Source organism: Mycolicibacterium sp. XJ662 (genome assembly GCF_053484035.1).
In genome coordinates, this window is sequence record NZ_JBEFTL010000006.1 from 1 (window position 1) to 115,343 (window position 115,343).

Annotated in this window: 87 protein-coding genes, 2 tRNA genes and 5 pseudogenes (1 of these 94 running past the window's edge); 61 read left to right on the top strand and 33 right to left on the bottom strand. The window is 67.4% G+C overall.

Going from position 1 to position 115,343, the window contains the following annotated elements:
• The first annotated feature begins 77 nt into the window (after window positions 1-77).
• The 3 genes from ABQE93_RS17125 to ABQE93_RS17135 all read left to right on the top strand — a co-directional run bounded on the left by ABQE93_RS17125 (window position 78) and on the right by ABQE93_RS17135 (window position 6,493).
• Window positions 78-587, top strand: coding sequence for a sigma-70 family RNA polymerase sigma factor (locus tag ABQE93_RS17125; RefSeq protein ID WP_448409437.1), 510 nt, complete (start codon window positions 78-80; stop codon window positions 585-587).
• The gene (locus ABQE93_RS17130; protein ID WP_448409435.1) at window positions 584-1,246 is read left to right on the top strand and encodes an anti-sigma factor family protein; all 663 of its coding nucleotides are present in this window, start codon (window positions 584-586) and stop codon (window positions 1,244-1,246) included. Before ABQE93_RS17125 ends, ABQE93_RS17130 begins: the two co-directional genes overlap by 4 nt.
• 159 nt (window positions 1,247-1,405) lie before the next feature.
• Window positions 1,406-6,493, top strand: coding sequence for a type I polyketide synthase (locus tag ABQE93_RS17135; protein WP_448409434.1), 5,088 nt, complete (start codon window positions 1,406-1,408; stop codon window positions 6,491-6,493).
• Window positions 6,494-6,607: 114 nt separating this feature from the next.
• Here the strand turns inward: ABQE93_RS17135 and ABQE93_RS17140 are convergent, their stop codons facing one another.
• Window positions 6,608-8,266, bottom strand: coding sequence for a (2,3-dihydroxybenzoyl)adenylate synthase (locus ABQE93_RS17140; protein WP_448409433.1), 1,659 nt, complete (start codon window positions 8,264-8,266; stop codon window positions 6,608-6,610).
• 99 nt (window positions 8,267-8,365) lie between these two features.
• Between ABQE93_RS17140 and ABQE93_RS17145 the strand changes: the two genes are divergently transcribed.
• Window positions 8,366-11,821: a non-ribosomal peptide synthetase gene (locus ABQE93_RS17145; protein ID WP_448409456.1), complete on the top strand. Its 3,456-nt coding sequence runs from the start codon at window positions 8,366-8,368 to the stop codon at window positions 11,819-11,821.
• Here the strand turns inward: ABQE93_RS17145 and ABQE93_RS17150 are convergent.
• Window positions 11,818-12,678, bottom strand: coding sequence for an LLM class F420-dependent oxidoreductase (locus ABQE93_RS17150; RefSeq protein ID WP_448409432.1), 861 nt, complete (start codon window positions 12,676-12,678; stop codon window positions 11,818-11,820). The genes ABQE93_RS17145 and ABQE93_RS17150 overlap by 4 nt on opposite strands.
• A 106-nt stretch (window positions 12,679-12,784) precedes the next feature.
• On the opposite strand from ABQE93_RS17150, the gene ABQE93_RS17155 reads away from it, so the two are divergent.
• From ABQE93_RS17155 to ABQE93_RS17200, 10 genes are all read left to right on the top strand, one after another.
• Entirely contained in the window at window positions 12,785-14,614 is a 1,830-nt protein-coding gene (locus ABQE93_RS17155; protein WP_448409431.1) for an ABC transporter ATP-binding protein, read from the top strand.
• The gene (locus ABQE93_RS17160) at window positions 14,611-16,344 is read left to right on the top strand and encodes an ABC transporter ATP-binding protein (protein WP_448409430.1); all 1,734 of its coding nucleotides are present in this window, start codon (window positions 14,611-14,613) and stop codon (window positions 16,342-16,344) included. The genes ABQE93_RS17155 and ABQE93_RS17160 overlap by 4 nt, the downstream gene beginning before the upstream one ends.
• A 204-nt stretch (window positions 16,345-16,548) precedes the next feature.
• A complete protein-coding gene (locus ABQE93_RS17165) occupies window positions 16,549-17,295 on the top strand; it encodes a thioesterase II family protein (RefSeq protein WP_448409428.1) in 747 nt (248 codons plus the stop codon).
• Window positions 17,285-18,595 (top strand): beta-ketoacyl [acyl carrier protein] synthase domain-containing protein, encoded by a 1,311-nt coding sequence (locus tag ABQE93_RS17170; protein WP_448409426.1) that lies wholly within the window; start codon window positions 17,285-17,287, stop codon window positions 18,593-18,595. The genes ABQE93_RS17165 and ABQE93_RS17170 overlap by 11 nt, the downstream gene beginning before the upstream one ends.
• Entirely contained in the window at window positions 18,595-21,552 is a 2,958-nt protein-coding gene (gene mbtD / locus ABQE93_RS17175) for a mycobactin polyketide synthase MbtD (RefSeq protein ID WP_448409425.1), read from the top strand. Before ABQE93_RS17170 ends, mbtD begins: the two co-directional genes overlap by 1 nt.
• A complete protein-coding gene (locus ABQE93_RS17180) occupies window positions 21,545-26,641 on the top strand; it encodes a non-ribosomal peptide synthetase (protein ID WP_448409424.1) in 5,097 nt (1,698 codons plus the stop codon). Before mbtD ends, ABQE93_RS17180 begins: the two co-directional genes overlap by 8 nt.
• A complete protein-coding gene (locus ABQE93_RS17185) occupies window positions 26,638-30,972 on the top strand; it encodes a non-ribosomal peptide synthetase (RefSeq protein WP_448409423.1) in 4,335 nt (1,444 codons plus the stop codon). Before ABQE93_RS17180 ends, ABQE93_RS17185 begins: the two co-directional genes overlap by 4 nt.
• A complete protein-coding gene (mbtG, locus tag ABQE93_RS17190) occupies window positions 30,969-32,285 on the top strand; it encodes an NADPH-dependent L-lysine N(6)-monooxygenase MbtG (protein WP_448409421.1) in 1,317 nt (438 codons plus the stop codon). The genes ABQE93_RS17185 and mbtG overlap by 4 nt, the downstream gene beginning before the upstream one ends.
• Window positions 32,263-32,478: an MbtH family protein gene (locus tag ABQE93_RS17195; RefSeq protein WP_448409419.1), complete on the top strand. Its 216-nt coding sequence runs from the start codon at window positions 32,263-32,265 to the stop codon at window positions 32,476-32,478. Before mbtG ends, ABQE93_RS17195 begins: the two co-directional genes overlap by 23 nt.
• Window positions 32,479-32,496: 18 nt before the next feature.
• Window positions 32,497-33,141 carry a DUF998 domain-containing protein gene (locus tag ABQE93_RS17200; protein ID WP_448409418.1) on the top strand — a complete coding sequence of 215 codons (645 nt, stop codon included), beginning with the start codon at window positions 32,497-32,499 and terminating at the stop codon, window positions 33,139-33,141.
• On the opposite strand, the gene ABQE93_RS17205 is transcribed toward ABQE93_RS17200, so the two are convergent.
• On the bottom strand, window positions 33,124-33,438 hold the full coding sequence (locus ABQE93_RS17205) for a type II toxin-antitoxin system VapB family antitoxin (RefSeq protein WP_448409455.1): 315 nt from the start codon (window positions 33,436-33,438) through the stop codon (window positions 33,124-33,126). The two genes, ABQE93_RS17200 and ABQE93_RS17205, sit on opposite strands and share 18 nt — an antisense overlap.
• Before the next feature lie 147 nt (window positions 33,439-33,585).
• On the opposite strand from ABQE93_RS17205, the gene hrcA reads away from it, so the two are divergent.
• The 8 genes from hrcA (at window position 33,586) to era (ending at window position 40,844) form a co-directional block, all read left to right on the top strand.
• Entirely contained in the window at window positions 33,586-34,617 is a 1,032-nt protein-coding gene (hrcA, locus tag ABQE93_RS17210; RefSeq protein ID WP_448409417.1) for a heat-inducible transcriptional repressor HrcA, read from the top strand.
• A gap of 38 nt (window positions 34,618-34,655) precedes the next feature.
• Window positions 34,656-35,807: a molecular chaperone DnaJ gene (dnaJ, locus tag ABQE93_RS17215; protein ID WP_448409416.1), complete on the top strand. Its 1,152-nt coding sequence runs from the start codon at window positions 34,656-34,658 to the stop codon at window positions 35,805-35,807.
• A 92-nt stretch (window positions 35,808-35,899) separates the two neighbouring features.
• On the top strand, window positions 35,900-36,640 hold the full coding sequence (locus ABQE93_RS17220) for a 16S rRNA (uracil(1498)-N(3))-methyltransferase (RefSeq protein ID WP_448409414.1): 741 nt from the start codon (window positions 35,900-35,902) through the stop codon (window positions 36,638-36,640).
• 104 nt (window positions 36,641-36,744) lie between these two features.
• Window positions 36,745-37,806, top strand: a complete 1,062-nt coding sequence (locus ABQE93_RS17225) for a PhoH family protein (RefSeq protein ID WP_448409412.1) — start codon at window positions 36,745-36,747, stop codon at window positions 37,804-37,806.
• Between the two features lie 6 nt (window positions 37,807-37,812).
• Window positions 37,813-38,349, top strand: coding sequence for an rRNA maturation RNase YbeY (ybeY, locus tag ABQE93_RS17230; protein ID WP_448409411.1), 537 nt, complete (start codon window positions 37,813-37,815; stop codon window positions 38,347-38,349).
• Entirely contained in the window at window positions 38,346-39,638 is a 1,293-nt protein-coding gene (locus tag ABQE93_RS17235) for a hemolysin family protein (protein WP_448409409.1), read from the top strand. Before ybeY ends, ABQE93_RS17235 begins: the two co-directional genes overlap by 4 nt.
• On the top strand, window positions 39,631-39,948 hold the full coding sequence (locus ABQE93_RS17240) for a cytidine deaminase-like protein (RefSeq protein ID WP_448409408.1): 318 nt from the start codon (window positions 39,631-39,633) through the stop codon (window positions 39,946-39,948). The genes ABQE93_RS17235 and ABQE93_RS17240 overlap by 8 nt, the downstream gene beginning before the upstream one ends.
• Window positions 39,945-40,844, top strand: coding sequence for a GTPase Era (era, locus tag ABQE93_RS17245; protein WP_448409407.1), 900 nt, complete (start codon window positions 39,945-39,947; stop codon window positions 40,842-40,844). Before ABQE93_RS17240 ends, era begins: the two co-directional genes overlap by 4 nt.
• A 4-nt stretch (window positions 40,845-40,848) precedes the next feature.
• Here the strand turns inward: era and ABQE93_RS17250 are convergent, their stop codons facing one another.
• Window positions 40,849-41,400: a CAP domain-containing protein gene (locus ABQE93_RS17250; RefSeq protein ID WP_448409406.1), complete on the bottom strand. Its 552-nt coding sequence runs from the start codon at window positions 41,398-41,400 to the stop codon at window positions 40,849-40,851.
• 10 nt (window positions 41,401-41,410) lie between these two features.
• Complete coding sequence (locus ABQE93_RS17255; protein ID WP_448409404.1) at window positions 41,411-42,901, bottom strand: amidase; 1,491 nt, start codon at window positions 42,899-42,901, stop codon at window positions 41,411-41,413.
• Between the two features lie 63 nt (window positions 42,902-42,964).
• Here ABQE93_RS17255 and recO point away from each other — a divergent pair, with 63 nt between their 5' ends.
• Genes recO through ABQE93_RS17270 form a run of 3 tightly spaced genes read left to right on the top strand, consistent with a single transcriptional unit; the run spans window position 42,965 to window position 45,076 of the window.
• Entirely contained in the window at window positions 42,965-43,822 is an 858-nt protein-coding gene (gene recO, locus ABQE93_RS17260) for a DNA repair protein RecO (RefSeq protein WP_448409453.1), read from the top strand.
• The gene (locus tag ABQE93_RS17265; RefSeq protein WP_448409403.1) at window positions 43,755-44,651 is read left to right on the top strand and encodes a decaprenyl diphosphate synthase; all 897 of its coding nucleotides are present in this window, start codon (window positions 43,755-43,757) and stop codon (window positions 44,649-44,651) included. The genes recO and ABQE93_RS17265 overlap by 68 nt, the downstream gene beginning before the upstream one ends.
• Window positions 44,651-45,076 (top strand): hypothetical protein, encoded by a 426-nt coding sequence (locus ABQE93_RS17270; RefSeq protein WP_448409402.1) that lies wholly within the window; start codon window positions 44,651-44,653, stop codon window positions 45,074-45,076. Before ABQE93_RS17265 ends, ABQE93_RS17270 begins: the two co-directional genes overlap by 1 nt.
• Here ABQE93_RS17270 and ABQE93_RS17275 read toward each other — a convergent pair.
• The gene (locus tag ABQE93_RS17275; protein WP_448409401.1) at window positions 45,065-45,460 is read right to left on the bottom strand and encodes a Fur family transcriptional regulator; all 396 of its coding nucleotides are present in this window, start codon (window positions 45,458-45,460) and stop codon (window positions 45,065-45,067) included. The two genes, ABQE93_RS17270 and ABQE93_RS17275, sit on opposite strands and share 12 nt — an antisense overlap.
• On the bottom strand, window positions 45,457-45,828 hold the full coding sequence (locus ABQE93_RS17280) for an ArsR/SmtB family transcription factor (protein WP_448409400.1): 372 nt from the start codon (window positions 45,826-45,828) through the stop codon (window positions 45,457-45,459). The genes ABQE93_RS17275 and ABQE93_RS17280 overlap by 4 nt, the downstream gene beginning before the upstream one ends.
• A gap of 31 nt (window positions 45,829-45,859) precedes the next feature.
• Between ABQE93_RS17280 and ABQE93_RS17285 the strand changes: the two genes are divergently transcribed.
• Together ABQE93_RS17285 and ABQE93_RS17290 are read left to right on the top strand one after the other, a co-directional pair.
• Complete coding sequence (locus ABQE93_RS17285) at window positions 45,860-47,293, top strand: glycine--tRNA ligase (protein ID WP_448409399.1); 1,434 nt, start codon at window positions 45,860-45,862, stop codon at window positions 47,291-47,293.
• A gap of 178 nt (window positions 47,294-47,471) precedes the next feature.
• Window positions 47,472-48,361 (top strand): annotated as a pseudogene (locus tag ABQE93_RS17290) (hypothetical protein).
• Window positions 48,362-48,436: 75 nt separating this feature from the next.
• Here ABQE93_RS17290 and ABQE93_RS17295 read toward each other — a convergent pair.
• The gene (locus tag ABQE93_RS17295) at window positions 48,437-50,419 is read right to left on the bottom strand and encodes a TPM domain-containing protein (RefSeq protein ID WP_448409397.1); all 1,983 of its coding nucleotides are present in this window, start codon (window positions 50,417-50,419) and stop codon (window positions 48,437-48,439) included.
• Window positions 50,420-50,491: 72 nt separating this feature from the next.
• On the opposite strand from ABQE93_RS17295, the gene ABQE93_RS17300 reads away from it, so the two are divergent.
• The 3 genes from ABQE93_RS17300 (at window position 50,492) to ABQE93_RS17310 (ending at window position 54,066) form a co-directional block, all read left to right on the top strand.
• Window positions 50,492-51,754 (top strand): deoxyguanosinetriphosphate triphosphohydrolase, encoded by a 1,263-nt coding sequence (locus ABQE93_RS17300; protein WP_448409396.1) that lies wholly within the window; start codon window positions 50,492-50,494, stop codon window positions 51,752-51,754.
• 24 nt (window positions 51,755-51,778) lie between these two features.
• A complete protein-coding gene (gene dnaG / locus ABQE93_RS17305; protein ID WP_448409394.1) occupies window positions 51,779-53,704 on the top strand; it encodes a DNA primase in 1,926 nt (641 codons plus the stop codon).
• A 65-nt stretch (window positions 53,705-53,769) separates the two neighbouring features.
• Window positions 53,770-54,066 (top strand): DUF7155 family protein, encoded by a 297-nt coding sequence (locus ABQE93_RS17310; protein ID WP_448409392.1) that lies wholly within the window; start codon window positions 53,770-53,772, stop codon window positions 54,064-54,066.
• Here the strand turns inward: ABQE93_RS17310 and ABQE93_RS17315 are convergent.
• Window positions 54,059-54,316 carry a hypothetical protein gene (locus ABQE93_RS17315; RefSeq protein WP_448409390.1) on the bottom strand — a complete coding sequence of 86 codons (258 nt, stop codon included), beginning with the start codon at window positions 54,314-54,316 and terminating at the stop codon, window positions 54,059-54,061. The genes ABQE93_RS17310 and ABQE93_RS17315 overlap by 8 nt on opposite strands.
• A 144-nt stretch (window positions 54,317-54,460) precedes the next feature.
• Between ABQE93_RS17315 and ABQE93_RS17320 the strand changes: the two genes are divergently transcribed.
• A tRNA-Asn gene (locus ABQE93_RS17320) sits at window positions 54,461-54,533 on the top strand.
• A 184-nt stretch (window positions 54,534-54,717) separates the two neighbouring features.
• Here ABQE93_RS17320 and ABQE93_RS17325 read toward each other — a convergent pair.
• Window positions 54,718-56,640: an acyl-CoA dehydrogenase family protein gene (locus ABQE93_RS17325; protein ID WP_448409389.1), complete on the bottom strand. Its 1,923-nt coding sequence runs from the start codon at window positions 56,638-56,640 to the stop codon at window positions 54,718-54,720.
• A gap of 118 nt (window positions 56,641-56,758) precedes the next feature.
• Between ABQE93_RS17325 and ABQE93_RS17330 the strand changes: the two genes are divergently transcribed.
• Together ABQE93_RS17330 and ABQE93_RS17335 are read left to right on the top strand one after the other, a co-directional pair.
• The gene (locus ABQE93_RS17330; RefSeq protein ID WP_448409388.1) at window positions 56,759-57,478 is read left to right on the top strand and encodes a VIT1/CCC1 transporter family protein; all 720 of its coding nucleotides are present in this window, start codon (window positions 56,759-56,761) and stop codon (window positions 57,476-57,478) included.
• Entirely contained in the window at window positions 57,478-58,566 is a 1,089-nt protein-coding gene (locus tag ABQE93_RS17335; protein WP_448409386.1) for an esterase-like activity of phytase family protein, read from the top strand. The genes ABQE93_RS17330 and ABQE93_RS17335 overlap by 1 nt, the downstream gene beginning before the upstream one ends.
• On the opposite strand, the gene ABQE93_RS17340 is transcribed toward ABQE93_RS17335, so the two are convergent.
• A complete protein-coding gene (locus tag ABQE93_RS17340) occupies window positions 58,538-58,981 on the bottom strand; it encodes a MarR family winged helix-turn-helix transcriptional regulator (protein WP_448409384.1) in 444 nt (147 codons plus the stop codon). The genes ABQE93_RS17335 and ABQE93_RS17340 overlap by 29 nt on opposite strands.
• Before the next feature lie 106 nt (window positions 58,982-59,087).
• Between ABQE93_RS17340 and ABQE93_RS17345 the strand changes: the two genes are divergently transcribed.
• The 8 genes and pseudogenes from ABQE93_RS17345 to ABQE93_RS17380 all read left to right on the top strand — a co-directional run.
• On the top strand, window positions 59,088-61,136 hold the full coding sequence (locus ABQE93_RS17345; protein WP_448409383.1) for an ABC transporter ATP-binding protein: 2,049 nt from the start codon (window positions 59,088-59,090) through the stop codon (window positions 61,134-61,136).
• Window positions 61,133-61,969, top strand: a complete 837-nt coding sequence (locus ABQE93_RS17350; protein ID WP_448409382.1) for a CbiQ family ECF transporter T component — start codon at window positions 61,133-61,135, stop codon at window positions 61,967-61,969. Before ABQE93_RS17345 ends, ABQE93_RS17350 begins: the two co-directional genes overlap by 4 nt.
• A 34-nt stretch (window positions 61,970-62,003) precedes the next feature.
• Window positions 62,004-63,527 (top strand): TldD/PmbA family protein, encoded by a 1,524-nt coding sequence (locus tag ABQE93_RS17355; protein ID WP_448409380.1) that lies wholly within the window; start codon window positions 62,004-62,006, stop codon window positions 63,525-63,527.
• Complete coding sequence (locus tag ABQE93_RS17360; protein ID WP_448409378.1) at window positions 63,524-64,897, top strand: metallopeptidase TldD-related protein; 1,374 nt, start codon at window positions 63,524-63,526, stop codon at window positions 64,895-64,897. Before ABQE93_RS17355 ends, ABQE93_RS17360 begins: the two co-directional genes overlap by 4 nt.
• An 8-nt stretch (window positions 64,898-64,905) precedes the next feature.
• The gene (locus ABQE93_RS17365) at window positions 64,906-65,748 is read left to right on the top strand and encodes a carboxymuconolactone decarboxylase family protein (RefSeq protein WP_448409376.1); all 843 of its coding nucleotides are present in this window, start codon (window positions 64,906-64,908) and stop codon (window positions 65,746-65,748) included.
• A gap of 90 nt (window positions 65,749-65,838) precedes the next feature.
• Window positions 65,839-66,261 carry a hypothetical protein gene (locus ABQE93_RS17370; RefSeq protein WP_448409452.1) on the top strand — a complete coding sequence of 141 codons (423 nt, stop codon included), beginning with the start codon at window positions 65,839-65,841 and terminating at the stop codon, window positions 66,259-66,261.
• A 67-nt stretch (window positions 66,262-66,328) separates the two neighbouring features.
• Window positions 66,329-66,402 (top strand) — tRNA-Ile (locus ABQE93_RS17375).
• Window positions 66,403-66,516: 114 nt separating this feature from the next.
• Window positions 66,517-66,875: pseudogene (locus ABQE93_RS17380) on the top strand (helix-turn-helix domain-containing protein); the annotation flags it as partial.
• Window positions 66,876-67,034: 159 nt separating this feature from the next.
• Here the strand turns inward: ABQE93_RS17380 and ABQE93_RS17385 are convergent.
• A complete protein-coding gene (locus ABQE93_RS17385) occupies window positions 67,035-67,256 on the bottom strand; it encodes a hypothetical protein (protein ID WP_448409375.1) in 222 nt (73 codons plus the stop codon).
• 175 nt (window positions 67,257-67,431) lie between these two features.
• On the opposite strand from ABQE93_RS17385, the pseudogene ABQE93_RS17390 reads away from it, so the two are divergent.
• Window positions 67,432-67,675 (top strand): annotated as a pseudogene (locus ABQE93_RS17390) (tyrosine-type recombinase/integrase); the annotation flags it as partial.
• 27 nt (window positions 67,676-67,702) lie between these two features.
• Here the strand turns inward: ABQE93_RS17390 and ABQE93_RS17395 are convergent.
• From ABQE93_RS17395 to ABQE93_RS17410, 4 genes are all read right to left on the bottom strand, one after another.
• Entirely contained in the window at window positions 67,703-68,443 is a 741-nt protein-coding gene (locus tag ABQE93_RS17395; RefSeq protein ID WP_448409374.1) for a DUF8453 domain-containing protein, read from the bottom strand.
• A gap of 9 nt (window positions 68,444-68,452) precedes the next feature.
• The gene (locus tag ABQE93_RS17400; protein WP_448409373.1) at window positions 68,453-69,364 is read right to left on the bottom strand and encodes a hypothetical protein; all 912 of its coding nucleotides are present in this window, start codon (window positions 69,362-69,364) and stop codon (window positions 68,453-68,455) included.
• 371 nt (window positions 69,365-69,735) lie between these two features.
• The gene (locus ABQE93_RS17405) at window positions 69,736-70,911 is read right to left on the bottom strand and encodes a site-specific integrase (RefSeq protein ID WP_448409371.1); all 1,176 of its coding nucleotides are present in this window, start codon (window positions 70,909-70,911) and stop codon (window positions 69,736-69,738) included.
• A 75-nt stretch (window positions 70,912-70,986) separates the two neighbouring features.
• On the bottom strand, window positions 70,987-71,193 hold the full coding sequence (locus ABQE93_RS17410; protein ID WP_448409369.1) for a helix-turn-helix transcriptional regulator: 207 nt from the start codon (window positions 71,191-71,193) through the stop codon (window positions 70,987-70,989).
• A gap of 382 nt (window positions 71,194-71,575) precedes the next feature.
• On the opposite strand from ABQE93_RS17410, the gene mobF reads away from it, so the two are divergent.
• Window positions 71,576-74,380: a MobF family relaxase gene (gene mobF / locus ABQE93_RS17415; protein ID WP_448409368.1), complete on the top strand. Its 2,805-nt coding sequence runs from the start codon at window positions 71,576-71,578 to the stop codon at window positions 74,378-74,380.
• A 70-nt stretch (window positions 74,381-74,450) separates the two neighbouring features.
• Here the strand turns inward: mobF and ABQE93_RS17420 are convergent, their stop codons facing one another.
• Together ABQE93_RS17420 and ABQE93_RS17425 are read right to left on the bottom strand one after the other, a co-directional pair.
• Window positions 74,451-76,112: a M4 family metallopeptidase gene (locus ABQE93_RS17420; protein ID WP_448412434.1), complete on the bottom strand. Its 1,662-nt coding sequence runs from the start codon at window positions 76,110-76,112 to the stop codon at window positions 74,451-74,453.
• A gap of 57 nt (window positions 76,113-76,169) precedes the next feature.
• Window positions 76,170-76,508, bottom strand: a pseudogene (locus tag ABQE93_RS17425) (nitroreductase/quinone reductase family protein); the annotation flags it as partial.
• 564 nt (window positions 76,509-77,072) lie between these two features.
• On the opposite strand from ABQE93_RS17425, the gene ABQE93_RS17430 reads away from it, so the two are divergent.
• A complete protein-coding gene (locus ABQE93_RS17430; RefSeq protein ID WP_448409367.1) occupies window positions 77,073-79,733 on the top strand; it encodes a hypothetical protein in 2,661 nt (886 codons plus the stop codon).
• 197 nt (window positions 79,734-79,930) lie between these two features.
• Here the strand turns inward: ABQE93_RS17430 and ABQE93_RS17435 are convergent, their stop codons facing one another.
• Entirely contained in the window at window positions 79,931-81,598 is a 1,668-nt protein-coding gene (locus ABQE93_RS17435; protein WP_448409365.1) for a serine/threonine protein kinase, read from the bottom strand.
• Window positions 81,599-81,950: 352 nt separating this feature from the next.
• On the opposite strand from ABQE93_RS17435, the gene ABQE93_RS17440 reads away from it, so the two are divergent.
• From ABQE93_RS17440 to ABQE93_RS17450, 3 genes are all read left to right on the top strand, one after another.
• The gene (locus tag ABQE93_RS17440) at window positions 81,951-84,047 is read left to right on the top strand and encodes a zinc-ribbon domain-containing protein (RefSeq protein WP_448412428.1); all 2,097 of its coding nucleotides are present in this window, start codon (window positions 81,951-81,953) and stop codon (window positions 84,045-84,047) included.
• 682 nt (window positions 84,048-84,729) lie between these two features.
• Window positions 84,730-85,533 (top strand): crotonase/enoyl-CoA hydratase family protein, encoded by an 804-nt coding sequence (locus ABQE93_RS17445; protein ID WP_448409362.1) that lies wholly within the window; start codon window positions 84,730-84,732, stop codon window positions 85,531-85,533.
• 60 nt (window positions 85,534-85,593) lie between these two features.
• Window positions 85,594-86,826 (top strand): cytochrome P450, encoded by a 1,233-nt coding sequence (locus tag ABQE93_RS17450; RefSeq protein WP_448409360.1) that lies wholly within the window; start codon window positions 85,594-85,596, stop codon window positions 86,824-86,826.
• Here ABQE93_RS17450 and ABQE93_RS17455 read toward each other — a convergent pair.
• A complete protein-coding gene (locus ABQE93_RS17455; RefSeq protein ID WP_448409358.1) occupies window positions 86,823-88,049 on the bottom strand; it encodes a cytochrome P450 in 1,227 nt (408 codons plus the stop codon). The two genes, ABQE93_RS17450 and ABQE93_RS17455, sit on opposite strands and share 4 nt — an antisense overlap.
• A gap of 167 nt (window positions 88,050-88,216) precedes the next feature.
• Here ABQE93_RS17455 and ABQE93_RS17460 point away from each other — a divergent pair, with 167 nt between their 5' ends.
• Window positions 88,217-88,762, top strand: a complete 546-nt coding sequence (locus tag ABQE93_RS17460) for a TetR/AcrR family transcriptional regulator (protein ID WP_448409356.1) — start codon at window positions 88,217-88,219, stop codon at window positions 88,760-88,762.
• Between the two features lie 7 nt (window positions 88,763-88,769).
• On the opposite strand, the gene ABQE93_RS17465 is transcribed toward ABQE93_RS17460, so the two are convergent.
• Complete coding sequence (locus ABQE93_RS17465) at window positions 88,770-90,689, bottom strand: alkaline phosphatase family protein (protein WP_448409354.1); 1,920 nt, start codon at window positions 90,687-90,689, stop codon at window positions 88,770-88,772.
• On the opposite strand from ABQE93_RS17465, the gene ABQE93_RS17470 reads away from it, so the two are divergent.
• Window positions 90,676-90,912: a hypothetical protein gene (locus ABQE93_RS17470; RefSeq protein WP_448409353.1), complete on the top strand. Its 237-nt coding sequence runs from the start codon at window positions 90,676-90,678 to the stop codon at window positions 90,910-90,912. The two genes, ABQE93_RS17465 and ABQE93_RS17470, sit on opposite strands and share 14 nt — an antisense overlap.
• A gap of 134 nt (window positions 90,913-91,046) precedes the next feature.
• Here the strand turns inward: ABQE93_RS17470 and ABQE93_RS17475 are convergent, their stop codons facing one another.
• From ABQE93_RS17475 to ABQE93_RS17490, 4 genes and pseudogenes are all read right to left on the bottom strand, one after another.
• Entirely contained in the window at window positions 91,047-91,364 is a 318-nt protein-coding gene (locus tag ABQE93_RS17475) for a hypothetical protein (RefSeq protein WP_448409351.1), read from the bottom strand.
• 182 nt (window positions 91,365-91,546) lie between these two features.
• A complete protein-coding gene (locus tag ABQE93_RS17480; protein ID WP_448412436.1) occupies window positions 91,547-92,218 on the bottom strand; it encodes a DUF1460 domain-containing protein in 672 nt (223 codons plus the stop codon).
• 54 nt (window positions 92,219-92,272) lie between these two features.
• Window positions 92,273-93,196: pseudogene (locus tag ABQE93_RS17485) on the bottom strand (transglycosylase SLT domain-containing protein); the annotation flags it as partial.
• Between the two features lie 49 nt (window positions 93,197-93,245).
• Window positions 93,246-93,548, bottom strand: coding sequence for a DUF732 domain-containing protein (locus tag ABQE93_RS17490; protein WP_448409349.1), 303 nt, complete (start codon window positions 93,546-93,548; stop codon window positions 93,246-93,248).
• Between the two features lie 103 nt (window positions 93,549-93,651).
• Here ABQE93_RS17490 and ABQE93_RS17495 point away from each other — a divergent pair, with 103 nt between their 5' ends.
• The 4 genes from ABQE93_RS17495 (at window position 93,652) to ABQE93_RS17510 (ending at window position 98,723) form a co-directional block, all read left to right on the top strand.
• Window positions 93,652-94,932, top strand: coding sequence for an acyl-CoA dehydrogenase family protein (locus ABQE93_RS17495; RefSeq protein ID WP_448409348.1), 1,281 nt, complete (start codon window positions 93,652-93,654; stop codon window positions 94,930-94,932).
• Window positions 94,933-94,966: 34 nt separating this feature from the next.
• Window positions 94,967-95,152, top strand: coding sequence for a hypothetical protein (locus ABQE93_RS17500; RefSeq protein WP_448409347.1), 186 nt, complete (start codon window positions 94,967-94,969; stop codon window positions 95,150-95,152).
• Between the two features lie 176 nt (window positions 95,153-95,328).
• Entirely contained in the window at window positions 95,329-97,029 is a 1,701-nt protein-coding gene (locus ABQE93_RS17505) for a hypothetical protein (RefSeq protein WP_448409345.1), read from the top strand.
• Between the two features lie 50 nt (window positions 97,030-97,079).
• On the top strand, window positions 97,080-98,723 hold the full coding sequence (locus tag ABQE93_RS17510) for a DUF7800 domain-containing protein (RefSeq protein ID WP_448409343.1): 1,644 nt from the start codon (window positions 97,080-97,082) through the stop codon (window positions 98,721-98,723).
• 60 nt (window positions 98,724-98,783) lie between these two features.
• Here ABQE93_RS17510 and ABQE93_RS17515 read toward each other — a convergent pair whose 3' ends face one another.
• Genes ABQE93_RS17515 through ABQE93_RS17535 form a run of 5 tightly spaced genes read right to left on the bottom strand, consistent with a single transcriptional unit; the run spans window position 98,784 to window position 104,512 of the window.
• Window positions 98,784-99,524 carry an SDR family NAD(P)-dependent oxidoreductase gene (locus ABQE93_RS17515; protein WP_448409341.1) on the bottom strand — a complete coding sequence of 247 codons (741 nt, stop codon included), beginning with the start codon at window positions 99,522-99,524 and terminating at the stop codon, window positions 98,784-98,786.
• Window positions 99,525-99,538: 14 nt separating this feature from the next.
• Window positions 99,539-101,161: a dipeptide ABC transporter ATP-binding protein gene (locus ABQE93_RS17520; protein WP_448409339.1), complete on the bottom strand. Its 1,623-nt coding sequence runs from the start codon at window positions 101,159-101,161 to the stop codon at window positions 99,539-99,541.
• Window positions 101,158-102,033, bottom strand: a complete 876-nt coding sequence (locus tag ABQE93_RS17525) for an ABC transporter permease (RefSeq protein WP_448409337.1) — start codon at window positions 102,031-102,033, stop codon at window positions 101,158-101,160. Before ABQE93_RS17525 ends, ABQE93_RS17520 begins: the two co-directional genes overlap by 4 nt.
• Window positions 102,030-102,986, bottom strand: a complete 957-nt coding sequence (locus ABQE93_RS17530; RefSeq protein WP_448409336.1) for an ABC transporter permease — start codon at window positions 102,984-102,986, stop codon at window positions 102,030-102,032. The genes ABQE93_RS17525 and ABQE93_RS17530 overlap by 4 nt, the downstream gene beginning before the upstream one ends.
• Window positions 102,983-104,512: an ABC transporter substrate-binding protein gene (locus ABQE93_RS17535; protein WP_448409335.1), complete on the bottom strand. Its 1,530-nt coding sequence runs from the start codon at window positions 104,510-104,512 to the stop codon at window positions 102,983-102,985. The genes ABQE93_RS17530 and ABQE93_RS17535 overlap by 4 nt, the downstream gene beginning before the upstream one ends.
• Before the next feature lie 111 nt (window positions 104,513-104,623).
• On the opposite strand from ABQE93_RS17535, the gene ABQE93_RS17540 reads away from it, so the two are divergent.
• The 3 genes from ABQE93_RS17540 (at window position 104,624) to ABQE93_RS17550 (ending at window position 108,176) form a co-directional block, all read left to right on the top strand.
• Window positions 104,624-105,160, top strand: a complete 537-nt coding sequence (locus tag ABQE93_RS17540; RefSeq protein ID WP_448409334.1) for a hypothetical protein — start codon at window positions 104,624-104,626, stop codon at window positions 105,158-105,160.
• Between the two features lie 43 nt (window positions 105,161-105,203).
• Entirely contained in the window at window positions 105,204-106,292 is a 1,089-nt protein-coding gene (locus ABQE93_RS17545; protein ID WP_448409449.1) for a glycoside hydrolase family 183 protein, read from the top strand.
• Between the two features lie 93 nt (window positions 106,293-106,385).
• A complete protein-coding gene (locus ABQE93_RS17550) occupies window positions 106,386-108,176 on the top strand; it encodes an Hsp70 family protein (protein WP_448409332.1) in 1,791 nt (596 codons plus the stop codon).
• A 3-nt stretch (window positions 108,177-108,179) separates the two neighbouring features.
• Here the strand turns inward: ABQE93_RS17550 and ABQE93_RS17555 are convergent, their stop codons facing one another.
• Window positions 108,180-109,268 carry a class I SAM-dependent methyltransferase gene (locus tag ABQE93_RS17555; RefSeq protein WP_448409448.1) on the bottom strand — a complete coding sequence of 363 codons (1,089 nt, stop codon included), beginning with the start codon at window positions 109,266-109,268 and terminating at the stop codon, window positions 108,180-108,182.
• Between the two features lie 76 nt (window positions 109,269-109,344).
• On the opposite strand from ABQE93_RS17555, the gene ABQE93_RS17560 reads away from it, so the two are divergent.
• Window positions 109,345-109,947, top strand: coding sequence for an SHOCT domain-containing protein (locus tag ABQE93_RS17560; protein WP_448409330.1), 603 nt, complete (start codon window positions 109,345-109,347; stop codon window positions 109,945-109,947).
• Here ABQE93_RS17560 and ABQE93_RS17565 read toward each other — a convergent pair.
• Window positions 109,944-110,573 (bottom strand): MBL fold metallo-hydrolase, encoded by a 630-nt coding sequence (locus ABQE93_RS17565; protein WP_448409329.1) that lies wholly within the window; start codon window positions 110,571-110,573, stop codon window positions 109,944-109,946. The two genes, ABQE93_RS17560 and ABQE93_RS17565, sit on opposite strands and share 4 nt — an antisense overlap.
• Window positions 110,570-111,658, bottom strand: coding sequence for an S-(hydroxymethyl)mycothiol dehydrogenase (locus tag ABQE93_RS17570; RefSeq protein ID WP_448409327.1), 1,089 nt, complete (start codon window positions 111,656-111,658; stop codon window positions 110,570-110,572). The genes ABQE93_RS17565 and ABQE93_RS17570 overlap by 4 nt, the downstream gene beginning before the upstream one ends.
• A 51-nt stretch (window positions 111,659-111,709) precedes the next feature.
• On the opposite strand from ABQE93_RS17570, the gene ABQE93_RS17575 reads away from it, so the two are divergent.
• From ABQE93_RS17575 to ABQE93_RS17590, 4 genes are all read left to right on the top strand, one after another.
• The gene (locus ABQE93_RS17575; protein WP_448409447.1) at window positions 111,710-112,477 is read left to right on the top strand and encodes a dioxygenase family protein; all 768 of its coding nucleotides are present in this window, start codon (window positions 111,710-111,712) and stop codon (window positions 112,475-112,477) included.
• A 24-nt stretch (window positions 112,478-112,501) separates the two neighbouring features.
• Entirely contained in the window at window positions 112,502-114,121 is a 1,620-nt protein-coding gene (locus ABQE93_RS17580) for a LuxR C-terminal-related transcriptional regulator (RefSeq protein ID WP_448409326.1), read from the top strand.
• An 89-nt stretch (window positions 114,122-114,210) separates the two neighbouring features.
• Complete coding sequence (locus ABQE93_RS17585) at window positions 114,211-115,287, top strand: methyltransferase domain-containing protein (protein ID WP_448409324.1); 1,077 nt, start codon at window positions 114,211-114,213, stop codon at window positions 115,285-115,287.
• 10 nt (window positions 115,288-115,297) lie between these two features.
• Window positions 115,298-115,343, top strand: partial view of a serine hydrolase domain-containing protein gene (locus tag ABQE93_RS17590; RefSeq protein WP_448409323.1) — the beginning only. 779 nt of this gene lie beyond the right edge of the window; the window shows 46 of its 825 coding nt (coding positions 1-46); the start codon lies at window positions 115,298-115,300; the stop codon falls past the right edge of the window.

Genomic DNA, 115,343 nt, shown 5'->3' on the forward strand with positions numbered 1-115,343 from the left:
GCCGAACGTGGGTTACCCGCACGGCTTTTTCGCATTTGCCGTGACACAAGCCCACACTCGTGCGGCAGCATGTACGGGTGACCGAGGACCAGGCGGCGCTGCTGCGTGCGGTCTCCGATGCGCACAGCCAGGCGCTGCTGCGCTACGTCATGCGGCTCACCCGCGGCGACCGGCCGTTCGCCGAGGACGTGGTGCAGGAATCGCTGCTGCGGCTCTGGCGCAAACCCGAGATCCTGCAGCAGCCCAGCGAATCCGTGCGGGCGTGGCTGTTCACTGTGGCCCGCAACCTGGTGATCGACGACCGGCGCAGTGCGCGCTTCACCCGCGAACTGCAGACCGACGACGTCCCCGAACAGCCTTCGCTGGACGCGATCGGCCCGGCGGTCGACAAGTGGGTGCTGGCCGATGCGCTCAAGTCGCTTAGCGCCGAGCACCGCAGCGTGATCGTGCGCGCCTACTACCTGGGCCAGACCGTCGCCGATATCGCCCGGCAGGAGCAGATTCCGCCGGGCACGGTCAAGTCCAGGATGCATTACGCGCTGCGTGCGTTGCGAATTGCGTTGCAGGAAAGGGGGATTGTCCAGTGAGTAAGCCGCCTGAAGATGACTTGGCCCAGTGGGACGCCGCGTATGTGCTCGGCGCGTTGAGTACCGAAGACCGGCGCAGCTACGAGAACTACCTCGCCGCACACCCGGAGCGGGCCGCCGAGCTCACCGAACTCGCCGACATGCCGAGCATCCTCGACGCGCTCAGCCCAGACGAGGCGGTGGCGCTGATCGAACCGCCTGGCATCGCCTCACTGGCGGACAAGCGGCAGCGGCGGTCGCGGCGCGCGGTGATGGCGGGTGCGGTCGCCGCGGCGGCCGCGCTGGCGATCGTGGGCGGCGTGGTCGGCGCGACGGTGTTCCCCCGCACTTCCGACAGCGTGCAGACGGTGGCGATGGCCCCGATGCAGCCGGGGCAGCGGGAGGGTTTGACCGCTCAACTGGCGGTCACCGAGAAGGGCTGGGGCACCGAGCTGAACTGGTCGTGTGAGTACACCAAGGACTGGGCGCGCAACGTCGACAGCTACGACATCGTGGTGACCACCCACGACGGCGCCCAGACCGTCGTCGGGTCGTGGCGGCCCGCCGGCGACGAGGCGAGTGGTCTGTCGGCGGCGACCAGCATCCCGACGCCGCAGATCCGCACCGTCGACATCCGGGTGTCCGGCGAGGACCAGCCGCTGGCCGTGAAGACGCTGTAGGAACCCGGCACCCGCGGACGTGAGCGGGACCACCTTCGACCTGCTGTGCATAGTTCCCAAATGTTCGCCGGGGTGTGCGAATATTGGCGCCATGGCGCGCGGCTTCTTAGGCAAGGCTATCCAGACTACTGGGCCTTCTGGTGCCCGTCGGTACCTTTCGTGAGCACCGCCTCCGAGCCCATCGCGGTCGTCGGCATCGGGTGCCGGGTGGCCGGGAACATCGTCACGCCCGCCCAGTTCTGGAGCTTTCTGTGCGACGGCGGCAGCGCTGTCAGCGAAGTGCCCGCCGAGCGCTGGGAGCCCTACCTGCGCCGCGATCCGCGCAATGCCGCCGTGCTGCGCGACGTCACCCGCCTTGGCACCTTCCTCGATGACCTGCCCGGCTTCGACGCGGAGTTCTTCGGCGTCTCGCCGCGCGAGGCCGAGCTGATGGATCCGCAGCAGCGGCTCGCGCTGGAGGTCAGCTGGGAGGCACTCGAGCACGCCGGGGTGCCGCCGCGCTCACTGGCCGGCAGCGATACCGCCGTGCTGATGGGCGTCAACTCCGACGACTACGGCAAGTTGGTCATGGAGGATCTGCCCGGCATCGAAGCCTGGACCGGCATCGGCACCTCGTTGTGCGGCATCGCCAACCGGGTGTCGCATCTGCTCGATCTGCGCGGGCCCAGCGTCGCGCTGGACGCCGCCTGCGCCGCATCGCTGGTCGCGGTGCACCAGGCCTGCCAGATGTTGCGCGCGGGGGAGACGTCGCTGGCGTTGGCCGGCGGGGTCAGCGCGCTGATCGGTCCCGGTCTGACCCGTGTGCTCGACGTCGCGGGCGCCACCGCACCCGACGGCCGGTGCAAGACCTTCGACGCCGACGCCGACGGATACGGCCGCGGTGAAGGTGCGGGCGTGGTGGTGCTCAAGCGGCTCAGCGACGCGCAGCGCGACGGCGACCACATCTACGCCGTCGTACGCGGCGGCGCGGTCGCCCAAGACGGCCGCACCGTCGGCATCATGTCGCCCAACGGCGACGCGCAGGCCGAAATGTTCCGGCGCGCATGCGCATCCGCGGACATCGCCCCGTCGAGCGTCGACTTCGTCGAAGCGCACGGCACCGGCACCCCGACCGGCGACCCCACCGAAATCCGCGCGCTGTCGGAGGTTTACGGCGTCGACCGGCCCGTCGATGCGCCGTGTCGCATCGGCTCGGTCAAGCCCAACGTCGGCCACCTCGAGGGCGGCGCCGGGATCGTCGGGCTGATCAAGGCCACCCTGGCGCTGCACCACGAGGCGATCCCACCGACCGCGGGCCTGCAGTCGTTGACGCCCGCGGTCGACTGGGCTGGCAGCGGGCTGCGGGTGCCCACCGAGGTCGAGCAGTGGAAACGCAGCGACGATGCGCCGCGGCGGGCCGCGGTGTGCAGCTACGGCTACGGCGGCACCATCGCCCACGTCCTCCTCGAAGAGGCGCCGCAACGCAAACCCGAAACCGCACGGGCGCAACAGTATCCAACGGTCATTCCGGTGTCGGCGCGCTCGACCGCGCGGCTGCAAGCGCAGGCCGCGGCGCTGTCGGCGCGTCTGCGCGTCGGCGACGTGGCCCTGCCGGAGGTCGCGGCGACGACGTGGCTGCGCCGCTCGCATGAACCGGTCCGCGCCGCGGTGGTCGCCGACGACATCGACGGCATCACAACCGGTCTCGACGCGCTCGCCAACGGTGTGCCCGACGCCTCGGTGGTGACCGGCACCGCGCTGCCCAACGCGGCCGACGGTGCGGTGTGGGTGTTCTCCGGGCACGGCTCGCACTGGCCTGGCATGGGCCGCGAGTTGCTGGCCGACGAACCGCACTTCGCGGCGGTGATCGACGCCGTCGAACCGGTTTTCGCTGCCGAACTTGGCTTTTCGGCCCGCGACGCGCTGCGCACCGGTGAGCTCGGTGGCACCGACCGGGTGCAGGCGCTGACGTTCGCCATGCAGGTCGGGCTGGCCGCGGTGCTGCGGGCCCGCGGCGCGGCGCCGGCGGCGGTGATCGGCCACTCCGTCGGCGAGGTCGCTGCCTGCGTGACGGCGGGCGTATTCGACCTGACGGTGGGTGCGAAGGTGGCCTGTTACCGAGCCCGGGGGTTCCGCTCGGTGATGGGCCAGGGCGCGATGGCTTTGGTGCGGCTGCCGTTCGCGGAGGCCGAAAGTCGGCTGGGCACACGCTCGGACGTGGTGGCCGCGATCAGCGCGTCACCGGAGTCGACGGTGATCTCGGGCCGCGTCGACGCCGTCGACGAGGTCTGTCGGCGCTTCACCGACGAAGGTCTGATGGTGCGCAGGGTCAACACCGACGTGGCGTTTCACAGCCCCGCCATGGACGCGCTCACCGGTGAGCTGGCCCGGCTCACCGCGCAGCTACCGCCGGGCAGAACACCCCAAATTCCGCTGTACACCACCGCATTGGCCGATCCCCGGTCGGGCGCGCCGCGCGACCAGCACTACTGGGTGGCCAACCTGCGCGGCCGGGTGCGCTTCGCCGAAGCGGTCACCGCCGCCGCCGACGACGGCCACCGACTGTTCCTGGAGGTGTCCGCACATCCGGTGGTCGCCCATTCGATCGTCGAGACGCTGACGTGCTCGGAGGCCGGCGGGCACGCGGTCGTGCCCCTGCTGCGCCGTGAACTGCCCGCCATCGCCTCGGTCGCGACCGCGCTGGCAGCGTTGCATTGCAACGGCGCACCGATCGATCACGGAATCGACGCCGCCGCACCGTGGGCCGACGACCTGCCGGTGACCCAATGGCAGCACCGCCGGTTCTGGCGCACCCCCACACCGCCGCCGGGCGGACGCGGCGTTCACGACGTCAAGACCCACACCCTGCTCGGCGGCCGCACCGAGGTGACCGGTGCGGTGGCGACGCGCATGTGGCAGACCCGCGTCGATATGGACACCCGGCCCTACCCCGGCGACCACCCGGTAAAGGGCACCGAAATCGTCCCTGCCGCAGTCCTTTTGAACACCTTTCTGGCCGCCGCCGACTCCGACCTGCTCGACGTGCGGCTTCGGACGCCGGTGGCGCCAGGTCGCGCCCGCGACGTCCAGGTGGTGCTGCAGGACCGCACGCTGACCCTGTCGACCTGCGTGCTCGACGACGACACCGCCGAGGACGGGTGGCTCACCCACAGCAGCGCCGTGGCCGCCGTCGATGCCGACATCACCGAGTTGCGGGGCCACACGATCGACGAACCCGCGATCCGGGCCCGCTGCCCCGAACCGTTACCCGCCGACCACGTGGTCGACACCCTGGCGTCGCTGGGCGTGGCCGCGATGGGATTCGATTGGCAGATCACCGATGTGCGTCGCGGCGACGACGAAATGCTGGTCCGGGTCGCCACGCCGCCGGCAACCTGGGCGGCGCTTCTCGACGCGGCGACATCGGCGGCCTCGACGGTCTTCGACGGCCCACCGCGGCTACGGATGCCCGCCCACATCGAACGGGTGGCCGTGCACGGCCACCCACCCGCGGTGGCCGTGGTGCACATCCGGCGCCGCGCCGCCACCACCGCCACCGACGTGCTGATCGCCGATGAGAGCGGACACGTGCGCGCGTCGCTGACCGGGATGGCGTTCGAAGAGCTGGAAAGCCCTACGGGCAGCGATGTTTCGCGGATCGTACACCGGCTGGCGTGGCATCCGATGCCGTGGCACCAAGACAGCCGTCCCGCTGCGGTGATGCTCGTCGGCGGCGACGTCGACACCCGTGCGTTCGTCACCCGCGACCTCGCCGCAGCCGATGTGCCGTACGCGATGTGCGCCGATCCGGCCGAGCTCACCGAACTGGACCGCGACGCGGTGGTGTTGGTGCTGCCTAACAGCGACGACTCGCCGCAGCAATCGGTCGACGTCGTGATGCGCACGCTCAAACACCTGCTCGCCCAGGGCGTCAAGGCGCGGATGTGGGTGCTGACCGAGGGGGTGCACGAAGGAACCAACGTGGTGCACGCCCCGCTGTGGGGGCTGGCCCGCGTCGCCGCCGCCGAACACCCGGAGGTCTTCGGAGGGGTGCTCGACGTGGCCGACGCGCACCTGCCTGTCGGCGCGATGACGTCGCGGCCCGGCCATTCCGTCGTGGTCGTGCGCGACGGCGCTGCCATCGTCGCCCGGTTGGCCGACGCGGGCATCGGCGCCGGCGCGCCGATGCAGTGCGGCGCGGGCGGCACCTACCTGATCACCGGCGGTACCGGCGTACTGGGACTGCGGATGGCCCAGCGGCTGGTCGACCTGGGGGCGCGGCGGCTGGTGCTGCTGTCGCGCTCCGGCATGCCCGAGCGCTCCGAATGGCACGCCGCGGGCGACTCCGAACTGGTTTCCACCGTCGAGGCGCTCGAGGAGCGCGGGGTCTCCGTGCACGTCGTCGCGGTCGATATCGCCGCACCGGGCGCTGCCGACACCCTGCGCGCCGCCCTACGTACCCTGCCGCCGGTGCGCGGTGTCATCCACGCCGCGGGCGTGGAAGCCGGTGCGCTGCTGGTCAATACCAGCCAGGATGACATCGAGACCGCGATGCGGCCGAAGGTCGACGGCACGCTGACCCTGCACGAGGTGTTTCCGCCCGGGCAGTTGGACTGGATGGTGCTGTTCTCGTCGTGCGGCTATCTCGCCGGTTTCCCGGGGCAGGGCGCGTACGCCTGCGCGAATTCCTACCTCGACGCGATGGCCCGCCACCGCACCCGGTTGGGGGACCGCACGGTCAGCGTCGCATGGACCGCGTGGCGTGGGCTGGGCATGGGCTCGACATCACGGTTCGTCGCGGCGCAGCTCGACGCGCTCGGGATGGACACCGTCACCTCCGACGACGCGATGCGCGCGCTGGACATCGCCATGCGGCTCGATGATGCGAATGTGGTTGTACTGCCGCTGCTTCCGCACGCGTCCGCGGTGCCCATGCTCGCCGACGTGGCGCCCGCGGAGACCGGCACGGAGACGGTGGCCGGCGACGTGATCGGTGTCGACGCCGATCCGGAGCAGGTCAGCCAGCGGGTGGGGTCGGCTGTCGCGGCCCAACTGGGGCTGCCCGAGGACGCCGTCGACATGAGCCAGCCGCTGGTGGAACTCGGCGTCGACTCGATCATGACCATCGGGCTGCTGCGCCAGCTGGAGAAGCAGACCGGCCTGTCGTTACCGCCGACCCTGCTGTGGGAGTACCCGACGGCCGGTGCGGTGTCCGACCGCATCGTCGAATTGGTCAGGGCCGCCCGCGAAGAGGTCCCCGCCTCCTGATTTTGCGGCGAACGTTCCTTACCACTCGAAAAATCGCCGGCAATTCGAGCGGTAAGGAACGTTCGGCGAGCAGTGGGCCATGGCGAGCAGTGGGCCATGGCGGGCTGCCAGGCGTCAGGACAGCAGCTGGGCCACGACCTTCTTCTTGTCCACCTTTCCGACCGCGGTCTTGGGCAGCGACGGCAGCGGCGCGAGCATGTCGGGCCGGGTGTGCGCCGACACGCCGCGCTGGTCGAGGAACTCGTTGAGCTCGGCCAGCGAAATCGGTGCACCGTTGAAAACCACGGCGGCGCAGATCTTCTCGCCGAGATAGTCGTCGGGCATCGCGACGGCCGCCGCGGCGTAGATCGCGGGGTGGGCGAACAGGTGTTCCTCGAGGTCGGACGCCGACACCGTCTCGCCGCCACGGTGAATGACGTCTTTGATGCGGCCGGTGACCTCGACGTAGCCGGCACGCGGCCCGTCGGCGAAGATCCGCACCCGGTCACCGGTGCGGTAGAACCCGTCGGGGCTGAACGAGCGGGCGTTGGCCTCGTCGGCACGGTAATAGCCGTTGAGCGTGTAGGGCCCACGCACCAGCAGCTCACCCTCCTCGCCCGGGGCGACCGGGGCGCCGTTGTCGTCGACCACCCGCATCTCGTCGTGCGGGGACATCGGCCGGCCCTGCGTGTTGAGCACGATGTCGACGGGGTCGCCGAGGCGGGTGAAGTTCAGCATGCCCTCGGCCATCCCGAAGATCTGCGACAGCCCCGGCGTCAGGCCTTCGTAGATGTAGCGCGCCTCCTCGGGGGTCATCCGCGACCCGCCGACCTGAACCAGCCGTAACGACTTGGGCAGCACCGGTTCCCACTCACAGGCCTGCGTCCACATCTTGGCCAGCGCGTTGACGATCCCGGTCACCGTGATGTTGTGGCGGTCGATCAACGCGAACGCCGACTCCGGGCTGGGATCGGCGGTGAACACCGTCGCGGCGCCGACCGTCATCGACCCGAGCAGGCCGGGACAGCCCAGCGGGAAGTTGTGACCGGCAGGCAGCACGACCAGATAGGTGTCCTCGGCGGTCAGCCCGCACGCTTGTGCGCTGGCGACCGCGTTGTAGACGTAGTCGTTGTGGGTGCGCGGGATCAGCTTCGGCAGCCCGGTGGTGCCGCCCGACACCAGCAGCAGCGCAGGCAGGTCCGGGTCGACCGGCACCGGCTCGCGCAACTCACCGTCGAAACCGCCTAGCTGCGGCCATGATTGGAACGAGCCGGGTTCACCGTCGACGAAGACGTGGCGCAATGCCGGATGGTCGTTCACCAGACCTGCGGCCATGTCCCGGTAGTCGAAGCCGCCGACGACATCGGGAATGACCAACCCCACCGCGCCGCTGACCGCGGCGAAGTGGCTGAGCTCGGCGGAGCGGTGCCCCGACAGGCACATCACCGGGACGGCGCCCGCGCGCAGCAGGCCGAACAGCGCCACCGCGAACTCGCACGTGTTCGGCAGCTGCAGCAGGACGCGATCGCCGGGGGCGATGCCGCGGTCGGCCAGCGCAGCGGCGATCCGGTTGGCCCGCGCGTCGAGTTCGGCGAACGTGTAGGTGACGTGCGCGTCGAGCACCGCGGTGCGGTCAGGCCACGCGGTCGCCGCGTCGGTGAGGATCGAGTCGAGCCGCCGGTCGGACCAGTAGCGCAGTTTGCGGTACTCGTCGGCCCGGTCGGCGGGAAACGGCACGAACCCTGTCGCCAGGTCGCTGAAGTCGGCCCGCTGCGGCGTGAAACCGGTGCTCATGAACGATGTGGCCCCTCTGGTAGGCGTGTGCGGTGCCTCGAATATAAGGTAGCCTCCACCGGGTTAGTTAGGGCAGCCTTTACTAATTTGGAGGACAGCGTGGGTGATGCGGCGACCAGGTCCGATACCGTGCGCGAGGAGGTCGCCGAACTCCTCGGCGTCAGCCCCGACGCCGTCGACCCCGACGCCGATCTGATTGCCTCCGGGCTGGACTCCATCCGGATGATGTCGCTGTCCGGGCGCTGGCGTAAGCAGGGCATCGACGTCAACTTCGCCGCGCTGGCGGAAAACCCCACCATCACCGCGTGGTCGGCGTTGGTCGCCGACCGCACGGCCAAGCCCGACGCCGGCGACGCGGCAACCACCGGGGACGACGGCGCCGACGGGCCGTTCCCGCTGGCGCCCATGCAGCACGCGATGTGGTTGGGCCGCAACGACGATCAGCAGCTCGGCGGGGTGGCCGCACACCTGTACGTGGAGTTCGACGGCGCCGGTGTCGACCCGCAGCGGCTGCGGGACGCCGCCGCGAAACTCGTTGCGCGCCACCCCATGCTGCGCGTCGAGATCCTGCCCGACGGCACGCAGCGGATCGGCGACCGCGACCTGCCGGTGACGGTGTATGACCTGCGGGACCTGACCGAGGACGCCGCGGCCGAACGTCTCGAGGCCATCCGCGACGAGAAGTCGCATCAGATCCTCGACGGCGACGTGCTGGAGTTGAGCCTCTCGCTGTGCCCCGGCGGGCGCACCCGCCTGCACGTGGACATGGATATGAACGCCGCCGACGCGGTGAGCTACCGCAAGTTCATGGCCGACCTCGCGGTGTTCTACCGCGGCGGCGAGCTTCCCGAACTGGGCTACACCTACCGCGAATATCGGGCCGCGCTGACGGCGTCGGACACCGGCCCGTCCGAGCAGGACCGCCAGTGGTGGGCCGAGCGGATCCCGGAGCTGCCCGAACCGCCTGTGCTGCCGCTGGTTCCGCCGGCCGAGCAGGCCGATCCGCGCCGCAGCGTGCGGCTGTGGCACGTCTTCGACGTCCCGACGCGCGACGCGCTGTTCGCCGCCGCGCAGCGCCGCGGCCTCACCCCGGCGATGGCGGTGGCGGCGTCGTACTCCCACGCCCTGGCGCGCTGGTCGACGAACTCGCGTTTCCTGCTCAACCTGCCGATGTTCGGCCGCGAGCCGTTCCACCCCGATGTGGAGAAGCTGGTCGGCTGCTTCACCTCGTCGCTGATGCTCGACATCGACCTCACCCAGGCCCGCACCCCCGCCGAACGCACCCGCGCGGTCCAGGAGACGTTGCACAGCACCGCGCGGCACTCCAGCTACTCCGGGTTGTCGGTGCTGCGCGACCTGGGCCGCCACCGCGGCACACAGACGTTGGCGCCGATCGTGTACACCAGCGCAATCGGTCTCGGTGATCTGTTCGCGGGGGAGGTGACCGATCAGTTCGGCGCACCGGTGTGGACGATTTCCCAAGGCCCACAGGTGCTCATCGACGCACAGGCCACCCCGCTGGCGACCGGTTTGATGATCAACTGGGATGTCCGCGTCGACGCCTTCCGCCCCGGTGTGGCCGACGCGATGTTCGCCTATCACGTCGCCGAACTGACCAGGCTGGCCGCCGACGACGCGGCCTGGGACGCGCCGGATCCGCCGGCCGTCCCGCAGGAGGCCCGCGCGGTGCGCGACGCGCTGAACGCCACGACCGCACCGCCGAGCGGGGAAGCGTTGCACGACGGGTTCTTTCGTGCGGCACAAGCGACACCGGAGGCGACCGCGGTGTTCAGCGGCGACGGTGACCTCAGCTACGCCGAGCTGCGCAGCCAGGCGCTTTCGGTGGCGCAGACGTTGCGCGACAACGGGGTCCGGTCAGGTGACCTGGTCGCGCTGGTCGGGCCGAAGTGCGCCGAGCAGATCCCCGCGGTGCTGGGCATCCTGGCTGCCGGCGCAGCCTATCTGCCGATCGGCGCGGACCAGCCGGCGGACCGCACCGTGCGGATCCTGCAATCCAGCGGCGTTGCGGCCGTGCTGCTCTGCGCCGACAACCGACCGCCCGCCGGGCTGCCCAATGTGCCGACGATCCCCGTCGCCGACGCGTCCGGCCGCGACGCGGACGTCGAACCGGCCGCCGTCGACCCGTCGGCGTTGGCGTACGTGTTGTTCACCTCGGGTTCGACCGGCGAACCCAAGGGCGTGGAGTTGACCCACGATGCCGTGATGAACACCGTCGAGTTTCTCGGCGGGCACTTCGATCTCGGCCCGACCGACCGCAGCCTGGCGTTGGCCTCGCTGGAAGCCGACATGTCGGTGCTGGAGATCTTCGCGATCCTGCGGGCCGGCGGCGCGGTTGTGGTCGTCGACGAAGAGCAGCGCCGCGACCCCGACCGCTGGGCCGAGCTGATCGGACGCCACGGCGTCACGTTCTTGAACTGGATGCCAGGCTGGCTGGACATGCTGCTGCGCGTCGGTGGCGACCGGTTGTCGAGCCTGCGGGTGGTGCTGCTCGGCGGAGACTGGGTGCGCCCCGAACTCGTTGCGGCGCTGCGTAACGCGGCGCCGGGTGTGCGGGCGGCCGGGCTGGGCGGTGCGACCGAGACCGCGGTGCACGCCACGCTGTGCGAGGTCGGTGAGCCGCTGTCGCACTGGAGTTCGGTGCCCTACGGCACACCGTTTCCCAACAACGCGTGCCGCGTGGTCGCCGCCGACGGTTCGGACTGCCCGGACTGGGTGCCCGGCGAGCTGTGGGTGGCCGGGCGCGGCATCGCGCGCGGTTACCGTGGCCGCCCCGATCTGACCGCGCAGAAGTTCGTCGAACACGACGGCCGGATCTGGTACCGCACCGGCGATCTCGTGCGCTACTTGTCGGACGGCACGCTGGAGTTCGTCGGCCGCATCGACCATCGGGTCAAGATCAGCGGATACCGGATCGAACTCGGCGAGGTCGAGGCGGCGCTCAAACGCGTCGCGGGGGTCGACGCCGCCGTCGCCGCCGTGCTACCCGGCGAGCCCGACGTGCTGGCCGCGATGGTCCGCACCACCGACCCGGCCGTCGACTCGCAAATGGTCGCGGCGAAGATGGCCGAACTCGTTCCGGCGCATATGGTTCCGAAGGTTCTGCTGGTGACCGACCGGATCCCGTTCACGCTGGCCGGCAAGATCGACCGCGCGGCGGTGCAGCGCCAACTGGCCGAGGCCGAGGTGCCCGCCGTGAACGCTTACCGGGCGCCGGCGAACCCGCTGGAGTCGGCGCTGGTGGCGATCGTCGCGCGGGTGCTCGGCGTGGACGCGCAGCAGGTCGGCGTCGACGACGACTTCTTCGCGCTCGGCGGGGATTCGCTGCTGGCGACCCAGGCGGTGGCCCGGGTCCGCGAGTGGCTCGACACGTCGTCGGTGATGGTCACCGACATGTTCGCGGCGCGGTGTGTGGCGAAGCTGGCCGAGCGGTTGCGCGACCGTGAGGCCGACAGCGAGCGGCTCAACGCGGTGGCCGAGGTGTACCTCGAAGTCGCGCAGATGGACGCCGCCGAGGTCCTCTCCGAGCTCGGTTAACCCAGCGCCGCGGCCAGCCGACGCCACTGCTCGCGGGGGAACTCCCTCGGATCGGCCGTCAGCACCTGCACGCACACATGGTCGGCGCCGGCGTCGTGGTGCTCCTTGACCCGGGCGAGCACCGTCTCCTCGTCGCCCCAGGCGATGATCGCGTCGAACAACCGGTCGCTGACCGACTTCACGTCCTCCTCGGTGAAGCCCGCCCGCAGCATGTTGTTGGCGTAGTTGGGCATCGCCAGATACGAACGTAGCCAGTCCTTTCCGAGCGCGTGGGCCTGGTCTCGATCGTCGGTGAGCAGCACGGTCTGCTCGGGCAGCAGCAGCGGACCCGCACCGAGCGCCTCGCGGGCGCCGCGCGTGTACTCGGGTGTGACGAGATACGGGTGCGCGCCGCGCGACCGCGTCGCCGACAGCTCGAGCATCTTCGGGCCGAGCGCAGCGAGCACCCGGTTTTCGACGGGCACCGGCGTCTCCGCCGCGTCGATGCCATCGAGGAAGGCCCGCGTCGCCGCCAGCGGCTTGCGGTAGCGACCGGGCTCCTTCGAGTCGATCAGCGGCGCGTGGCTCACCCCGATGCCCAGCAGGAAACGCTCACCGTGCTTGGCCGCCGAGGACGCATAACGCGCCGCCACCTCCGCAGGCTCGTGCATCCACAGGTTCAGGATGCCGGTGGCGATGACGACGTCCTTGGTCGACGACAGCAGATGGTCGACCGTGTCGAGGACGGGTCCGCCGACGTCGGGTATCCACAGCGCCGAAAAGCCCAGGTCCTCCAGTTCGGCCGCCGCCTCCGCGGCCTCACCCTGATCGCCGTAGCGCAGCTGAGAACTCCAAATTCCGACGCCTGCCAGATCCATGACCTGTCCTTTCGACCGACCCGATGACCCCCACGTTACGTAGCCGCCGATGCACACAGCAGGACCGGTAGGGTTAGGCCACCCTAACCACGCCCAGGAGTTGTTGATGACCGCTGTGCAGCCCGCGCTCGACGGCGCCGAGCCCACCACGACGGCGCAGACACCGGATGCGGCCAAACGCGCCGCCACCTACGACAAGCTCGCGCTGGGGCAGCTGCTGGCCCCCACCCGCTCGCGCACCTCGCGGGCCCAGCGCTACCAACTGCTGGCCTCCGCCGCGACCGTGGTGCCGTTCATCGGCATCGTCGAGATCGGCCGCGAACTGCTCGCCGACGGGCCGGTCAACACGGCGCGGGTGTGGACCATCGTGGCCGTCGTGGTGATCGCCCTGCTGGTCCGCACCGTCGCGGGCGGCACCGCGCTGACCATCACCCACTACGCCGACGTCGACCTGCAGCGCTCCCTGCGGCGGCGCATCGTCGACAAGCTCAGCCGGCTGCCGCTGGGCTGGTTCAACACCACATCGTCAGGGGAGGTGCGCAAGGCCGTCCAGAACGACGTCGGCGAATTGCACTTCCTCGTAGCGCATTCCGCGGTGGAGAACACCGGGGCGCTGGCCACGCCGGTGTTCGGGCTCGCCTACTGCTTCTATCTCGACTGGCGCCTCGGCCTCCTCGCGCTCGCCACCGTGCCGGTGTACATCGGCATCTTCACCTGGCTCGGCCGCGACTCCAGGACCCAGATGGAGCGGCTCAACGCGGGCGTGGAACGGATCAGCGCCACCATCGTCGAGTTCATCGCCGGAGTGTCGGTGGTCAAGACGTTCGGCGAAACCGGTAAGGCGCACAAGCGCTTCGCCGACGCCGCCGACCAGTTCAACGACAGCTTCGCCGACTGGATGGGCCCGCTGGTGCGCGTCAAGGCCGCCTCATCGATCTTCATCGAGACCCCGGTGCTGCTGCTGGCCAACCTGGCGGGCGGCTACTGGTTCGTGCGCAGCGGATGGGTGGCGCCGATCGAGGTGCTCGGTTCGACGCTGGTCGCGGTCACCATCCCGGCGGCGGTGCTCACCGTCGGATACTCCACCCACATCAAGCGCCAAGCCGCCTCCGCCGCGGGCCGGCTGCAGCGCCTGCTCGACACCCCGTCGCTGCCAACACCTACCAACCCGCAACTCCCACAGGACAACTCGGTCGAGTTCGACAACGTCAGCTTCTCCTACGACGGCGAACACACCGTGCTGCACGACGTCTCCCTGACGTTGGCGCCGGGAACCATCACCGCGCTCGTCGGCCCGTCGGGCAGCGGGAAGTCGACGCTGGCCACGCTGGTGCCGCGCTTCCACGACGTCACCGCCGGCGCGGTGCGCGTCGGCGGCGCCGACGTGCGCGAGATCGCCCCCGACGAGTTGTACCGCCACGTCGGCTTCGTGCTGCAGGACGTCGCGCTGCTGGCCGTCAGCGTCGCCGACAACATCCGGCTCGGCAAGCCCGACGCCAGCCACCACGACGTCGTCGCCGCCGCGCAAGCCGCGCACATCCACGACCGGATCATGCAGCTGCCCAACGGATATGACTCGGTCATCGACGTCGACGCACACTTCTCCGGCGGGGAGGCCCAGCGGGTCAGCATCGCCCGCGCGCTGCTGGCCGACACCCCGATCCTGGTACTCGACGAAGCGACCGCGTTCGCCGACCCCGACTCCGAAGCACAGATCCAGGCCGCGCTGTCGCGGCTGATCGTCGGCCGCACGGTGCTGGTCATCGCGCACCGCCTCGGCTCGATCGTGTCCGCCAACCAGATCGTGGTGCTCACCGACGGCCGCATCGTCGAAAGTGGCGGCCACCAAGAGCTGCTCGACGCCGGCAGGCAATACGCCCGGATGTGGCAGAGCTACACCGCCGGCCACGCCAAGGAATGGGAGGTGGCACGGTGATCCGCGGCTTTCTGCGCATCCTGGGCCCGCAACGCGGCCGGATGTACACCTATCTGGCGTTGGTGACCGTCTACGGCGTACTGCACGGCCTGGCGATGGTGCTGCTGGTGCCGATCTCGGTGGCACTGTTCGACGGTGACTTCGACGCCGCGGCACGCTGGCTCGGCGTGCTGGCCGTCCTGGTGGTCATCGCCTCGGTGTGCAACTACGTGCAGGCCACGTCGGCGATCCGGATGGCCCTGACGACGATGCGTCTGCTGCACCACCGGCTCGGCGATCACATGGTGACGTTGCCACTGGGCTGGTTCAACCGCGAGCGGACCGGACAGGTGTCCCAGATCGCGGTCAAGGGAACGGTTTTCGTCGGCACCAGCGGCGGTAACCTGCTGACGCCGTTGGTGCTCAACGTGGTCAGCGCGTCGACCGTGGTGGTCGGCCTGACGATCTTCGACTGGCGCATCGGGCTGGTCGCGGTGGTGGGCGGGGCGCTGCTGATCGCGTGCGGCCGGTTCGCGTCGCGTCTGATCGCCTCGGCCGAGCAGGTCGGCCACGAAGCCGAAACCGAGGTCAACAACCGGGTGATCGAGTTCGCCCGATATCAGCCCGTGCTGCGGGCGTTCGGCCGCAGCGGCGCCGACTACCAACCGCTGGCCGACGCGCTGGAAACCCAACACCGCGTCGGGCGTTCGGCGTTGCGGCAGTCGGTGGCCGGGCTGATGCTCAACGGCGTTGCCGTACAAGCGGTCTTCTCCGTGCTGATCGCCACCGGCGCCTGGATCGCCGTCAGCGGCGACATGAACCCGATCACGCTGGTGGCCATCTTGGGGCTCGCCGCCCGGTTCGCCTCGCCGCTGGCCGCGCTGGCCGAGGTGGGCTCCGCGATGCGGATCGCCGCGACCGAGTTGCGCCGCATCACCTCGATCCTGGAAACCCCGTCGCTGCCCGAACCGCAGGATCCGCGGCCGACGTCGACACCGGCCAAGGTCGAACTCGACCACGTCGCGTTCGGCTACGCCGGGCGACACGTGCTGTCCGACGTCAGCTTCACCGCTGAACCGGGCACCATGACCGCGTTGGTCGGCCCGTCGGGATCGGGCAAATCCACCATCACCAAGCTGATCGCGCGCTTCTACGACGTCGACGCGGGCGTGGTGCGGGTCGGCGGCGTCGACGTGCGCGACCAGGGCACCGCCGACCTGATGGCCCAGCTGTCGCTGGTGTTCCAGGACGTCTACCTGTTCGACGACACCCTCTGGGAGAACATCCGGATCGGAGCGCCCGGCGCCACCGACGCGCAGATCGTCGAGGCCGCCCGCACGGCGGGCCTGTTGCCGGTCGTCGAGCGGCTGTCGAACGGGTGGCAGACCCGGGTCGGCGAGGGCGGCTCGGCCCTGTCGGGAGGCGAGCGCCAGCGCGTGTCGATCGCACGCGCGCTGGTCAAGAACGCGCCGATCGTGCTGTTCGACGAGGCCACCAGCGCGCTGGACCCCGAGAACGAACACCACGTTGCGGAGTCCATCCGCACCCTGGCGCAGACGAGCACCGTCATCGTCATCGCGCACAAGCTGTCCACGGTGACCGCGGCCGACAACATCGTCGTGCTCACGCCCGACGGCACCGTCGAAGACCAGGGCCGCCACACCGAGTTGATGCAGCGTGGCGGCCAGTACGCGCAGTTCTGGGAACGCCGGGTGGCCGCCACCGGTTGGACGATGGCCGTCCAGGGCTGACCGAAAACAGCGCCGCACGTTAAGTGGTCGACGTCACCGGATAGCGCCCGGGGCGTAGGCGTGTTCGGTGAGCCGAAGATAAGGTAACGTCACCGCTAACTTAGGGCAGCCTGGGCTAATTAAACGTGGAGGGATGATGACCGTTATCGCCGCGGAGAATCAGGCTGTCCACTGCCGCGGAGCCGACGCGACGCCAGCGCGACGATGATCGACGAAAAGCGCCAACTGACCTTCGCGCCCTGGATCAAACGCTCGCCCGGCCAGCGCGCCGACGGCGCGACGGTGGTCTTCCCCCACGCCGGCGGTGCCGCGGCGGCCTACCGCGCGTTCGCGTCGGCGTTGGCCGCCCACGGCAGCGACGCCTTCGTCCTGCAGTACCCGCAACGCGCCGACCGGCTGTCGCATCCGGCCCCCGACACTGTCGAACAGTTGGCCGCCGACCTGTTCGCCGCAGGCGACTGGACGCGACTCGGTCGGCTGCGGCTGTTCGGCCACTGCATGGGCGCGATCATCGCGTTCGAGTTCGCCCGCGTCGCCGAAGCCCACGGCGTCGACGTCGACCAGCTGTGGGTGTCGGCCAGCCAGGCGCCGCACACGGTCGTCACCTCACCGCGGTTGCCAACCGCCGACGCCGAGGTCGTCGCCAACATGGTCGACCTCGGCGGCACCGACCCGCGGCTCCTCGACGACGACGAGTTCATCGAACTGCTCGTGCGCGCGGTGCGCGCCGACTACGAGGCGTTCAACCGTTACGCGTGCGGGCCCGACCGCAAGATCCGCGCCGACATCCACCTACTCGGCGGGCACGACGACCACCGGGTGAGCCAGGACATGTTGCGCCGCTGGGAAGTCCACACCGAGCAGGCCGTGACGCTCACGCTGTTCGACGGCGGCCACTTCTACCTCGACGGTCACATCGACACGGTGGCGGAGCTGATCAATGACAGCTAGCGACCCTGTCGTCATCGTCGGTATGGCGCTCGAGGCGCCCGGCGGAGTCGAAACCGCCGACCAGTACTGGGCGTTGCTCGCCGAACAGCGCGAAGCGCTGAGCCCGTTTCCCCGCGACCGCGGCTGGGCGATCCGCAACGTGCTCGACGGATCACGGCGCGACGGGTTCAAGCCGATCCAGGACCTGGGCGGATTCCTCACCGGCGCAGCCGCATTCGATCCCGAGTTCTTTTCCATCTCACCACGTGAGGCCGTCGCGATGGATCCGCAGCAGCGGGTCGCGCTGCGGGTGGCCTGGCGCGCACTGGAGAACACCGGCATCAACCCCGACGACCTCAGCGGCGCCGACGTCGGCTGCTACGTCGGCGCATCGACGATGGGGTACGGACCCGATCTGGCCGACTTCACCGACCTCACAGGGCATCTCATGGCCGGCACCGCGCTCGGGCCGATCTCGGGCCGGATCGCCTACACGCTCGGGCTGGCCGGACCCGCGCTGACCATCGACACCTCGTGTTCGTCGGCGCTGACCGCGATCCATGTGGCCAGCCAGGCCCTGCGGTCCGGCGACTGCGATATGGCGCTGGCAGGCGGTGTCTGCGTGATGGGCTCGCCGGGCTTCTTCGTCGAGTTCTCCAAGCAGCACGCGCTTTCCGACGACGGCCACTGCCGCCCCTACAGCGCACACGCCTCCGGAACGGTGTGGGCAGAGGGGGCGGCGATCTTCGTCCTGCAACGCCGCACCGACGCACTGCGCGACGGACGCCGGGTGCTGGCCGAGTTGCGCGCCACCTGCCTGAACCAGGACGGCCGATCGGTCGGCCTGACCGCCCCGAGTGGAACGGCCCAAGCCCGGCTGTTCCAGCGTGCCATCGACCAGAGCGCCGTGTGTCCGGAAGACATCGGAATGATCGAAGGCCACGGCACCGCAACCCGTCTCGGCGACCGCACCGAGCTGATCTCGCTGGCGCAGACCTACGGCGCCACCGCACCCGGCCGCGGCGGGCTGTTGGGCTCGGTGAAGTCGAACATCGGCCACACCCAGGCGGCCGCCGGTGGGTTGGGTCTGGCCAAGGTCCTGGTCGCCGCAGAGCACGCCGCCGTCCCGGCCACCCTGCACACCGACGACGCCAGTCGCGAAATCGACTGGGACAGCCAAGGTTTGCGGCTGGCGACCAAGCTGACCCCCTGGCCGGCGGTCAACGGCCAGCGGCTGGCCGCGGTGAGCGCCTTCGGCATGAGCGGCACCAACGCCCACGTGATCGTCTCGATTCCCGAGCGCGGAAGCGAGGCGGCCTGATGCAATGTCGCAGGCTGCCCGACGGGCGGGTGCCCGTGGTGCTCAGCGCGCACGCCGACGAGTTGATCGCGGCCGACGCCGAGGCGATCCTGCACTACCTGGACCGCGGCCCCGAAATCGCCGCCGTCGCCGCCACCCTGCTGCGCACCCGCAGGCTGCGCAGGCACCGCGCGGTGCTACGCGCGGCCGACATCGACGAGTTGGCCGACGGGCTGCGGGCGCTGAGCACGGGTGAGGACCATCCGCTGGTGGCCCGGTCCTCGGAAACCTCCGCCGCCCGAACGGCGTTCGTTCTCCCCGGGCAAGGCAACCAATGGCCGTCGATGGGCGTCGAGGCCTACCACCAGTCACCCGTGTACCGCGCGGAAGTCGACCGGTGCGCCGCGGCGTTCGTGGCCGCCGGGCAACCGTCCCCGCTGCCGTACCTGATCGCCGACGCCTACGGCGGCGAGTGGCACCAGGTGCAGATCCAGGCGGCGCAGTTCACCCACGCGGCGGGGCTGGCCCAGGTGTGGCGGTCCTGCGGCATCGAACCCGCTATCGCGGTGGGACACAGCCTCGGCGAGATCGCCGCCGCCTACATCGCAGGCGCGATGACGCTCGCCAACGCCGCGGCCGCCGTGATCGCCAGGGCCGAGGTGGTCGACACCTTATCGGGCGACTACCGCATGGCGGTGCTGGGCACCAGCGTCGACGACGCCCGGCACCTGATCGCCACCGTCGACGGCTGGCTGGAGATCTCGGCGGTCAACTCCTCGTCCTCGGTGGTGGTCTCGGGACACACCGCCGCCGTCGAGACGCTGGTGGCCGCGGCCACGCAACGCGGGTTGTTCGTGCGTACGCTCGACGTCAACTATCCCGGCCACACCAGTGCGCTCGAACCGCTACGCGACGCTCTCACCGCGCTGCTACCACACGGCCAATTCACCTCCGGCGCCGCAGAGTTCATCGGCTCGGCCACCGCAGACATCGTGGCGGCCGGCACCGACTTCGTCGACTACTGGTACCGCAACCTGCGCAACACCGTCCGATTCGACGGCGCCGCCGTCGCGGCCCACCAGCGCGGCGCGACCAGGTTCGTCGAACTGTCGGCACATCCGTCGCTGCTGTTCGCGCTTGGCGACCTGTTCACCGACGGGTCCGCTGATCCGCCGCTGATCGTCGGGTCGGGGCAGCGCGGTGAGCCGTTCGGCGACGCCGTGTCGGCAGCCATCGTCGCCGCCGCCGTCGCCGACCCCGGCTTCCACTGGGCCGAGCTGGTCGACACCGATGTCGCTGTGCTACCCGGCTTTCCGAACGCGCCGATGCGGTCTGTGCGGCTGTGGGCGACGCCGCAACCGCTTGCCCCGATACCCGGGCTCACCGTCGCGGCCGAACAGTGGGTACCTAGGGCAACCACACCCGCCGGTGACGCGGTGCGGCGTATCGCCGTGGTCGAGCTGGTGGGACCCACCGGGCATCTTGGCGACCGGCTGCGCGACGCGGTCCAGCGTCATCCCGGCGCACAGCCCGCCGCGCCCGCCGATGCCGACGTGCTCGTCGCCGTCGCTCCCGTACTCGACCACCCCGACGCCGAACTGGCCACACAGGAGATCGCCAAGCTCGTCGACGCCGGACTGCTCGACTACGCTGAAGCCGCCGGATCAGAGTGCGCCACCGTGTGTTTGGTGACCGTCGGCGGCGAGCACGTCCGCCTCGACGACCCCGCGGCCCTACCGGTCCAGAGCGCGCTGGCCGCGATGCACCGCAGCATCGGTCTCGAACACCCCGACCAGAGGTTTCGGCGCATCGATCTGCCGTCCTGGGAGATCGACGACGCCACCGCCGCGGCCGCGGTCGACGCGGTGCTCGGCGACGGGCAGGACGCGGCGGTACGCGACGGAACGACGTACGTGCGCACGGTGGCGCAATCCGTACAGGCCGCCACACCGTGGCCCCTGAGCGACGGTGTGCTCGACGACGTGGTGATCACCGGCGGCAACGGAAACGTCGGCCTGCACTTCGCCCGCCATCTCGCCGAGCGCGGCGCCCGCCGGATCGTGTTGCTCAGCCGCAGCGGCATCGACGAGACCACCAAAGCCCAACTCGGCTCGCCCGGTGTCGAAATCGTCGATGCGCGATGCGATATCACCTGCGCAGAGCAGCTTTCGACCGCAGCCCAAAAGCACGCGGGAGCGGGTGCGACGCTGCTCATCCACGCTGCGGGTGCTGCCACATTCGCCGAACGCACCGGCATCACCGGCGCCGCGTTCGCCGACACCGCGACCGCCAAGGTCCACGGCCTGGCCCGGATGATGGCGAGTTGGCCGTTGCGCACCGGCGCTCGGATCGTGGTGTGCTCGTCGATATCCGGCGTGTGGGGCGGCCGCGGCCACGGCGCCTATTCCGCGGCCAACCGGATGCTCGACGTGATGGCCGGCCAGCTGCGCGCCAAGGGCCACCACTGTGTGGCCGTGCGATACGGGCTGTGGGCCGGTGATCCGCAGCGCGGCAGCGGGATCGCCGGACAAGCCGGGGTGGGCGACATCGAACGCGCCGGACTGTTGCCGATGGCACCCGAGCTAGCCGTCGCGGCAAGCCTGTGCGACTACGACGCCGATCCGCTGCTGATGGCCGCCGACCCCGAACGGTTGCGGGTCTTCCTCGACAACAGCGCGGTCAACGAGTCACCAGCACCCGCAGTCGAAATCGATGCGGACGCGGGCGTTGCCGACCGTGTACTGGCCGCGCTGACCGCCGTGCTGAAGCTCGACGTGCACACGATCGACCCCGACATGTCGCTGCTGGACCTGGGCCTGGATTCACTTCTGGCACTGGACCTGCGCAAGCGGCTGCTCAAGATGACCAACACGAAGGTGGCGCTGGCGACCCTCCTCGGCGGCATCACAGCCAGCGAACTCATCGACAGCCTGGACTCTCCGACAGGCACAGAGAAGGTGGAAACCACGCGTGACTGAGACAGTTGATCTCCGCGACGACCTCGACCAGCGCCGGCTGGAGTTGTTGCGGCGCAGGCTCGCCGAGCGGGGGCTGCGGTCGACGAACCAGCAGACCGGCGCGGCCGGCCTGTCCGACGGCCAGCGCCGCATGTGGTTCGTCCAGATGGCCGATCCCACCGGCGCGATCCTCAACGTCTGCCTGTCCTACCGGCTCACCGGTGCGTTGGACGTGTCACGGCTGCACGACGCCGTCAACGCCGTCGCGGCCCGCCATCCCGCGCTGCGCAGCACCTTTTCCGCCGACGACGACGGCGAACCGCAGCTGACCGTGCACGACGAGCTGACACCGGGTTGGTCGGCGCACGACCTCTCCGAACTTTCCGAGCACGCCCGCCGGCTGCGCCTGGAGGTGTTGGCGCAGCGGGAGTTCAACGCGCCGTTCGACCTGAGCACCGATGCGCCGTTGCGCATCACCGTGGTCCGCACCGGCGCCGACGAACACGTCATGCTGCTGGTCGCCCACCACATCGCGTGGGACGACGGCTGCTGGCCGGTGTTCTTCGGCGACCTCACCCGCGCCTACAACGGCGAGCCACTGCCCGGCCCGGCCCCGGTGCCCGCCGTGGACGACGAACCCAGCGCCGAAGACCTCGACTATTGGCGCGCGGTGATGGCGGATCCGCCCGAACCCCTCGAGCTGCCCGGACCCAACGGCTCGGCGATCCCGACCAGTTGGCGCTCGCAGCGCAGCACGCTGACGCTGTCCGAGCAGACCACCGAGCGGGTGGCCAAGCTGGCCAAGGAATCCGGAGCCACGCCCTACATGGTGCTGTTGGCCGCGTTCGGGGTGCTGATGCACCGCTACACCCACGCCGACGACTTCCTGGTCGCCACGCCGGTGCTCAACAGGCCCGCCGAACTCGACGACGTCATCGGCTATTACGGCAATACCGTCGCGTTGCGGCTGCGCCCACAACCGCGCCAGAGCTTCCGCGACGTACTCGCGGCCGCGCGGGACACCGCCGTCGGCGCGTTCGCGCACCAACGCGCCAACCTCGACCGGGTGGTTCGCGAACTGAACCCCGATCGCCGCCACGGAGTGGAGCGGATGACCCGGGTCGCGTTCGGGGCCCGCGGCGCCGACGGTGCCGGCTTCACCCCGCCGGGCATCACCTGCGAACGCGCCGAATTGCGTGGTCAGTTCACCCAACTGCCGCTGGCCTTCATGGTCGAGTTCGACGGCCCCAATGTGGTGGTGGAGGCCGAGTACCTCATCGAAGTGCTCGACGCGACGCTGGCCCGCCAGCTGCTCGACCACTACGCGGTGCTGCTCGATGACGCGTTGAGCTACGCCGGGAAGCCGATCAGCGAGCTCGCGGTGATGGGTCCCGCCGACATGGCATGGCTGCGTGACGTGTCGGCAGGAGACGAATTCCACACCCCGGCAAAGACGTTGACCGAGCTGGTGGAGGCGCAGGTCGATCGCACTCCCGACGCGGTGGCCGTGGTCTACGAGGGCCGTCAGTACACCTACCGCGAAATCAACGAGTCGGCCAACCAGATGGCGCACTGGCTGATCGAGAAGGGTATCGGCGCCGAGGACCGCGTCGCGGTGCTGCTGGACCGCTCACCCGAGCTGGTGATCACCGCGCTCGGGGTGATCAAGGCGGGCGCGATCTACCTGCCCGTCGACCCGACCTACCCCGAGGACCGCCTCACGTTCATCCTGTCGGACTCCGACCCGAAACTCGTGCTGCGCGAACCGGTCACCGGGCTCGACGGATACCGCACCGACAACCCGACCGACACCGACCGGGTGCGCGCACTGAGCCCGCAGAGCACCGCCTACCTGATCTACACGTCGGGTTCGACCGGCTTGCCCAAGGGCGTGCCGGTGCCGCACCGTCCGGTCGCCGAGTACTTCGTGTGGTTCGCCGACGAGTACGAGATCGACCATCGCGAACGGCTGCTGCAGGTGGCCTCGCCCAGCTTCGACGTGTCGATGGGCGAGATCTTCGGCATGCTGGCATGCGGTGGGCGGCTGGTGATCCCGCGTCCCGACGGCCTGCGCGACATCGGTTATCTCACCGACCTGCTGCACAACGAGGGCATCACCTCGATGCACTTCGTGCCGTCGCTGCTGGGGCTGTTCCTGTCGCTGCCGGGCGTCAACCAGTGGCGCACCCTGCAGCGGGTGCCGATCGGTGGTGAGGCGCTGCCCGGTGAACTCGCCGACAAGTTCCACGCCACGTTCGACGCGCTGCTGCACAACTTCTACGGCCCCACCGAGACGGTCATCAACGCCAGCCGTTACAAGGTGGAAGGCGCCCAGGGCACCCGCATCGTGCCGATCGGCACCCCCAAGATCAACACGCAGATTCATCTGCTCGACGCCGCGCTGCAGCCGGTTCCGGTGGGCGTCATCGGTGAGATCTACATCGGTGGAACCCATGTCGCGCTCGGCTACCACGACCGTCCGGGGCTGACGGCCGAGCGGTTCGTCGCCGACCCGTTCACGCCCGGCGGGCGGCTGTACCGGTCCGGGGACCTGGCGCGCCGCAACGCCGACGGTGATATCGAGTTCGTCGGACGCGCCGACGAACAGGTCAAGATCCGCGGCTTCCGCATCGAACTCGGTGAAGTGGCCGCCGCGATCTCGGTGGACCCCAGCGTCGGTCAGGCCGTCGTGCTGGCCTGCGATCTGCCGGGGCTGGGCCGAAGCCTGGTCGGCTATCTGACCGCGGGCTCCGACGCCGAGGTGGTCGACGTCGATCGCATCCGCAACCGGGTGGCCGCCGCGCTGCCGGAGTACATGACACCGGCGGCATACGTTGTGGTCGACGAGATCCCGATCACCGCCCACGGCAAGATCGACCGGGCCGCGCTGCCCGAACCGGATATGGACGCGCTGGGCGGTACCGGTGCCGAGTACCGCGAACCCGCCGACGAAACCGAGCAACGCGTCGCCGAGTTGTTCGCCGAACTGCTCGACCGTGACCGGGTGGGCGCCGACGACTCCTTCTTCGACCTCGGCGGGCACTCGCTGCTGGCCACCAAACTCGTTGCGGCCGTGCGCTCGCAGTTCAACGTCGACATCGGTGTCCGCGAGGTGTTCGAGCTCGGCACCGTCGCCGCGTTGGCCGAGCGGATCGATGCGACCTCATCGGCCGGCTCCGCGCGCCCGCCGCTGGTCGCGATCCCGCACGACGGCCCGCTGCAGCTGTCGGCGCCACAGCTGCGGATGTGGTTCCAGTACCGCATCGACGGACCCAACCCCGTCAACAACATCCCGTTCGCCGCCCGCATCAGCGGCCCCTGCGACGCCGACGCGTTCGTGGCCGCGGTGCGCGACGTCGTCGCCCGCCACGAGGTGCTGCGCACCACCTACCGCGAAATCGACGGCGTGCCTTACCAGATCGTCACCGAACCCGGTCAGGTGGCGGTGCGCCGCGCGGAGGGCGCCGACGACGCCTGGCTGCAAACCGAACTCGACCACGAACGACGCCAGATCTTCGACCTCGAACGCGACCTACCGGTGCGCGCAGCGGTGTTGTCGACGCCGCACACCCACGTGGTGTCGCTGGTGGTGCATCACATCGCCTCCGACCATTGGTCGGCGATGGTGTTGTTCACCGACCTGTTGACCGCCTACCGGTCCCGCCGGGCCGGTCAGGCGCCGAAGTTCGCGCCGCTGCCGGTGCAGTACGCGGATTACGCGGCATGGCAGGCGAGCCTGCTCGCCGACACCGACGGCCCGGCGGCGGCGCAGAAAGAGTATTGGCGCTCCCAACTCGCCGACCTGCCGCAGGATCCGGGTCTGGCAACGGACTTCCCGCGCCCGCCGGTGCTCAGCGGCGAGGGTGATGCCGTCGAGTTCCACATCGACGCCGCGACCCGCGCGAAGTTCACTGCATTGAGCCAGGACCTCGGCGTGACCGAGTTCATGCTGTTGCAGTCGGCGGTGGCCGTGGCGTTGCACAAAGCCGGTGAGCGGCCGGACGTTCCGCTGGGCACCCCGGTCGCCGGTCGCACCGAGGCCGAACTGGATCAGCTGATCGGCTTCTTCATCAACATCGTGGTGCTGCGAAACGATCTGCGCGACAACCCCACCCTGCGCGAGGTGCTGCGCCGCTCCCGTGACACCGCGTTGGAAGCCTATGCACACCAGGACCTTCCGTTCGACCAGGTGGTCGACGCGGTGCGCCCGACCCGGTCGCTGTCGCGTAACCCGCTGTTCGGTGTCGTCGTGCACGTGCGGGATGGGTTGCCCGTCGACCAGCCGATCGAGTCGACCGCGGACGGCGACACCACGTTCACCGCGTTGGAGCCACCGTTCGACGTCGCGCACGCCGACCTGTCGGTCAACTTCTTCGGCGTCGACGACGGGTACCGCGGCCACGTCATCTACCGCACCGACCTGTACCGCCGCGAGACCGTGCAACGGCTGGTGGGCTGGCTGGGCCGGGTGCTGGCCGCGTTCGCCGACGATCCCGACCAACGGGTGCGCGACGTGCAGATCGCCGACCGTGCCGAGCTGGACAAGGTCGAACAGTTCAGCGCCGCAGCACAAACCAGCATCCTCGACGGCTGGCACGACCCCGTCGCAATCGGGGTCGTCGGCGACGTCTACGACCACGTCACCGACGGAAACGGCACGCAGCTTGTGGCCCGCGGCCAGCGGGGCCGGTGGACCGAGGACGGTGCCGTCCAGATCGTCGACGAACCCGAGGTGCGGGTGCCGTCGGCCCCCACCGGACCCGCCGAACCGGCGCGCACCGACACCGAGCGGGCGCTGGCCACGATCCTGGCCGAGGTGCTCGGCGTCGCCGAGGTCAACCGCACCGACGGGTTTTTCGAACTCGGCGGCGACTCGATCCTGGCCGTGCAGGTCGCCGCCCGCGCCCGCGACACCGGGTTGGCGCTGACCGCGCGCATGGTGTTCGAGCACCCCACCGTTTCCGAACTGGCCGCCAAGGTCGACGAGGCCGCCGACACCCCACAGACCGGCGACACCCGCCACGAGCCGATGTCGACCTCCGGGCTGTCACCGGACGAACTGGCGGCCGTCACGTCGATGTGGTCGGCGTCGCGCGACGGTGCTCCGTGACCACGACGAACGCCGAGGCGGCCATCGAAGACGTGATGGCGCTCAGCCCACTGCAACAGGGGCTGTTCTCGATGGCGAAGCTCAGCGCCGACGACGATCCGTACGTGATCGCGATGGCCGCCGACATCAGCGGCGCGCTGGACACCGCGCTGCTGCGCGACTGCGCGGCGGCGATGCTGGACCGCCACCCCAACCTGCGAGCCAGTTTTCTGCAGGCCAATTCGAGCAGGCCGGTGCAGGTGGTGCCCAGCCGCGTCGACGTTCCGTGGCGGAAGGTCATCGCAACCGCCGACGCCCTCGACGCCCTCGACGCCGACGAACGGCGCCGCCCGTTCGACCTCGAGCGCGGACCGGCCATCCGGTTCCTGCTCATCGAATTGCCCGGCGCGCGTTGGCGTCTGGTCATCGTCGCCCACCACATCATCATCGACGGCTGGTCGCTGCCGCTGTTCGTCGGCGAGCTGATCACGCTGTACCGCTCCGGCGGCGACCCCGCCGCGCTGCCGCCGCCCCCGCGGCCGTACCGCGACTACATCGGCTGGCTCGCGGGCCGCGACCAGGACGCCAGCCGGGCGTTGTGGCGCGAACACCTCGACGGGCTCGATGGGCCGACGCTGTTGACGCCCGCGCTGGCCGCAGGCGAGCCGCCCGCCGGAGCGCCCCGGCGCACCGAACTCAAGCTGGACCGCGACGCCACCGCCACGCTTGCCGACGCCGCGCGCAACCGCGGCGTTACGGTGAACACCCTGGTGCAAATGGCCTGGGCCACACTGCTGTCCGCGTTCACCGACCGCAGCGACGTGGTGTTCGGGGTGACGGTGTCGGGCCGACCCGACGAGCTCACCGGTGTGGAGACGATGGTCGGGCTTTTCATCAACACCGTGCCGCTGCGCGTGCGGCTCGACCCGGTGGCGTCGGTCGGTGCGCAATGCGTCGCGTTGCAGCGCGAAGCCGCCGCGCTGCGCGATCACAGCTACGTGCCGCACGCCGAACTGCGCGCGCTGGGCGGCATCGGCGAGATGTTCGACAGCCTGCTGGTCTACGAGAACTTTCCGCCGGGCGGGCTGGTCGGCGGCGGCGACTTCACCGCCAACGGCGCCACCTTCCGTCCCGCTGCGCTGGAAAGCCTGTCGCATTTCCCGGTGACCATCGCCGCGCACATGGTCGACGACCAGCTCACGGTGCTGGTCGAGGCGATCGACGGTGCGCTGGGCCCGATGAGCGCCGAATCGCTGGGACAGCGCCTGCTGGCCACCGTGCAACGCCTGATCCCGCACTGGGACAGCCCGCTGCGCGACGTCGGTGTGCTGCTCGACGGTGAGGCACAGCCGCCGGCCCAGACCGTCGACACGCCAACGCAACTCGGCGTGCACACCGCCTTCGCCGAAATCGCGCACAGCCGGCCCGCGTCGCCAGCGCTGAGCTGGTCCGGCGGCGAATACACCTACCGCGAACTCGACGCGGCGGCCGACCGGCTGGCCGCCGCGCTGGCCCGGCGCAACGTGGGCGCCGAACATCCGGTCGCGATCAACCTGGGCCGCGGTCCGCAGTATGTGGTCGCGATGCTCGCGGTGTTGAAGGCCGGCGCCGTGATCGTGCCGCTGGACCCGTCGATGCCCGCCGACCGCATCGCCGACATCCTGCAGCAGTGCGGCGCGACGGTGGTCGTCGACGACGCGCTGATCGCCGCGGCGGCCGACGAGCCCGACAGCGACTTCGTACCCGCGGCCGTGCATCCCGGGCAGGCCGCCTACGTCGTGTTCACCTCGGGCACCACAGGCAGGCCGAAGGGAGTGGTCGGCACCCATCAGGCCGTGCTGGCCTACGCCGACGACCACATCCGAAACATGCTGCAGCCGGCCGCAACCCGGCTGAACCGCAAGCTGCGGGTGGCGCATGCCTGGTCATTCACCTTCGATGCCGCCTGGCAACCGCTGGCCGCGCTGCTCGACGGGCACGCCGTGCACATCGTCGACGACGACGTGCAACGCGATGCCGAGGCGCTGGTGCAGACGATCGGGCGGCACGGCATCGACATGATCGACACCACACCGTCGATGTTCGCCCAACTGCATGCCGCAGGCCTGCTCACCACCGTGCCGCTCGCCGTGCTGGCGCTGGGCGGGGAGGCCGTCGGAATCCCGGCGTGGAACCTGATCCGCGACGAATGCGCACGCACGAAGATGGCGGCCCACAACTGTTACGGCCCAACCGAAACCACGGTCGAGGCGGTGGTCGCCACCATCGCCGACCACGAGCAGCCCACGATCGGGCGGCCCACCGCGCCCAGCCGCGCCTACGTGCTGGACTCCTGGCTGCGCCGGGTGCCCGACGGCGTACCGGGTGAGCTGTACCTGGCCGGCGCCCAACTGACCCGCGGGTATCTCGGCAGACCGGGGGAGACCGCGAGCCGGTTCGTCGCCGACCCGTCTGTGCCCGGCCAGCGCATGTACCGCACCGGCGACGTCGTGCGCCGCCAGGCCGACGGCGCGCTGCAGTTCCTCGGGCGCTCCGACGCGCAGGTGAAGATCCGCGGTTTCCGCGTCGAGCCCAGCGAGATCGCCGCGGTGCTGCACAGCCACCCGGCCGTGCGCACCGCCCACGTCGCGGTGCGCCACCAGCGCTGGGGTCCGCGGTTGGTCGCCTACGTCGCCGCCGAACCCGCACCGGCGGTGGCCGAGCTGCGCGGCCTGCTGGCAAAGCGGTTGCCCCGCTACATGGTTCCGCACGGCATCGTCGTCGTCGACCAGCTGCCGCTTACGTCACACGGCAAGGTCGACGATGCCGCGCTGGCCACCATCACCGTCGACGACGCCCCGTCGGCCGCACCGGAGACCGAAACGGAGACCGCGCTCGCCGAGCTGCTCACCGAGCTGCTGGACGGCGCCGAAATCGACGTCGCCGCCGACTTTCTCACGCTCGGGTTGGACAGCATCGTGGCCCTCTCGGTGGTGCAGGCCGCGCGGCGGCGCGGAATTGCGTTGCGGGCCAGGCTGATGCTCGAATGCGCCAACATCCGCGACCTCGCCGCGGCCATCGACAACGAGTCGGCCGGCGTCGAACACGATGACGATGGCGACACCGGGCCGATTCCCGTGCTGCCCAACGCGCACTGGCTCTACGAACACGGCGATCCGCGTAGGTTGGCGCAGACCGAGGCGATCTGGCTGCCAGACACCATCACCGGCGAACAACTGCGCGCGATGCTGGGCGCCGTCGTCGCCGGGCACGAGGCGCTGCGCTGCCGGCTCGACGTCGACGCGATGACGTTGGTCGCCCACGAGCCGGGTGAGATCCTGACCGAAGCGTCGGTCGACGGCAACCTGGCCGAGGCAGTCGCCCGCCATACCGCGGAATCCGTGCAACGCCTTGACCCGCAACGTGGTTCGATGTTGCGCGCGGTGTGGCTGCGCCAACCCGACGGACCCGGCGTGCTGGTGCTCACCGCGCACGTCCTCGCGCTGGATCCGGCGTCGTGGCGGATCGTGCTGGGTGAGCTCGACGCCGCGTGCCACGCCGTCTCCGCAGGCATGGCGCCGGCGCCGATCCGCGAACACACCCCCTTGCGCCGGTGGTCGCGTCTGCTCGCCGAACGCGCGAAAGGGCTGCAGACCTCCGACTTCTGGGCCGCCCAACTCGACGGTGACGACCCGGCTCTCGGCGCGCGCCGGGTGCGCCCGCAGACCGACCGGGTCGGCGACGTCGTCGTCGCCGTCTCGGTCACCGACGCCGATGTGAGCGCCCGGCTGTTGTCGTCGGGCGTTCCGACGCCGCACCTGCTGGCAGACGCCGCCGCCAGAACCGTCACCCGTTGGCGACGGCACCGCGGACAGCAGGTGACACCGCCGCTGCTGGCGTTGGAGACCCACGGCCGCGCCGACGGCGTCATCGCCGGCGCGGACACCTCCGACACCGTCGGACTGCTCACCGCGATCTACCCCCTGCGGGTGCGCTCGCACAAGGACCTGACCGCAATACCGGGCGACGGCATCGACTACGGTCTGCTGCGGTACCTGCGCCCGGACACCGCGCAACGGCTGCGCGGCTACCGCGAACCTCAGCTGCTGCTGAACTTCCTGGGCCGCATCCACGTCGGACTCGACGGCGGTGTGGTCAGGCTGGATCGCGAGCTGTTGAAAGGTGTGTCCCCGTTGCCGGAACCGGATCTCGCGGTGCGCCATGAGCTGACGATCGTGGCGGCGGTGCTCGGCGAAAGCGATGCCCCGGTGTTGGCCACGCAGTGGCGTACGTTGCCCGACATTCTGTCCGCCGACGACGTCGCGGTCCTTCAGTCGATGTGGCAGGAAAGCCTAGGAGAGGTGGTGTCATGACCCCGACATTGGCGGTCGTCGGTGCGGGAGCCAAGGCGGTCGCAGTCGCCGCCAAGGCCGCCGTACTGCGCGACATGGGTGTCGCTGTACCCGACGTCGTGGCCGTGGAACGCACGGGCGTGGCGGCCAACTGGCAGGCCGACGGCGGCTGGACCGACGGTCAGCACCGGCTGGGCACCGGCCCCGAGAAGGACGTCGGCTTCCCCTACCGGTCCTCGATGGTGCCGCGGCGCAACGCCGAACTCGACGAGCGGATGACCCGGCACAGCTGGCAGTCCTACCTCATCAGCACCGGCCAGTTCGCCGAATGGGTGGACCGCGGTCGCCCCGCACCCACCCACAAGAAGTGGAGCCAGTACCTGCGCTGGGTCGCCGACAACATCGCGATGAACGTGGTTCTCAGTGAGGTGCAGCAGATCTCGGTGGACTCCGGCGCCGACGGGCAGCGGCGCTGGGCCCTGCACACCGCCGACCAGACCGTGCACGGTGACGCCCTGATGATCACCGGACCGGGGCAGCCCGAGCGGTCGATCCTCCCCGGCAACCCGCGGGTGCTGTCGATCGCCCAGTTCTGGCACCGCGCCGCCCAGTGCGAGCTGATCACCGCCGAGCGCGTCGCGGTGATCGGCGGTGGTGAAACCGCGGCGTCGATGCTCAACGAGCTGTTCCGGCACCGGGTTTCGACCATCACCGTGATCTCACCGCAGGTCACGTTGTTCACCAGGGGTGAGGGCTTCTTCGAGAACAGCCTGTTCTCCGACCCCACCGGCTGGACCAGCCTGACGATGGCCGAACGCCGCGATGCGATGATCCGCACCGACCGCGGGGTGTTCTCCGCGCGGGTGCAAGAGGCGCTGCTGTCCGACGACCGGATCCGGCACCTGCGGGGCAGGGTCGCGCACGCCGTGGCCCGCGACGGACGAATCCGGTTGACGCTCAGCACCAATCAGGGTGGCGAGAAGCTGGAGACCGTGCACGGTTTCGATCTGGTGATCGACGGCTCGGGCGCCGACGCGGCGTGGTTCGTGCCGCTGCTGGGCCAGGACGCGCTGGATCTGCTCGAACTCGGTCTTGGCGGCCCGCTCACCACCGACGCGCTGGCCGAGGCCATCGGTCACGACCTCGCGGTCACCAACATCACCCCGAAGCTGTTTCTGCCCGGCCTGTCCGGGCTGACCCAGGGGCCCGGCTTCCCCAACCTGTCGTGTCTGGGGCTGCTGTCTGACCGCATCCTCGGCGCCGAGTTCGCCGGAGCCGACGCGCGCGCCGACCGATCAGCGAGGAGAAGCGATGAGCACCAACCCATTCGATGACGACGACGCCACGTTCGTCGTGCTCGTCAACGGCGAGGACCAGCACAGCCTGTGGCCCGCGTTCGCCGACGTGCCCGCCGGATGGCGCGTCGTCTTCGGCGAGGGCACCCGCACCGACTGCCTGGCCTACGTCGAGCAGAACTGGCCCGACATCCGCCCGCGCAGCCTGCAGGCAGCGATCAACGCGGGGTAGCTGCTCTACGTTGGTGCGGTGGCAATTGCGACGCGGCGCACGACGCCGGCGGTAGCCGCGGCGTGTTGGACCGCCGCGGCGCTGGGCTACGTCGTGCTGGAGGCGCTGGCCGCCGCGGCGCTGACCGGCTACAGCTACACCGAGCACTACATCAGCTCGCTGGGTGTGCCGGCGTGGTCCCCGCGCGCGTACCTGATGAACGCGGCCTTCTATCTGCAGGGCGTGCTGTTCCTGCTCGGCGCGGTGCTGATCGCCAGGGCGGTGCGGGGCCGCATGAGCGCGGTGCTCGTCGTGCTGGTGGCGCTCAACGCGGTCGGTAACTTCCTGGTCGGTGTGGTGCATGGCGGCTCGCCGCTGTGGACGAACGGCTACGAGTGGCTGCACGTGCTGGGCGCGGTCCTGGCGATCCTCGGCGGAAACGCCGCGGCGCTGGCCGGCTCCGTCGTCGTCGCGCGCGCCACCGCGGCGCGGTGGTATCGGCCGGTCGGGCTGTCGATCGGGGTCGCGGGGATCGTGATCTTCGCGATGCTGCAGAACTACAACGACTGGGCGGTCGACTACGCGCCGGTCGGGCTCGTCGAACGCGCCTGCGTGTACACCATCCTGCTCTGGCAACTGCTCAGCGCCCTGGTGCTGTGGATGCGGTCAGATCTGCTGCGCTAACGGCATGTCCATGTCGAACACCCGCGCGTGCAACACCGTGCGGTTGCGCAGCGCCGCCCGCACCGCCCGGTGCAGCCCGTCCTCCAGATAGACGACGCCCCTCCAGCGCACCGCATGCGGAAACAGGTCGCCGTAAAACGTCGAGTCCTCCGACAACAACCGATCCAGGGCCAGCACGGTCGTCGTCGTCACCAACTCGTCGAGCCGGATCTGCCGCGGCGGAATCTTGGCCCACTGCCGATGGGACAACCCGTGGTCGGGGTACGGGCGGCCCTCGCGCACCCCTTTGAAGATCACCGCCGTGCCGTCCTGCGCGTGCACCCTTCGGGCAACCGCTTCACGTTGCGAAGGCTATCGCACGGCAGCGGTTGGCCAGGCCTACTGCGTCGGCGGCTATCACCGCTGCTGATGACCGTAAACTGGACGGGGAATTGGAGGTGAACCATGGGGAGTGCCGACGAGCGTCGGTTCGAGGTGCTGCGCGCCATCGTCGCTGACTTCGTGGCCACCAAGGAACCGATCGGATCCAAAGCCCTCGTCGAGCGGCACAACCTCGGGGTGTCCAGCGCGACGGTCCGCAACGACATGGCCGTCCTGGAGGCCGAGGGCTACATCGCCCAGCCGCACACCAGCTCGGGCCGGGTGCCCACCGAGAAGGGCTACCGCGAGTTCGTCGACCGGATCAACGAGGTCAAGCCGCTGTCGTCGGCTGAACGACGCGCGATCCTGTCGTTCTTGGAGTCCGGTGTCGACCTCGACGACGTGCTGCGCCGCGCCGTGCGGCTGCTGGCGCAGCTGACCCGGCAGGTGGCGATCGTGCAGTACCCGACGCTGACGACGTCGACCGTGCGCCGCCTGGAGGTCGTGCCGCTCACCCCGGCGCGGGTGTTGCTGGTGGTGATCACCGACTCCGGGCGCATCGACCAGCGCATCGTCGAGCTCGGCGACACCATCGACGACCACGAGCTGATCCAGCTGCGCGACCGGCTGGGCCAGGCCCTGGAAGGTAAACCGTTCGCCGCCGCATCGGCCGCGGTCGCGGAGCTCGCGGCCCAGCTCGACGGCACCGGCGGGCTGTCCGACGCGATCGGGCGCGCCGCCACCGTGCTGGTGGAGACCCTCGTCGAACACCGCGACGAGCGGCTGGTGCTGGGCGGCACCGCCAATTTGACCCGCAACACCGCCGACTTCGGCGGTTCGCTGCGCTCGGTGCTCGAGGCGCTGGAGGAACAAGTCGTGGTGCTGCGGCTGCTGGCCGCGCAGCAGGAGGCGGGCAAGGTGACCGTGCGCATCGGCCACGAAACCGAGGCCGAGGAGATGTCGGGCACCTCGGTGGTGAGCACCACCTACGGTAGTGCGGGCAAGGTGTACGGCGGCATGGGAGTGTTGGGACCCACCCGGATGGACTATCCGGGAACTATCGCTAATGTCGCTGCGGTTGCTCTCTATATCGGTGAAGTCCTAGGCAGCCGATAGTTTCGGCACCAACAGAGGCATAGACAGGCAGGTCAGGCGTGGCACGCGACTACTACGGGCTGCTCGGTGTGAGCAGAGGCGCGAGTGACTCAGAGATCAAACGCGCCTATCGGAAGCTGGCTCGTGAACTGCATCCCGACGTCAACCCCGACGAAGGGGCCCAAACGCGGTTCAAAGAGATCAGCGTCGCCTACGAGGTTCTGAGCGATCCGGAGAAACGCCGCATCGTCGATCTCGGCGGCGATCCGCTGGAATCCGCGGGCGCGGCGGCGGGCAACGGCTTCGCCGGGTTCGGCGGGCTGGGCGATGTGTTCGAGGCGTTCTTCGGCGGCGGGCAGGCCACCCGCGGCCCGGTGGGCCGGGTCCGGCCTGGTTCGGACTCGCTGCTGCGGATGCGGCTGGACCTGACCGAATGCGCCACCGGGGTGACCAAACAGGTCACCGTCGACACCGCGGTGCTGTGCGACCTGTGCCACGGCAAAGGCACCCACGGCAACTCCAGCCCCGCCACCTGCGATACCTGCGGTGGCCGCGGCGAGATCCAGACCGTGCAGCGTTCGCTGCTCGGGCAGGTCATGACGTCGCGGCCGTGCCCGGTGTGCGGCGGGGTCGGCGAGGTCATCCCCGACCCCTGCCACCGGTGCGGCGGCGACGGGCGGGTGCGCGCGCGGCGCGAGATCAGCGTCAAGATCCCCGCCGGTGTGGGCGACGGGATGCGGGTGCGGTTGGCCGCCCAGGGCGAGGTCGGCCCAGGCGGCGGCCCGGCAGGCGACCTCTACGTCGAGGTGCACGAGAAGCCGCATGAGATCTTCGTCCGCGACAACGACGACCTGCACTGCACGGTCTCGGTGCCGATGGTCGACGCCGCGCTGGGCACCACCGTCACCGTCGACGCGATTCTGGACGGCCCGACCGAGATCACCATCCCGGCGGGCACCCAGCCCGGTCAGGTGACGACGCTTCGCGGCCGCGGCATGCCGCATCTGCGGTCCGGGGTGCGCGGCGATCTGCACGCCCACATCGAGGTCGTCGTGCCGTCGCGGCTGGACCACGAGGACATCGAGTTGCTGCGCAAGCTGAAGGAACACCGCGCCAAGGACACCGCCGAAGTCCGCTCCACCAACGGCGCCGCGGGCTCGTCCGGCGGCGGGTTGTTCTCCCGGCTGCGCGAGACGTTCAGCGGCCGCTGACCCGACGTGTCGTTGGCGGGCCGCGAAATCCACACCAGGGTCGTGATTTCGGCGTCCCAACGACCCTGGCGCAGATCTCGGCGAAAACGCGCATGACCGACGCGCTGTTCTACGTCGACACGCTGCCCGGGGTCGGCGAGCTCGCGGTTGTCGACGGCGACGAGGGATTTCACGCCGCCAACGTGCGTCGCATCCGCGTCGGCGAGCACCTCAACCTCAGCGACGGCGCAGGCGAACTGGCGCAGTGCGTCGTCGAGGAGACGGCCAAGGGCAGGCTGACCGCGCGGGTGCTGAACCGCCGGTTCGTGCCCCCGCCGGCGCCGACGGTCACCGTCGTGCAGGCGCTACCGAAGTCCGACCGCGCGGAGCTGGCCGTCGAACTGGCGACCGAAGCCGGAGCCGACGCGTTCGTGCCCTGGCAGGCGGCCCGGTGTGTCGCCAGATGGGACGGCGCGGCCAAAATCGACAAGGGGCTGCGGCGTTGGGCCACGGTGGCCCGGTCGGCGGCGCGGCAGTCGCGGCGCCCCCACATCCCGCAGGTCAGCGGAGTGGTGTCGACGGCCGAGCTGGTCGAGCGGTTGGCCACCGGCGACGCCGTCGTGCTGGTCCTGCACGAATCGGCCCCCCAGCCGCTCACCGACGTGCCGGTGGCCGACGCCGGCGCGGTGTATCTGGTGGTCGGCCCGGAAGGCGGCATCACCGACGACGAGGTCGCCGCGCTGGTCGGCGCGGGTGCGACGCCGGTGCGCATGGGCCCGACGGTGCTGCGGACGTCGACGGCCGCGGCGGTCGCGTTGGGGGCGCTGGGCGTGCTGACCCCGCGGTGGCGGTGAGCCGGCGTCTGGGCTAATCATTGGGAAGCGTCACCGCCCGGCGGTAAACTGGGTGTTCTTGACAAACCGCCAGGCCAGACACAGAAAGCAGGCACTGAACCCTCTTGACGCCCCGCGAGACGACCGCTGACTCGTCGCAGGCTGATCAGTCTTCGGAGTCGGTACGCAGCACAAGCTCCAGAATCGATGTGCCACCCGCCTATGTCGTGGGCCTCCTGGGTTCCGCCGACGAGAACCTGCGCGCGCTCGAGCGTGTCCTGGCGGCCGATATCCATGTGCGCGGTAACGCGCTGACCTTGTCCGGCGAACCCGCCGACGTCGCGCTGGCCGAACGCGTGGTGTCGGAGTTGATGGCGATCGTGGCCCGCGGGCAGTCGCTGACCCCCGACGTCGTACGGCACAGCGTGAGCATGCTCACCGGCGCGGGCAACGAGTCGCCGGCTGAGGTGTTGACCCTCGACATCCTGTCGCGGCGCGGCAAGACGATCCGGCCCAAGACGCTGAACCAGAAACGCTACGTCGACGCCATCGACGCGCACACCATCGTGTTCGGCATCGGCCCGGCGGGCACCGGCAAGACGTATCTGGCAATGGCCAAGGCGGTCAACGCATTACAGACCAAACAGGTCAACAGGATCATCCTGACCCGGCCTGCCGTCGAGGCGGGGGAGCGGCTCGGTTTCCTGCCCGGCACGCTCAGCGAGAAGATCGACCCCTACCTGCGCCCGCTCTACGACGCGCTGCACGACATGATGGATCCCGAGCTGATCCCAAAGCTGATGAGCGCCGGGGTAATCGAGGTGGCACCGCTCGGGTATATGCGTGGGAGGACGTTGAATGATGCGTTCATCATCCTCGACGAGGCGCAGAACACCACGGCCGAACAGATGAAGATGTTTCTGACCCGGCTGGGCTTCGGCTCGAAAGTCGTTGTCACCGGCGATATCACGCAGGTGGACTTGCCCGGTGCTGCCAGCTCGGGGTTGCGCGCCGCGATGCAGATTCTCGACGGGATCGACGACATCCACTTCGCCGAACTCACCAGCGCCGACGTGGTGCGGCATCGGCTGGTCTCCGAAATCGTCGATGCGTACGCGAAATACGAGGAGCCGGGCTTGGTCAACCGGGCTCAACGGCGCGCAGCGGGGAACAGGTCGCGACGGTAACCGATTATGAGCATTGAGGTGTCCAACGAGTCGGGCATCGACGTCTCCGAAGACGAGCTGATCAGCATCGCCCGGTTCGTCATCCGCAAGATGAACGTGCACCCGGCGGCCGAACTGTCGATGGTGCTGCTCGACACCGCGGCGATGGCCGACCTGCACATGCGGTGGATGGACCTGCCCGGGCCCACCGACGTGATGAGCTTTCCGATGGACGAGCTCGAACCGGGCGGTCGGCCGGATGCGCCCGAGCCCGGGCCGGCGTTGCTCGGCGACATCGCGCTGTGTCCGCAGTTCGCCGCCGAACAGGCCGCGGCGGCCGGCCACTCGCTGGGCCAGGAACTCGCCCTGCTGACCGTGCACGGTGTGCTGCACCTCCTCGGGTACGACCACGCCGAACCCGATGAGGAAAAGGAGATGTTCACCCTGCAGCGCGAACTGCTCGAAGAGTGGGTGGCCGATCAGGTCGAGTCCTATCACCAGCACCGCCAGTCCGAAAAGGAACGCAGGCTGCTGGACAACTCCCGATACTTCGACCAACCGTGAGCAACACCGCGCAGCTGATCGTCGCGATCGTGCTGGTCGGTCTCGGTGGGCTGTTCGCGGCGGTCGACGCGGCGCTGAGCACGGTGTCGCCGGCCCGCGTCGACGAACTCGTGCGCGACGAACGCCCGGGCGCGGTCCGGCTGGCCAAGGTGATGGCCGGCCGGCCGCACTACATCAACCTCATCGTGCTGCTGCGTATCGCATGCGAGGTCGGCGCGACCGTGTTGCTCGCCGCGTACCTGGACGACCACCTCGGCGTGACCTGGGGGTTGGTCACGGCCGCGGCGATCATGGTGGTGGTCAGCTTCGTGGTGATCGGCGTCGGCCCGCGCACCCTGGGCAGACAGCACGCGTACACGATCGCGTTGCTGGCTGCCCTTCCGCTACAAGCGCTTTCGTTGCTGCTGACCCCGATCAGCAGGCTGCTGGTGCTGATCGGTAACGCGCTGACGCCCGGCCGCGGCTTCCGCAACGGGCCGTTCGCCTCCGAGATCGAACTGCGCGAGGTCGTCGACCTGGCTCAGCAGCGCGGCGTGGTGGCCGACGACGAGCGCCGGATGATCCAGTCGGTGTTCGAACTCGGTGACACCCCGGCGCGCGAGGTGATGGTGCCGCGTACCGAGATGGTGTGGATCGAGGCGGACAAGTCGGCGGGCCAAGCCACGTCGCTGGCGGTGCGCAGCGGGCACTCCCGGATCCCGGTGATCGGCGAGAACGTCGATGACGTCGTCGGGGTGGTCTACCTCAAAGACCTTGTCCAGCGCACCTATTACTCCACCGACGGGGGCCGCAGCACCAAGGTGTCGGAGGTGATGCGGCCCGCGGTGTTCGTGCCGGACTCCAAACCGCTCGACGAGCTGCTGCGGGAGATGCAGCGCGACCGCAACCACATGACGCTGCTGGTCGACGAGTACGGCGCCATCGCCGGGCTGGTCACCATCGAGGACGTGCTCGAGGAGATCGTCGGCGAGATCGTCGACGAATACGACGCAGGCGAAACCGTTCCGGTGCAAGACCTGGGCGACAAGCGGTATCGGGTGTCGGCGCGGCTGTCGATCGAAGACCTCGGCGAGCTCTACGACATCGACTTCGACGAAGACCTCGACGTCGACACCGTCGGCGGGCTGGTGGCCCTGGAGTTGGGCCGCGTTCCGCTGCCCGGCGCCGAGGTGACGTGGGACGGGCTGCGGCTGCGCGCCGAGGGCGGACCGGACCATCGCGGCCGGGTTCGTATCGGTACCGTCCTGGTCAGCCGGACGGAACCGGCCGCAGAGGAGCGCCATGACTGATCTGGACCCCGAGGACGCCAAGCTCGTGACGCTGGCCCGCGGCGCGATGGGCCGCGCCGAAGCGACCAGCGGCGCGGCCGTGCGCGACGCCGATGGCCGCACCTACGCCGGGGCACCCGTCGCTCTGGACGCGCTGCGGCTCACCGCCCTGCAGGCCGCCGTCGCCGCCGCCGTGTCCAGCGGCGCCGCCGGGCTGGAAGCCGCGGTGCTGGTCGGCGGCAGCGCCGACGACGCCGGCGTGGCTGCGGTGCGCGAACTGTCGGCCGACGCGGCGGTTCTCGTCACCGACCGGTCGGGTACACCGTTGTGAGCGAATTCCGTTCCGGCTTCGTCTGTTTCGTCGGGCGGCCGAACACCGGGAAGTCGACGCTGACCAACGCGCTGGTGGGCGCCAAGGTCGCGATCACGTCGAACCGGCCGCAGACCACCCGGCACACGATCCGCGGCATCGTGCACCGCGACGACTTTCAGATCATCCTGGTCGACACCCCCGGACTGCACCGGCCGCGCACCCTGCTCGGGCAGCGGCTCAACGATCTGGTGAAGGAGACCTACTCCCAGGTCGACGTCATCGGGCTGTGTATCCCCGCCGACGAGAAGATCGGGCCCGGGGACCGGTGGATCTGCGAGCAGATCCGCGCCGTGGCACCCAACACCACGCTGATGGCGATCGTGACCAAGATCGACAAGGTGGCCAAGGACCGGGTGGCCGCGCAACTGGTCGAGGTCAGCGAGCTGGTGGGCCCCGACGCCGAGATCGTGCCGGTGTCGGCGACCACCGCAGAGAACCTCGGCGTGCTGACCGACCTGCTCGCGGCCCAGCTGCCGCCGGGCCCGGCGTTCTATCCCGACGGTGAACTCACCGACGAGCCCGAGGAAACGCTGATGGCCGAGCTGATCCGCGAGGCCGCGCTCGAAGGTGTGCGCGATGAACTCCCGCACTCGCTGGCCGTCGTCATCGAAGAGGTCAGCCCGCGCGAGGGACGTGACGATCTCATCGATGTGCGCGCGAACCTGTTCGTCGAACGGGACAGCCAGAAGGGCATCGTCATCGGCAAGGGCGGTGCGCGGCTGCGCGAAGTCGGCACCGCCGCGCGCACGGCGATCGAGAAACTGCTCGGCACCAAGGTGTTCCTGGACCTGCGGGTCAAGGTCGCCAAGAACTGGCAGCGCGACCCCAAACAGCTGGGCCGGCTGGGCTTTTAGAGCCTCAGCCCGGGGCGCCCGCGCCCGGCTGCCCGAACGGGCGCTGTCCCGGAACGTGGACCGGCGGGGCGCCGTCGCCCTTGCCGTACACCGCGACCACCACGGTGCGGTCGATCAGGTTCTCCGACCACACGCCGATGTCGACGTTGGAGCAGTCGGACATGATCGCGTGGTAGTCGGGCCGGTGATACCACTGGTTGATCAGCTCGATACCGCTGATGGCCAGCGCCGGGTTGATGGCGACGGTCTCGGCGACCGCACCGTTGTAGCCGGCCCGGTTCGCGCGGTCGGTGACCGTCGACCCGTCCGAGCCGATGTCGCCGTTGAGCGCCCGGTTGTGCAACACGTCGTTGGTATGCCACTGGGCAGCCAACCGCAGCTTCGGGTTGATCTTGATGTCGGTGTCGCAGCCGGCCAGATGCTGCATCGTGTAGACGTTGGCGACCACACCGTCGTTCAGACGCTTGTTGTCGGCATTGGCCACCGACGTTCCGAACACCAGGCCGCCCGCAACGGCCAGGACGGACACCGCATATGCGTAGCGCCGCGTTTTCATGATCGGCACATTACGCGACCTCGTCGGAGATCGACCCCGCAATGTCGGGTTCGGCTCGCCCGGTCGGCTCGGGATCCGGGGCAGGCCCGACCGTCCACCACGGCTGCGGTTGCTTCATCGCCCACCCGTTGATCGCCTCCAACTCCGCGGCCAGCGAGACCAGCAACGGCTCGCTGTTGGCCGGACCCATCAGCTGCACCCCGATCGGCAGCCCGGACGAGGTGAAGCCGGCCGGCACATTGATCGACGGCCAGCCCAGCAGGTTCCACGGCCAGGTCACCGGGCACGCCTTGATCATCGTGCGGTCGGTGGACAGGCCGCCGCGGTGGTCGAAATCGTGCACGGGCGGGGGTGGTTGCGCGGTCGTCGGCGCCAGCACGACGTCGGCGATGTTGAAGATCCAGCCCATCCGACGCTGGGCAGCGGCCTCGCGTGCGCGGGCCTTGCGCAGCACGTTCTCCGAGAGCAACCGGCCCATCCGCAGGTTGGACTTGGTGCGGGTGTCCAGGGTGACGCCGTAGCCGAGGCGCTCAGCCCATTCCAGCAGCCCCGACGTCGACCGGGACAGGAAGTTCCACGACATACCGAGGCTGTAGCTGGGGTCGGCCTCGATGATGCTGTGCCCCAGTTCGCCCAACTGGGCGGCGACGGCGTCCATCGCGGCGCGGATCTCCGGGTCCAGGGTGGCGCGGAACACCGTGAACGGAAACTTCGTCGACATCGCGACCCGCAGCGGGCCGGGCGCCTGCGCGACGGAATCCGAGACCCGCGCCGGAGGCGGCTGATGCAGATCCCCCGGCACGTTGCCCGACGCCGCGTCCAGCACGATCGCCGCGTCCGCGACGGTTCGGGCCAGTACGCCGTTGACGGTGATGCCGTTGAACGCCTCGGGCAGCGGCCAGGTGGAGATGCGGCCGCGTTGCGGTTTGATGCCGACCAGATGCGTCCACGCCGCCGGGATCCGCACGCTGCCCGCGCCGTCAGAGCCGATGGCCGCGGTCACCAGACCAGCCGCGACGGCCGCGGCGCTGCCGCCCGAGGACCCGCCGGGGGTGTGCTCACGCGACCACGGGTTGCGGGTGTGGCCGAAGCCCGGCCCGCTGGTGAACGGCCACTGACCCAGCTCGCACGTGTTGGTCTTGCCGACGATCACCGCGCCCGCCGCGCGCAGCCGTCGCACCACCTCGGCGTCTCTAGTGGCCACCGGCACCGTGCCGTCGGCGCCGAACCGGGTCGGCACCCCGGCCACGTCGACGTCATCCTTGACCGCGAGCGGCACGCCCAGCAGCGGAAGTTGTTCGCCCGCCGCGCGTTTACGGTCGGCCGCGGCGGCGTCGGCTAATGCCTGCTCCCGCAAGACCACCCGAAACGCGTTGAGCGTCGGCTGGCTGGCCTCGATCGCGTCCAGCGAGCGCCGCGTCAGCTCAACAGACGTGACGGAGCCGCTCGCCAGCTGGAAAAGTTGCTGCGTGAGAGTAGGAAAACGGGCAGTGTCGACCATCACGTACCAGGATATCGGCGCTGCGAAACAAGGATCTGTCGGATGCAGTGGGAGACTGTAACGATGCGGCTGTATCGGGACCGGGCGGTGGTGCTGCGCCAGCACAAGCTCGGCGAGGCCGACCGGATCGTCACCCTGCTGACCCGCCAGCACGGGTTGGTGCGGGCGGTGGCCAAGGGGGTGCGGCGCACCCGCAGCAAGTTCGGGGCCAGGCTGGAGCCGTTCGCGCACATCGACGTTCAACTGCATCCGGGCCGCAACCTCGACATCGTCACCCAGGTGCAGGCCATCGACGCGTTCGCCAGCGACATCGTCAGCGACTACGGCCGCTACACCTGTGCGTGCGCCATGCTGGAGACCGCCGAACGGCTGGCGGGCGAGGAACGGGTGCCGATGCCCGCGCTGCACCGGCTGACCGTGGCCGCGTTGCGGGCGGTGGCCGACGGGGCCAGGCCCCGCGAACTCGTGCTGGATGCCTACCTGTTGCGGGCCATGGGGATCGCGGGCTGGGCGCCTGCGCTGAGCGAATGCGCCCGCTGCGCCGCCCCCGGGCCGCACCGCGCGTTTCATGTGGCGGCCGGCGGAAGCGTGTGCGTGCATTGCCGCCCGTCGGGGTCGGTGACGCCGCCGCAACCCGTGCTGGACCTGATGGTCGCCCTGCACGACGGGGACTGGGAGTATGCGCAAGCGACCACGTCGTCGCATCGCAGCCAGGCCAGCGGCCTGGTGGCCGCGCACCTGCAGTGGCATCTGGAGCGTCAATTGCGGACATTGCCGCTGGTCGAGCGGGTCTATCGGGTGGATAAGACCCTGGCCGATCAGCGCGTGTCCCTGTTCGGGCAGGATGTGGCCCATGGCAGTGAAGAGGGCTGGGCAAAGGACGCGCAAGCAGACCTACCCCCAGCTGCCTCCGGCGCCTGAGGACTATCCGAGCTTCCCCGACAAGTCGACGTGGCCGGTCGTTTTCCCCGAGATCCCCGCAGGTACGAACGGCAGGTTCGCCCGTCCGCCCCAGCACACGTCGAAGGCCGCCGCCCCGCAGATCCCCGCCGACCAGGTGCCCAACCATGTCGCAGTCGTCATGGACGGCAACGGACGCTGGGCCACCCAGCGTGGACTGCACCGCACCGAGGGGCACAAGATGGGCGAGGCGGTGCTCATCGACATCACCTGCGGCGCAATCGAAATCGGCATCAAACACCTGACCGTTTATGCGTTCTCCACCGAAAACTGGAAACGCAGCACCGAAGAGGTGCGCTTTTTGATGGGCTTCAACCGTGAGGTGGTGCGCCGGCGCCGCGAGAACCTCAACGACATGGGCGTGCGGATGCGCTGGGTCGGCTCGCGGCCCCGCATGTGGCGCAGCGTGATCAAGGAGTTCGACATCGCCGAGCAGATGACCGTCGGCAATGACGTCATCACAATCAACTACTGCGTGAACTACGGCGGGCGCACCGAGATCGTCGAGGCTACGCGCGCACTGGCGCAGGAGGCGGCCGACGGCAAGATCAACCCGTCCCGCATCAGTGAGGCGACGTTCGCCAAACATCTGCACCGCGCCGACATTCCCGACGTCGACCTGTTCATCCGGACGTCGGGGGAGCAGCGGGCCAGCAACTTCCTGCTGTGGCAGGCTGCCTACGCCGAGTTCGTCTTCCAGGACAAGCTGTGGCCCGATTACGACCGCCGCGATCTGTGGGCGGCGTGTGAGGAATACGTGAACCGCAACCGTCGTTTCGGGCGGGCCTGATGGCGCTGCAGGAACGGCTCGCCACGGTGCTCGCAGAGATCCTGCCGGTGCAGCAGGAGGACGACGGCGCGGTCACCGTGCAGCACGACGAGACGTTGGCCTCGCTGCGCGCGGTGACGATCGCCGAGGGCCTGGAAATGGTGGCGCTGACCCAGATCCTGGCGTGGGATCTGCCCTACGACGCCAAGCTGCGCGCCGAGGTGGCCGACCACGCGCACAACACGTTGCTGGGCACCGTGTCGCTGGCGACCAAGAGCGCGCCGGCGAAGATCGCCGCAGGGGCCAAGCGCAACTCCAAGAAGGCCGCAGATGTGTTGCTGCGCTACAACTTTCCCGCCGCAGGCCTGAGCGACGATGCGCTGCGCACGCTGGTCCTCATGGTGTTGGCCACCGGCGCGGACGTGCGGCGCGCGCTAGTCGGCTGAGCAGTCCCCGCAGCGCCCGAAGATCTCGATCGTGTGGGTGACGTCGGAGAACCCGTGTTCGCGGGCGACGTCGGCGGCCCAGGTCTCCACGTCGCGGCCCTGGATCTCGACGGTCGCGCCGCAGGCCCGGCACACCAGATGGTGGTGGTGGTCGTCGGAGCACCGCCGGTACACCGCTTCGCCGGTGTCGTTGCGCAACGTGTCGACGATGCCTGCGGCCGCCATCTGCTGCAGCGTGCGGTAGACGGTGGTCAGGCCGATGCCTTCGCCGCGCCTGCGCAGTTCGTCGTGCAGTTCCTGCGCGGAGCGGAACTCGTCGGTCTTCTCGAGCAGCGCGGCGACCGCGGCGCGCTGGCGCGTCGAGCGCACGCCGGTTGCGGTCATGTGGTGCCCTCGCCCGCGTGGGTGACGGCGGCGACGACGATGTCGGCGAGGTGGTGATCGACCAGGTGGTACATCACTTCCCGGCCGGAGCGTTCACCGGCGACCACACCGGCCGCCTTGAGGATGCGCAGATGCTGGCTGACCAACGGTTGCGGCACGCTCAGCGCGTCGACGAGCTCGTGCACGCAGCGGGCCGATTCGCGCAGCTGGAGCACGATCGCGATGCGCACCGGCGCGGCCAGCGCGCGCAGCAGATCGCCGGAGGTGTCGAGCACGTCGCGGGGCGGTAGTTCAGGAAACGGTGCGCCGCTGTGGTCGTGGGTGCCGGCGGTGTCGGCGTCGCCGGCCAAAGTGGAAACGATTTCCATTATGGTGCCCACCATACATGCGCGGTTGCGCATGTCAACGGGGCCGAGCGGGTCGCTAGGCTGTGCAGTCGTGGCTTCCTCTTCTTCGATCATCGACACCGTGGCTAACCTGGCCAAGCGTCGCGGCCTGGTCTTTCAGTCCGGCGAGATCTACGGCGGAACCAAGTCGGCGTGGGACTACGGCCCGCTCGGGGTGGAACTCAAGGAGAACATCAAGCGGCAGTGGTGGCGTTCGGTGGTCACCAGCCGCGACGACGTCGTCGGCCTCGACAGCGCGATCATCCTGCCGCGCGAGGTGTGGGTGGCCTCCGGGCACGTCGACGTGTTCAACGACCCGCTCGTCGAGTGCCTCAACTGCCACAAGCGTCACCGCCAGGACCACATGCAGGAGGCATACGCCGCCAAGAAGGGTCTCGACGACCCCGACGCGGTGCCGATGGACGAGATCGCCTGCCCGGACTGCGGCACCAAGGGGCAGTGGACCGAACCACGCGACTTCAACATGATGCTCAAGACCTACCTCGGCCCGATCGAGACCGAGGAGGGCCTGCACTATCTGCGCCCGGAGACGGCGCAGGGCATCTTCGTCAACTTCGCGAACGTGGTGACAACGGCACGTAAGAAGCCGCCGTTCGGAATCGCCCAGACCGGCAAGAGCTTTCGCAACGAGATCACACCGGGCAACTTCATCTTCCGCACCCGCGAGTTCGAACAGATGGAGATGGAGTTCTTCGTCGAACCGTCGACCGCCCGTGAGTGGCACCAGTATTGGATCGACGAACGCCTGCAGTGGTACGTCGACCTCGGCATCGACCGCGACAACCTGCGGCTCTACGAACATCCCCAGGAGAAGTTGTCGCACTACTCCGAACGCACGGTCGACATCGAGTACAAGTTCGGGTTCACGGGCAGCCCGTGGGGTGAGCTGGAAGGTGTGGCCAACCGCACCGACTTCGACTTGTCCACGCACACCAAGCATTCCGGCGTCGACCTGTCGTTCTACGATCAAGCCACCGACGCGCGCTATGTGCCCTATGTCATCGAACCGGCGGCGGGGCTGACCCGCTCGTTCATGGCGTTTCTCGTCGATGCCTACGCCGAGGACGAGGCCCCCAACGCCAAGGGCGGGGTGGACAAACGCACGGTGCTGCGGCTCGATCCGCGGCTGGCGCCGGTCAAGGCCGCGGTGCTACCGCTGTCGCGCAACCCCGACCTGTCGCCGAAAGCCCGCGACCTCGCCGCTGAACTGCGCAAGTACTGGAACGTCGAGTTCGACGACGCCGGCGCGATCGGCAGGCGGTACCGCCGCCAGGACGAGATAGGCACCCCGTTCTGCGTGACGGTCGACTTCGACACGCTCGAGGACCAGGCGGTGACGATCCGTGAACGCGACGCGATGACCCAGGACCGCGTCGCACTAGACACCGTCAGCGATTACCTCGCAGCCCGCCTCAAGGGCTGCTGACTTTTTGGGCGCGAGCCCCTTTCGGCGCGAGCGTGCGTGTTTGAGGGCGACACGCCGCATCAGACGAAGAGTTTGCGCACGCTCACGGCGCACCGGGTTATCCCCAGCCGCGTATTCGTCCACAGCCGGACCGAAAAGGTCGCGGTGCTCGCGCGCGCCTCGCTGAGGATTAGTCGCCATGACAGGCGATATCGAGATGCTCATCCAAGCGCAAGGTGGCGTCGCCACCACCGCTCAACTACTGGATGCAATGGGCCGAAGTCGGCTCGACACCAAGATCCGCACCGGGCAACTGGTGAAGGTCTGGCCGGGTATCTACAGCCTTGATGAGCCGGACAACATGACGCGGCTCAAAGGGTTGGATCTGCGTGCCGGTGAGCCCGTCGCGATCTGTCTTGGCACCGCCGCGGCTGCGTACGGGTTCGACACCGAAGACGTCAGTGACCTTCATGTTCTCAATCCCGAAGGCCACCAACTGCGTAACTCCGACGGGCTGTTCGTCCATCGCCGCGAAGGTGCGCCGTTGGGCGAGGTCGACGGCCGGCCAGCGACGGCACCCGCGTGGACCGCCGTGGAGGTGGCGCGGGGTCTGCGTCGCCCGCGCGCACTTGCCACACGCTTGATGCCGCCCTGCGAAGCGGCCTGTGCGACGCGCGTCAGTTGCGCGCCGCGGCCGCACGACAAGCCGGCAGGCGCGGGATCGTGGCGGTGCGCGACCTGATCCCGCTGGCACGACCCGAAGCCGAATCTCCGATGGAAAGTGAGGTTCGGCTGGTCATGATCGATGGTGGAATGCCGCCCGCCGAACTGCAATACGAGATCGTCGACCGCGACTTCCGGATCTGGCGAGTCGACTTCGCCTGGCCGGAACACCGACTCGCTGTCGAGTACGACGGCTTCGACTGGCACAGCGACCGGGACAGCCTTCGTCGGGATCGCCAGAAGCGAGCCGCGCTGAACGAGATCGACTGGAGTGTCCTGTCGGTGGTTTTCGACGACGTCAAGTTCAGACCGGCCGCCATGTTGCGCCGCATCGAGGCCGAGTTGCGGCGGTCGCGGGCGGCGTGAGCGTGCGCAAACTCGCTGCTTTCGGCGGCGTGTCGGCCTCAGACACGCACGCTCGCGGTGAAAGTAAAACCGGGACTAGAAGCGGCCGCCGCCACCCGAAAACCCGCCGCCGGAGCCGCCGAACGACCCCGGGCTGAACCCGCCCCCGCCGAAACCCCCGCCGAAGCCGCCCCGCATCGCGCCGCCCAGCATGTTGCCGATCAGGATGCCGCCGATGACCGCGCCCATGTTCCCGCCGCCGCCCCCGCCGCCGTAGGGACCCATGTAGCTGCGTCGCGCCGCTTCGACGTCGGCGTTGGCCAGCGCCTGCGCCTGGGCGGCCAGCATCGCCGCGCCGTTGGCGTGCGCGACGGCCTCCGCCGGATCCGTCGACCGCTTGGCTTCTGCGGCGCCGATCTGCCGCACCGCCTCGGCCAGCCGCGTGCGCGCCTCTGGACCGATGGTGCCGCGTCGGGTGTCGATGAAGTCCGACACCGAACGCACCCGTGACCGGGCGGTGAACAACGCCTCCTCCAGCGTGCGGTTCAGCCGGTCGGCGGCCTCGCGTTCCTTCTCGACGGCGGCCAACAGCCGGTCCAGATCGGCGTCGGCCTTGGTCAGCTCGGTGAACGTGCCGAGCGGATCCACCGAACCTTTGCGCTGCGCGGCGGCGACGGCGGCGGCCGCGGCGTCGCGCGCCGCCGTCAGCTCTGCTGCCTGCGGCACCGACCCCTGCGACAACAGGTCCCCGGCCTGCGCGATACCGGCCTTGATGTCCTCGATCGCGGCTGGCAAGCCGGCCGCGGCGCGGCGGATATCGCTGGCCGCGCTGTCGACCGCGTCCAGCAGCGAATTGGCCTGCCCCAAAGCAGATTCGCCGGCCCGCACGCTCTCGACAAGCTCGGTCTGACGTCCGGGCACGGGCCGCTCGGCCAACTCGCGCGCCCGGGTGATGTTGTCGTCGGCGAACGCCAGCAACTCCTTGGCCGCATCGACGTTGTCGGCCACCGACGTCAGCGCGTCGGCGTCGAACTCGTTGTGCAGTTCGGCCAGCTTTTGGCGCGACGGTTCGATGCGCGCGGTGATGTCGACGACCTTCTGGGTCATCTTGTTCAGCCGGGACGGCGCGTTGATCACCAGATCCCGCAGCCGCGCGAACTCCTCACTGCGCGCGTCGAGTTCACGGTCGGCCTTCGCAGCGGCCACCACCACGCGCGTCAACAGGTCACGGCGCTGCGCCGGGATCTCGGGGATCGCGTCGTCGAGTTGCTGGCGCACGTTGAACGCCTGCGTCAGAGTCGCTTTCGCATTGTGCACCGCCTCTGCGAACTTCGCTGTCTGCTCTTCGCCGAACTCCTCGACGGCCAACTCGAGTTCGTGCTCGCTGGTGAGAAGCGCGTTGTCGACCTCGACGACCATCGACCGCGACAGGTCGTCGAGCGCGTCCAGCGACACCTTCGCCAACGCATTGGGATCCGTCGGGTCGACGCGTCGGGCCGCGGCGAACTCGGCCTCGCGGCGCTTGCTCCGTCGGCGCCGGCTCCACAGCCACAACGCCAGCACCACCAAGCCGATCACCGCCAGCACCACCAACACCGACACCCAGCTGACCCCGCCTTCCGACGTGGTGTTCAGACCGGTGGCCGCCGCGATCGCCGCACCCGCCCAGTCGCCGCGGCGCAGCGCCGGTTCGATGTCGTCGCGCTGCAGCGCCCCCGCGTCGGACTGGTCCATCACGCTCGACGAAACCTGGAAAGCGTAGGCGCGTTCGTTGGTGGCCACCGCCAACAGCGCGTCGCGGTCACCGAAGTCGCTGAGCTGCATGGTGGTTCGCGCCCAGCGCACCGGGCTCTGCCCGAAACTGTCGACGTAGACCACCCACAGCCGCACCCGCTGTTCGGTGTAGAGCTGCTCGACGGCGCTCTCGACCTGGGCACGCTGGTCGGGCGACAGCACGCCCGCGCTGTCGGTGACGTAGCCCGGAACCCGGAACGGCGGTTCGGCGGCCGCGGCCGGGGCCAGCAGCACACCGGCGACGAGCACCGCGAACACGAGGCGAAGCAGACGGGCAAGGCGCATGCTCGCCAATGTAATGCGGCGCGCGCGGAGACCACGCGCTACCCGCGAACACTGCTGGCAGACTGTGGTCCGGTGGCAGCGAATTCCGATCCGTACAACGAGTTCGACCGAGAGCGGCAGGTGGTCGAACCGGCCAAGGCTGCCGGCCTGCCGGGCACCGACACCGAGCACCGCACCGACTTCGCCCGCGACCGGGCCCGCGTGCTGCACAGCGCGGCGCTGCGCCGGCTGGCCGACAAGACCCAGGTCGTCGGCCCGCGCGAAGGCGAGACGCCGCGTACCCGGCTGACCCACTCGCTGGAGGTGGCCCAGATCGGCCGCGGCATGGCCATCGGGTTGGGCTGTGACCCCGACCTCGTCGACCTGGCCGGGTTGGCGCACGACATCGGGCATCCGCCCTACGGGCACAACGGTGAGCGCGCGCTGGCCGAGTTCGCCGCCGATCACGGCGGGTTCGAGGGCAACGCCCAAAACATCCGGATCCTCACCCACCTCGAACCCAAAATCCTTGATGCACAGGGTCGTAGCGCCGGCCTGAACCTCACGCGCGCCGCGTTGGACGCCGTCACCAAGTATCCGTGGCGCCGCGATGAGCAGCACCGCAAGTTCGGTTTCTACGAAGACGACGCGGCCACCGCCGACTGGATCCGCTCGGACGCCCCGGCGCGCCGGCCGTGCCTGGAGGCCCAGGTCATGGACTGGGCCGACGACGTCGCCTACTCGGTGCACGACGTCGAGGACGGCGTCATCTCCGGACGCATCGACATGCGGGTGCTGGCCGACGACGACGCGGCCGCCGTACTGGGCAAGCTGGGCGAATCCAGCGGGATGGGCGCGGGCCTGCCCGCCGACCACTTGCAGGCCGCCGCGGCGCGGTTGTCGAGCCTGCCGGTGGTGGCGGCCGTCGGTAAGTACGACGGCACCCTGGGCGCGTCCGTCGCGCTGAAGCGGTTGACCAGTGAGCTGGTGGGGCGCTTCGCGTCGGCGGCGATCGCGGCGACCCGGGAGGTCGCCGGGCGCGGGCCACTGGTGCGCTACGCCGCCGATCTGGCCGTGCCCGACCTGGTGCGCGCCGAGGTCGCCGTGCTCAAGATCCTGGCGCTGCAGTTCATCATGTCCGACCCGCGGCACCTGCAGCTGCAGGCACAGCAGCGCGAACGCATCCACCGGGTGGCGCGTTGGCTGCTGGCGGGTGCACCCGCGACGTTGGACCCGATCTTCGTGCCTGCGTTCAACGCGGCCGCCGACGACGGCGCGCGGATCCGGGTGATCGTCGACCAGATCGCGTCGTACACCGAGGGCCGGCTGGAGCGGCTGGAACCGGCGGAAGCGTAGTCGGGCGGGGCCTAGACTGTCCGCGTGGCAGGCCGCATTCCCGATCGAGACATCGCGGCCATTCGTGAACGCATCCGCATCGAGGACGTGGTCGGCGACTACGTGCAGCTGCGCCGGGCCGGCGCGGACTCGATGAAGGGGCTGTGCCCGTTCCACGACGAGAAGACGCCGTCGTTTCACGTTCGGCCCAACCACGGCCACTTCCACTGCTTCGGCTGCGGGGAGGGCGGTGACGTCTACGCCTTCGTCCAGAAGATCGAGCACGTCAGCTTCGTGGAGTCGGTCGAACTGCTCGCCGACCGGGTCGGCTACACGATCACCTACACCGGCGCGGCCGCCACGAACGTGCAGCGCGACCGCGGCAGCCGCAGTCGGTTGCTGGCCGCCAACGCCGCCGCGGCGGAGTTCTACGCCGAGGCGCTGCAATCCGAGGAAGCCGGACCGGCGCGTCAGTATCTGCTCGACCGCAGCTTCGACGCCGAGGCCGCCGCCAGGTTCGGTTGCGGTTTCGCGCCGTCGGGCTGGGACACCCTGACGAAACACCTGCTGCGCAAGGGGTTTGCGTTCAAGGAGCTCGAGGCGGCCGGGCTCTCGCGGGAGGGTCGCCGCGGCCCCATGGACCGGTTCCACCGCAGGCTGCTGTGGCCGATCCGGGCCAGCGGCGGTGAGGTGATCGGCTTCGGCGCCCGCCGGATCTTCGACGACGACCCGATGGAAGCCAAGTACATCAACACCCCCGAGACGGTGCTGTACAAGAAGTCCTCGGTGCTGTTCGGTCTGGATCTGGCCAAACGCGATATCGCCAAGGCGCACCGGGCCGTCGTCGTCGAGGGCTACACCGACGTGATGGCCATGCACCTGGCCAACGAGACCACTGCCGTGGCCTCGTGCGGCACCGCCTTCGGTGAGGGTCACCTGGCGCTGCTGCGCCGGTTGATGATGGACGACAACTGGTACCGCGGCGAGTTGATCTTCGTCTTCGACGGCGACGAGGCCGGCCAGGCGGCGGCGCTCAAGGCGTTCGACGGCGACCAGCAGGTGGCCGGAAAGTCTTTCGTGGCAATCGCTTCCGACGGGATGGACCCGTGCGATCTGCGGCTGAAGTCCGGCGACAAGGCGCTGCGGGACCTGGTGGCCCGGCGCATCCCGATGTTCGAGTTCGCGATCCGCAATCTGATTCCCGACGGCGACGTCCTCGACAACGACCCGCAGGCGCAGGTCGACGCGCTACGTCAGTGCGTGCCGCTGGTGGCTCGGATCCGCGACTACGCGCTGCGCGACGAGTATGCGCGACGGCTGGCGGGATGGACGGGGTGGAGCGACGAGGGCCAGGTGCTGTCGCGGGTGCGTGAGGAGGCGCAGAAGCGCGGGATGCCGGACCGCCGTCGTCGTCGCGGGGCGGTGACCGAGGCCCCGCCGCGACGGGCGCCCAGCCAGCCGGTTACGGCAGCGCGGCCCGATCCGGCCGACCCGACGCTGTGGCCGCAGCGGGAGGCGCTCAAGGCGGCGCTGCAGTACCCGGCGCTGGCCGGTCCGGTGTTCGACTCGCTGACCGTGGAGAGTTTCACCCATCCCGGGTATGCGGCGGTGCGCGCGGCGATCGAGGCTGCAGGCGGTGCGTCGGCGGGTCTGTCGGGCGGGCAGTGGATCGAGGCGGTCCGCGAGAAGACCGGGGCCCCGGCCGCGGCCGGGCTGGTCAACGAACTCGGTGTGGAGGCCATCAACGTCGACGACGACGAACGGTTGCCGCGCTACATCGGTGGCGTGTTGGCCCGGTTGCAGGAAGTATGGGTGGGACGGCAGATCGCTGAGGTGAAGTCGAAACTGCAGCGCATGTCGCCGGTGGAACAGGGCGACGAGTACCACGCGCTGTTCGGCGACCTGGTCGCGATGGAGGCGTACCGCCGCAGCCTGCTGGAACAGGCCAGCGGTGACGACATGACTGCGTGAAGCCCGGTAACGCGATAGGGTTGGCGGGCTATAAACCGTCGGGGGACGGTCAGAAAGGCAAGCTCGTGACATCGACCAACAACCGGGCGCGGCGGCTCGTCGCTGCGGGCGCCTTCGCGGTGGCTGCGGTCGCGGCGCCGTTCGCGGCAGCTGTGGTTTCTACCGGCGCTGACGTTCAGGTCGCGCAGGGCAACTGCCTGGCCTGGTTCGGCAACAAAGAAGACGGCAAGTGCCTCGGCTACTCCAACGGCAACGGCGTCAACGTCGGCACGCCGTACATCGGTCTCTACGGTCCCGACGGCGCAGGCTTCAGCACCGGCCCGCTGCTTCCGGGCACCACCATCTCCGAGGGCATCAACTAGGGCGCTGGCTGCGCTGCGAGTTCTCCGGCCCGATCACCGCGGTCTCGGAGTCGATCTCGGTCAGGGTGACCAGCGCCGGATCCGGTGAGACCCGGTCGGCGATCTTACGACGGCCTGCATCGATGACGGCCTTGGCGGCTGGGCTCTCGGTCACTGCCTTGTAGGTCCCGGCGATCTGTTCATACCGCCGTCGGCCGGCCTTCGTGCCCAATACGTAGCCGAAAGCCAATACGACGAGATACCGGATCACAGGGCCCCTCCCAGTCGACGGTTCATATGCGTCCATCCTGCCTCACGTGGCGGGGTGCGTGCGGGGTGGCGGCGTATTGGCGGGCCCCGCGGCACGTAAGCTAGAGTCATCCCTCGATCCGCGGGGAGTTTCGCGGAGGAGCAGTCCCCTGTAGCTCAATTGGCAGAGCATTCGGCTGTTAACCGAAGGGTTGCTGGTTCGAGTCCAGCCGGGGGAGCAAGTAATCCAAGGGTTGATCAAAGTCGCGCGGCTCATCGCCGGGCGCGATACTGTGGTCTCGATCACACGGCGCTTCTCCAGCGCGTGTACGGGACAAAACAGCTCGTCGCCGGCTAGCTCGCGGCGAGCCTTTCGGGCGCCGGCCCGTCACCGGGAGGGTGGCGGGCCGACGCGCCCGCAGCTCAGGTGTCGACGATGTTCTCCGGATGCAACATCTCGGCGTAGCGCAGCGGCTCCGGTATGCCGAACCCGTCGACCAACAACTCCGCATACGGCCGAAGGTTGCGGCAGCGTTCGTTGATCCCGCGGGTGACGGCCTTGGCGCGCTCGGTCGACAGGAACCGGTGCTCCATGTACCAGGCGCGGTCCTCTTCGATCACCGTCAGCGCATACAGGTCGCACACCATCTCGAGGACTCTGCGGGCCTCCTCGTCCTCGCAGGTTTCGATGCCCGCGACGAACGCTTCGAGGATGGTCCGGTCGATGTGGGCCCGCGCGGCGTGCAGCACATGGTCCTGTACGGCGTTGAACGCATCGAACGCGCTCATCTCTTTGGACTTGCCCTGCAGCCGGCGCGCCACCGTGGACAGCATGTATTCCTCGCGGTCCTCGAACATCTGGATCTGGGTGCCGCGGTTGAACAGGCTGCCCTCTTCCTCGTTGTCCTGCCGATTATCGAGAATCGTCTGGATGATCGGTTGTGCCGCCGTGCGTTTCAGCACCCGCGTGCCGACGGTCTCGGCGGCGAAGCGCACCCACTCCACCGGGCTCATGCTCTTGACGTCGTCGGCGTACTCGGTGAGCAACTGCTTGGCGACCAGTTGGGTCAGCACATGGTTGTCGCCTTCGAACGTGGTGAACACGTCGGTGTCGGCCTTCAGCGCGATCAGCCGGTTCTCGGCCATGTAGCCGGCGCCGCCGCAGGCTTCGCGGGCCTCCTGGATCGCGCGGGTGGCGTGCCAGGTGTTGGCCGCCTTCAGACCCGCCGCGCGCGCTTCCAACTCGCGCTGCTCTTCGGGATCGGGGTCGTCGGCGGTCTGCAGTTCGTGGCACTTGGCCACCAGCTCGTTCTGCGCGAACTGCAACGCATAGGACTCGGCGATCAGCGGCAGCAGCCGGCGCTGATGCACCAGGTAATCCATGATCAACACTTCGTCGTCAGTGTCGGGCTCGGGGAACTGCCTGCGCTGCAACGCATATCGCGTGGCGATGTCCAGTGCCACCCGCGCGGCCGCCGCCGCGCTGCCCCCGACGGTGACCCGGCCCCGGATCAAGGTGCCCAGCATCGTGAAGAAACGCCGGCCCTCGCTCTCGATCGGCGACGAGTAGGTGCCGTCCTCGGAAACGTCGGCGTACTTGTTGAGCAGGTTCTCCCGCGGGATCCGGACATGAGCGAACTGGATGCGTCCGTTGTCCACCCCCGGCAGGCCACCCTTGTAGTGGTTGTCGGAGGTGGTCACTCCGGGCAGGTCGTTGCCGTCGTCGTCGCGGATCGGGACCACGAAGCAGTGCACACCGTGACCCTCGCCGTCCGGTGTGATCAGCTGCGCGAAAACCGCTGCGACCCTGGCAGTTTCGGCTGCGCCGCCAATGTAGTCCTTGCGCGACGTCGCCGTGGGGGAGTCGATGATGAACTCCTGGGTTTCCGGATCGTAGGTCGCGGTGGTCTCCAACGACTGCACGTCACTGCCGTGACCGGTCTCGGTCATCGCGAAGCAGCCGAGCAACTCCAGGTTGATGATCTTCGGCACGTATTTCTCGTGGTGACGCTCGGTGCCGAGGTTCTCGATCGCCCCGCCGAACAACCCCCACTGCACACCGGCCTTGACCATCAGCGACAGATCCGACATGGCGAGCATCTCGATCTGGGTGACCGCCGCGCCGACGTCGCCGTTGCCGCCGTGCTCCTTTTTGAACCCGTCCTCGGCCGCGCCGTGGGCGGCCATGATCTGCATCTGCTCGGCCACCTTGGTGCGGGCGATGACGGTGTTGGGGGTGTAGTGCGGGCGGAACACCTCGGTGGAAAGTTCCTGGCGCATTCGGTTCTTAACATCCCGCCAACGGCCGTCGAGCGCATTGCGTAGGTGGTCCGCTGTGGTGGTCATACCTCGACGGTAGCCCGCTAGGGCGCACTGCAAACTGTGATGGCACAAACGCAGGTGAACCTTAGTGACACCCGAGAAACCGGGTGCAGTTCAATCGATGGCATGCAAAGGTCCGGGCATGCCTAAATGGGTGGCACCCACCGGGGTGCCACACGTGACCACCCACCGGCACGCCGACGTCACCGGCGGTTGGCTGCGCGCCGCGACGTTCGGCGCCATGGACGGCCTCGTCAGCAACACCGCGCTGATCGCAGGCGTCGCGGCCGCCGCCAGCGCGCAGACCGTCGTGATCAGCGGCATCGCCGGCTTGCTGGCCGGCGCCTTCTCGATGGCCATGGGCGAATACACCTCCGTGACCACCGCCAACGAGCAGATCGAATCCGAGGTCCTCGTCGAGCGGCGGTCTTTCCGCAAGAACCCGCAAGCCGAAAAGGCCGAGCTGATCGCGATGCTGATGGAGATGGGCATGACCCGCGAGACGGCGACGACGGCCACCGAGGAGGTGCACCGCGACGAGAAACGCGCGCTGAACTTTCATCTGGTGCAGGAGTTGGGTGTCGACCCCCGCGAGAAGCCCTCGCCGTGGGTGGCGGCGGGGTCGTCGTTCTTGTTGTTCGCTATCGGCGCCATCATCCCGTTGATCCCGTATCTGCTCGGCTACGAATCGCTGTGGGTCGGCCTGGCGTGCGGGGGGCTGGGGTTGCTCATCGCCGGTGGCGTCGCCGCCCGGTTCACCCGTAAGCCGGCGTGGTTTGGGTCGCTGCGGCAGTTGGCGTTCGGGACCGTGGCGATCGCGGCGACCTACTTCGTCGGAACCCTGCTCGATACGGTGGTTTGATGCGCGCCCGTCGGGCCATCGCGCTGGCGTGCGCGGTGATACTGACCGCATGCGGCGCCGAAACCACAGACGCCGACGGGCCGCAATATCTCGGCCAGCTGCAACTCGACGACGGCGCGACGTTCGACGGCACGGTGGTCGGCGGGCTGTCCGGGCTGAGCTACGACCAAGAGAACGACCTCTACTACATCATCAGCGACGACCGCTCGGAGGAGAACCCGGCCCGGTTCTACACGGCACGGATATCGTTGTCCGACAACGGAGTCGACGACGTCGAATTCGTCTCGACGCACCCCTTGCTGGACGAGGACGGCAAACCGTTCCCGCCGCTGAACGCCGACGCCCGGCCGCCGGTAGTGCCGCCGGATCCGGAGGGCATCGCCGTCGACGTTCGCCGCCAGCGCCTCTACTGGTCCGGTGAGGGGGAGCGCAAGGGCGAGGCGATGCGCGACCCGTCGCTGCGCATCGCCGATCTCGACGGTGGCTACGTCGGCGAGTTCACGCTGCCGCCGATGCTGCGCATGTCGCGCGAAGAGACCGGACCGCGACGCAACCGCGGCCTGGAAGGGCTCACGTTGACCCCCGACGGCCGCGGCCTGTGGGCGGCGATGGAAAACCCCGGCCACAACGACGGCCCGCTACCCGACGCCAACGCCGGGGCGCTCACCAGGATCACCCGCTTCGACGTCGAATCCCGCACCGCGACAGCGCAGTACGCCTACCCGGTCGACAAGGTCACCGCCGGGCCCGACGGTGACAACGGCGTGACCGACCTGCTGGCCATCGACGACGAGACCTTCCTGGCCCTCGAACGCGGCTACGGCACCCACGTCGAGGCGCGCATCTACCGCGTCAGCGTCGGCGACGCCGAGGATGTGCTGGACCGGCCGTCGTTGCAGAACGCGTCGGTGCGGCCGATGACCAAGACGCTGCTCGTCGACCTGACGGGCACCGTCGAGCCGCTCGACAACGTCGAGGGCCTGGCGTTCGGCCCCACCCTGCCCGACGGACGCCGGTCGCTGGTTCTGGTCAGCGACAACAACTTCTCGGCCGACCAGATCACCCAGTTCCTGGCGTTCGCGCTTTAGCGGCGTCCTCGAGAAGTCGACGCAGCACCACCACGGCGTCGGCGAGGGTCTGGCGGTCGGCGGCGTCAAGCCGTTCCAGATACGGGTCGATGGCCGCACCGCGATGCACCCGAACCTGATGCAGGGTTTGCACCCCCTTGGGGGTGATGCGGATCAGCACCGCGCGCCCGTCCTCGGGGTCGACGGTGCGCGACACCAGCCCGGCGTCTTCGAGCCGTCGCACCTGGGTGGTCATCGTCGGCTGCGAGCAGTGGTCGAGCGCCGCCAGATCCGAGATCCGGGCCTCGCCGCGGTCTTCGATCGTGGACAGCAGCCGGGCCTGGGCGTAACCCAGCGGCATCCGGGCCCGCTGAGTGGCCAGGCGGTTGATCCGAGCAACGACGGCCAGCAGGTCGGCTCCGAGCGTCGGCGACATGCGGCCCATAATTACATAGGTTTGCTATATTTCTCAACCGCGGTCGTGTCGCCGGTCACAGCAGCGCCGATGGAGCTTATCGGCTTTGGACTGGCAGAATCGTGAAATGGCCGTGACCGGGGAATCGAGACCGTCTCGACGGACCGGTTCGCTGCGTCCGGGCGAACTCGCGCAGGCCGCGGTGATGGCGGCGCTGACGGCGGCCACCGCGATCATCGCCATCGTCGTGCCGTTCGCGGCGGGGCTGGCGCTTTTGGGCACCGTGCCGATGGGTCTGTTGGCCTACCGCTACCGGCTGCGGGTGCTGATCACGGCGATGGTGGCCGGCGGCATCATCGCGTTCCTCATCGCCGGCGCGGGCGGGTTCATGACGGTGTTCAACTGCGCCTATATCGGTGGGCTCACCGGAACCGTCAAGCGCCGCGGTCGCGGCACGCCGACGGTGGTGGTCGTCGCGGTCATCGCCGGTGCGGTGTTCGGCGCGGCGTCGGTGGCGGTCCTGGCCGTCCTGGCGCGGCTGCGGCACCTGATCTTCGACACGGTCACCGCGAACGTCGAGGGTGCGGCCGCGATCATCTCGCGCATCCCGAACATGGAGGGCATCGCCGACCAACTCAAGCGTGACTTCGCGACGGCGCTGGACTACTGGCCGCTGCTGTTCTTCGGCAGCGGGGTGCTGTCCATCACGATGATCAGCCTGCTGGGCTGGTGGGCGCTTTCGCGGGTGATGGCGCGGTTGCTCGGCATCCCCGACGTGCACAAACTGGAGTCCTCGACCGACACCGGCACCGTCGCACCGGTTCCTGCCCGGCTGCGCGACGTGCGGTTCCGCTACCCCAACGGCGACGACGACGCGCTCGGTCCGCTGTCGCTGACGGTCGAACCCGGTGAGTACCTCGCCGTGACCGGAGCCAACGGCTCCGGCAAGACCACGCTGATGCTGGTGCTGGCCGGCCGCGAACCCACGTCGGGCACCGTCGAACGGCCGGGTGCGGTGGGGCTCGGGCGCATCGGCGGCACCGCGGTGATCATGCAGCACCCTGAGAGCCAGGTGCTGGGCACCCGCGTCGCCGACGATGTCGTGTGGGGGCTGCCGCCCGGCAAGACCATCGACGTGCACGAACTGCTCGCCGAGGTCGGGCTCGACGGGCTGGCCGAACGCGACACCGGCGGGCTGTCCGGCGGTGAGTTGCAGCGCCTGGCCGTGGCGGCGGCGTTGGCCCGCGAACCCTCGCTGTTGATCGCCGACGAGGTCACCAGCATGGTCGACCAGCAGGGCCGCGAGTCGTTGGTGTCGGTGCTGTCCGGGCTCACCAAACGCCACGACATGTCGCTGGTGCACATCACCCACTACAACGCCGAGGCCGACAACGCCGATCGGGCCGTCAACCTCACCGGAGGCAGCGGTGCGGCCGACAACACCGAGATGGTGGAGACGTCGGCGGCGCCCATCCCGACCGTCGTGGCCGGACAGCACTCCGAAAAGCCGGTGCTCGAGCTCGTCGACGTCGGCCACGAATACGGCAGCGGAACCCCTTGGGCGGCCACCGCATTGCGCGATATCAACTTCACCGTCCACGAGGGCGACGGCGTGCTGATCCACGGGCTCAACGGATCCGGTAAGTCCACGCTGGCCTGGATCATGGCGGGTCTGACCGTTCCGACCGTCGGTACCTGCCTGCTCGACGGCGCGCCGGCCTCCGATCAGGTGGGCGCAGTCGCATTGTCGTTCCAGGCCGCGCGGCTGCAGTTGATGCGCAGCCACGTGGGTTACGAAATCGCCTCGGCCGCCGGGTTTTCCGCCAGCGACCGCGGCAGGGTCGCCGATGCTCTGGCCATGGTCGGCCTGGATTCGTCGATGGCCAAGCGCCGTATCGACCAACTCAGCGGCGGGCAGATGCGCCGGGTGGTGCTGGCCGGACTGCTCGCACGATCCCCGCGAGCGCTGATCCTCGACGAGCCGCTGGCCGGGCTCGACGCGGCCAGTCAGCGCGGCCTGCTGCGGCTGCTGGAAGACTTGCGGCGCAACGCCGGGCTGACCGTCGTCGTGATCTCGCACGACTTCACCGGTCTGGACGAGCTGTGCCCGCGCACGCTGCACTTGGAAGGCGGTGCGCTGGTCGCGGCGCCCTCGGCCGCGGGAGGGATGACATGACCGCGCCCACCGCCCGACGCCAACCCAAGCCGCTGGTGCTGCTGCGACCCGTACCGGGCGACAGCGTCATTCACCAACTGTGGGCCGGCTCGAAACTCGCGATCGTCGCCGCCATCGGCGTGCTGCTCACCTTCTACCCGGGCTGGGTGCCGATCGGTGCGGTCGCCGCGCTGGTGCTGACAGCGGCGTGGCTGGCGCACATCCCGCGCGGTGTGCTGCCGACGATTCCGGGCTGGCTGTGGTTCTTGTTGTTCCTCGGCGGCCTCACCGCCGCGTTCGCCGGCGGCGACCCGGTCATCGGCCTGGGCTCGGTCGAACTCGGGCTGGGCGGGCTGCTCAACTTCTTGCGCATCACCGCGCTGTCGATCGTGCTGCTGGGTCTGGGCGTGATGGTGTCGTGGACCACCAACGTCGCCGAGATCGCCCCTGCCGTTGCCACATTGGGCCGTCCGCTGCGTGTGCTGCGCATTCCGGTGAACGAATGGGCGGTCGCGTTGACGTTGGCGCTGCGGGCGTTCCCGATGCTGATCGACGAGTTCCGGGTGCTTTACGCCGCGCGCCGGCTGCGGCCCAAAGAGCGACCGCAGACCCGGCGTGGACGCCACCGCCGCTGGTGGCTGGAGGCCATCGACCTGCTCGCCGCGGCGGTGATCGTCGCGCTGCGCCGGGCCGACGAGATGGGCGACGCGATCACCGCGCGCGGCGGCGCGGGCCAGATCTCGGCGATGCCGTCGCGACCCAAACGGATTGACTGGGTGACGTTCGCGATCGTCGCGGTAGTGTGCGGCGCCGCGCTCGCCCTGGAGCTGACGGTGGCGGGCACCAGCGGCTAGTTCGTCACGACGGCGCCGCCGTTACGGTAGAGGCGTGACAGCAAGCCGACGCGTCGACGCCGACTTTCTCGAACTACCGCGCCACGCCCTCGCCGATGCAGCGTTGTCCGCCGCCGTCGCCGCCGGAGCCAGCCACGCCGACTTCCGCATCCACGCGACCACCAGCGAACTCGTGCAGCTACGCGACGGTGAGCTGGAAACCGCCGTCGTCAACCGCGAGATCGGCCTGGCCGTGCGGGTGATCGTCGACGGCACGTGGGGTTTCGCGTCGCACGCCGAACTCAGCGCCGACGTGGCGGCCGAAACCGCGCGGCGCGCCGTGCAGGTGGCGACGACGCTGGCGCCCCTGAACGCCGAACGCATCGAACTGGCCCCCGAACCGGTGTATTCCGACGTCGAGTGGGTGTCGGACTACCGGATCGACCCGTTCGACGTCGCGACGACGGACAAGCTCACCGTGCTCGGTGAGCACTCCGAGCGGATGCTGGCCGCCGACGGGGTCGACCACGTGTCGGCGTTGATGAACGCGGTCAAGGAGCAGACCTTCTACGCGAACACTTTCGGCTCGTCGATCACCCAGCAGCGGGTGCGCGTGCTGCCGATGCTGGAGGCGGTGACGGTCGACGCCGCCGCGGGCACGTTCGAGACCATGCGCTCGCTGTGCCCCCCGTCCGCGCGGGGCTGGGAGGTTCTGGCCGGCGACGAGGTGTGGAACTGGTCCGACGAGCTGGCCGAGATGCCGACGCTGCTGGCGGAGAAAGTCAAGGCGCCCAGCGTCACCGCTGGCCCGACGGATCTGGTCATCGACCCGTCCAACCTGTGGTTGACGATCCACGAATCCATCGGACACGCAACCGAATACGACCGTGCGATCGGATACGAGGCGGCCTATGCGGGCACGTCGTTCGCCACGCCGGACAAGCTCGGCACCATGCGCTACGGGTCGCCGGTGATGAACGTGACCGCCGACCGCACCGTCGAATACGGTTTGGCGACAGTCGGTTACGACGACGAGGGTGTGCGCGCGCAGAGCTGGGATCTGGTGCGCGACGGCATCTTCGTGGGGTATCAGCTGGATCGGGTGTTTGCGCCGCGGCTGGGGGTGGCGCGGTCCAACGGCTGCTCGTATGCCGACTCCGCGCATCATGTGCCGATCCAGCGGATGGCCAACGTGTCGCTGCAGCCGGCGGCCGAGGACGTCAGCACCGACGACCTGATCTCGCGGGTGGCCGACGGCATTTACATCGTGGGTGACAAGAGTTGGTCGATTGACATGCAGCGCTACAACTTCCAGTTCACCGGGCAGCGGTTCTACCGGATCCGCGGCGGCCGGCTGTCCGGTCAGCTGCGCGACGTCGCGTATCAGTCGACGACGACGGACTTTTGGGGCTCGCTGGAGGCGGTCGGCGGGCCGTCGACGTGGCGTCTGGACGGGGCGTTCAACTGCGGTAAGGCCCAGCCGGGGCAGGTGGCGCCGGTCAGCCACGGGTGTCCGCCGGCGTTGTTCCGGGGCGTGAACGTGCTCAACACGCGAGTCGAGGCGGGCGGTAGCCGGTGATCGGAGCGCAGCAGGTCATCGATCTCGCGTTGGCCGAGGCGGCCCGGCGGGGCCAGGCCGACGAGACGACCGTGTTGGTCACCGATAGGGCGGACGCGTCGCTGCGGTGGGCGGGCAACTCGATGACCACCAACGGCGAGTCGACGAGCCGGCATACCACGGTGATCTCGGTTGTGCGTCAAGGCAAAGGGGCGCGTGTGGGGGCCGTGCGGTCGAGCGAGGTGGACCCGGGCGTCATCGCGGGGATGGTGGCGGCGTCTCAGGAGGCGGCCGCGGCCGCGCCCGAAGCACGCGACAGCGCCGAACCGCTGCCGGCGACCACCGAGCCCAGCGACTGGGACGATCCGGTACCCGGTACCGGCGCGCAGGTGTTCCTGCCGGTGGCCGACGGTCTCGCGCGCGGGTTTCGCGGCCCGGATCAGCTGTACGGGTACGCCAGGCACATCGTGGAGACGACGTTCGTGGCGACGTCTGACGGGCTGCGCCGACGCTACACGCAACCGACGGGTTCGGTGGAGATCAACGGCAAGCGCGACGGGGCCAGCGCGTGGGTGGGGGTCAGCACACCTAATTTCGCCGATGTGCCAACGGATTCGATGCTCGAGCAGCTGTCGACGCGGTTGGGTTGGGCGCGGCGGGCGGTGCAACTGCCGGCCGGCCGTTACGAGACGATCCTGCCGCCGTCGACGGTGGCGGATCTGATGATCTATCTGACTTGGACCATGGACGGGCGCGGCGCACAGGAGGGCCGCACCGCGCTGTCGGCGCCGGGCGGCGGGACCCGGGTGGGGCAGAGGCTGACCGATCTGCCGCTGACGCTGTACTCCGATCCTGCTGCCACGGGGCTGGAATGCACACCGTTCGTGGTGACGACGGCGTCGTCGGAGCGGGTTTCGGTGTTCGACAACGGCATGGACATCGGCCGGGTGGACTGGATCCGCGACGGGGTCATCGAGACGTTGGCGTATCCGCGCGCGGCTGCCGCGGAATTCGGGGCGCCGGTGGCGGTGCCAGCCGACAACCTGGTGATGACGGGCGGCACGGCGAGTTTGGCCGACATGATCGCGAACACCGAGCGCGGGTTACTGCTGTCGACGATGTGGTACATCCGCGAGGTCGACCCGGCGGTGTTGCTGTTGACCGGGTTGACCCGCGACGGCGTTTATCTTGTCGAGGACGGCGAGGTGACCGCAGCGGTCAACAACTTCCGGTTCAACGAAAGCCCGTTGGACGTGCTGCGCAGGGCGACCGAAGCCGGGGTCAGCGAGGTCACGTTGCCGCGCGAGTGGGGTGACTGGGCGACGCGGGCAGCGATGCCGACGCTGCGAATACCGGACTTTCACATGTCTTCGGTCAGCCAAGCGCAATAATCCTGAGCATGGGTTCACAGGAGCCGGCCGACAGGTTGGCGGGGTTGGCGGCGTTGTCGTCGGGGGATCGTGGCCTGGACACGTTGATCCGGTTGACGTGTGCCCGAGCGTTGGTGTTGCCGCCGCTGCCGGTGGAGATCGATCCGATCGACGGTCCGGCCGAACGTGATTCGGTGGTGGCGGCGTTCGCCGAGCAGTTCTCCGTCGACGTGTCGGAGATCGGGGACAACCAGCGGACACAGTTCATGTCGACGTTGGGTGACAACGCGTTTCGCACGGTGGTGATGATCTTCATCGCCGACTTCGTGCCGCGGGTATGGGCGGGATGTGAGGCGCTGGGGGTGGGCAAGTTTGGTGCACGTGAAGCGGTGGAATGGGATCACGACACCGATCCGGTCGATGCGCTGCTGAACGGGTTCGTGCCGGCGGTGGCGCGGATGCGGGAGCTTGATCCGGTGACGACGGAGGTCGTGCGGTTGCGCGGGGCGACGCAGCACAATTGCCGGCTGTGCAAATCGCTGCGGGAGAGCACGGCATTGGACGGAGGCGGTTCGGAGGATCTGTACAGCCAAATCGAGCAGTACGAATCGGCGGAAGGGCTGACGAAGGCGCAGAAGGCGGCGTTGCGGTACGTCGACGCGCTGATCTGGTCGCCGTCGCAGATTTCGGAGGAGGTGGCGCGCGGGGTGCACAAACATTTTTCCGATGAGCAGGCGTTCGAGCTGACCTTGGATGTCATGCGCAACGCCGCCAACAAAATCGCGGTGTCGCTGGGCGCCGATGAGCCGCGGGTGGCCGAGGGCACCGAGCGTTACCTGATCGACGCCGACGGGCAGACGGTATACGGCTGAAACAGCCCTCTCGGCGCTGCGCGGGGTTATTGTGCGCGAGACGAAAGGGCCATCATGAGACGCACTACCTACGCTTTGGGCGTGACGGCGATGGCCGTTGGGCTGGTTGTATCTGCATGCACCGGCTCTGAGGCGGGCGAGCAGGCATCCGATAACACGAGCAAGGCGAACAACGCGGACCTGCCGTCGTTGATACCGACGCCTGCGGGCTCCCAGCAGACCAACGGGCCAGACGACATCGCCGACAACGGCATCCACATGCACTTCCGGGTCGATGGAGCGCCGGTCGAGGTGATGGACGCCTACAAAGCCGCGCTGGAAGGCGAGGGATGGTCGGTGACCACGATCGTCACGTCGGGCGGTGAAGGCGGTGGTGGTGCCACCTACACCGGAACCCACGGGGACGTCTTCGGCGTGATCGACGGCGGCGGCTACGACCGCACCACGTTCGTCGATGTCTGCGCCTGGCCGTCAAAGCCGGCAGAGCCGAACTGCTCGCGCGGAGAGCGCTGACTCCCCTGGGAACACCAGCGCCAGGTCAACGTTAGAGTTGTCCAGCGCTTGCACGGCTTGCTGCGCAGGGGCGGTAGCTCAGTTGGTCAGAGCTGGGGACTCATAATCCCTAGGTCGCGGGTTCAAGTCCCGCCCGCCCCACACTTCCAAGTGTGTGACTTCGGTTGATGGGTGACATTTCGTCTTCGGTTGATGGTTGACGGTGTTTCGGTTGATGGTTGACATCTACTTCGGCTGATCCTTGACGCTCCCTAGATGAGGGAGTTGAGCGTGGCCGAGCAGCGGTATCAGGCCGTGTTGGCGGTGATCAGCGACGGGTTGTCGATTTCGCAGGTCGCTTCGAAGGTGGGGGTGTCGCGCCAGACGTTGCATTCCTGGTTGGCCCGGTAGGAGGCCGAAGGTCTCGAGGGGCTGGTGGATCGGTCTCATCGGCCGGTGAGGTGTCCGCATCAGATGCCGACGGTGGTGGAGGCCGCGGTGGTGGAGTTGCGGCGTTCGCGACCGTATTGGGGCCACGTCGGTTGGTGTTCGAGTTGGCCAAGCGCCAAGTGGCGCCGCTGCCGTCGGAGTCGGCGGTGTATCGGGCGTTGGTGCGTGCCCAGTTCGATCAACCGAAGACAATCCGTCAACCATCAACCGAAGCCCGACAGCCCCACTTCAAGTTTTCGCAGGAAGCGGCATTTTTTGCAGTGGTGCGCAACTCCCCGTGACGGCCGGAAATCGGCTCCACGTCCATACGGCGTCCACATTCGACCGCATCAAGTTCACGGGCCTCAAGCTTCGCACCCGATGCCGTCGCCGTTGCTGTCCAGTTCGTAGATGTCTTCGCCGACGACCCTCACAGGACCTTCGACGTATTCGGGGCCGTTGCCGTTTCCGCCAGCGCAATCCACGTCGCTGGCGATCGGAACGCAGGCACCCGCGTAGTTGGAGTCGCAGTTTGAGCCCTGTTCGGCGTTGGTTGCCGGAGCAAAGACGATCCCCACCGCAAACACAATCGTCAATGCTGTTAATTTCCCCACGGCGGCAAATGTAGCTCACCTTGTAGCGTGTTCGTCTTGTTCTTACCTAACTGCACAACGTGACTCCGGTGCCCAACCCAACCAACCCCCCGCAGCGTTCCTATGTCACGCAAGGCGTTGCACGCGCCAAGCGCGAGCCTGTCACGGCCCGGCGACGAAGGCCCTTGGCCTCGGGAGCGTTCGATTTCATGACTTGCGGCACACCTTTGCCACGCTGGCCTTGAGTGCGGGGAGCACTACATGCAGGTGTCGAAGTGGTTGGGCCACAGCAGCTACGTGCTGACCCTTAGGACCTACGCGGACTACGTCAGTGAGGACGATACGAAGGCACCGAATTTGGCGCGTCGGCAGCAGTGGAAAAAGTAGTGCCAATACAGCGGAATGCGCAGTAGGGGCTAGCCAACTGACTCGAGAGGTTCTTACTTGCGAGGTTCGTCTTGTATCAGGCCGATTTCCCTCTCGAATCGCTCCTGTGCCCGCAGCTCTTCCACCTGCTCTTGTTCGCGGCGGAGGCGTTCTTCCTCACCTGGAACCGTGTAGACCCAAATGCCCTCATGTTCGCGCTTATAGCTCTTGAGCGTGCCGGAAATGTCGTACAGCGCATCTTTGATCGTCGTGCCGTCGTTTTGGTGAATCCAGGTCGTATTATGAAATATTTTGGTGTCCAACGAGATTGGATTCGAGTAGGACGGCTTATCTGGGACCACTTTGTCATCGAACTCGACGTCACCCACAAATTTCGTGCGCAATTCCTCCTTGTGCTTTTTCCGATAGCTTTCGCGCCTGACGGCGGAGTCCCACACCGTGCGCCACTCTTGGCCAGGCGCAAGCACCGCAATAGTTTTCGGCACCCACAAGTGAGTCACTTCTTCGCCAGTAATCTGGTTGGTGTATGGCGCAACTTGCAGAGGAGGCAACTTCAGCCGAACGTTATATGCGGAGGTCTGCCCAAAGTTCTTGATTACCAAGTCCAAATAGTGCCGTACCGCGTGATGATCCACGTAGACAACAACGTCGGGCTGCGCTACGCGTTCGCGGGTTGCACGTGCCTCCTTGACTTGCTGGTCTGCAAAGATTGCGGCACTGAAAGCGATAAGCGCAGTAGCCCACTGCGCCCACGCAGCCCAGGTCTCCGCGTTTGGAAGCCAGTCCGGTGTCATGTCGACTTCCTATTCAAGCCACACGTGTTTCCCAACAGGCAGGTTTCCCGCCAGCCTGTCAGCTTTGTTTTGCGGTGTCAGTTGGTAGGAAATGCCGATGTGGTGCAGGGGGTCATCCCACATGAAGCGGATCCGCTTCGCGATACCCTCGCATGTCCACTCGACGAACGCGGGCTGCTGCAACGATCCGCCGATGGGATTGATCGGGTCATCGGCGAAGTAGCCCGGCATCCGCCAGCCCACGTCATCAAACAATGTCAACCCAAAACTCATGTGAGCCAGGTCAACTAGCGCGCCACCTACCCAAGTACCGCTCTTGTGCACAAACGGCCGCACGCCCCACCAATGGCTGTTAACGACGTCGACGGGTTGAAACGGACAAGCCCGAAAGTCAACGCTTCGAGCGCTTCCCGGCACCGCTATGCCCCACATCGACGGCCACGGTTTGCGATTCAGTAGAAGGTCAATTGCCTCAGGAGGAAAGCTGACGGTGCGGTTCTGTTGCTCCTCAAAGTGTCCTGTAACAGCGTGGTTCAGGAATATCTTGAGCACCCAGCGTTGGAAGTCGTCACCGGAAATGGTGATCTCTTCTTCCTGGCCCCACTCGCCGGCACCGGCGTCGTACTCTAAAGCGACGCGACGCAGGAACGTTGCGAACGCCAGCGCAGCGTCATCTGCAGGGCTGAGTGCCGAATTATGATTTCGGCACAGAATGTTCGCTTTGAAGTTCTTTGGCGTGACCGGGTGGCCAATACCCTTGCCGGTCTTGTGCTGGATCGTGTAATCCGGATCGTTGGACCCGTACAGCTTGAACAGTCCTAGGGACACATAGTGCTCGCCGGAGATCTTGGTCGAGCATCCGCCGTGCGCGTTCGCGTAACACTTCGGGTGCTTGTAGTCGCCGTCGGCGGTTTCTGTCATGACTTGCTGTGTTCGTTAGGGGTTATTGCTAGACCCACAGTAGACGAACAGGTGTTCGATACAAGCTCCACACGCCGCGCTGACCGCCCTAACTTCGTTGCCTGGAGAGGTGCCGCGTCCACACTGCGTCCACATTTTTCGGCGACTATGCCCATCTGCGGCTTTGCTGGGGCTGTCCAGAAGGACCCGATTTTCAAACGGGACAGCTAGCCACGCTAGGGTGTTACAGCCGAAATTGGATCGCTCAAGGCACCGGGGTGGTAGCTGTGATGGTCAGAGCTGGGGACTCATAATCCGTTGGTCGCGGGTTCGAGCCCCGCCCGCCCCACTTCAGAGCCTATTTTTCAAGATCGTTTTTGTTTAGTCACCGTTTATTCACCGCTTTTAGCGATTGTCCTGTCGAGCAGGTCGGCCACCTGAGTGTGGACACGACCACGTGTCATGTAGCGGTCTTGGGTCATCGAGACCTTGGAGTGACCGAGGTGATCGGCGCCGATTCGGGCCGAGAGGCCCTCGTCATCGATCAGGGTGGCAACGGTTTTGCGGAAGCTATGCGTGGTGACTTCGGGTACGCCTAACTCCTCGCGCGCCGTGCGCCACTCCTTGCCGAAGTTGTTCGGGTCCCGCAGCGTGCCGGCCGTCGACGGGAAGATCACTTCCTGCTGGCCGAGATAGGGCAGCCCGCGGCGGTTGCGCAACATCTCGACGGCGAACTGGGGCAGCGGCACGATGCGTCGGCCGGCGGCGGACTTCGTCTCGTCTACCCTTCGGAGGCCTTCGCCGGAAACCCGAATGATTTTTCCTCTCACCGCTAGCGTGCATCCTTCGGCGTCGAAATCCGTCCACCGTATGGCCAGCAGTTCAGATCGGCGAAGGCCTGTGGCGATCAGCAGGGTGATCGGGTCGACCAGATCATGTTCTTGGCAGTACTTCGACGCGTGGAGGTTTTGGAGCAGCTCGCGAAGCTGCTTCGCACTAAGCCCAACCGCGCCCTTGGGCTGGGACTTGGATCGCAGCGGTTGTACGTCGCGGACCGGGTTTGAGCCGAGAACGTTGCCCATCACTGCCAACTGCAGACCGCCACGCAAGATTGTCTTGGCCTGACGGGCCATCGTCGGCCCGTGTGCGGAGCGCATGGAACGAAGCGCGGCATCGATTCGGGCGGGCGATGCTTCGCCGACCCGTAAGCCGCCAATGAACTTCTGCAACTTCCCGACGGCAAATCGGTAGGTAGCCAGAGTGACTGGGGATCGACCGTCCTCGGCCAACCGGGACAGGTGCTGCTCAACTAGGTCCACAACGAGGGTTTCAGGGCCGGTGGCGCTAAAACCGGAGGATTCACCGCGTTCCGCCAAGGCTTCAATGAGCGCGTCTTCGGCGAGCTTGCCGTACTGGTCATGAATCCCGGGAGGACCTAACCGCTGAACCTTCCGGGTGACGCCATCGCTGTCCCTGTAACGACAACGGGCGAGCCATACACCGCCACCGAGGTGGACACGGGTGATCTTGCCATGAGCGCCGATCCGCAGCGCTGGTCGTCCGGCCATGATCAGTCAGCGAGCAGCTTCGGCAGCTGCGTGCCCTGCCGCCGCACAGGAGCCCAGATCATGGGGCGATGATAGTCATGCGGTGTCGAGCTTGTCCGCGGCGTATTGCTTTCTTTCCCAGTCGATTACGTCGCTGAGTCGATACCGCACGTGTCGACCGAACTTGGCGTAGCGCGGTCCGGTGCCCTTCGACGCCCATTCAGCCGGCGTCTTGACGGGAACTCCATATCGATCGGCAAGCTCCTGGCGTGTGATCCACTTGTCGTCGGTGTAGTCCTCCATGGCGGTTACTTTCCGTCGGTCCGCCCCAGTGTGGACGGAATAGATCAACGGTAAGTCGGCGCGGTGACACCGGTGTCCGGTTTTTTCGGGAGGCGGCGAGACGCGACGGTGACACCAACCCTGCACTGACGCTTCGCGTCCAAACACTCACATCCGTACTCCACGCAGCTCACCTCACTCTTACCATTGCTATTCCACCCCCATCACTTCTCGCCAAATCTCCTTACTCCCTTATCATTACACCAACTTCCCAACGCATCTGCCACCACAAAAACTGCATGGCACATTTGCACAGGGGTGCGAGAATGGTTGTGGCACAGCAAGTGCCACCAGCGCGGCCGCCGGACACCTTGAGCCGCAGTCACATGGGGTAGGCGAAGCGTTGTTGACGATCTCGAAGCTCAAGCGGTGGTCGATCAACTACTACATCGACACCGCCCAGACCGCCGAAAAAGCCACCCACGATCTCGTGCGGGCCGCCGGCGGGCTGGGGGAGTATTACTCCGAACACGAAACCCGCACCCCGACATGGCTGCTGGCCGGCGACACCCACACGACCGCGAAACTGGTCGGGCTCAGCGATGTGCAGCGGGCCGGGGGAGAGGCCGACGCCACGGTGGTGGCCCTCTGGCTCGATGACGGCATCGCACCCAACGGGGCGCGTGGGCGCGCCTTCGGGGAGCGCGGGGTCCACGGTTTTGATTTGATGTTCGCCGCCCCCAAGAGTGTTTCGCTGGCGCGGGCGCTGCGCGCTAGTGACGTGATGGCCAAGGCGATCACCGACGCGCACACCACCGCGCTATCGGAGGCAATGGAGTATCTGGCGAGCCATGCCGGCTACACCCGGGTGCACAACCCGCACACTGGGGAAAAGGATCTGGTGCGCCTACCCGGCTTGACCGCGATCGCCTACCAGCACGAGACGTCACGGTGTGGGGACCCACACCTGCACACCCATGTCATCGTCCCGAATCGGCAAGCCCGCGCCGACGGCGCCATTGTGTCGATCGATGGGACGTCGCTGTATCACGAAGCCAAAGCCGCCGGGGTGATCTATCAGGCCACCCTGCGCCGCGAACTGCATCGGTCCCTGGGGATGGAGTGGGCGCCGGTGGACCCGTCTACCGGGATGGCCGAGCTGGCCGGCGTGGGGCGCCATTCGATCACCGCGTGGTCGCAGCGCTCCACCCAACTTCGCGAGTGGGCCGCCCACAACCTCAAAGTGACCGATGGTCCGTTGTCGGCCGCGCAGCTGGCGGCCGCGCAGAAGGCGACCCGCCCATCCAAGCCCGAAGAGCTCGCCTGGACACAGTTGCTTGCGCAGTGGCGCGCTGATGAGCGCGGTCTGGGGTTGGACCGCACATCTTTTGAGCAGGCCCGCGCGGCGCGGCGCGCGGCAGCGCGCGCCCCGTACGATCGGGCGCGCATCGCCGCTGCGGCAGAGAACATTGAGAAGGCGGCGTTCACCCGCGCCGACCTGGTCGAGATCGTCGGTGCGCAGGTCCCCGTCGATACCGAGCGCACGCCGCGTGAGCTGGTTGAAGCCGCCGTCGACGAGGTCGGGGTGCGGCTGACCGCGCCCCGGGCTGCGCATCAGCGCGAGGGCCATGAGCGCTTCACCCTCGACGCCATCCTGGAAGAAGAAGCCGCGGTGGTCGATCTGATGGATGCGCGCGATGTGCGCGCCCAGTTGTGGGCCATTGAGGAGCACACCGCCGCGCTGTCGGCCGATCAGCGCCGCGCGGTGGAGAATATTGCGCGCTCACCGTGGCTGGTACAGCCGCTGAGCGCGCCGGCGGGCGCGGGTAAGACCACCTCGATGCGCGCCCTGCGCGCCGCACGCACCCGCTGCTACGGGCGCACCCTCGTGCTCGCGCCCACCGGGAAGGCCGTCGACGTCGCCGTTCGCGAAGGTGCCGGCGATCAGGGCTACACCATCGCCAAAGCGCTGCAACTGCTGCGCGACAACACGTTAAAGCTCAAGCCCAACACACTGGTCGTCGTCGATGAGGCAGCCATGGTCGGCACTACCGATCTGCGCGAACTACTGACCGCCACCACCGCCGCCGGGGTCAAAACCGTCCTGGTGGGTGATGACCATCAGCTCGCCCCGGTCAAGGCCCGCGGCGGCATGTTCGCCCAACTGTGCACCGATCTGCCCTGGACCCAACACCTCTCGGAGGTCTGGCGGATGCGCGACCCCGACGAACGCGCCGCCTCACTCGCGCTGCGCAATGGCGGCCCAGCCTCGGTGCGCCGCGCGATGGGCTGGTATCGCACCCGCGACCGGCTGCACTGCGGCGATCAAATCGCCATGGCCGCCGACGCCCTGGCCGCCTACCAGGCCGACGTCGCCGCCGGCAAAGACGCCCTGTTGCTGTGCGATACCACCGAGATGGCCGACGCGCTCAACCAGCGCATCCACCGCGACACCATCAGTCCGGACGCACCCACCGTCACCGCCGCCCGCGGGCAGCGCATCGCCGTCGGCGATCTGATCATCAGTCGTCGCAACGACGCCACGATCAGCATCTATGACGCGGCGGACGACATCCCGGCGGGGGACGCGGTGCGCAATGGAAACCGATGGCAGACAATGGCTATCGACACCATCCACAACCGGGTCGCCGCACGGCGGCTGTCCGACGGAGCCCGCGCCGTCTTCGACGATGACTACCTGCGTGAGCACATCACCTACGGCTACGCCCTCTCGGTCCACTCCGCCCAAGGTGTCACCGCCGACACCACCCACGCCCTGCTGGGCGAAAACGCTCACCGCGCGCTGGCCTACGTCGCGATGACCCGCGGCCGCGAATCCAACAGCGCCTACCTATACGAGCGCGCCACCGAAGCCAGCGAATACAGCCACAACCTCCCCGACGCCGCGCACCTGATGCGGCGCGGCGACAGCCACGCCGCCGGCCACGTGATGCGCACCATCACCGCAACGGATAGTGGGGCGCAGACCGCGCACGACTTCGCCTCACGCACCGATGCCGAACATCTGCCCGCACGCATGGCCCGGCTGCAAATCGAGCGCCGGGTACAAGCTGTGCAGATGCGGCGCGCCGAATACCGGAGCTGGCAGGCCCACCAGTGCCAGCGCGAAGCTAATCATGAGCGCGACATTGACCAACACCGCATCCGCGCACGGGAGCAGTCCACCGGCTACAGCCTCGACCTATAGCGCCCTAGCGCCCTGGCGGAACATGATGAGGACCTTCTCTACCTATGCCGATATTCCGACTTCGCGAACGCTATGCAGATATTCCGACCTCGTCGAACGCTGTACGTATGGCGGAGAGCTTCACCTCTTTCTCGTTCAGCGCTTTATGCCGGAAGAGAGATTTAGCGGCAAGTTCGACCGCGCGGCGACTGTCGCGGAAGCCTGACGTGTTCGACAAGTGGGCTATCAGCGCGACATAGAACAGCGCTCCGGCCTCTTGAGGCGTGAATAGATATCCTTGGCCGTTTCTAGCGCTGATTACGTTGAAGGCGGCTTTGTTATGGATGCCACTGTTTGCGTGCACACCGCCGTCGTCGTCGGTGGTATCGACAAATTCATCCATATGCGTCGGCTGACGACAGCGGGCTGGGTTACTCAAGTCGCGCAGCGGTCTCCCGCTGTCTTCGAGCTCTCCACCTATCTGCCAATCCCAGTCATCGATGTTAGATCTGTCGGCGTTGGCCACTAGGACTCCGAAGATATCCGAGTAGGACTCGTCGAGCGCACCAGACTCGTCTTGGTAGACGAGCCGGGCAGTTTTTTCGGTGAGACCGTGGGTAATCTCATGGGCCACAATGTCTTTGGCCACCGCGAAAGAGCGGAGTCGGCCCTTGACGCTGTGTTGTCCGTAAACGATTTGGTTGGCAGGTCCGATCCATGCTGCGTTGGGCCATTCTCTCGAGATTGCACCACCCATCCATGTGCAATTGACTGACGAAACGAACCGCCCCCCGGCGTTGTCGAGGCCGTCCCGCTTGAGTGTGTTGAGAAAGTAATCGGCCACTGCCTGTGCATTGGCGTGGGCACTGATGGCGGCGGGATCCCAAGGGGCCGGCGGGTTAGCCACTGGCCCCGTGCCGGGCAGCAAGCGCCGATCGCATCGCACCCCCCGGAATTCGAAGTCGTATGTCTCGACCCGTCGCCCTGGATCGGTCAATCGCTTGTTCCCGCTAGCATCGCGCTCCACGCGGATACGGCGGGTGCGGCCCAGACCGTCAGTCGAGTCGATTTCTTCGGCAGTCCAGACCATCGACTTCATGCGCTGTAGCTTGGCGACCAGCTCACTAGAATGTGCGTCGACAACGTAGTCGAAGATTTCTGGCACGGCTTCGGTGTGTTCGGCCGTCGGCTGACTCTGCCGTTCCACATTTTCATATATGTAGACAAGCCGCCATAAACTTGGATCGGCGCTGGTGTCGTAGTAAAAGTACAGTTCCGGCGCGTCGGTCAGCGGCAGTGCCTCTTTACCGGCGTCCTTGATGACCACGTCCTTGGCCGCTGCGGGGGATATCGTGGCCACTGGGTCGACGTTGTCTGGGTTTCCCAATGCAGAGTTCATAGCGACCATGTTGTTCTTATCGTCAAGCTCGATGGTGACGAGAGAACCGTAGACCGGTATCTGCTGACGGTATTGGGCAAACTTGACGACTGTGGAGTCGATGATTGGAACCGCTTCAGTGCCGATTGCGTGGTACTCAATATCTTTGCGCGCGTTTGTGATTGATCGCATCTGTGCGCTCGCCATGACCTGGTTCAGGTATCGTCGCGCGGCCGTCTCCGGGTCCAATTTCTCCTGATCGACCGGCGAGGCTTCCTGCGAAATGCTTACTTCCGCATTGATGCCTTGAACTGTAAGGCCGGGGAGCCTGTCCTCACTGTGCAGCGCGAAGGTCTCTAGACCATTGTCGTGCATTGTCTTAGCGGTTTCGCGAACATCGACACGGGCGGCCGCCTGCCCACTCTTGATCGGAGTCAATACGACGACTTGAATCGGCCTAGATGTCCTCTTCTGGTACTCGGCGGAGCGGTTGCCGTTGCTTTTATTGACGATCTGCCATAATCGGACGTAACGCGGATCGCTCGGCTGTACCACCTGAGCTACGGCGCCCAATCGCTTTCTGCCGACTTCGATTTCAACGTAAGGGTCGGCCTTTAGATTGTTGTACCAATTTGGTGCCGTCGGGCTCCCGCCGTTGTCGGCGACGACCACGTAATCCTCACCGACGACGGCATAGCTGAGCGGCGTTGTGTAGTGTCGCCCAGTCTTGCGGCCCACTGTGTGCAGCACTAGGACACGTCCGCCTAGTCGTCGAACGGCAGACAAGACCGGCCAGAATCCCAATGCGAACGGTGCTAACCGCCAAAAAGCCAGCTTAAGTGCTTGCGGCGTGTGCTCCCGGAAGCTCATGGACATAAGTGTCGTCCCACTGCGTGGATCTTGGCCAGTGCCTACGTAGCCACCGCCGGCTAGCCGCAGCCAGCTTTCTTCGAGCGTCTAGCCGCCGCGGTGGCGGAAGTTCGCCGACTAGACATCCTCATTGCGCGGGTAATCGACACCGTACGGAGCGCAACACGATCCAATCCGACATCTTCGAGCGCGAGCACAACGAGGAGCGCATCCGACACGAGACGATTCGCCCGGTCGTTGACCGCCCACTCGAACCGTGGGAGATGCCTGTGAGGGAGATACTGCCGCGACGGCGCGGGCGTTCGTGGTAAAGATTCAATCGAGACGAGGAGATGACGAAGTGACTTTACGAAAGACGATTGCGACGATCTACGTGATATCGCTTCGACAGGCCGACTCTTTCGCCAATAGGGAAGCGTAGCCGACGTGCGAGTGTCCCAATTTTTGAATGCCCTAGGCAAATCCGTGCAGACCTTTCTCGAAAGTATCGGCGATACTAACTCGGGCATTCAAGGTCCGACCGAGGGGTTACCTGATGCCGAGAAGATTGGCGATTCCCACCTCGAAAGTGGACGGTATTCCGCTCCGTATCCTAGGTACAGAAATAAGTTAGATGACTCATACACCGGTATTGAATATGCCGATGTTAGCGTTACCTTTAGGGCGCCGCGGGTAGCAATAGTGATCGGGGGTAGCAATGGCTGGATCTACTGGGCGCGGAAGGCCATCTACGCAGCCACCGCGATTTGGGGCGGGTACGGCTTCGTCCTTGTGCCACATAAGAGTGGAGCAGTAAATAGTACGATATTGCGCGCGGTGCGAGCCTACGATCCCGATTACGTTGTCACTTTGCCGATCAACCTTGGAGACCTAGACGCCGTTCGGCCTGGCGAGATTGATGCTCAGATTGAAAAGCTCCGAGCTGACGGCGCGGTCATAGACGATATTGAGTCGCTGCGTAGTCAATTGCGCGGACAGCCAGTGAGTTTCGAGGACGACGCGCGGGCCCGCGAATCGGTTGTCGCTGCATGCTCTACATATCGTATGGCGCTGGGGGATGACGCTGATATCAGCAACTGGAACGAACGTATCGCAAGTTTGCACCCAAACGACGTCGGACTTGGACCCCTTACACCTGTCCACCTCATCAAACCAGACGCCAGTCCAAGATTCGGTGCAAGATCAGACCTGAACACGCCCATAGGGCTAATGGCCGCCAGCTACGTTGGCCTGGTCGAAAACCCGACGACGGCTATTGCTGACATCGATCCGAAGCACGTTGAGGATTTCGTTGCCTCAATCACAGGCCGTCGGAGCGACACACGAATTCGCCCACAGTGGTCATGCTTCGAACAAGTGGATGTCGAAGAAGGGGCGGAAGAGGCGAGGGTTGCTTGGACCGACAGCCAGATAGAATTGACATGGGTGAGCGATAGTAGGCACAACCCCGTTCTGTATGTCGTCGGCAACGAGCCTGAGGATTATTGTCTAGCACTCATCTGGGAACGTTTGTATGGCCAATCAATCTGGGTGCCTAATGAACTCTGGGTAGACGAAACTACAACTTCAACGTCCCAGCACAGGCAGTGGCTGACTCAAGGAATGATTGACTTGACGCGCTCCCCTGGGGCGGAGAGCTGTTTACTGACGTCAGTGTCCGGCGATCTGCAGCTGGTTGGTAATTTTCAACGCGTAGTGTTCGAAACGCCGCCAATAGTGAGAATGTTCGACATGTCGGGCAATCCGGATCCGAATTCGGTTAGGCCCCGGGCGGACCGCGTTGAGAACGTTGATAGCGCGATGTTGCGATTTCCTGACCGTGGCCGCGGCTTCTTAGGTTTACGTAGGCACTTTCAGCGCAGCGACACCATGCCGATAGTTCGTGATGCAGAAGGAGGGGCTACTTTGGCCTCTCCGCGCCCCGCGTCTGTTCTAGACGCTCCCGGCCTTGGCGGCGCGAAGGTCTCATTTCATATTGATCTGGACATTCGCGATGTCACCATGCCACAGGGGAGGGCAATCCCGCCTGCGGCTCTTATTCACCCATCCGAGAATCACCTCGACCGTTATGAAGCGTGGGTTAGAAGCGGTCGGCAAGGTGTCAGTTATGAATCGCTGCGCTATGGGCTGGTGTTAGCCGGAACCCTGCCGGAAGAAGCACTGGCGCGACCGCGGGTGCGAAAGCCTGGAATGCTGTCGTGGGCACGGTGGAAGTCGCAAATGAGTGGCTACGAACTGCAGGTGGCGGATGCTGGCTGGCCAGCTCAAATTCTTGCCGAAAAGTGTGGATCTAGGCAAGTGTTGGTGGATTTGTTTAGCGGACCTCTCCGAATGGCACTTCTCGAATTTAAAACGTATCCTTCTGGCAAAAGCACCATTTCTGTATTTAAAAACGGCGAAGGCTGCGTGATTAATCGCCAGACTTATTTGGCAATGCGTGGATTCGAGCTTTTCACTGGCCTGCCGCTTGCTGAGGTTCGAATCTTGGTGGACCAACTTCTAGTGGCAGGCGTCCTTACTCGCGGTCTGTTGCTCCGATGCAGCATTTGTCGGGTATTCAGCTTCCACGACTTGGATGCTGTCGGCCAATCAAACCGGTGTCCGCGGTGCGGCAACGTCGACTCACTCACTCAAGAACGGTGGAACGTACCTGCGGGAGAGCCTGGCTGGTTCTATCACCTGCACCCGTTAGCTCGCGACCTCGTGCGTGATGACGGGGACGTGCCGCTTTTGCTCGCGGCGTATCTCCGTAAGAGGGCCGGGAAGCGCTATGCCGATACTCCAGAGGTCGTGGTGGTCCAAGGCGGCAAGACAGCAGCCGAAGCGGACCTAGTTGCGGTCACGGACGGCGTCCTGATAGTTGGTGAAGCGAAAAGCAACAACACTCTTGGCGTCGACAAGGCCAACGAAGTCAAGTCGGTGGGACTTCGTCTTCACCTGGCGGAGATATTCGGCGCGGACGAGATCCTGATAGCGACGACCGAGTCTGCGTGGAAGGAACGCAGCCTTACAGCTATCAAGGCTGCGATGGAGTCATATACGTGGCCTGGCGGTCTCAGGCCCAGGCTGCGTGCAGTTACATCCCTAGGCGCTGATGGAAAGGGAGTTGAAACCTACCTTCGATAGGGGGCGCACACGATCTACGGCGGGCGATCACCGTCTGGCGAAAACTTCGTGCGTAGCTAGTCCTTAGCGGAGGCTCAGTGTAAGACGAACACGTGTTCGTCTTGTCCTAGCGGTGTCCTATCTTTCTCGATCACCCGCTAATACGCAGTGGACGCGTATACACGGAAACTGCTATCTGACGTGGACAATCCGGCACCTCAACGGCGCCACCATCGAGAGCCAGTCAACGGCCTTTCCGGCATCATCATCGGGCGTTGGAGCTGCCCCGTAGCCGCCTGACCGAACCAACCAAGCCATCGGTCAACGAACTCGGATAGGTCCGAAAGGTCGAGGGCTCGAAAATCCCACGCAACCTGCATCATCCCCAGAACCATTGACAGCGGCTCTCGGGCTTGCCCGGCAGTCAAATCAAACGGCTCCAGCTCTCGCAAGCCCCCGCCGCCGAAATTCATTGACGAAAATGCCACCTCATACCAGCCGAACACACCCTGTTCGTCGACGTCGCAGTACCACAGCGAATGCGAGCGACCGATCCAATCGCGAAGTGGATCAGCGCGCGTCACTCGGATGACCGATTCTGCTACGACGCTGAATGGAAGCTGCCCGTGTCGATCTGTACTCGCCCGAGGCTTGTCTAGACCGAGGCGCGCGCCGTCCAGGTTGGCAACAAAGACTCTGCCGTTCGCAGCAGAATCGGAGGCTCGCGGTATCCGCCGCTTATTCGGATCGGTCGTCAACGTGGCAGCCGTGGCGTGTGTTCTCAGTGCTTCTAATAGCGTGTCGCCGACTCGCTGAAATTGCTGAACAGCTGCGGCGATCAGTGTTGCCCGCCGCTCCTCTTCTTCTAGTTCGGCCGATTTTTGGGCATCAACCTCAGCCTTCGCCTGGATCGATTTGCGGTTTGCTTGCGCGAGGATGTCGAGGCCCGCACCCGTGGGAACCTCATCGACCACGGTGGTCAGCCTGCTCAAGATCATTGCGGGCGTCGGACGGCCCTCGGGAGCTTTCAACAAACAGTCGGCAATAAGGTCCTGCAGCCTCAAGGGGCCCACTGTGAGAGCCGGGGCTTTCTGGTTCAAGTGCTGTTCGCGCAGATCGGGCCCGCTGAACGGGCGAGATCCAGCGAGCAACTCGTACGCCATGACACCAAACGAATAAACGTCAGCTGCTTCGGTCGCGTGCTGCCCACGCCACTGCTCAGGTGATGCATACAGCCACGTCGCGTTGTGTTTCCAAGTATCGGTCGCGGTGGACGCTTCCGCATACCGCGCGAGACCGAAATCTGCGATCATCCAGGCGCCGTTGAAGCGGAGCACGTTAGCTGGCTTGAGGTCACGGTGGACCAGGACACCTTTGAGGTCGTTGAGGGCGGTCGCGACATCGATCAGCACGGAAATCGCCTCTCCAACGTCCAAGACACCTCCCCGGCCCTCCAAATACTTCTTCAGGGATGTCTCAGCGCGCGGCATCACGAGGACCCATTGGTCGTTGTGCTCGCCGTCATCCAGCACCGGCAGCACGTTCCGGTAGCGCGCCGCCTGGTTGGCAGCTCCTATCAGCAACTCGCGGTCCGCTCCTGGGTCTTTATCGACCAACTTGGCAACCGCCTCGTTCCCTTCCTCGTCTTCGACGACGTAGGGCCTGCCGAAGCCGGCGTTATCGGCGGTCGACAACTCTGAAACGACACGCCATTTTCTTATCCTGAGAACTAGTTCTGTTCCGACCGAAAGCACATAAGGAATTGGATCACGCCCGGTGGTGCCGTCGCAGAAATACCGGCAATGCGTGCAATGCGGCAGCCGAGCCGAGTGCCTCCTGAGCAAAATACAGGTCTCTGGACTGCGAGTCAGCTGGATGGCGGTCACGGTGTGGAGGTGCAGGTGAGGTCACCTTGTCGTGCCGAGAGTGTGCCAAGACACGCAGATGTGGCCCGACACCCGCCGGACCGTATAGACATGGAGCAGGCGCTGACCTGGCCATTTCCTGCGATATGGAACCGCGTGAAATGCCATCTACAGCCGGATAGGGATTTACAAACCAGCGGTCGGCGGTCCGCCTCGCTGCGTGAGGCGCCGACGCCATCGTGGGCAGCGATTCGCCGTGAGCTGCGTCTGACACAGCGACTTCCCTCAGCCCGCCGACCCTCTTTGTCGGCGGGCCGCTCTACTCTCCAAAGCGTGGACGCGTATGGATCCAAAAGAGAGACCTCGATCGAGCATGTCCACTGAGCAACCGAGCGACGGCGAGTCACTTGCCGACCAGTACCCCGAGATCGCGCGGGAATGGGACTCAGAGCTGAACCACCCGCTGACGGCGAATATGGTCGCGCCGGGTAGCAAGCGGAAGGTCGGCTGGGTTTGCGCGAGATGCAAGTTCAAATGGCAGGCTCGCGTCAACAGCCGAACTGGCGGTGGTCACGGGTGCCCCGCCTGTGGCCGGCGTGCTGCCGGTAAAGCGAAGAGCGCCCCACGCCCAGGCGAATCGTTGGCAGAGAAGCTGCCCGACGTAGCAGCAGAGTGGCATCCCACCCTTAACGGTGACCTGACCCCCCATGACGTAGGTTTCTCGAGCAACAAAAGGGTTTGGTGGCTGTGTCGGTCGTGTGGAAACGAATGGCAGGTGCAGGTTTCCAACCGAAGACACGGCGCTGCTTGCAAGAAGTGTTCCAGCAAGGCGATGACCGTTCCCAAACCCGGCAATTCGCTCGCGGAGCGGTGTCCGTCTGTCGCGGCAGAGTGGCACCCGACGCTCAACGGTGACCTCACTCCATCGGATGTTGCCTTTTCCAAGAAGGAGAAGGCGTGGTGGATCTGCGCTCAATGCGGGAACGTGTGGGAGGCATCGATCGGTAACCGTGCCGCGGGCGGCGGATGTCCACCGTGCGGACGCAGGGCTGCGGCAAGCGCTATGCGCGGTCGCAAATTGCCTCGAGGTTCGAAACAGTCGGCGACTCCGGTGCGAAAGAAAACATTGCACAGCGTCCCGCGGCCGGGTGCCTCATTCGCAGATCGCTTTCCTGAAGTTGCCGCCGAGTGGCATCCCAGCCGGAACGGCGAGTTGACGCCAGACAAGGTCGGATACTCAAGCAACAAGAGAGCGTGGTGGCTGTGTCCTACATGCGGCAATGAGTGGGAAGCGGTTATCCAGAGTCGCGGCAATGGATCTGGCTGTCCAAAATGCGGCAGACGCCGAGCAGGAGTCGCTCTTGCCAAGCCAAAGCCGGGCGGCTCACTCGCAGAAGTGCTCCCTGCCGTGGCGGCTGAGTGGCACACCAAACGCAATGGCACATTGACGCCCGATCAGGTCGCTGCCCGAAGTCGTCGCAAGGCTTGGTGGCAATGTTCGACGTGCGGCAATGAGTGGGAAGCCGGAATCTACAGCCGCGCCAACGGTCACGGTTGCCGCGCCTGTGCCGATCGGCAACGTGGAATAGCGTTCAGCGCAGCGAAACCCGGCCAGTCGCTTGCAGAGCGGGATCCTGAACTCGCCGGCCAGTGGCATCCTCTCCGAAACGGTCCACTCCGTGCATCTGACGTCACAGCCAACAGCGGTCAGACAGTTTGGTGGGTCTGCGACAGACGACACGAATGGCGGGCCATGATTAACAACCGGCGCAAAGCTCGGGGATGCCCGAAGTGCACGCTGTGGGGAACAAGCGTTGAAGAAATACGCCTTCGACACGAGCTGCTGGCGGCGGGGGTTCCTATCGATCCGAACCACGAGGTGGTTCACAAAAAGTCTCGACGGGCGCTGAAGTGCGACATGATGTGTTCAGCTTGGAATGTAGTGATCGAGTTCGACGGCAACAGATTCCACAGGCTGCCAGCCAATGTCGAAAAGGACCGACGGAAGACGCAGTTGCTCACGGAGCAGGGCTGGATTGTGATCCGTGTGCGCGAAGGCCTACCGGCAATAGGTGAGCACGACGTCCTAGTACCGCTCTTCTCAAGCGAGATCACTCGAGCGAAGGCGGTCCTCAAAAGGCTCAAGAGTCTTGGCTACGGGGCAGCTGAATACGACGCTTACCTCGACACAGACCACCCGTGGGGCAGCGATGAAGCATCGGCCTACATAAAGCGGCGACGAATCGACAAATCTCTCGCGACCGTGCACCCCGATCTAGCGGACCAGTGGGATCCGGAGAGGAATGGTGCACTGACGCCCGCAGACGTGACACCAGGTAGCGGCGAACGGGTTTGGTGGATTTGTCCGACATGCGGGCATAGCTGGGCCGCAGTCGTTTACAGCCGAGCAGGCGGCGGGCATGGCTGCCCAGAGTGCGGTCGTCGCAGATCGTCGAAGCGCCGCAAGTAGATCTTGCCTTCGGCTAATCCGCTCCCCTGATGGCGGGCCGAGCCGTCACACTCGCGGTCTACCGGTGCGAGCATGGCCCGAACCAAGCCACTGCCGTTCAGGCTGGGTAAGTGGCAGAGGGCGCGTGGCGCCGCGGCGTCGATCGGTGACCCCGGTGTCACAACGGGAACCACTGCCGGATTTGGCACAGCCACAGATTCGGCGAGGGACGACACCCTTGATGACAGCAGCGCAGGCGGGATCCCCTTGATCCGCGAATCGGCCATCGAGTCCTCTCCAGTCGAGTTTCGCTGTCAACTGCGCACTGCAAGGTACGGGCGCCGGTGGGAGTAAGCGTCTTGGTGGCCCATCACCGTCCGCTTCTGTGCGCACCGACGGGTGCCGCAGCAGGTCGGTTGTTACCAGGCCACCACGCGGGAAATTACCTTCAATTCCGCAGGGTTGGAGTTGCCGTTTATTGGGCGAGAATGACCCGGATCCGCCCGGAATCGGTCAGTTCTCCCGGAACGGGAGACGATTCCTTGTCTGTTGTGCGACAAGCATTTTCGGGATTGAATCGGTGAGCGTAGGCAACGGCGTTTTGCAATCCGTTGGTCGCGGCTTCAAGCCCCGACAAAGCCCCACACTTCCTAGCCCGCAGTGCGCCGGTTGGTCAGTACCGCGCCACGGTAAATTCCCACCCGTGAGCGATGACAGAGTTCGAGTGCAGATCGGTGCGAGTGGCGTGGCCACTGTGACGATGGTTCGCGCAGACAAACACAATGCGCTTGACCACGCCATGTTCGAAGGCCTGGTACATGCCGCTGAAGAAGTCGCCGGCGCCGCTTCGGTTCGCGCGGTCGTGCTGCACGGCGAGGGCAAGAGTTTCTGCTCCGGACTCGACGTCGCAAGTTTTATGGACCGGCGCGGCGGGACGAGTGTGCTGCTCGGCCGGGACGACGAGCGCGAGGCCAACTTCGCGCAGCGTGTGACCTATGACTGGTCCTCGGTGCCGGCGCCGGTCATCGCCGCGATTCACGGCAATTGCTTCGGCGGCGGTCTGCAAATCGCGCTCGGCGCTGACATCCGGATCGCCGCGCCGGACGCAAAACTCTCCGTCATGGAGGTCAAGTGGGGCCTTGTGCCCGACATGGGCATCACGCAGACGCTTCCGCGGCTGGTGCCCATCGACGTCGCGAAGGAGCTGACGTTCACCGGCCGCATCGTCTCTGGGAGCGATGCTGTCGCGCTCGGACTGGTCACGCGCACTGCTGGCGATCCGCTCGCGGCGGCGCTGGCGCTCGCGGAGGAGATCGCCCAGAAGTCCCCCGATGCGGTGCGCGCGGCGAAACGCCTCTACAACGAGACCTGGGTCAGCAACGACGCCTCGGCCGCCCTGTCGCTCGAATCCGAGTTACAAACCGGGCTGATCGGCAAGCCCAACCAGATTGCCGCCGTCATGGCGGGCATGTCGGGAGAGCCACCGGTCTTCGCCGACCCGGAGTAATCGCGACCACACTTGGCTAGGGTTTGGTCCCATCTGGGCTCGTTGGGAGGTCGGGGCGACATGACCGAGGACGCGATCAGCATCGGCGGAGTCGACCTCACCGATCCCGACGTCTATCTGGCCGCTATGCCCTACGACGCGTTCCGCGAACTTCGACGGCACGCGCCCGTTGCCTGGCATCCCTACAAGAACAACGGGTTCTACGCGGTCACCGGTTATGACGAAGTCCTGGCCGTCTCCCGCGACAGCACCACCTGGTCGTCGCAGGCGGCCGGTGTGTTCTTTGACGTCCCGGGCCCGGAAGCGCAATACCAACTGTCGCTGATGATGCTCACGATGGACCCGCCACGACACACCCAGCTGCGCTCGCTGGTGAGCACGGGGTTCACCCCGCGCCAGGTCGCCCGGCTGCACGACCACGTCACAGAGATGGCGCGGGAGATCGTCGACGCCGTGGTCGAACGGGGCGAATGCGACTTCGTGTACGACATCGCCGGTGCGCTACCGTCATTCGTCATCGCCGAACTGTTGGGCATCCCGTTGGCCGACGGCCGACGCCTCTATGAGCTGACCGAGATCATGAACTCCGGCGCGGTCGGCGACATCCACGACCAGACACACGTCTTGGACGCGCAGATGCAGATGTTCCAGTACGGCACCGAACTCGCCGCACGCAAACGCGCCGAACCTGCCGACGATATCGCGACCTCACTGCTGCGCGCCGAGGTCGACGGCGAAAGCCTCACCGACCTCGAGTTCAACATGTTCTTCCTGCTGCTGATCAATGCCGGCGGCGACACCACCCGAAACCTCGTCGCCGCAGGCATTCTCGCGCTGCTGGACCACCCCGCCGAGCAGGCCCGCCTGGCCGCCGACCCCTCGCTGCTGCCGACCGCGATCGAGGAATTGCTGCGCTACACCAGCCCCGTAACGGTCTTTCTCCGCACCGCCACCAAGGACACCGAACTGGGCGGCATACCGATCAAAGCCGGTGAGCGCGTGGCGATGTTCTACCCCTCGGCCAACCGCGACGAGCGCCACTTCGCCGATCCCGACCGCCTCGACATCGGCCGCGCCCCTAACCCGCATCTGGCGTTCGGCGGTGGGGGCACCCACTTCTGCCTGGGCGCCAACCTCGCCCGTGTGGAGGCCTCGGCCATCATTCCCGAGGTGCTGTCACGGATGCCGGACCTCGAACTCGCCGGCCCAGTGCAACGTGTGCGGTCCAACCTCATGAACGGCATTCACGAAATGCCCGTTCGATTCACGCCTTCCCGCCGGGTCACCGTTTAGCCGCCGGCGCAGGACAACTCGAGGCGGTCCAGTCGCCGGACCAACAGGCTCGGCAGCCAGCGGCCCACATCACTGGCCTCGATATGCGTGGTCCGTTCGAGGAGTTGCCGAATCACGATCGTCGCCTCCAGGCGTGCGAGTGCCGCCCCGACGCAAAAATGCGCGCCCTTGCCGAAGCTGATGTGCCCCTTACCTCCAGGCCGGTCCAACCTGAACTCGTCCGGGCCGTCGAAGCGTGACGGATCGCGATTCGCCGCTCCCCACAACAACAGCAGTCGCGACCCCGCCCGAAGGTCCACACCGCACAGCGTCGTGTCGTTCACCACGTGACGGTAATGGCCCCGAAACGGCGGTTCCGTGCGCAGTACCTCCTCGAGAAACGCACCGAGCAGTTCGGGGTTTTCCCGCACCTGCTCCTGGATGTCGGGACGAGTGGCCAGAACCCAAGCCGCGGAGCCGATCAGCGACGCCGTGGATTCACCGCCGGCGCTGAACAAGATGATCATCATCCCCAGCGCGGTCTGCTCCTCCATCTCGCCCGACGCACACGCCATCGCCAGATCACCGAGCAGGTTGTCGCGCGGGTCGACAGCAGCCCGCCGAAATTGGTCGATGATGTAACCGGCGAGTTCTCCGACGGCGACGCCCGCCTCGGCCAGCTGGTCCTGGCCCACCAGGCCCTCCACGACTTGTGTTGCCGCATAACCCCACCGGACCAGCTTGTCGACATCCGCGTCGGGCACGCCGATGATCCGTCCCACGATCATCATCGGCAGGCGGTTGGCCATTGCGCTCATCCACTCGATGCGCCCATCCTGAAATGCAGAGACCCACAACCGCTCTGACGTTTCAGCAATGAACGGTTCGAACGCCCGAATCCGCTTGGCCGTCAACTGCCGCAGCACCGCCTTGCGATGCACCGCATGCGCGGGTTCGTCGGCGGTGGCCAACACATGGCTCTTGCCCCCCAGCCCTTCCATCTCGAACGCGCCGACCTCGCCGCCGGGCTGGTAGGTCATCGTCGCGGTCAGATTCGAGGAGAAATCCTCGGGCCGCGCGATCGCCTCGCTGACCGCTTCCCAACTGCACACCGCATGGAACCCCGACTCGCCGATCCGGTGCACCGGCGCGGTCTCCAACATCTCGCGGTACAGGGGATAGGGGTCCTGGATGCACTCGTCATCGAACAACGCAATGCCAAGCTGCCCGCCACGCCATCCCATGCGTCCACGCTGACCGCCCACCACAGGCTCGTCAAGGACCCGCGGCGAAGTTGAAAACCCAGTTCAACGCCTACGCCCGCCACCGTCTCACCGCATCCCACCCACGTGCACTAATGCTGAGATGTAGCGTCAATTTTGTCTCAGCACTGAGAAACGAGGAGGCAATGGTGGCACGAGACGACTGGCTTCTCGGCGGCGAGCGCCGCACCGCGGCCGCCGAGCGCATCTATGCCGCGGCCACCGACCTCGTCGTGCGCGAAGGCTTCGACGCCTTCGACATCGACACGTTGGCCACACGCGTGCACTGCTCACGCGCGACGATCTACCGCTACGCCGGCGGCAAAGCACAGATCCGCGACGCCGTGCTGTTGCGTCTGGCGGCTCGCGTCGTCGACTCCGTTCGCTCCGCGGTCCACGACCTCACCGGAACGCAGCGCGTCGTGAAGGCGATCACCGTTGCGCTGGAACACATCCGGGCGGACCCGATCCGCCCGATGATGATGAGCCTCAGCGCGGGAAGGGATCTGAGCGAGCTGCCGTCGTCGCCGGTGCTGGGCCGGTTGGCCGCGGACCTCACCGGCATCACCGCTGACGACCGTCAGGCCGCCCAATGGATCGTCCGCGTCGTCATGTCACTGGCGGTGTGGCCCGTCGGCGACGACGACTTCGAACGTCAAGTGGTGGAACGGTTCGTCGCTCCGGCGTTCGCCTGATGCGTTGTCACGCAACGATCGCGGTGTTGCACGGCACCTCGGCGGTCGCACCTTCACCACAGGTCAGCAGCGCCAGGTTCGGCGGGATCAGCGGCGACGGCGGCCACGTCGACGGCGGCGCCGGGATCAGCGGGAAGATGCTGTTGTTCTTCACTCCGGTCAGCCGCGCCACGATCTGCGCGGGAATGTTGGTCGCCACATACAACAGGTTGCCGACGATCTGCACCGGCACGATCGCCAGCCCGGCCAGCGCGCTGACCAAGAAGATGTCCTGATTGGCGATCGACCTCAGCTCATCGATCGTGTCGTAGGTGAACGTGTACACGAAGTACGGGATCGAGGTGAAGATCGTCCGGATAGCCAGGGTGACGTCGGTGGCGATATCCGGATAGCCGTTCATGGCGATCGCGTCGAACAGCGCCTGGTGCAGATCGACCGGGTCGACATCGCTGTCGCCGAGCGTGGTCAGCGAGACACCGTCGGAATACGCGGGTGGCGGTGCGCCGAAGAGGTCCAACACCGTCGGCGTCGTATCGACGATCTCGTACTGCAGGTTCATGAACCCCTCTTGGAAGTCCGAACCCCGCGCGATCACGAACGTCGATGTCTCCGAAGGTGTTTGGAACCCGTGCCCGAAGCCCTGCTGCGGCTGGTGGCCGTGGTCGGTCACCACGATCACGGTCCAGCTTTCACACAGACCGGGGTTGCACTTCTCGCGCTCGGCGATCTCGGCCATGATCGCGCCGATGTTCTCGTCGACGTTGCGGATGGCCTCGGCGTACTGCGGCGACGCGCCCCCGTACTCGTGTCCGTTCTCGTCGACGCCGACGAAGTAGGTGAACATGAACGTCGGGGTGCCGTTCTGGACGTCTCTGATCGCCTCGACGGTCACGGCGCCGACGGCATCGTCGGTGAGCAACCAGTTCGTGTCGCCGGGCACCCGGGGAACGAAGTGGATCTGGTCGGCGGGAATCGATCCGGCATTCGCGATGTCGGCGATGACGTTCCAGTTGGCGATCGCGATGGTCTCGATGTTCGGGTCGTGTGTCTCGAGCATGTTGAACACCGTCGGATACCGGTTGTACGGCCCCGGCGTGAACACGTTGTTCACGACACCCGTGGTCTCACCCCACACCCCGGTCAGGATCGCCGTCCACGAGGGGTTGGAGATCGTGGTGTGGCCGACGATGCTCGAGGCCGCGGTGGTGCCCTCGTCCATCAGCGCAAAGAAGTGGTCGTTCTCGGGGTCGGAGAGGATCCGGCCCAGGTTGGTGCCGTCGACGCCGATCACCAGCACGTAGGGCGTGCCGTTGGCTTGTGCCGAGGGCCCCGAGATCTGCGTGACGGTGTACTGCGCGGCCGGCGGTGCCGTGTGCTGCCTCAGGGCCTGCTCGAACTCACCACGCGCCGCCGCCAGCATCGCCCACAGCCCGGGCATCTGAAGCGGCACCTCGGTGCCCAGGCCCATCAGCGGCCGCAGCACCGAAGCCACCGTCTCACTGACGAGGCTGACCAGCGTGGGCCGCGGCTGGGCCGGAACCGTCACCGGCGCAACCTCCGGGACCGTCATGGTCGTGAACGTCGTCGTCGAATTGGACTGCGTGGTCGATGCCTTCGGCGCGACGTCTTCGGTGTCGGTGACCTTGGCCGCGGCGGTGACGTCCGGTTGCGACGCCGGTTCTTCTTGTTGCTGGGTGAACCGTTCGACGGTCGCATTGACGTAGGACTGGACCTCGTCGGCGAAATCTCGGCTGCCCGAGCGTGTCTCATCGCCGCTCGACGTCTCGTTCTCCGCTGCGTCCTCCTCCGTCAGCGACGTATCCGCGTCGTCTTCGGCTTCTTTGAGGTCTTCGGTGCCGTCGTCGTCCGTGGCGTCATCGTCGAGGGCGTCATCGTCGAGGGCGGAGTCCTCGGTGACGTCAGACAAATCAGCGTCGTCGGCGTCGTCGGACTGTTCGGTCGTCGTCGAATCCTCTGCACCCGAAGGCTCACTGGTCGATGACACGCTCGAGGTCGAGGACTCACTGGTCGACGACGAACTGCTCTCCGACGACGAGTTCGAGGTGTCCGCGAACGCAACGGCCGGAGCGTTCGCGATGGCGACGCCAACGCCCAATGTCACCGCTAATGCTCCGACGCGACCGATGTAGTTGGCGTAGCCCATGACGGTTTCCTTCCGTACCCACGTCCCCGAACGTGGTGGAGCAGAAATTTGACGTTTGCAGCAAATTACCGCTTCCGGCGCGTGGTGTACGCCGCTTTCAGGAACAAGTGACAGCGGCCGTCACTCCGGGAGGGCATGGCTGTAGCCGACCTCGGCGCTGTACACGTAATAAGGGGCGAAACACTCCAGCGTGCCCCCGGCGCGCACGACCACCAGAACCCGGTCGAGTTCGTCGTCGTCCTGAATTCGCTCGAAGAACCTCGCCAAGTGAGCCAACTCTGCGCCGTCGACCATGATCTCGTGAGTCACCCGGTTCCGTCTGGCGGTCCCGCACGGGTTGGTCATCGGCGGTTCCGGCAGATAGGCCTGCAACCTTGGCTCGTCGTCCTCCGACGACCCGCACGCGTGGGCCCCGCCCATCCACGGAAAGTAGGCCACCTCCTGGCATCCTCCGCAAACCGGCCATGAGGTCATGGAAGCGGTCAAAACAATCCTCTTTCAGGCAAAACGTGATGATCGATTCCCGACTATTTTACCTGGCCACGCCGACAAAAACGGGACCGAGGACGTCGTCGCCGGCTTCGCGGACGCCCGTGCCGAACGAGGCCTTTCAGCAAAGACTATTTGGTCGGGCGGAGCACAACCACGCCCGGCACGGTCTGCAGGTACTCGGCCAGCGGCTGGTCGATGACCTTCTCGTGCGCGCGCAACGACGAGGCGTTCCGGAACACCGGCCCGTCCGGTGTCTCAACGAAGATGCCGACGTGGGTGACGTCGAGGCCGCCGTCTTCGGCGAACGCCCCGATGTAGTCACCCGTGCGCAGTTGGCTCAGCACGCCGCCGTCGACCTGCGCGCTGGGAATGTAGGACACCGTTCGCGGGACCACCGGCAACCCGGGCAGGTACTGCCCGCCCGAATCCTTCTGGTTGAGGTTCTTGTGCACCGCGACCGCGTTGGGAGTCAAGGTCGCCGTGAGGTCGGTCGCGACCGCGGGTGTGTCGGCGGCCCAGTCAGTGAAGAAGTGCTTCCTGTTCTGGAACGCGACGACGCCGTCTTTGTAGCGCACATCGATGAGCGCGTCGATGAACTCCTCGCGGTTGCTCGCCCGCTTCAGCGCCTCGACGTAGTCAGCGTAGGTGAAGCAGTCCACCTTCTCCAGCTCAACGACCAGCTGCTCGGGTTCTGTCGCCGAGCCGACCAATGTGTCTGCGCCATAAGGTGTTCCGAGGAACTGTCGCGACACCGCTTCGGCCCCAACTGATCCCGCCATGTCCTTGCTCGCCGTCAACATCCGGTCGAGGATCTGCTCGCTGCGGTCGGAGATCCGGACAGCCGGCGACGTCTGGGACGCAAGGTAGGCCTCGACGGGAATCGGCGCGGCCTCCGAGTAACCGACCGGTAGGAGCACATCACCCGTCGTCGTCTTGTAATAGACCTCCCACCGGTGATATCCGGTGAACACGGCGGGATCGGCGGCCAGTGCAGCGGCGTAGTCATTGATGGCACGCACGTAGTTGTTCGAGTTGTTGTACCGGTACAGCGCGTAATCGCGGTTTCCGGTGAACCCGTTGGCGGCCAGGTAGCGTCCCGCCGCCATGATGCTGTCGCGCGGCGAGTGGATGTCTCCACCCGCGCCGAATGCGGCGAACGTGGCGGGCATGAACTGCATCGGACCCTGCGCGCCCGCGGTGCTCACTCCGGCGATCCGTCCGAAGGCGGTTTCGACGAAGTTGATCGCCGCCAGATAGTTCCAGCCGACACCGAATTCCGCTTCGGCCTCGCGGTAGTAGTCCATGAGTTCGGCTGCCGGTGTGGGGGCGACGATCCGCCACGCCGGCAGCGTGTCCTTCGGCCGGCTCATCACGCCGAGCTCCCGACGCGCGTTGACATTGAGGTCGTAAACCGTCAGGAGCTCGGACGGAATCCGCGGACGCACGATCGGGTCCCATTCGGGATGGTGTCCGATGGCCCGGTAGGCCGCTTGCTGCCGGTGCGCCGCCGCCGTCAGCACCGCCTCCGAAGACGACGGGTCGCGCAACGCACGTTCGTCGCCCACCAGGTCATCGGCGATGTTGACGGGGTCGGACGCGAGTTCGCGGCGCGGGGGCTCGGTTGCGGGTGCCGGGGTCTCGGGCGCCGCCGTCGTCGTGGCGGCGGTATCCGGCCTGTCACTGGTCGAGCATCCGACCAGGGCCAACAACACCATGGCGGTGCCCGCGACAGCAGCAGCAATCCTGGCGGCGTCAAAGCGGGGCGCTCCGGCATTCATTGCCGTCGGAGTTTAGCGTCGCCGACCGCGGAGCGTTCGTGTCGGCGGCTCAGGATTGGTGGTGTTCCGGGCAGAAGTACAGCCGAGCACCGGCCACGATGAAGTTCGACAGCGTTTCGTCTTTCGTCGTGCTGTCCAACTTCTCGGCCACCGCCGTCGCATCGGCGCCACGCTCGAACTGGGTGCATACGTCGCGGGCCAGGGTGCTCAGGGTCGTGCAGTTGCCGGTGAAACCCACCGAGGTCATGCTGCGGCAGAAATCGTCCTCGGGTGATGCGGCAGCATGCGGTGCGGCCAACACCACGCCGATCATTACCACCAACAGCGCTGTGAGTCGCGCAAGCATCGTCATGTCACCTCATTCCTACCCGCGACTACCCGGTTCGGGTCGCGGCGCACGCGATTGGATGCAGATCGAGATAGGAGCGTGACCGGCGTGGTGACAGACTGCACCCATGGCGTGGGATTTCAGCACCGAACCGGAATTTCAGGACAAGCTCGACTGGGTCAAACAGTTCTGCGAGGAAAAGGTCGAGCCGCTCGATCACGTGTTTCCGTACGCGGTGCGCTCCCCGGACCCCGCCGTGAAGGCCTATGTGCGTGAGCTGCAGCAGGAAGTCAAAGACCAGGGGCTGTGGGCGATCTTTCTCGACGAGGAACTCGGCGGCCCTGGCTACGGGCAGCTCAAGCTCGGCCTGCTCAACGAGGTCATCGGACGCTACGCCGGCGCCCCACACATGTTCGGCGCGTCGGCCCCCGACACCGGCAACATGGAGATGCTCGCCGCCTACGGCACCGAGGAGCAGAAGGAACGCTGGCTCAAGCCGCTGCTCAACCAGGACATGTTCTCGGCCTACTCGATGACCGAACCGCAGGGCGGTAGCGACCCCAGCCTGTTCAAGACCCATGCCGTGCGCGACGGCGACGAGTGGGTGATCAACGGCGAGAAGTGGTTCACCTCAGCGGGCCGCGTCGCCGACATTCTCTTCGTGATGTGCACCAACGGGATGTTCGTGGTGCCGCGCAAGACCCCGGGTGTGGAGATCATGCCCGAACCCCGCAACCACAACCACATCATCTACCGCGACGTGCGGGTGCCACTCGACCATCTCCTCGGCCCGGAGGACGGAGCCCGGGTGCTGGCGCAACGCCGGCTCGGCGGCGGGCGCATCCACCACGCCATGCGAACGATCGCCCAGTGCAACCTCGCGTTCGACATGATGTGCGAGCGGGCGCTGAGCCGCGAATCCCACGGCAAGGTCATCTCCGAACACCAGATGGTGCAGGAGAAGATCGCCGAGTCCTACGCGATGATCAAGATGCTGCGGCTGTTCGTGCTCGAGACGGCGTGGAAGATCGACCAGACCTCCACCCAGGAAGCCCGCACCGACATCGCTGCCGTCAAGTTCACGATGGCGCGCGTGCTGCGGGAGGTGTCGTTCAACGCGCTGCACATCCTCGGCTCACTGGGCACCACCGATCTCACCCCGATCCAGGCCATGTACGCCGGCGCGCCGACGATGGGCATCGCCGATGGCGTCGACGAGGTGCACAAAGCCACCGTCGCGCGTCGGGTGCTGCGCGACTACGAGCCGCACGAGGGCCACTTCCCGACGGAGTTCCTGCCCTACAAGCGCGAGGCCGCGCGCCAGAAGTTGCAACCCGTGCTGGACGCGCGCCCGGAGTTGGCCGCCGCTGCCGAGGCCTACCAGAAGTACCTGTCGCGGCGTCGCTGAACCTGCTCGCGGAGGCGGCGCCTAGGGTGAACCCATGCGAATCGCCATCGCCATCGTCGGTGTGATCGTCGCGCTGTTCGGGCTGCTGTTCGCGCTGCAGGGCTTCGGCGTGGTCGGTGGCAGCCCGATGAGCAACACCACGACGTGGTCCATCCTGGGTCCACTTATCGCGCTGGTCGGGGTCGCGTTGGTGGTCGGCGCGCTGCGCCGCAAGCCGTAGACCGGAAATTTTCTTCACATCGCTCGGGGCTGTAACTACTACGGCCGAACGAGCGATGAAACTGTCGAGCGCCGCGACTGCTGGAACAGGCACCAGTGTTGGGGGAGTCGCCGCGCATGTTTTGAAGGAGCAGACGCACGATGGGTGCACCCCTTGAATTTTGCTCAAAGCGTGGCGTGGTCGCCGTCCTGGCGTCCGGAATTGTCATCTCACTGACAGCCCTTACCGGTGGCGTGGCACCGGCATTGGCCCAGCCCGGATCCGACGACTCGAGTGGGCCGACGACCACCATCGTGGCGCCGACGCCGAAGCGCACCGCGCCGGAGGCCAAAGAGGAGGCTCCCAAACGGGAGGCTCCGGAACAGAAGACGCAGGCCCCGGCGGTAGAGACGCCGACGCAGGCCCCGAAGCCGCAGACGCAGGCACCGCCGCCGCAGACGCAGGCGCCGCAGACGCAGGCGCCGCAGACGCCGACGCAGGCCCCGCAGACGCAGCAGGCGCCGACGCAGGCCCCGGCCGTCGGCGCGCCCAAGCCTGAGCCGCAGGAGCCGAAGACGCAGGCACCGAAGACGCAGGCACCGAAGACGACCGCTAGCACGACGGTGCAGCAGACCACCGAACCGGCCGTCGCACCTGAGCCGGAGCCGTCGACCACCGCCGAGCGCACACCCGCCAGCTCCGCCGCGCCCAGCAGCGAGAGCAAGGTCGCGCGCACGACGGACGCCGACAGCGATGCGCCGCAGACGACGTCGGGCACGTCGGTGCCCCCGTCGGAGGCCCTCGCGCCGGCGACCGAGTCCAGCGAGGCGCCCACTAGCGAGACGCCCACCAGCGAATCGGCCACCTCGGAGACCGACAGCGAGACCCGCGACGAGGAATCCGAGACGCCGACCGTGTCGATCTCGCAGGCCGCCAAGCAGATCGAGATGCTGGAGCCGGAGACGCTGGAGGCCCCGGCCGAGGACGTGCAGCTGGCCAAGCGCGCCGAGCCGATCTTCGAGGAGCAGCCCGAACCGGCCGCCGAAGACGACGTCGCCGCGTTCGCGAACTCGATCGAAACCAGCCTGAAGATCCCGGGCCTGGACATCGGGGCGAGCGCCAAGACCGAGTTCGGTGTCGATCGTCGCATCGAGAGTCGAGTCGAGTACGTCAGCAACGTGCGCCAGTGGCGGCCGGATTGGATCGAGTACGACGAGTACTACCGTCCGATCATCGCCAACCCGTTCCGGGCTCCGGTGCGCATCGTCTACGTCTACGACATGCGGCCCCGCATCATGTACATCCCGCCGCTGTCCCGGATCGTGCTGGAAGCCGCCCGGTTCGCCGCCTACAGCTTCACCGCGGCGATCCTCAACCCGGTCAATGCGGCCATCGACACCATGCAGGCCATCACCAACATCGCGGTGGGCAGCTTCTTCGGTGGCGGCTACTACCCGGGTGCCGGGCTGCCGTTGCCGCCGCCTCCGCCGCCGGTGCTGCGCTACGACAACGTGCCCGTCCAGGTGCGCTACTCGGATGCGACCTACGAACCCTTCCGGGTCCGCAGGATCGTCGATGTCGGCGAGGACGCCCGTTTCGGTGAGCGCAAGGTCCTGCTCGACGGCGCGACGCCGGCATGGGGTGTGTGGACCCAGACGCCAAGCGGTGAACGGCAATTCGAGGTGCACCGCACCCAGCAGTTCCCGGGCCTGGAGGAACCCCAGGAAGGTCCGCTGCCCGGTGACTACCAGTTGCGGCTGGCATCCGATGAGTCCTCGTCGGCCGGCCTGACCGGACGCGACGTGTTCCTGATGGTCGCCGCCGGGGTGATCGGCACGCTGGGCTTCGGTGCCATCGGCATGGCGTTCTACCTCGGACGTCGGCGGCCCGAACACTGAGAGCGCGCCTCGGGCATCGACCCCGTCGAAAAAAGGTGCATGATGGGACGATGCCCGAGGTTCGCGTGGGGCCGCTGCTCCGCCACGTCGGTGAAACCGATGCGACCATCTGGGTCGAGACGGACACACCGTGTCAGGTCGAGGTGCTGGGCAACCGCACGGAGACGTTCGAGGTCGAAGGGCACCACTTCGCGATCGTCTGCGTGACGGACCTGGACCCCGGTCGAGAGCACCCCTACGAGGTTCACCTCGACGGCCAGAAAGCTTGGCCCCCAGCCGATTACGAGTTCCCGCAGCCGCGGGTGCGGCTGATGCCGCGCGACGGCTCGCTGCGGCTGATGTTCGGCTCGTGCCGCGCGTCGGCCCCGCATCGTCCGCCCCACACCTACCAGCACTGGTGGCACCCCAAGGGCAAGGGCATCGACGTGCTCCGCACATACGGCATGCGGATGCTGCGCCAGCCGTCGGCGCTGTGGCCCGACGCGATGCTGATGATGGGTGACCAGCTCTACGCCGACCAGGTCAACGACACCATCAAGGACCTGGTCGCCGACCGCGAGGTGCACGCCGACGGGCCCGTCGAGGTGCTCGAGGACTTCGAGGAGTACTGCATCGGCTACTGGGACGCCTGGCGCGACCCCGTGGTGCGGTGGATGCTCTCGACGGTGCCGACCTCGATGATGTTCGACGACCACGAGATCAACGACAAATGGAACACCTCGCAGGCCTGGCGCGACCAGATGCGCAAGACCGACTGGTACCAGACCCGGATCATCGGCGGGCTGATGGCGTACTGGGTGTATCAGCACCTGGGCAACATGTCGCCCACCGAGCTGGCCAAGGACCAGACGTTCCAGCGGGTGCTCGAGACGCGGCAGGGCACCGAGGCGGTCCGCGAGCTCGCGCAGACGGCCGAAAAGGACGACGGCGTCTCACATTTCAGCATGTGCCGCGACTTGGGTTCGGCGCGCCTGATCGTCGTCGACGCCCGCTCCGGACGTCAACTACAACCGGGGCGCCGCCAGATCACCACCGACGAGGAATGGGACTGGATCACCTCCAACGTCGACGGCACCTATGAGCATCTGCTGTTCGCCAGTTCGCTGCCGATCCTGTTGCCCTACGGCATGCACCACATCGAAGCCTGGACGGAGGCCGTCAGCGACGGCGCATGGGGCAACCGGCTGTCGGGGCTGGGGGAGAAGGTGCGCATCACTGCCAACCTCGACCACTGGGCCTGCTTCCAGGACAGCTATCGACGCTTCGAGGATCTGGTCATCGACGTGGTCAGCGGTAAGCGGGGTCGGGCGCCCGACACGATGGTGCTGTTCGGCGGCGACGTGCACCACTGCTGGGTGACCGAGGTTGACGCGCCCGACGCCGGTGCCAATGTGGCCACCAAGGTATGGCAGGTGGTGTGCTCGGGGTTGCGCAAGGAGCCGTCGGCGGTCGAACGTGTTGTGCTGCGGCTCGGCCACACCCGGTTCGTCGAGTCCATCGGCAAGGCGCTCGCCCGGACCACGAAGGTGGGGATGCCGCGGCTTCGGTGGCGACCCGTCACGATGCCGCACTTCCGTAACCAGGTCGGGACGCTGGAGATCGCCGGCGGGGAGATGGGCGTGCGCATCGAGAAGGTCACCGGCGGCTGGCGCAAACCACAGCTGACCACCGTGATCGAGCACAAACTGCTCTGACTTTGGCGATTTCGGTGCGCAAACCATCGCTGAGCGCAGGTAAGCGCACCGAAATCGCCTTCAGCCGGCGCCCTTTCCGTTGTCGACTCGGTACACCGCGCCGTGGATCGCGGCGGCGTCGTCGCTGGCCAGAAATGCGATCGCCTTGGCCACGTCGACGGTGTCCATGAACCCGCGTGGCGACGCGATCCGCATGATCAGGTCCCAGTCGGCGTTGTCGGGCGCGGTGAACTCGGTGGTCTGGGCGGTGGGCATACCGCCGGGACAGACGGCGTTCACCCGGAGTTTCTCCTTGGTGTACTCGACGGCCAGCGCGCGGGTCAGGCCGACGAGTCCGTGTTTGGCTGCGCAGTAGCCGGCCGAGTACACCTCGCCTTCCACACCCGCGATCGACGAGACGTTGACGATGTTGCCGCCGGCCTCCAGCAGGTGCGGCAGCGCCGCGCGGCACAGGTAGAACGGCCCGTTGAGGTTCACCGCGAGATCGCGGGCCCAGTCCTCGTCGCTCATCGTCGTGGTGTGGCGCATCTGGTGGAAGCCGGCGACGTTGACCAGAACGTCGAGCCGGCCGAACGCCGCCACGCACTGCGCCACCGCGTCGCGGCACGCCTGTGAGGAGGTGACGTCCACCGACGCGTACCGGCCGCCCGGTACGGACTCGAAGACCTCCGCCATCCGTTCGGCGTCGCGCGCGATACCGAACACCGTCGCGCCGCGCTCGGCGAACAGCTGCGCGACCGCGGCGCCCAAACCCGCCGACGCGCCTGTGACCAATGTGACCTTGCCGCTCAGTGACGTCATGGTTGAAGACCTTCTCACGGCCCGCCGGACACCCGGTGAGACGGCGGTATCGCGGCCAGCAACACACGGGTGTAGTCGCGCTCGGGTGCGGCGAACAGGTCGGCGGCCGGACGGTACTCGATGCGGGCGCCGTCGCGCATGACCAGCACGTCATGGCTCATCTGCTGCACGACGGCCAGGTCATGCGCGATGAACAGATAGGTCAACCCCAGCTCACGCTGCAGCCGGGTCAACAGGTCGAGCACCCGAGCCTGCACCGAAACATCGAGTGACGCAGTGGCTTCGTCGAAGATCACCAGATCGGGTTCGACGGCCAGGGCCCGCGCGATCGACACGCGTTGCCGTTCACCGCCGGACAACTCGTGCGGATAGCGGCCGGCGAACGACGTCGGCAGCCCGACCAGGTCCAGCAGTTCCTCGACACGGGTCCGGCGGGCCTGCCTGCCCCGCGCGAGCCGGTGCACCATCAACGGTTCACCGATCGAAGTGCCCACCCGCGCACGCGGATTCAGCGACGAGAACGGGTCCTGCAACACCAGGCTGATCCGTCGGCGCACCGCCTTGACCGCCGAGCGCCGCACGCCGATCACGTCGGCGCCACCGATGGTCGCGGTGCCCGCATCGGGTTCGACCAGACCGGTCAGCGCTGCGGCCACCGTCGACTTCCCCGAACCGGATTCCCCGACCAGCCCCAGCGTGCTGCCGCGCCTGATGCGAAACGACAGGTCATCCACCGCATGTACGGTGCGCTTGCCGCTGGCCGTGGAGACCCGGTACCGCACATCGAGGCCGGCGACGTCCAGCAGCACCTCGGTGCCGGAGACCGGCTCCGGGCCGGTGTGGCCGATCACCGGCCGCGCGGCCAACAGCTCACGGGTGTAGGCATGCTGCGGACGGTCGAAGACGTCGGTGATCGTGGCCTGCTCGACGGCCCGACCCTGCTGCAGCACCGTGACGTCGTCGGCCACTTGGCCGATCACACCGAGGTCGTGGCTGATCCACACCACCGCGGTGGCGAAGTCACGCTGCAAATCCCTTACCAGCGTGACGATCTGCGCCTGCGTCGTCACGTCGAGCGCGGTGGTCGGTTCGTCGGCGATCAGCAGTTGCGGGTCGCAGGCCATCGCGACCGCGATCATCACCCGTTGTCGCTGCCCGCCCGAGAGTTGATGCGGATAGCTGTCCAGCCGTGCCTCGGGATCGGGCAGACCCACCGCCTCCAACAGTTCAAGCGCCCGGCTGCGCGCCTGCCGCCGGGTCGAACGGCGATGTGTCTCAACCGATTCGGTGATCTGGCGTTCGATGGTCAGCAGCGGGTTCAGCGACGTGGAGGGGTCCTGGAACACGAACCCGATGCGGCCGCCGTGCACGCTGCGCAGCAGCCGCGCCGACGCGCCGACCAACTGCACGGCACCCTTGTCCGCGGTGGCGCCCAGCGTGCTCTCACCGGTGACGACGGCACCGGGTGCGTCGAGCAGTCCGGTGGCGGCCAACGCCGTCATGGTTTTGCCCGACCCGGATTCGCCGACGATGCCCAGCGTCTGTTCGGGGTGCACGTCGAACGACACGCCGCGCACGATCTCGCGTCGACCGATCGCCACCCGCAGATCGCGCACGCTGAGTGTGGGGTCCGTCATTGCTTTCTCCGGGCCTCGATCATGGTGCGCTGCTTGGGATCCAGCACGTCACGCAGACCGTCGCCGAGCAGGTTGAACGCAAGCACCGTGACCACGATCGCGGCGCCAGGCACCACCGCCATCCACCACGCCAGCGTCACGAAACCCTGAGAGTCGAAGATCATCCGGCCAAGCGACGGCTGCGGCGGCTGGATACCCAGCCCGAGAAACGACAACGCGGCCTCGGCCAGGATCGCGAACGCCAGCGACAGCGACGTCTGAACCACCAGCGGCCCAGCGATGTTCGGCAGGATATGCCGGCCGAGGATGTAGAGGTTGCCGGTGCCCATGCTCTGCGACGCCGCGACGAACGGCTCGGTACGCACGCTCAACGTGCTGCCCCTGGCCACCCGCGCGAAGATCGGGGTGTAGACGATGCCGATCGCCAACATCGTCGTCGTCACGCCCGGGCCCAGGATCGCCACCACGGCCAACGCCAGAATCAGCACCGGGAACGCGAACATCACATCGACGACGCGCATCAACACCGCGTCCAACCAGCCGCGGCGGTAACCGGATACGACGCCGACCGTCACACCGACGATCACCGCGAACGCCACGCTGACCACCGCCACCCGCAGCGACGCCTGGACCGCGACCAGCACCCGCGACAACACGTCGCGGCCCAACTCGTCGGTGCCGAACCAGTGCGCGGCGCCGGGCGGCTGCAGCGCGTTGGGCACGTCGACATCGTTGACGCCATAGGGGGCAAGCCAATCCGCGCCGATCGCGACGAACACGACGACGGCGAGCACCGTCGCGCTGACGGCCGTGACCGGGTTGCCCAGCAGCAGCCGCCAGAACGGCACCCGCGTTCCTGTGTCGGCGTTCATGACAGCCGGATCCTCGGGTCGACGACGGCGTACAGCGCGTCCACGATCAGGTTGATGAGCAGGAACAGGGCGGCGATCAGCAGCACCGCGCCCTGGATCACCGGGTAATCCCGTGCCGCGACGGCGTTGTAGACCAACCGGCCCAGTCCGGGCCACGCGAACACCACCTCGACCACGATGACCCCGCCCAGGATCGTCGCCAGCTGAATGCCGGTGATCGTCAAAATCGGGATGAGCGCGTTGCGCACCGTGTGCCGAAACGTCACCACCGTGGGCGACAACCCCTTCGACCTGGCGGTGCGGACATAGCCGGTGGCGGCGACCTCGAGCACCGCCGAACGCACATACCTGGTCATGATCGCCGCGGCGACCAGCGCGACCGTCAACGCGGGCAACACGATGTGGCGCAGCCAGCCGGCCGGGTCCTGCAACAGCGGCCGGTAGCCCGACGTCGGCAACCAGCCCAGCGTCGTCGCGAACAGCGCGATCAACAGGATGCCCATCCAGAAGTCGGGGATCGACACGCCGAACTGGCTGCCCATCCGCACGATCGCGTCGCTGAGCCGGCCCTCGTGCAGCGCCGACCAGATCCCGGCGGGCAGCGCGATCAGCAGGGCGAGAAGGACGCCGACCATGGCCAGCGACACCGTCGCGGGCAGCCGTTCGAGCAGGATCAGCGTCACCGGATCGCCGTTGCGAAAGCTCACCCCGAGATCGCCGGTCAGCGCCGAGCCGAGGTAGCCGAAGAACTGCTGCCACATCGGCTTGTCCAGCCCGCTGGCCTGGCGCAGCGCCTCGTAGGCCTCCGGGGTGTAGCGGGTACCCAGCGCGATGCGGACCGGGTCGCCGGGCACGAGGTGCACGAGGGTGAACACCACCACGACGACCCCGACCATCACCACCGCCGAGTACAGCAGCCGGCGCGCCAGGAACCGCAGCACGGGATGCGTCATGACCGTTGTCCCAAATCCGCTGTGCGGAAACGCACTGCGGCGTCGCGGCGGGCGTCATAGCCGGTCAGCTCGGGGTTCCAGGCCTGGATCACCGACGGGTTGTACAGGAAGATGTAGCTGACCTTGTCTGCGATCAGCGTGGCCGCCTTGTCGTACAGCGCGCCGCGGGCTTGGCGGTCGGTCTCGACCCGCCCGGCGTCGAGCAGCCGGTCCACCTCGGGGTCGGAGAACTTCTGCGCGTTGCTGGTGCCGTTCGAGTGGTGCTGGGCGTAGTAGAAGTCGTCGGGGTCGATGTTGCCCAGCCAACCCATCATCAACATGTCGAAGTTGCCGGTGTTCTGCTCGTCGAGCCAGGTGGCGAAGTCGACGGTGCGGATGCTCACCGTGATACCAAGCGGCGCAAGGTTATCGGCGATGATCTGCGCGGCGGTCACGGTCTCGGGATACTCGCTGGTGACCAGCAGGTCGAGGTTGACGTCGCCGACGCCCGCCTCGTCCAGCAGCCGCTGTGCGGTCTCGATGTCGTAGCGGTAGCGGTCATAAGGCGTGTACCACGGGTTGCCTTCGGGGATCGCGAGTTGGTTGGCGGTCGCGGTGCCGTAGCTGGTGGCCGCGACGATCGCGTCGCGGTCGATGCCGTAGGCGATCGCCTGGCGCACCCGCACGTCGTCCCAGGGTTGGCGGGCCTCGTTGAGCGCCAGGTACCAGTAGTCGTTGCTGGGGGTGACGGCAAGGGCGATCGAGTCGTCCTCACGCAACTGCGCGACGCGTTGGGTCGGAACCGAATCGGTCCAGTCGACTTCACCGGCCTGCAGCGCCGAGAGCGCCGTGGACGGTTCGGAGATGAACCGGAACGTGACGCCCGAAATCGGCGGTGGCCCATCCCAGTACGACGGGTTGGCCTTGAGCGTGATCGAGTCACCGCTCTTGTGGGCCAGAAACGAGAACGGCCCGGTGCCGACCGGGTGCGTGGCGATCTGACCGGATTCGACGTTTTCACGCGACACGATCGCCATGCCCTTGAAGCCGCCGAGGTTGGTCAGCAGGTTCGGGGTCGGGCGGTCCAAATGGACGACGACGGTGTGCGGGTCGGGCGCGGTGACGTCGACGACGGCGCTGAACTTGTCGACGTTGGCCAGCTTTTCGTCCATGATCCGGCGGTAGGAGTACACGACGTCCTCGGCGGTGAGCGGGCTGCCGTCGTGGAAGGTGACCCCGCCGCGCAACGGAAAGGTCCAGGTGAGTTGGTCGGCGCTGACCGTCCAGGACTCGGCCAGCGCCGGGCGCATCTCGAGGTTTTCGTCGGGCTCGACCAGCGTGTCGAAGACGTTCTCCAACACCTCGAAGGAGAAGTAGGCCGTGGTCTTGTGCGGGTCGAGTTGGTCGGGTTCACCGGAGATGGCGGCGATGAGGTTGCCTGCCACGTCGTCGCCGAGGTCGACCCGCTGACCGGGTGAGCACGCCGTGACGGTGAGAATCAGGGTGGCGATGGTGGCGACCGCCGCCGCCACCGCCCGCCGTTTCATGTGCCATCACCCCGGAGTCGTCCGTGGCCCGTTTATGGACGGGACCATGTCCACACTGACATACTCGACGCGGTTCGACGTCGAGACGCTTGAGGTGAAGGGGTGCACATCATGGGACTTCTCCGAGCGCTCGGGGTGGCCCTGGCCAGCGCCGCGCTGGCCCTCGGGCTCGCCGCGACCGCGCACGCACAAGGCGACGTCAAGGCCCCCGGCGTTCCGGAGGGCGTCTACAACGTCAACATCGACGGGCAGGCCACCACCGAGTGGGAGATCTTCCCCTCATGCGTTCCCGTCGTGGGTGACCTGCGCGAACCGCTGCTGCTGCCGGTCGGTTGCAAGCTGAAGGTCACCCCGAAGGGCCAGCCGGGCGCCGAGGCCGTGATGATCGGCGGCCGGTGGACGTTCGACTACGACACGATCGACGGTAAGACCTGCCCGGACGGGAGCACGGCTCCGCAGCAGACGATCTATTCGTTCGACCCCTACACGTGGGTGGGCAGCATGAAGGTGATCCACGGCGCCGTGTGCGGTGAGCAGGCCGCGATGTTCGAGGTACCGCTGACGATGTCCTTCAACCGTCCGCTGGTCATCCCCGTCGACCAGTACCCGCTGATCTGTGAGCCGGGCGGCCTGCGCCGCTGCTTCTGACTTGTCCGACGACCCGTCGATCGGTCGAGCCGCCGGACATGGTCTGCGGCGCCGCGAGCGCCCGCGCGTGCCGCTGCTCAACGGCAAGGTCGTCGATGTGACGGGTCCCGGGCTGACCGATCGGTGGGGTGTCACCTGCACCGACCTGGGCGCGTCGGTGGTCGCCCCCAACGGCAAGCTGGTGTCGGTGTTCGGTGACACGTTCTCGGGCACCACGGTCGGACAAGGCGATTGGCGGTCGCCGGTCGTGCTGATCGGCACGGGCGATGCTGACCATGAAATCGTCTACGAGCGCGCCGGCGGCGACGACGCCGATTACGCGCGCCAACTGTGGCACTACGAACACGACAACGCCGCCAGCGGATGGCGCCGCGGCGGTATCAGCACGGTGATCCCGTCCGACCTGCTGCGGGTGGGCGACTCAATCTACTTGCACGCCATCGTCAATCGTGGCTTCGGCACCGTCGTCTGGACCGAGATCTGGCGCTCCGATGACAGCGGCGTCACCTGGACGCACATGGGCGAGGATGCCAAGTTCCCCGCAGACCTGCACGGTGGGCATGCCCAGTGCTGGTCATGGGATCACGACCCCGACGACGGCTGGGTCTACGTGGTCGCCACCGGGTTTCAGCGCGACAAGGGCATCATCATGATGCGGGTGCGACCCGAAGACATCGGGCACCGATCGCGATACGTCAGTTGGGGTTTCGCCGACGGCCGCTGGGGGTGGGGCGCCGCGGCGACGCCGATCACCCCGGCCGGCGAGAAATGGGGTGAGCTGACGTTTCGCCGCGTCGGACAAGGCAAATGGGTGCTGGGTGGCTTCCTGGCATCCAAGTACGCCCTCGGATACCGCGTCGTCGACTCACCGGTGGCCAACATGCACACGACGCCCGTGCAAACCCCGATCGTCGGCTCGGCGTGGTCCGACGAAAACCACCTGAAGAACCAGGTCGCACAACTCTACGGCGGGTACGTGCTGCCCGGTTCGCGGTTCGATATCGAAGGCGGTTTCGGGCTGGTGGTGTCGCAGTGGAACACCTCGACCGGGTGGCCTTACCGCGCAATGCAGTTCAAAGCCGCGCTGAAAGACACCACCAAGACGACACCGCCGGATCCGATCAACCTGTGAGCAACGCGCCAGGGCCGGGATTTGCCTCTGATCCCCGGCGCGGGGACGATCCGTAGAGACGTTAACCAACGCCTTGATACGAGACGGGAGACCATGTCTGACGGCGTAGGGCTGTCGGTTGGGGCGACCAACCTGGCGGCCGTGGTGGTGGGCCGGACCGCGCTGGTGCGGACACCGGTGCTGACGCGCTACCCCCACCGGCCGCCAGAAGTCGGCGTACCCAGCGAAAACCCCCGGCTCAACGAGCGTGGGCTGATCCTCACCGACTTCGTCGACAGGGTCGGCGATCCCGTCGGCATCGTCGCCGCCGACGGCACCACCCATCGCGCCGACGTCGTCCTGGCCGACGCGCTGCGGGCCATGGTCTACGGGCTCAGCGGCGGCCGGGTGCCGGCGGGGCCGGTGACCGTGACGCACCCCGCGCACTGGGGTTCGACCGCCGTCGACGCGCTGCGCACGGCGCTGGCCGCCGTTCCGGAGTTTCAACAGCCCAAACCGGTGCCGGTGATCTCCGACGCCACGGCGGCGCTGACCGCGCTGCAGGAAGATCCCGGGTTGCCCGCTCGCGGGGTGATCGCGCTGTGCGACTTCGGCGGCAGCGGCACCAGCATCACCCTGGTCGACGCGGCCAACAACTACACGCCCGTCGGGCCGACGGTGCGGCACACCGACTTTTCCGGCGACCTCGTCGACCAGGCGCTGCTCACCCACGTCATCGAGGACCTCGCTGCGGCAGGCGCCATCGACCTGTCCGGGACGTCGGCGATCGGATCGCTGGCCCGGCTGCGCGCGCAGTGCCGCGGCGCCAAGGAACGCCTGTCCACCGACAGCGTCACCACGCTGGTGGCCGAACTGACCGGACACCGCAGCGAGGTGCGGCTCACCCGCAACGAACTCGACGACGCGATCCGCCAGCCGGTCACCGACTTCACCGCGGTGTTGCAGGACACGTTGGACCGCAACGGAATTCACGGTGCCAACCTCGTTGCGGTGGCATCGGTGGGCGGGGGAGCGCGCATCCCGATCATCACCACCGCGCTGTCCGAACACTTCCGGGTTCCGGTCATCACGACCGGACGACCCGGGCTGACGGCCGCCATCGGCGGGGGTCTGGCGGCCGTGCGGGGGACGGTCGAAGAGGGCGCGACGGCGATGTCGGCCGTCCCGGGCGTCGCTGCGGCCGCCGCCGCGGCGACCGCCATGGCGCCCGAGGCGGCGCCCGAACCCGACGGCACAGCGCAGCCCGGCGCGGTCGGGGCGCTGGCGTGGTCGGACGCCGAGGACATCCCGGAGGTGCCGGTATCCGACCCGTACGACTATCCGGTGGTCGCTGGGCGCGCGGCCGAACCCCGCCCGCAACTGCAGTTCGACCACGACTCGTGGGACGACCTTCCGCCGCCGCCGCTGCCCTGGTACCGCAAACCCGCGGTCGCGCTGGGCATCGGGGTGATCGCGGTGCTGGCCGCGCTGACCGCGGCGATGCTGCTCGCCGTCGGCGACGACTCCACCCAGTCGCCCGCGTCAACCACCGAACCGATCACGGCCACGCCGCGGCCGACCACACCGCCGCCGGCCAGTGAACCGCCGCCTGTGACGCAACCACCGCCGCCACCGCCGCGCACGATCACCCGGCAGGCACCGCCGCCGGTGACGCAGACGGTCACCGCGCCACCGCCGCCACCCGAGCCGTCCCCCGAACCACCGCCCCCGTCCCCGGAACCGCCGCCGCCCACGTCGGAACCACCGCCCACGACGGAACCGCCGCCCACGTCGGAGCCGCCGCCGACATCGGAGCCGCCGCCGTGGAGCCCGACGCCGCCGTATCCGACGATCCCGGGGCTGCCGTGGGTACCCGCGCCGCAGCTACCGCAGCCGGGTCCGTAGCGGCTAGTGCAGCTTGGGCCGCTTGACCAGCACCAGGTGCGCCATCGGGATCTGCACCTGTTCGGGCGCCGCGGCCACCCGCTCGGCGACCCCGGTCTCCAGGCGGTCGAAGAAGTCCGCCGTCCGGGGATCGGCCACGCCGCCGTCCAGCGCGCTGGCCAACGTCCGAAACACCGACGCGCGTAAGAACGCGGCCCACTGTCTGCCGAAAACCGCGGCGTCCTTGTCGATTTGATACTGGCCCCAGTAGCGGTCCTCGGCGTCGAACACCTCGAGATGCTCGATCTCGAGCTGTTCGAAGCGGCCCTTGGGCGCGAACGGCGCCATGAAGTCCGCCTCGCTGCGCCCGACGGTCGGGATGCACATGCGGTGGACTTCGTCGGCCGAGAGCAGCTGATGGCCCGCCAGTTCGTTGAGCGTGTCCATCAACGCCCTGAGCAAGGGGCGGTAGCCGAACTCGCCGGACTCGTCGAGGCCCATCGTCATCACGACCAGACGGCCGCCGCGGCGCAATTCCCTACCGCGGCACCCGATGAACGCGCGCCAGTCGTCGGCGGCCTGCTTGGTGTAGGCGGCGCGCACGTCGGCGTTGGCGCTATAGGCGACCTGCACGTGATCGGGAATCGGCGCCGGCACGCGGCGCAGCCACTGCACCGCCCACGAGCTCCAGCCCAGGTGCACGCTGCTGGTCGGCAGGATCTGCTCGTAGAAGGAGCGGCCGACGGCGGTCGGAAACGTATTGGCGTCCTCGTGCAGGTAGCTGTCGGGATCCTCGGTCAGCGTGCGAAACAGCGCCGAGAAGTCGTTGTCGGGGACATCGGTGTGGGTGACCAGAACCGAGTGGTCGGGCCGGGTCCGCTTGCGGATGGCGCGCACGGCCGAGCAGATGGGCAGCAGCGAGTTGTGGCCCGTGGCCGCGCCGTAGTCGGCCAGCACGATCGGTTGCGGCGCCGTCGGCACGGGTACATCCGCGGCGGCCTTCTCGAACAGCGCGATCGCCGGACGCAAACCCGCGGCCTGCAGACGCGAACTCGCGGTGTAGGACTCGCTTTCGATCGGTTCGGGACGTACGACGATGCTGGACTCCGGCACCGCGACGTCGGAGACATGCGGACGCTTCACACCACGACCGTAGTCTTTGCCGCCGCAGCCGTGACAGACTTCGGCCATGAGTGGAAGGTTCGGCCCGCGCCTCGCTGTCGTCGTATCCATCCTGGCTCTGGTCGTGGGCGCCGTCGGCGTCATCGCGACCTTGGTGCTCAACGTGTACGTGCTCGACGACTACGACGCCTACGGCGAGGTGCCGATCCCGGGTTCGGACGAAATCCCGCTTCCCGCAGGTGACGTCACCGTCAGTTTCCACACCACGATCACCGGACCCCCGACGAGTGAATTTCCCATTCCGCGGATCAGCGTGAGCATCGAACCGCCGGACGGCAGCCCCGATCCGGTGGTCATCGAGAGCATCGGCAGCACGACCACGGTGAACAGCGACACCCACGTGCGGGTGTGGACGGCCGAGATCGCCGCGGGCGGCACCTATCGGGTCACCACCGACGGCGACGTCGACGGTTACCTCAGCCCGCGGTTGGCGTTCGGTCACGGCAGCAGCCACGGCTGGCTGCTGTGGGTGTTCGGCGGGCTCGCCGCCGCGGGCGTAGTGCTGCTGATCCCGTCGGTGATCTGGTCGGTGCGCTCGGCCCGCCGCGCTCGGCCGTTGACGTCCGACGACGCCCCGCCCAAATCCGACGCGCCCAGCGACCAGGGCTAGTGCCCGCGCGCGACCCAGTCGTCGTAGTTGACCAGTTCGTCGCCGATCGTGGTGGAGTCACCGTGGCCGGTGTAGACGACGGTCTCGCCGGGCAACTTCCCGAGCCGACCCGAGATGGACTCCAGAATCGTCGGGAAGTCGGAGTACGACCGGCCGGTCGCGCCCGGCCCGCCCTGGAACAGGGTGTCGCCGCTGAACACCGCGTTGAGTTCGGGGGCGTGCCAGCACACCGAGCCCGGTGAGTGGCCGGGGGTGTGCAGGGCGCGCAGCTCGATACCGGCGACGCTCAAGGTGTCGCCGTCCTCGACGGTGCGAAAGTCGTTGTCCGGGTGGGTCATCCGCCACAGCACATCGTCGGCCGGGTGCATCAGCACCGGCGCGTCCAGCGCCGCGGACAGTTCGGGGGCGACGGTGACGTGGTCGTTGTGGCCGTGTGTGCACACGATCGCCACCACGTTGCGTTCGCCGACCGCGGCCTTGATCGGCTCGGCATCGTGTGCGGCGTCGAACACGATCACGTCGTTCTCGTCGCCGACCAGCCAGATGTTGTTGTCGACATCCCAGCTGCCACCGTCGAGTTCGAACGTGCCCGAGGTGACCACCCGTTGAATCGGTCCGCCGTTCATGTCAACACCACCACGGACCGAAGTACCTCTCCACCATGCATTTTCGCGAACGCTCCTTCCACCTCGTCGAGTGCGATCCGTTCGGTGACGAACTTCTCCAGCGGCAGCCGACCCTGCAGATGCAGGTCGATCAGGTGGGGAAAGTCGCGTTCGGGCAGGCAGTCGCCGTACCAGGACGACTTCAACGATCCGCCGCGGGAGAAGAAGTCGACCAGCGGCATCTCCAACGTCATATCCGGTGTCGGCACCCCGACCAGCACCACGGTGCCCGCCAAGTCGCGGGCGTAGAAGGCCTGCTTCCAGGTCTGCGGCACACCGACCGCGTCGATCACCACGTCGGCGCCGAACCCGTCGGTGAGGTCTTGAATCGTCTCGACCGGGTCGAGTTCGCGCGCGTTGATCGTGTGGGTGGCGCCGAACTCGCGCGCCCAGTCCAACTTCTTGTCGTCGGTGTCCACGGCGATGATGCGCCGAGCGCCCACCAGCGCGGCGCCGGCGATCGCGGCGTCGCCGACCCCGCCGCACCCGATGACGGCCACCGTGTCGTCGCGGTTGACCGCGCCGGTGTTGATCGCGGCGCCGATTCCGGCCATCACGCCGCAGCCCAGCAGGCCGGCCACCGCCGGGTCGGCGGCCGAATCGACCTTGGTGCACTGACCTTCGTGCACCAGCGTCTTGTCGGCGAACGCGCCGATGCCCAGCGCCGGTGTCAATTCGGTGCCGTCGGACAACGTCATTTTCTGCGCGGCGTTGTGGGTGTCGAAGCACAGGTGCGGGCGGCCACGCTTGCAGGCCCGGCACTGTCCGCAGACCGCGCGCCAGTTCAGGATCACGAAATCGCCTGGCACTACGTTGGTGACGCCCGCACCGACCGACTCGACGGTGCCCGCGGCTTCATGGCCGAGCAGGAAGGGGTAGTCGTCGTTGATACCGCCCTCTCGATAGGTCAGGTCGGTATGGCAGACGCCGCAAGCTTGGATGTCGACCACCACCTCGCCCGGACCGGGATCGGGGATGACGACATCCACCAACTCGACCGGCTCACCCTTCTTCCGCGAAACCACCCCACGCACCGTTTGACTCATATGTCCAACCTAGCGAGAAGTGCGCCGCGAAGTGCAAGGCTTGTCGGCGTGATGCCCGCGCTGTATCTGTCCCACGGCGCACCGCCGCTCGTCGACGACGAGCTGTGGGTGTCGCAGCTACGGGCGTGGGCGGCGGAATTGCCGCGCCCGACGGCGGTCCTCGTCGTCTCCGCGCACTGGGAGTCGGCGCCGCTGACTATCGGGTCGACATCGCCGCAGACGCCGTTGACCTATGACTTCTGGGGATTTCCGCAGCGCTACTACGAGGTGACCTACGACGCTCCCGGCGCCGCCGACGTGGCCGCGCGCGTGGAAGCCGCGATGCCCGCCGACGAGCCGGTGCGTCACGATCCGCACCGCAGGCTCGACCACGGCGCCTACGTCCCGTTGACGGTGATGTACCCCGACGCCGACGTTCCGGTGCTGCAGATCTCGATGCCGACGCTCGATCCGCAACGCCTGCTGACGCTCGGCGAGCGGCTGCGGCCGCTGCGCGACGACGGGGTGCTGCTCATCGGCTCCGGATTCACCACGCACGGGCTGCCGTTCCTCGAGGACCCCTCGCCGAATGCGGTGCCGCCGGGCTGGTCCGTCGAGTTCGACGCATGGGCGGCCGAGGCGTTTGCCGCCGGGGACGTCGACGCGCTGATCGACTTCCGCAACCGCGCGCCGGGCATGCCGTATGCACATCCGACGATCGAGCACTTCTCACCGCTGTTCGTTGCGCTCGGGGCGTCTTCCGACGCCGGCCAGTCCCCGCGCCAACCGATCGACGGCTACTGGATGGGCCTGGCAAAAAGGTCGATTGAACTGAGCTGATTCCCATACCGTTGAACCACTGACATGGCCACCCGGATAGACACCCACACCGAGCTGCTGCTGGCGGCCAGGTCCGCGCACGAGCGCCGTGACTGGCACGCCGCCTACGAGGCGTTCATGCAGGTAGCCGAGAACACCTCGCTAGGTGTCGACGACCTCGACGCGATGGCCGCGGCGGCGTGGCGTCTGGGCCACGGCAAGGAGTCGCTGCGGGTCGCCGAGCGGGTGTTCACCCAGCTGGCGCGCACGGATCCGCCGTCGGCGGCGATGAAGGCGGTCGACGTCGCGCTGGCATGGCTGACCCGCGGCGACGTCAACATCGGCCAAGGCTGGATGAACCGCGCGCGGCGTCTGCTCGACGGCGAACCCGACGGCCCGGCCCACGGGTATCTCGCGTACCTGGACGCCGTCGTCGCGCTGATGAACCGCGACACCGCGCTGATCGGGCCGCGGGTGAGCAAGCTGCGGGAGCTGTGCGCTCGGCTCGACTCGCCTGCGGTGACCGCGCTGTGCCACGTCGCCGAGGGGCTCGAGGCCATGTTCGACGGCCGCATGGCCGAGGCCTACGGGCTCATCGACGAGGCGATGCTGCCGGTGCTGGCCGACGAGCTGCCGCTGGAGTGGGCCGGCGACATCTACTGCATCGTGCTGCACCACTGTCATCGGCTGGCCGACCTGCCCCGGATGCGGGCGTGGACGCAGTCGATGGAGCGGTGGTGCAACGAGTTCGCCGGGTCGGCCGCCTACGGGGGCGTCTGCGACGTGCACCGGCTGCAGGTGCAGGCCGCCACCGAGGACCTTCGCCTGCTGGAGACACGGCTCGTCGACACCAGCCGCGCATTGGAGGACGTCAACAGCTGGGCGGCCGGGGAGGGCTACTACCAACTGGGCGAGGTGCGTCGGCGCCGCGGCGACGCCGACGGCGCGTTCGCGGCGTTCACCAGGGCCCGGATGTTCGGCGTCGAACCGCAACCCGGCGAAGCGCTGCTGCGCTGCCGTGTCGGCGACGCCGACACCGCGTGGACCGATCTGCGGGTGGCGCTGGCCGGACTGGAGCGCCTGGACCGGATGCCGCTGCTGCGCGGCGCGGTCGAGGTGGCGCTGGTCCGCGGCAACCTCGACGAGGCCGAAAGGCTGTGTGACGAACTGGAATCGGGAGCGGCGGCGTTCGACACACCCGGTTTCCGGGCGTGGGCGGCGCATGCGCGCGGCGCGGTACTGGTGCGGCGCGGTCAGCACGCGCAGGCGCTCGGGCTGCTGGAGGAGGCGCTGCGGCAGTACCGCACCCTGCAGTGCCGCTACGAGACCGCCCAGGTCTATGACTGGATGGCGTTGGCGCGTCAGGGTTGCGCCGATCATGAGATGGCCCTGGCGGATTCGGCCACCGCCGAGAACATCTACAGCCAGCTCGGTGTCGAGCCGGTCGAACCGTGCGGGCCCAACGCGCCCGGCGGGCTGACGAGGCGCGAGGTCGAGGTGCTGCGGGGCATTGCCGGCGGTGCCACCAACAGGCAAGTGGCCGAACAGATTTGCATCAGCGAGAAGACCGTTGGCCGTCACCTGGCCAACATCTACGCCAAGCTCGGGGTATCGTCGCGCACGGCGGCGTTGGCGTGGGCACACGAACACCACCTGCTGCCGTAGCCGTCTGCATCATTTACCGCACGACGCGGGCGAGCGTTTACATGGTTTACCCGATGCGCGGGGCGCCGCGTGCGGTCTACCGTTCGGACATGACGACAATCCCCGACACCGCGGCGGCCCAGACCACCGAACAGTTCGCAGAGCGCATCGTGGGCGCGATCGACAGCGCCAGCCTGGCCATCCTGTTGTCGATCGGCCACCAGACCAAGCTGTTCGACACGCTGGCCGAGATGCCGCCGGCCACCAGCGTGCAGATCGCCGACGCCGCAGGGCTTGACGAACGCTACGTGCGCGAGTGGCTGGGCGGGGTGGCGGCCGCGCAGGTGATCGACTACGACCCGGCCACCGCGACGTTCACGCTGCCGCGGCACCGCGCGGCGGTCCTGACCCGCGCGGCGGGACCGGACAACTTCGCCCGCGTCGCGCAGTTCATCCCGCTGCTGGCCGAGGTGGAACAGAAGGTCATCGGGTGCTTCCGCAACGGCGGCGGCCTGTCCTACAGCGAGTATCCGCGCTTTCACACGCTGATGGCCGAGGAGAGCGGCGAGGTGTTCGACGCCGCGCTCGTCGACGTCATCCTGCCGATGGCCGAGGGGCTGCCGGAGTTGCTGCGTGCGGGTGCGGACGTCGCCGACATCGGTTGCGGCAGCGGGCATGCCATCAACGTCATGGCCAAGGCGTTTCCGGCCAGCCGCTTCACCGGGATCGACTTCTCCGACGAGGGGCTGGCCACCGGCCGGGCCGAGGCGAATCAGCTGGGCCTGACCAACGCGACGTTCGTCGCGCGTGACGTGGCCGGGCTCGACATGGCCGAAAGCTACGACGTCATCACCGCGTTCGACGCCATCCACGACCAGGCCGCGCCGGCGCGGGTGCTCGAGAACATCTACCGAGCGCTGCGGCCCGGCGGCGTCTTTCTGATGGTCGACATCAAATCGTCGAGCAGGCTCGAGGACAACGTCGGCGTCCCGTTCACCACCTACATGTACACGGTGTCGACGATGCACTGCATGAGCGTGTCGCTGGGGCTCGACGGCGCCGGGCTGGGCACGTGCTGGGGCCGTCAGCTCGCCGAGGCGATGCTCGCCGACGCCGGGTTCGCCGAGGTGACGGTGCACGAGATCGAGTCCGACCCGATCAACAGCTATTACATCGCCCGCAAGTAGGCTCGGCGCGATGGGCGCGCTGGATGTTATGGCCGACTGGCCGGTGACGACGGCGG

Bases quoted from the DNA above. Each gene is read 5' to 3' on its own strand.
- recO (WP_448409453.1), top strand. From the start codon at position 42,965: ATGCGGCTGTATCGGGACCGGGCGGTGGTGCTGCGCCAGCACAAGCTC.
- ABQE93_RS17560 (WP_448409330.1), top strand. From the start codon at position 109,345: ATGAGTGGAAGGTTCGGCCCGCGCCTCGCTGTCGTCGTATCCATCCTG.
- ABQE93_RS17280 (WP_448409400.1), bottom strand. From the start codon at position 45,828: ATGGAAATCGTTTCCACTTTGGCCGGCGACGCCGACACCGCCGGCACC.
- ABQE93_RS17330 (WP_448409388.1), top strand. From the start codon at position 56,759: ATGCCTAAATGGGTGGCACCCACCGGGGTGCCACACGTGACCACCCAC.
- ABQE93_RS17240 (WP_448409408.1), top strand. From the start codon at position 39,631: ATGACTGATCTGGACCCCGAGGACGCCAAGCTCGTGACGCTGGCCCGC.
- ABQE93_RS17400 (WP_448409373.1), bottom strand. From the start codon at position 69,364: ATGACAGAAACCGCCGACGGCGACTACAAGCACCCGAAGTGTTACGCG.
- ABQE93_RS17455 (WP_448409358.1), bottom strand. From the start codon at position 88,049: ATGGGATGGCGTGGCGGGCAGCTTGGCATTGCGTTGTTCGATGACGAG.
- ABQE93_RS17255 (WP_448409404.1), bottom strand. From the start codon at position 42,901: ATGGTCGACACTGCCCGTTTTCCTACTCTCACGCAGCAACTTTTCCAG.
- ABQE93_RS17365 (WP_448409376.1), top strand. From the start codon at position 64,906: ATGGGTTCACAGGAGCCGGCCGACAGGTTGGCGGGGTTGGCGGCGTTG.
- ABQE93_RS17525 (WP_448409337.1), bottom strand. From the start codon at position 102,033: ATGAACGCCGACACAGGAACGCGGGTGCCGTTCTGGCGGCTGCTGCTG.
- ABQE93_RS17540 (WP_448409334.1), top strand. From the start codon at position 104,624: ATGGGACTTCTCCGAGCGCTCGGGGTGGCCCTGGCCAGCGCCGCGCTG.
- ABQE93_RS17140 (WP_448409433.1), bottom strand. From the start codon at position 8,266: ATGAGCACCGGTTTCACGCCGCAGCGGGCCGACTTCAGCGACCTGGCG.
- ABQE93_RS17570 (WP_448409327.1), bottom strand. From the start codon at position 111,658: ATGAGTCAAACGGTGCGTGGGGTGGTTTCGCGGAAGAAGGGTGAGCCG.
- ABQE93_RS17265 (WP_448409403.1), top strand. From the start codon at position 43,755: ATGGCAGTGAAGAGGGCTGGGCAAAGGACGCGCAAGCAGACCTACCCC.
- ABQE93_RS17585 (WP_448409324.1), top strand. From the start codon at position 114,211: ATGACGACAATCCCCGACACCGCGGCGGCCCAGACCACCGAACAGTTC.
- ABQE93_RS17575 (WP_448409447.1), top strand. From the start codon at position 111,710: ATGCCCGCGCTGTATCTGTCCCACGGCGCACCGCCGCTCGTCGACGAC.
- ABQE93_RS17285 (WP_448409399.1), top strand. From the start codon at position 45,860: ATGTCAACGGGGCCGAGCGGGTCGCTAGGCTGTGCAGTCGTGGCTTCC.
- mbtG (WP_448409421.1), top strand. From the start codon at position 30,969: ATGACCCCGACATTGGCGGTCGTCGGTGCGGGAGCCAAGGCGGTCGCA.
- ABQE93_RS17340 (WP_448409384.1), bottom strand. From the start codon at position 58,981: ATGTCGCCGACGCTCGGAGCCGACCTGCTGGCCGTCGTTGCTCGGATC.
- ABQE93_RS17220 (WP_448409414.1), top strand. From the start codon at position 35,900: ATGACCGACGCGCTGTTCTACGTCGACACGCTGCCCGGGGTCGGCGAG.
- ABQE93_RS17370 (WP_448409452.1), top strand. From the start codon at position 65,839: ATGGCCGTTGGGCTGGTTGTATCTGCATGCACCGGCTCTGAGGCGGGC.
- mbtD (WP_448409425.1), top strand. From the start codon at position 18,595: ATGCAATGTCGCAGGCTGCCCGACGGGCGGGTGCCCGTGGTGCTCAGC.
- ABQE93_RS17450 (WP_448409360.1), top strand. From the start codon at position 85,594: ATGACCGAGGACGCGATCAGCATCGGCGGAGTCGACCTCACCGATCCC.
- ABQE93_RS17515 (WP_448409341.1), bottom strand. From the start codon at position 99,524: ATGACGTCACTGAGCGGCAAGGTCACATTGGTCACAGGCGCGTCGGCG.
- ABQE93_RS17250 (WP_448409406.1), bottom strand. From the start codon at position 41,400: ATGAAAACGCGGCGCTACGCATATGCGGTGTCCGTCCTGGCCGTTGCG.
- ABQE93_RS17495 (WP_448409348.1), top strand. From the start codon at position 93,652: ATGGCGTGGGATTTCAGCACCGAACCGGAATTTCAGGACAAGCTCGAC.
- ABQE93_RS17535 (WP_448409335.1), bottom strand. From the start codon at position 104,512: ATGAAACGGCGGGCGGTGGCGGCGGCGGTCGCCACCATCGCCACCCTG.
- ABQE93_RS17335 (WP_448409386.1), top strand. From the start codon at position 57,478: ATGCGCGCCCGTCGGGCCATCGCGCTGGCGTGCGCGGTGATACTGACC.
- ABQE93_RS17395 (WP_448409374.1), bottom strand. From the start codon at position 68,443: ATGACACCGGACTGGCTTCCAAACGCGGAGACCTGGGCTGCGTGGGCG.
- ABQE93_RS17530 (WP_448409336.1), bottom strand. From the start codon at position 102,986: ATGACGCATCCCGTGCTGCGGTTCCTGGCGCGCCGGCTGCTGTACTCG.
- ABQE93_RS17345 (WP_448409383.1), top strand. From the start codon at position 59,088: ATGGCCGTGACCGGGGAATCGAGACCGTCTCGACGGACCGGTTCGCTG.
- ABQE93_RS17405 (WP_448409371.1), bottom strand. From the start codon at position 70,911: ATGGCCGGACGACCAGCGCTGCGGATCGGCGCTCATGGCAAGATCACC.
- ABQE93_RS17295 (WP_448409397.1), bottom strand. From the start codon at position 50,419: ATGCGCCTTGCCCGTCTGCTTCGCCTCGTGTTCGCGGTGCTCGTCGCC.
- ABQE93_RS17490 (WP_448409349.1), bottom strand. From the start codon at position 93,548: ATGACGATGCTTGCGCGACTCACAGCGCTGTTGGTGGTAATGATCGGC.
- ABQE93_RS17275 (WP_448409401.1), bottom strand. From the start codon at position 45,460: ATGACCGCAACCGGCGTGCGCTCGACGCGCCAGCGCGCCGCGGTCGCC.
- ABQE93_RS17420 (WP_448412434.1), bottom strand. From the start codon at position 76,112: ATGCACGACAATGGTCTAGAGACCTTCGCGCTGCACAGTGAGGACAGG.
- ABQE93_RS17150 (WP_448409432.1), bottom strand. From the start codon at position 12,678: ATGGATCTGGCAGGCGTCGGAATTTGGAGTTCTCAGCTGCGCTACGGC.
- ABQE93_RS17520 (WP_448409339.1), bottom strand. From the start codon at position 101,161: ATGACGGACCCCACACTCAGCGTGCGCGATCTGCGGGTGGCGATCGGT.
- ABQE93_RS17170 (WP_448409426.1), top strand. From the start codon at position 17,285: ATGACAGCTAGCGACCCTGTCGTCATCGTCGGTATGGCGCTCGAGGCG.
- ABQE93_RS17410 (WP_448409369.1), bottom strand. From the start codon at position 71,193: ATGGAGGACTACACCGACGACAAGTGGATCACACGCCAGGAGCTTGCC.
- ABQE93_RS17500 (WP_448409347.1), top strand. From the start codon at position 94,967: ATGCGAATCGCCATCGCCATCGTCGGTGTGATCGTCGCGCTGTTCGGG.
- ABQE93_RS17580 (WP_448409326.1), top strand. From the start codon at position 112,502: ATGGCCACCCGGATAGACACCCACACCGAGCTGCTGCTGGCGGCCAGG.
- ABQE93_RS17165 (WP_448409428.1), top strand. From the start codon at position 16,549: ATGATCGACGAAAAGCGCCAACTGACCTTCGCGCCCTGGATCAAACGC.
- hrcA (WP_448409417.1), top strand. From the start codon at position 33,586: ATGGGGAGTGCCGACGAGCGTCGGTTCGAGGTGCTGCGCGCCATCGTC.
- ABQE93_RS17270 (WP_448409402.1), top strand. From the start codon at position 44,651: ATGGCGCTGCAGGAACGGCTCGCCACGGTGCTCGCAGAGATCCTGCCG.
- ybeY (WP_448409411.1), top strand. From the start codon at position 37,813: ATGAGCATTGAGGTGTCCAACGAGTCGGGCATCGACGTCTCCGAAGAC.
- ABQE93_RS17440 (WP_448412428.1), top strand. From the start codon at position 81,951: ATGTCCACTGAGCAACCGAGCGACGGCGAGTCACTTGCCGACCAGTAC.
- ABQE93_RS17510 (WP_448409343.1), top strand. From the start codon at position 97,080: ATGCCCGAGGTTCGCGTGGGGCCGCTGCTCCGCCACGTCGGTGAAACC.
- ABQE93_RS17565 (WP_448409329.1), bottom strand. From the start codon at position 110,573: ATGAACGGCGGACCGATTCAACGGGTGGTCACCTCGGGCACGTTCGAA.
- ABQE93_RS17155 (WP_448409431.1), top strand. From the start codon at position 12,785: ATGACCGCTGTGCAGCCCGCGCTCGACGGCGCCGAGCCCACCACGACG.
- ABQE93_RS17550 (WP_448409332.1), top strand. From the start codon at position 106,386: ATGTCTGACGGCGTAGGGCTGTCGGTTGGGGCGACCAACCTGGCGGCC.
- ABQE93_RS17195 (WP_448409419.1), top strand. From the start codon at position 32,263: ATGAGCACCAACCCATTCGATGACGACGACGCCACGTTCGTCGTGCTC.
- ABQE93_RS17350 (WP_448409382.1), top strand. From the start codon at position 61,133: ATGACCGCGCCCACCGCCCGACGCCAACCCAAGCCGCTGGTGCTGCTG.
- ABQE93_RS17325 (WP_448409389.1), bottom strand. From the start codon at position 56,640: ATGACCACCACAGCGGACCACCTACGCAATGCGCTCGACGGCCGTTGG.
- ABQE93_RS17480 (WP_448412436.1), bottom strand. From the start codon at position 92,218: ATGTTGACGGCGAGCAAGGACATGGCGGGATCAGTTGGGGCCGAAGCG.